The 115343-nt window shown below is 41.6% G+C and carries 86 protein-coding genes, 5 tRNA genes and 6 pseudogenes (1 of these 97 running past the window's edge); 34 read left to right on the plus strand and 63 right to left on the minus strand.

Going from position 1 to position 115343, the window contains the following annotated elements; all coding sequences use genetic code 11:
• Positions 1-22: 22 nt before the first annotated feature.
• A complete protein-coding gene (locus IPL35_10060) occupies positions 23-493 on the plus strand; it encodes an IS630 family transposase (GenBank protein ID MBK8443721.1) in 471 nt (156 codons plus the stop codon).
• 109 nt (positions 494-602) lie between these two features.
• Here IPL35_10060 and secA read toward each other — a convergent pair whose 3' ends face one another.
• Positions 603-3983, minus strand: a complete 3381-nt coding sequence (gene secA / locus IPL35_10065; protein ID MBK8443722.1) for a preprotein translocase subunit SecA — start codon at positions 3981-3983, stop codon at positions 603-605.
• Positions 3984-4473: 490 nt separating this feature from the next.
• Here secA and recR point away from each other — a divergent pair, with 490 nt between their 5' ends.
• The 3 genes from recR to IPL35_10080 all read left to right on the plus strand — a co-directional run bounded on the left by recR (position 4474) and on the right by IPL35_10080 (position 5874).
• Positions 4474-5103, plus strand: a complete 630-nt coding sequence (recR, locus tag IPL35_10070) for a recombination protein RecR (protein ID MBK8443723.1) — start codon at positions 4474-4476, stop codon at positions 5101-5103.
• A 15-nt stretch (positions 5104-5118) separates the two neighbouring features.
• Entirely contained in the window at positions 5119-5538 is a 420-nt protein-coding gene (gene mce / locus IPL35_10075) for a methylmalonyl-CoA epimerase (GenBank protein ID MBK8443724.1), read from the plus strand.
• 69 nt (positions 5539-5607) lie between these two features.
• Positions 5608-5874 (plus strand): hypothetical protein, encoded by a 267-nt coding sequence (locus IPL35_10080; GenBank protein ID MBK8443725.1) that lies wholly within the window; start codon positions 5608-5610, stop codon positions 5872-5874.
• A gap of 28 nt (positions 5875-5902) precedes the next feature.
• Here IPL35_10080 and IPL35_10085 read toward each other — a convergent pair whose 3' ends face one another.
• The 3 genes from IPL35_10085 to IPL35_10095 form a co-directional block, all read right to left on the minus strand.
• Entirely contained in the window at positions 5903-6655 is a 753-nt protein-coding gene (locus tag IPL35_10085; protein MBK8443726.1) for a sulfotransferase domain-containing protein, read from the minus strand.
• A gap of 45 nt (positions 6656-6700) precedes the next feature.
• Positions 6701-7477 carry a segregation/condensation protein A gene (locus IPL35_10090; GenBank protein ID MBK8443727.1) on the minus strand — a complete coding sequence of 259 codons (777 nt, stop codon included), beginning with the start codon at positions 7475-7477 and terminating at the stop codon, positions 6701-6703.
• Between the two features lie 150 nt (positions 7478-7627).
• A complete protein-coding gene (locus tag IPL35_10095; protein MBK8443728.1) occupies positions 7628-9022 on the minus strand; it encodes a phosphoglucomutase/phosphomannomutase family protein in 1395 nt (464 codons plus the stop codon).
• Positions 9023-9152: 130 nt separating this feature from the next.
• On the opposite strand from IPL35_10095, the pseudogene IPL35_10100 reads away from it, so the two are divergent.
• Together IPL35_10100 and IPL35_10105 are read left to right on the plus strand one after the other, a co-directional pair.
• Positions 9153-9849, plus strand: a pseudogene (locus tag IPL35_10100) (protein-L-isoaspartate(D-aspartate) O-methyltransferase).
• Between the two features lie 135 nt (positions 9850-9984).
• Entirely contained in the window at positions 9985-11334 is a 1350-nt protein-coding gene (locus IPL35_10105; GenBank protein ID MBK8443729.1) for a gliding motility-associated C-terminal domain-containing protein, read from the plus strand.
• On the opposite strand, the gene IPL35_10110 is transcribed toward IPL35_10105, so the two are convergent.
• The 5 genes from IPL35_10110 to IPL35_10130 all read right to left on the minus strand — a co-directional run bounded on the left by IPL35_10110 (position 11335) and on the right by IPL35_10130 (position 14923).
• Positions 11335-12366: a metal-dependent hydrolase gene (locus IPL35_10110; protein ID MBK8443730.1), complete on the minus strand. Its 1032-nt coding sequence runs from the start codon at positions 12364-12366 to the stop codon at positions 11335-11337. It lies immediately after the preceding gene.
• Positions 12367-12465: 99 nt separating this feature from the next.
• Positions 12466-13089, minus strand: a complete 624-nt coding sequence (locus IPL35_10115; GenBank protein MBK8443731.1) for a YdeI/OmpD-associated family protein — start codon at positions 13087-13089, stop codon at positions 12466-12468.
• A gap of 42 nt (positions 13090-13131) precedes the next feature.
• Complete coding sequence (locus tag IPL35_10120; GenBank protein ID MBK8443732.1) at positions 13132-14283, minus strand: DUF692 family protein; 1152 nt, start codon at positions 14281-14283, stop codon at positions 13132-13134.
• 24 nt (positions 14284-14307) lie between these two features.
• Entirely contained in the window at positions 14308-14544 is a 237-nt protein-coding gene (locus IPL35_10125; GenBank protein ID MBK8443733.1) for a hypothetical protein, read from the minus strand.
• Positions 14545-14680: 136 nt separating this feature from the next.
• Positions 14681-14923, minus strand: a complete 243-nt coding sequence (locus IPL35_10130; GenBank protein ID MBK8443734.1) for a hypothetical protein — start codon at positions 14921-14923, stop codon at positions 14681-14683.
• 121 nt (positions 14924-15044) lie between these two features.
• On the opposite strand from IPL35_10130, the gene IPL35_10135 reads away from it, so the two are divergent.
• Positions 15045-15788 (plus strand): glycosyltransferase family 2 protein, encoded by a 744-nt coding sequence (locus tag IPL35_10135; GenBank protein MBK8443735.1) that lies wholly within the window; start codon positions 15045-15047, stop codon positions 15786-15788.
• 15 nt (positions 15789-15803) lie between these two features.
• Here the strand turns inward: IPL35_10135 and IPL35_10140 are convergent, their stop codons facing one another.
• On the minus strand, positions 15804-16052 hold the full coding sequence (locus IPL35_10140; protein MBK8443736.1) for a hypothetical protein: 249 nt from the start codon (positions 16050-16052) through the stop codon (positions 15804-15806).
• 149 nt (positions 16053-16201) lie between these two features.
• Positions 16202-16699, minus strand: coding sequence for a hypothetical protein (locus IPL35_10145; protein ID MBK8443737.1), 498 nt, complete (start codon positions 16697-16699; stop codon positions 16202-16204).
• Positions 16700-17066: 367 nt separating this feature from the next.
• On the opposite strand from IPL35_10145, the gene IPL35_10150 reads away from it, so the two are divergent.
• Entirely contained in the window at positions 17067-17831 is a 765-nt protein-coding gene (locus IPL35_10150; GenBank protein ID MBK8443738.1) for a T9SS type A sorting domain-containing protein, read from the plus strand.
• Positions 17832-18403: 572 nt separating this feature from the next.
• A pseudogene (locus IPL35_10155) lies at positions 18404-20004 on the plus strand (thioredoxin family protein).
• A gap of 85 nt (positions 20005-20089) precedes the next feature.
• Here the strand turns inward: IPL35_10155 and IPL35_10160 are convergent.
• From IPL35_10160 to IPL35_10175, 4 genes are all read right to left on the minus strand, one after another.
• Positions 20090-22870 carry a hypothetical protein gene (locus IPL35_10160; protein ID MBK8443739.1) on the minus strand — a complete coding sequence of 927 codons (2781 nt, stop codon included), beginning with the start codon at positions 22868-22870 and terminating at the stop codon, positions 20090-20092.
• Entirely contained in the window at positions 22839-25205 is a 2367-nt protein-coding gene (locus tag IPL35_10165) for a hypothetical protein (GenBank protein ID MBK8443740.1), read from the minus strand. Before IPL35_10165 ends, IPL35_10160 begins: the two co-directional genes overlap by 32 nt.
• A gap of 367 nt (positions 25206-25572) precedes the next feature.
• Positions 25573-27042 carry an SUMF1/EgtB/PvdO family nonheme iron enzyme gene (locus IPL35_10170; protein ID MBK8443741.1) on the minus strand — a complete coding sequence of 490 codons (1470 nt, stop codon included), beginning with the start codon at positions 27040-27042 and terminating at the stop codon, positions 25573-25575.
• Positions 27043-27305: 263 nt separating this feature from the next.
• The gene (locus tag IPL35_10175; protein MBK8443742.1) at positions 27306-28322 is read right to left on the minus strand and encodes a PorP/SprF family type IX secretion system membrane protein; all 1017 of its coding nucleotides are present in this window, start codon (positions 28320-28322) and stop codon (positions 27306-27308) included.
• Between the two features lie 203 nt (positions 28323-28525).
• Here IPL35_10175 and porU point away from each other — a divergent pair, with 203 nt between their 5' ends.
• The 4 genes from porU (at position 28526) to IPL35_10195 (ending at position 36464) form a co-directional block, all read left to right on the plus strand.
• Positions 28526-31963, plus strand: a complete 3438-nt coding sequence (gene porU / locus IPL35_10180) for a type IX secretion system sortase PorU (GenBank protein ID MBK8443743.1) — start codon at positions 28526-28528, stop codon at positions 31961-31963.
• Positions 31964-32205: 242 nt separating this feature from the next.
• On the plus strand, positions 32206-33417 hold the full coding sequence (gene porV, locus IPL35_10185) for a type IX secretion system outer membrane channel protein PorV (GenBank protein ID MBK8443744.1): 1212 nt from the start codon (positions 32206-32208) through the stop codon (positions 33415-33417).
• A 125-nt stretch (positions 33418-33542) separates the two neighbouring features.
• Positions 33543-34865 (plus strand): polysaccharide deacetylase family protein, encoded by a 1323-nt coding sequence (locus tag IPL35_10190; GenBank protein MBK8443745.1) that lies wholly within the window; start codon positions 33543-33545, stop codon positions 34863-34865.
• 93 nt (positions 34866-34958) lie between these two features.
• Positions 34959-36464, plus strand: a complete 1506-nt coding sequence (locus tag IPL35_10195; protein ID MBK8443746.1) for a sodium:solute symporter — start codon at positions 34959-34961, stop codon at positions 36462-36464.
• On the opposite strand, the gene IPL35_10200 is transcribed toward IPL35_10195, so the two are convergent.
• Entirely contained in the window at positions 36421-37908 is a 1488-nt protein-coding gene (locus IPL35_10200) for a hypothetical protein (protein ID MBK8443747.1), read from the minus strand. The genes IPL35_10195 and IPL35_10200 overlap by 44 nt on opposite strands.
• Positions 37909-38358: 450 nt before the next feature.
• On the opposite strand from IPL35_10200, the pseudogene IPL35_10205 reads away from it, so the two are divergent.
• Positions 38359-39485 (plus strand): annotated as a pseudogene (locus tag IPL35_10205) (Re/Si-specific NAD(P)(+) transhydrogenase subunit alpha).
• Positions 39486-39590: 105 nt separating this feature from the next.
• Here the strand turns inward: IPL35_10205 and IPL35_10210 are convergent.
• From IPL35_10210 to IPL35_10235, 6 genes and pseudogenes are all read right to left on the minus strand, one after another.
• Positions 39591-40277: a YceI family protein gene (locus IPL35_10210; GenBank protein ID MBK8443748.1), complete on the minus strand. Its 687-nt coding sequence runs from the start codon at positions 40275-40277 to the stop codon at positions 39591-39593.
• A gap of 107 nt (positions 40278-40384) precedes the next feature.
• The gene (locus tag IPL35_10215; GenBank protein MBK8443749.1) at positions 40385-41590 is read right to left on the minus strand and encodes a saccharopine dehydrogenase family protein; all 1206 of its coding nucleotides are present in this window, start codon (positions 41588-41590) and stop codon (positions 40385-40387) included.
• A 114-nt stretch (positions 41591-41704) separates the two neighbouring features.
• On the minus strand, positions 41705-42589 hold the full coding sequence (locus IPL35_10220; GenBank protein ID MBK8443750.1) for a hypothetical protein: 885 nt from the start codon (positions 42587-42589) through the stop codon (positions 41705-41707).
• 205 nt (positions 42590-42794) lie between these two features.
• Positions 42795-44070: pseudogene (locus tag IPL35_10225) on the minus strand (NAD(P)/FAD-dependent oxidoreductase).
• A gap of 63 nt (positions 44071-44133) precedes the next feature.
• A complete protein-coding gene (locus IPL35_10230) occupies positions 44134-44649 on the minus strand; it encodes a glycosyltransferase family 9 protein (protein MBK8443751.1) in 516 nt (171 codons plus the stop codon).
• A complete protein-coding gene (locus IPL35_10235; protein MBK8443752.1) occupies positions 44586-45218 on the minus strand; it encodes a glycosyltransferase family 9 protein in 633 nt (210 codons plus the stop codon). Before IPL35_10235 ends, IPL35_10230 begins: the two co-directional genes overlap by 64 nt.
• A 315-nt stretch (positions 45219-45533) precedes the next feature.
• Between IPL35_10235 and IPL35_10240 the strand changes: the two are divergent.
• Together IPL35_10240 and pssA are read left to right on the plus strand one after the other, a co-directional pair.
• Positions 45534-46715: pseudogene (locus IPL35_10240) on the plus strand (aminopeptidase P N-terminal domain-containing protein).
• Positions 46716-46788: 73 nt separating this feature from the next.
• Complete coding sequence (pssA, locus tag IPL35_10245; protein MBK8443753.1) at positions 46789-47580, plus strand: CDP-diacylglycerol--serine O-phosphatidyltransferase; 792 nt, start codon at positions 46789-46791, stop codon at positions 47578-47580.
• Between the two features lie 162 nt (positions 47581-47742).
• Here pssA and rpoC read toward each other — a convergent pair.
• The 20 genes and pseudogenes from rpoC to tsaB form a co-directional block, all read right to left on the minus strand.
• Positions 47743-52055, minus strand: a pseudogene (gene rpoC, locus IPL35_10250) (DNA-directed RNA polymerase subunit beta').
• Positions 52056-52241: 186 nt separating this feature from the next.
• On the minus strand, positions 52242-56060 hold the full coding sequence (gene rpoB / locus IPL35_10255; protein ID MBK8443754.1) for a DNA-directed RNA polymerase subunit beta: 3819 nt from the start codon (positions 56058-56060) through the stop codon (positions 52242-52244).
• 130 nt (positions 56061-56190) lie between these two features.
• On the minus strand, positions 56191-56574 hold the full coding sequence (gene rplL / locus IPL35_10260) for a 50S ribosomal protein L7/L12 (protein MBK8443755.1): 384 nt from the start codon (positions 56572-56574) through the stop codon (positions 56191-56193).
• Between the two features lie 116 nt (positions 56575-56690).
• The gene (locus IPL35_10265; GenBank protein MBK8443756.1) at positions 56691-57278 is read right to left on the minus strand and encodes a 50S ribosomal protein L10; all 588 of its coding nucleotides are present in this window, start codon (positions 57276-57278) and stop codon (positions 56691-56693) included.
• Positions 57279-57280: 2 nt separating this feature from the next.
• Complete coding sequence (locus IPL35_10270; GenBank protein ID MBK8443757.1) at positions 57281-57976, minus strand: 50S ribosomal protein L1; 696 nt, start codon at positions 57974-57976, stop codon at positions 57281-57283.
• A gap of 118 nt (positions 57977-58094) precedes the next feature.
• Positions 58095-58535: a 50S ribosomal protein L11 gene (rplK, locus tag IPL35_10275; GenBank protein ID MBK8443758.1), complete on the minus strand. Its 441-nt coding sequence runs from the start codon at positions 58533-58535 to the stop codon at positions 58095-58097.
• 10 nt (positions 58536-58545) lie between these two features.
• Positions 58546-59091, minus strand: coding sequence for a transcription termination/antitermination factor NusG (gene nusG, locus IPL35_10280; protein ID MBK8443759.1), 546 nt, complete (start codon positions 59089-59091; stop codon positions 58546-58548).
• Between the two features lie 55 nt (positions 59092-59146).
• Positions 59147-59368, minus strand: coding sequence for a preprotein translocase subunit SecE (gene secE, locus IPL35_10285; protein ID MBK8443760.1), 222 nt, complete (start codon positions 59366-59368; stop codon positions 59147-59149).
• A gap of 146 nt (positions 59369-59514) precedes the next feature.
• A tRNA-Trp gene (locus IPL35_10290) sits at positions 59515-59587 on the minus strand.
• A gap of 154 nt (positions 59588-59741) precedes the next feature.
• Positions 59742-60926: an elongation factor Tu gene (tuf, locus tag IPL35_10295; protein MBK8443761.1), complete on the minus strand. Its 1185-nt coding sequence runs from the start codon at positions 60924-60926 to the stop codon at positions 59742-59744.
• A gap of 93 nt (positions 60927-61019) precedes the next feature.
• Positions 61020-61091, minus strand: a tRNA-Thr gene (locus IPL35_10300).
• A 72-nt stretch (positions 61092-61163) separates the two neighbouring features.
• Positions 61164-61236: transfer RNA gene (locus IPL35_10305), tRNA-Gly, on the minus strand.
• 30 nt (positions 61237-61266) lie between these two features.
• Positions 61267-61347: transfer RNA gene (locus tag IPL35_10310), tRNA-Tyr, on the minus strand.
• A 37-nt stretch (positions 61348-61384) separates the two neighbouring features.
• Positions 61385-61457: transfer RNA gene (locus tag IPL35_10315), tRNA-Thr, on the minus strand.
• 181 nt (positions 61458-61638) lie between these two features.
• On the minus strand, positions 61639-61953 hold the full coding sequence (locus IPL35_10320) for a cupin domain-containing protein (protein ID MBK8443762.1): 315 nt from the start codon (positions 61951-61953) through the stop codon (positions 61639-61641).
• Between the two features lie 17 nt (positions 61954-61970).
• Entirely contained in the window at positions 61971-63479 is a 1509-nt protein-coding gene (locus tag IPL35_10325; GenBank protein MBK8443763.1) for a polysaccharide biosynthesis protein, read from the minus strand.
• Positions 63480-63541: 62 nt separating this feature from the next.
• Entirely contained in the window at positions 63542-64672 is a 1131-nt protein-coding gene (locus tag IPL35_10330) for a radical SAM protein (GenBank protein MBK8443764.1), read from the minus strand.
• Positions 64673-64966: 294 nt separating this feature from the next.
• On the minus strand, positions 64967-65293 hold the full coding sequence (locus IPL35_10335; protein ID MBK8443765.1) for a helix-turn-helix transcriptional regulator: 327 nt from the start codon (positions 65291-65293) through the stop codon (positions 64967-64969).
• Between the two features lie 42 nt (positions 65294-65335).
• Complete coding sequence (locus tag IPL35_10340; protein ID MBK8443766.1) at positions 65336-65671, minus strand: helix-turn-helix transcriptional regulator; 336 nt, start codon at positions 65669-65671, stop codon at positions 65336-65338.
• A 53-nt stretch (positions 65672-65724) separates the two neighbouring features.
• A complete protein-coding gene (gene tsaB / locus IPL35_10345) occupies positions 65725-66438 on the minus strand; it encodes a tRNA (adenosine(37)-N6)-threonylcarbamoyltransferase complex dimerization subunit type 1 TsaB (protein ID MBK8443767.1) in 714 nt (237 codons plus the stop codon).
• Positions 66439-66676: 238 nt separating this feature from the next.
• On the opposite strand from tsaB, the gene IPL35_10350 reads away from it, so the two are divergent.
• A complete protein-coding gene (locus tag IPL35_10350; GenBank protein ID MBK8443768.1) occupies positions 66677-67252 on the plus strand; it encodes a hypothetical protein in 576 nt (191 codons plus the stop codon).
• Positions 67253-67278: 26 nt separating this feature from the next.
• Here the strand turns inward: IPL35_10350 and IPL35_10355 are convergent, their stop codons facing one another.
• The 8 genes from IPL35_10355 to IPL35_10390 form a co-directional block, all read right to left on the minus strand.
• Complete coding sequence (locus IPL35_10355) at positions 67279-67902, minus strand: ATP-binding cassette domain-containing protein (protein MBK8443769.1); 624 nt, start codon at positions 67900-67902, stop codon at positions 67279-67281.
• Entirely contained in the window at positions 67874-68695 is an 822-nt protein-coding gene (gene lpxA, locus IPL35_10360) for an acyl-ACP--UDP-N-acetylglucosamine O-acyltransferase (GenBank protein MBK8443770.1), read from the minus strand. Before lpxA ends, IPL35_10355 begins: the two co-directional genes overlap by 29 nt.
• 138 nt (positions 68696-68833) lie before the next feature.
• Positions 68834-70222, minus strand: a complete 1389-nt coding sequence (locus IPL35_10365; GenBank protein MBK8443771.1) for a bifunctional UDP-3-O-[3-hydroxymyristoyl] N-acetylglucosamine deacetylase/3-hydroxyacyl-ACP dehydratase — start codon at positions 70220-70222, stop codon at positions 68834-68836.
• A 122-nt stretch (positions 70223-70344) separates the two neighbouring features.
• Positions 70345-71298 (minus strand): O-antigen ligase family protein, encoded by a 954-nt coding sequence (locus IPL35_10370; GenBank protein ID MBK8443772.1) that lies wholly within the window; start codon positions 71296-71298, stop codon positions 70345-70347.
• A complete protein-coding gene (locus tag IPL35_10375; GenBank protein MBK8443773.1) occupies positions 71274-71840 on the minus strand; it encodes a hypothetical protein in 567 nt (188 codons plus the stop codon). The genes IPL35_10370 and IPL35_10375 overlap by 25 nt, the downstream gene beginning before the upstream one ends.
• Before the next feature lie 151 nt (positions 71841-71991).
• Positions 71992-72591 carry a GNAT family N-acetyltransferase gene (locus tag IPL35_10380; protein MBK8443774.1) on the minus strand — a complete coding sequence of 200 codons (600 nt, stop codon included), beginning with the start codon at positions 72589-72591 and terminating at the stop codon, positions 71992-71994.
• A gap of 106 nt (positions 72592-72697) precedes the next feature.
• Positions 72698-74665 (minus strand): ABC-F family ATP-binding cassette domain-containing protein, encoded by a 1968-nt coding sequence (locus IPL35_10385; GenBank protein MBK8443775.1) that lies wholly within the window; start codon positions 74663-74665, stop codon positions 72698-72700.
• A 562-nt stretch (positions 74666-75227) separates the two neighbouring features.
• Positions 75228-75791 carry a nicotinate-nucleotide adenylyltransferase gene (locus IPL35_10390; protein MBK8443776.1) on the minus strand — a complete coding sequence of 188 codons (564 nt, stop codon included), beginning with the start codon at positions 75789-75791 and terminating at the stop codon, positions 75228-75230.
• 203 nt (positions 75792-75994) lie between these two features.
• Between IPL35_10390 and mnmG the strand changes: the two genes are divergently transcribed.
• From mnmG to IPL35_10445, 11 genes are all read left to right on the plus strand, one after another.
• Positions 75995-77857, plus strand: coding sequence for a tRNA uridine-5-carboxymethylaminomethyl(34) synthesis enzyme MnmG (gene mnmG, locus IPL35_10395; protein ID MBK8443777.1), 1863 nt, complete (start codon positions 75995-75997; stop codon positions 77855-77857).
• Between the two features lie 84 nt (positions 77858-77941).
• Complete coding sequence (locus IPL35_10400; GenBank protein ID MBK8443778.1) at positions 77942-79549, plus strand: Ig-like domain-containing protein; 1608 nt, start codon at positions 77942-77944, stop codon at positions 79547-79549.
• A gap of 119 nt (positions 79550-79668) precedes the next feature.
• A complete protein-coding gene (locus IPL35_10405; GenBank protein MBK8443779.1) occupies positions 79669-80625 on the plus strand; it encodes a mechanosensitive ion channel in 957 nt (318 codons plus the stop codon).
• Positions 80626-80783: 158 nt separating this feature from the next.
• Positions 80784-82373: a hypothetical protein gene (locus tag IPL35_10410; protein ID MBK8443780.1), complete on the plus strand. Its 1590-nt coding sequence runs from the start codon at positions 80784-80786 to the stop codon at positions 82371-82373.
• Positions 82374-82763: 390 nt separating this feature from the next.
• A complete protein-coding gene (locus IPL35_10415; protein MBK8443781.1) occupies positions 82764-83336 on the plus strand; it encodes a sigma-70 family RNA polymerase sigma factor in 573 nt (190 codons plus the stop codon).
• Between the two features lie 178 nt (positions 83337-83514).
• The gene (locus IPL35_10420; protein ID MBK8443782.1) at positions 83515-85104 is read left to right on the plus strand and encodes a hypothetical protein; all 1590 of its coding nucleotides are present in this window, start codon (positions 83515-83517) and stop codon (positions 85102-85104) included.
• Positions 85105-85132: 28 nt separating this feature from the next.
• On the plus strand, positions 85133-85777 hold the full coding sequence (locus IPL35_10425) for an O-methyltransferase (protein ID MBK8443783.1): 645 nt from the start codon (positions 85133-85135) through the stop codon (positions 85775-85777).
• A 203-nt stretch (positions 85778-85980) separates the two neighbouring features.
• A complete protein-coding gene (locus IPL35_10430; GenBank protein MBK8443784.1) occupies positions 85981-86946 on the plus strand; it encodes a glucosaminidase domain-containing protein in 966 nt (321 codons plus the stop codon).
• 16 nt (positions 86947-86962) lie between these two features.
• Positions 86963-87490, plus strand: a complete 528-nt coding sequence (locus IPL35_10435) for a GNAT family N-acetyltransferase (protein ID MBK8443785.1) — start codon at positions 86963-86965, stop codon at positions 87488-87490.
• A 272-nt stretch (positions 87491-87762) separates the two neighbouring features.
• Positions 87763-87912, plus strand: a complete 150-nt coding sequence (locus tag IPL35_10440) for a hypothetical protein (protein ID MBK8443786.1) — start codon at positions 87763-87765, stop codon at positions 87910-87912.
• Between the two features lie 123 nt (positions 87913-88035).
• A complete protein-coding gene (locus IPL35_10445) occupies positions 88036-88305 on the plus strand; it encodes a hypothetical protein (GenBank protein ID MBK8443787.1) in 270 nt (89 codons plus the stop codon).
• A gap of 399 nt (positions 88306-88704) precedes the next feature.
• Here the strand turns inward: IPL35_10445 and IPL35_10450 are convergent, their stop codons facing one another.
• Positions 88705-89664, minus strand: coding sequence for a T9SS type A sorting domain-containing protein (locus IPL35_10450; protein MBK8443788.1), 960 nt, complete (start codon positions 89662-89664; stop codon positions 88705-88707).
• Positions 89665-89834: 170 nt separating this feature from the next.
• Entirely contained in the window at positions 89835-90821 is a 987-nt protein-coding gene (locus tag IPL35_10455) for a hypothetical protein (GenBank protein MBK8443789.1), read from the minus strand.
• A 520-nt stretch (positions 90822-91341) separates the two neighbouring features.
• Here IPL35_10455 and IPL35_10460 point away from each other — a divergent pair.
• On the plus strand, positions 91342-93897 hold the full coding sequence (locus tag IPL35_10460; protein ID MBK8443790.1) for a TonB-dependent receptor plug domain-containing protein: 2556 nt from the start codon (positions 91342-91344) through the stop codon (positions 93895-93897).
• Between the two features lie 29 nt (positions 93898-93926).
• Here the strand turns inward: IPL35_10460 and IPL35_10465 are convergent, their stop codons facing one another.
• The 8 genes from IPL35_10465 to IPL35_10500 form a co-directional block, all read right to left on the minus strand.
• Entirely contained in the window at positions 93927-94745 is an 819-nt protein-coding gene (locus IPL35_10465) for a hypothetical protein (GenBank protein MBK8443791.1), read from the minus strand.
• A gap of 63 nt (positions 94746-94808) precedes the next feature.
• Complete coding sequence (locus tag IPL35_10470) at positions 94809-96743, minus strand: 1-deoxy-D-xylulose-5-phosphate synthase (protein ID MBK8443792.1); 1935 nt, start codon at positions 96741-96743, stop codon at positions 94809-94811.
• A gap of 282 nt (positions 96744-97025) precedes the next feature.
• Positions 97026-98051 (minus strand): UDP-N-acetylmuramate dehydrogenase, encoded by a 1026-nt coding sequence (gene murB / locus IPL35_10475; protein MBK8443793.1) that lies wholly within the window; start codon positions 98049-98051, stop codon positions 97026-97028.
• 30 nt (positions 98052-98081) lie between these two features.
• Entirely contained in the window at positions 98082-99227 is a 1146-nt protein-coding gene (dnaJ, locus tag IPL35_10480) for a molecular chaperone DnaJ (GenBank protein ID MBK8443794.1), read from the minus strand.
• 92 nt (positions 99228-99319) lie between these two features.
• Complete coding sequence (locus tag IPL35_10485; GenBank protein ID MBK8443795.1) at positions 99320-99907, minus strand: nucleotide exchange factor GrpE; 588 nt, start codon at positions 99905-99907, stop codon at positions 99320-99322.
• Between the two features lie 301 nt (positions 99908-100208).
• The gene (locus tag IPL35_10490) at positions 100209-102425 is read right to left on the minus strand and encodes a hypothetical protein (GenBank protein ID MBK8443796.1); all 2217 of its coding nucleotides are present in this window, start codon (positions 102423-102425) and stop codon (positions 100209-100211) included.
• 186 nt (positions 102426-102611) lie between these two features.
• On the minus strand, positions 102612-103763 hold the full coding sequence (locus tag IPL35_10495; GenBank protein MBK8443797.1) for an acyltransferase: 1152 nt from the start codon (positions 103761-103763) through the stop codon (positions 102612-102614).
• Positions 103764-103925: 162 nt separating this feature from the next.
• Complete coding sequence (locus tag IPL35_10500; GenBank protein ID MBK8443798.1) at positions 103926-104267, minus strand: SCP2 sterol-binding domain-containing protein; 342 nt, start codon at positions 104265-104267, stop codon at positions 103926-103928.
• Between the two features lie 409 nt (positions 104268-104676).
• Between IPL35_10500 and IPL35_10505 the strand changes: the two genes are divergently transcribed.
• Positions 104677-107421 (plus strand): carboxypeptidase regulatory-like domain-containing protein, encoded by a 2745-nt coding sequence (locus IPL35_10505; GenBank protein ID MBK8443799.1) that lies wholly within the window; start codon positions 104677-104679, stop codon positions 107419-107421.
• 156 nt (positions 107422-107577) lie between these two features.
• Here the strand turns inward: IPL35_10505 and kynU are convergent, their stop codons facing one another.
• On the minus strand, positions 107578-108861 hold the full coding sequence (gene kynU, locus IPL35_10510) for a kynureninase (GenBank protein ID MBK8443800.1): 1284 nt from the start codon (positions 108859-108861) through the stop codon (positions 107578-107580).
• A gap of 37 nt (positions 108862-108898) precedes the next feature.
• A complete protein-coding gene (locus IPL35_10515) occupies positions 108899-109822 on the minus strand; it encodes an ATP-binding cassette domain-containing protein (GenBank protein ID MBK8443801.1) in 924 nt (307 codons plus the stop codon).
• Between the two features lie 442 nt (positions 109823-110264).
• Here IPL35_10515 and IPL35_10520 point away from each other — a divergent pair, with 442 nt between their 5' ends.
• The 4 genes from IPL35_10520 to IPL35_10535 all read left to right on the plus strand — a co-directional run bounded on the left by IPL35_10520 (position 110265) and on the right by IPL35_10535 (position 114431).
• Entirely contained in the window at positions 110265-111245 is a 981-nt protein-coding gene (locus tag IPL35_10520) for a hypothetical protein (protein MBK8443802.1), read from the plus strand.
• Between the two features lie 164 nt (positions 111246-111409).
• A complete protein-coding gene (locus IPL35_10525) occupies positions 111410-112366 on the plus strand; it encodes a T9SS type A sorting domain-containing protein (GenBank protein MBK8443803.1) in 957 nt (318 codons plus the stop codon).
• Positions 112367-112411: 45 nt separating this feature from the next.
• Positions 112412-113461 carry a hypothetical protein gene (locus IPL35_10530; GenBank protein ID MBK8443804.1) on the plus strand — a complete coding sequence of 350 codons (1050 nt, stop codon included), beginning with the start codon at positions 112412-112414 and terminating at the stop codon, positions 113459-113461.
• Positions 113462-113537: 76 nt separating this feature from the next.
• Positions 113538-114431 carry a T9SS type A sorting domain-containing protein gene (locus IPL35_10535; protein ID MBK8443805.1) on the plus strand — a complete coding sequence of 298 codons (894 nt, stop codon included), beginning with the start codon at positions 113538-113540 and terminating at the stop codon, positions 114429-114431.
• 841 nt (positions 114432-115272) lie between these two features.
• On the opposite strand, the gene hflX is transcribed toward IPL35_10535, so the two are convergent.
• On the minus strand, positions 115273-115343 hold the 3' end of the coding sequence (gene hflX, locus IPL35_10540) for a GTPase HflX (protein ID MBK8443806.1). It continues 1105 nt past the right edge of the window; only the last 71 of its 1176 coding nucleotides appear in the window; its start codon lies beyond the right edge, outside the window; the stop codon is at positions 115273-115275.

Here is a 115343-nt window from a genome sequence, read left to right on the forward strand (position 1 = left end):
TGACGAAAGCAGGGTCGGGTTATTGCCCAATATAAGACGATGCCTTACCGCAAAGGGCGTAAAACCCATCGTAGCTTACCAACATCGCTTCCAAAACTTCTATCTCTTTGGTGCCTATTCCCCCATCAACGGAGACAATCTTACCTTAGAAATGCCTTACTGTAATACGGTCTGCTTTCAAATATTTATAGATAAACTCTCCGTACAAAAGCCTGAAGAATTCAAGATAATTCTACTTGACAATGGTGCTTTTCACCACAGCCGACAATTGGTAATTCCTAAAAATATTCATCTGTTGTTTATTCCTCCTTACTCTCCCGAATTAAACCCCGCAGAGATGATATGGCGATTCATCAAGGGCAAAACTGCTAACATTATTTGCAAAGATCTGGAAGAACTCTCCGCCAAAGTCACTGATATTATCAACGATATGAGTAACGTTATCATTCAATCCATTACAGGTTGGAAACTTTTTACAAACTGTGCCTTTTAGATGTTTATTTGGTATTAGTTCTCAGAACGGGCGTGTTGGAGGTAAAAAAAATCGCCTCTTTTCTAAAAAAGAGACGATTGAAAAAAACTGAATATAAAACCAATTTTATTTATTGTTCACTCTGCTGTCCGTGGCAGTTTTTGTATTTTTTGCCGCTACCGCAAGGGCAGGGGTCGTTGCGTCCGATTTTAGGACCTACGCGCACAGGAGCAGGCGGCGGCATAGAGGGACGTGTCCGCTGCTGCTGCGAAGCATCGGCACTTTCGGCGGTTTCGTCGCCCACCTCACTGCGCGAAGTACGCAATTGTGTATTATTAGAGCCTTCGTTGAGTTGGCGGGGTCGAGTACCTTCCAAAGAGCTGGTGACTTCGGTAGCTACTACGGTTTCAGGGGTTTCTTGCTGCACCATCAGTCCGGCACGGAACAAAAACGCCGCCACCTCACGATTCACTTCTTGTACCATTTGTTTAAACAACTGAAAAGCCTCCAATTTATAAATCAGAAGCGGGTCTTTTTGTTCGTGCACTGCCATTTGCACCGCCTGTTTGAGTTCGTCCATCTGGCGCAGATGCTCTTTCCAAGCCTCATCAATAAAAGCGAGCGATGCTGATTTTTCCAAAGCCGCCCAAGCTGCCGCCCCCTGCGTATCAAAAGCATCTTTGAGGGTGGTGGTAATTTGCATAGCGTGTTTGCCGTCGGTAAACGGAAACACTAAATTTTGAATAGTATGATTGGGCGTAGAAAACACATTTTGGATAAACGGAAATACCGTTTGTGCGATATGCTGGCTTTTGCGCTTATAAAGAGCCAAGGCTTCGTGATAGAGTTTATCAATCAAAACTTCGGGTTTGCGGGTGCTTTTAAATTCGCTTTCGGTAATTTCGGTATCTAACGAGAAGAATCGCAGCACATCTATATTAAAGTTTTCAAAATCGGCGGCGGGCAAATGGGTATTTACCAAATCGGTGGCGAGTTCATAAAACATATTGTACAAATCCACCTGCAAACGCTCGCCCATCAAAGCATTGCGGCGGCGGGTATAGATAACGGTACGTTGTGAGTTCATCACGTCATCATACTCCAACAAGCGTTTGCGCACGCCAAAGTTATTTTCTTCCACTTTTCTCTGCGCGCGCTCAATGGATTTGGTAATCATAGAATGTTGAATTACTTCGCCTTCTTTGTAGCCCATTTTATCCATTACATTGGCAATACGCTCCGAGCCAAACAAGCGCATCAGGGTATCATCTAACGACACATAGAACTGCGAAGTACCCGGATCGCCCTGACGACCGGCGCGTCCGCGCAACTGTCTGTCCACGCGGCGGCTGTCGTGGCGTTCTGTGCCGATAATCGCCAATCCGCCTGTTTCTTTCACGCCTGCACCCAATTTAATATCCGTACCGCGCCCTGCCATATTGGTAGCAATGGTAACAGTTCCGGCAATACCGGCTTCTGCAACAATTTCGGCTTCGCGAGCGTGTTGTTTGGCATTGAGTACATTGTGTTTAATGTTTTTCATGGTGAGCATGCGGCTCAAAAGCTCCGACACATCTACGGCAGTAGTACCCACCAGCACCGGACGACCCGCATCTTGCAAGCGCACGATTTCATCAATAACGGCGGCGTATTTTTCTTTTTTGGTACGATACACCAAATCATCTTTATCATTTCTGGAAATTTTTCGGTTGGTAGGAATCACCACACAATCCAGCTTATAAATATCCCAAAATTCCTGCGCTTCGGTTTCGGCAGTACCCGTCATACCTGCCAATTTGTGATACATACGAAAATAATTCTGCAAAGAAATAGTGGCATAAGTTTGGGTAGCTGCTTCTATGGTCACATTTTCTTTGGCTTCTATGGCTTGGTGCAAGCCGTCAGAATATCGGCGACCTTCCAAAATACGCCCCGTTTGCTCATCTACTATTTTCACTTTGCCGTCCATCACCACATATTCCACATCTCTTTCAAAAAGGGCATAAGCCTTCAACAATTGCTGCACCGAGTGTATGCGCTCCGACTTGATAGCATAGTTGTTTACGATTTGGTCTTTAGCATTGATTTTTTCTTCGGAAGAAAGTTCAGTATTGCGTTCCAAATCCGCCAGTTCCGACCCCATATCGGGCAATATAAAGAAGGTGGGGTCTTCGCCGGAATAAGTGATGAGTTCAATTCCTTTTTCGGTTAAGTCCACGCTGTTGTTGCGCTCATCAATGGTAAAATACAATTCACGGTCAGCAATGGGCATTTTCTTTTGTTGCTCCTGCAAGAAGTAGTTTTCTGTTTTTTGCAAAAGTACTTTCATACCTGACTCTCCCAAAAATTTGATAAGAGCACCATTTTTAGGCAAGCCCCGATAAGCCCTGAACAACATCAGTCCGCCGCTTTGCTCGTCTGTTTTTCCTTCGGTAATGAGTTGTTTGGCTTCCGAGAGGCACTGTGTTACCAAACGGCGTTGAGCCTCCACCAATTTTTCAATGCGGGGTTTAAGCTGGTCAAATTCGTGGCGGTCGCCCTGCTCCACCGGACCCGATATAATAAGGGGTGTTCGGGCATCGTCAATCAATACGGAGTCCACCTCGTCCACCATAGCATAGTGGTGTTTTTTCTGCACAAGTTCGCCGGGTTGTCGGCACATATTATCGCGTAGATAATCAAAGCCAAATTCGTTGTTAGTGCCGTAGGTGATGTCGGCGGCATAAGCGCGGCGGCGTGCTTCGGAATTGGGTTGGTGGCGGTCGATACAATCTACGGTAAGCCCCAAAAAGTTAAAAAGCCCTCCCATCCATTCCGAGTCGCGCAAGGAGAGATAATTATTAACGGTAACGATATGAACACCTTCGCCGGCAATTGCATTGAGGTAAGCGGGCAAAGTAGCCACGAGGGTTTTACCTTCGCCGGTAGCCATTTCCGAAATTTTTCCTTGATGCAGCACCACACCGCCAATAAGCTGCACATCGTAGTGGAGCATATCCCAAGTAATAAGATTACCCGCCGCCATCCACGCATTTTTGTAATGCGCCGTATCGCCTTCGATGATGATATGCGGGCGAATGGCAGCAAGTTGGCGGTCGAGGTCGGTAGCACGCACACTCAAAGAAGTGTTTTCTTTAAAGCGGCGGGCGGTTTGTTTTACTACCGCAAAAGCCTGCGGCAGCAACTGCATCAGCACTTCTTCAATTTTTTCGTTGCGTTGTTTATTGAGTACATCTACCTGCTTAAAGATGACCTCTTTTTCTTCGGGAGATACCTCTGGCGAGGCGGCACGCTGACGGGCGGCGGCAATTTCCTGATTTAGGCTGCTGATATAGATTTGCACCTGCTCTTTAAAAAAGAGGGTTTTCAAGCGCAGTTCATCATGGCTGATGTGTTGCAGTTTGTCATACTCCTCATTTATTTTTTTTATATAAGGTGTAAGTTCTTTTATATCTTTTTCCTTTTTATCACCCCCAAAAAGAGAAGTGATTATTTTTCCGAAAAAACTCATTGTAGATTTATAATTAATAATATGATGGAAAAATAAAAAATTTTAATAGCAATATAATTTTAAGTTCAGATTTCCTTTGGCAACAGAGCATTTAAGCAACAAGTAATCTTGGTTTATCTTTCGCCATTTTTTTGGTTTCTGACTCACAAAGGTAGGTGATTTTGCTATATTTTTTTGTTAAAAAATACCAATATACTGCGGTGCGGTATAATAGATGATATAGGTATAGTCAAAAGTTGTGCTTAAAAAAGGCTTATGTTTGCAGGAGAGGCAAAAGAATTTATTTTTCATCATAAATAATTGATAATGAAATAGATAGCAATGTTTTATTTTTTTTAAAAGCCTATAATATTGATACTAATATTTTGACAAAACAAAGAATAAATCTGCAATGATGACAGTTTTTAGCTGCCATTATGTCTGTCTAAAAAAATAGATTGCAGTATATATTATTATCAATTGCTTATCTTTACTCGCCGAAACAATAGATATGAATATACCTTCCAAATTGATAGAAAATGCCGTACAAGAGTTTTCGCGGCTGCCGGGTATCGGAAAAAAAACAGCCTTGCGCTTGGTATTGCATTTGCTCAAGCAACCCACCGAAGAGGTGAATTTTTTTACGGAAGCCATACATCGGTTGCGCCACGAAATTCGTTTTTGTGTGCATTGCCATAATGTTTCGGACGGCGAAGTGTGTGGCATTTGCGCCGACCCTCGCCGCGACGACAGCCTGCTGTGTGTGGTGGAGTCTTTGCGCGAAGTAATAGCCATAGAAAGCACGCAGCAATATCGCGGACGCTACCATGTACTGGGCGGTTTGATTTCGCCAATGGACGGCATCGGACCGGAAAAGCTGCATATTTTTTCGCTATTGGAACGCCTCAAAGCACCCGACAGCAGCGTAAAAGAACTGATTATGGCACTCAGCCCCACGATGGAGGGCGACACCACCATATTTTACATCACACGGCAGTTGGAGGGCGGCGATTTAAGAATTTCAACACTATCGCGGGGGGTGGCTTTTGGCGGCGAATTAGAATATGTGGACGAACTCACTTTGGCACGCTCTATTGCTTCGCGGCTGCCTTTTGAACAATATTTAAGCAAAACAGATTAGAAAAGTATAAAAAAAATGGAGCTTTTATTTAAAAATCTGGAACACATCGGTATTGCCGTTGCCAATTTAGAACAATCCAACGCCCTATTTACCGCCCTTATCGGCAAAGCCCCCTACAAAAGCGAAGCCGTAGCAAGCGAAGGAGTAACGACTTCTTTTTTTGAAGGCGGCAACTGCAAAATAGAACTTCTGGAAGCCACGCGCCCCGACAGCCCGATTGCGAAGTTTATCGAAAAACGCGGCGAGGGCATACACCACTTAGCCTTTGAAGTAGCCGATATAGCGGCGGCGATGGATACGCTTCGGCAGCGCGGTTTTCGGCTCTTAAACGAGCAGCCCAAAGCCGGAGCCGACAACAAACTGATTTGCTTTATTCACCCCAAAGACACCAACGGCGTATTGATAGAGCTATGTCAGGAGCGCAACGATACATAAGCACAGCGAGCATTTTCACGAAACTTTTTAGCCTGCTTTATCGTTTATCAATATCTGTAAATATATAATATGGTAACAATTATCAAATTCGTACTTTGGGTACTTTTGTTATATTATGGTTTTCGTTTGTTGGGGCAGTTGCTGTTCAAAGGAGCAATTTCGCGCCTGCAAAAAGCCGCCGAAGAACAATACCGCCGCCAAAGCGGTTATGAGCCGGAGCGTCCGGTGGGCGATATTCGTATAGAAAAAAACGGTTCGCAGCAGCAGCATTCAGGTAGCAAAAACACCACAGTTGCCGAGCAAGGCGAATATGTTGATTACGAAGAAGTGAAATAAGAAATCACGCTTAAAATCATTACAAAATCTACACCGCATAGCCCATAGCGGCGATGCGTTTGCCAAACTCCCGATGAAAAGCCGCCAACACTGTCGGCTCCATTTCCGTTTGGTAGCGTCCGCTTTGGGCTTTATTATAGTGCAAAGCCCCCAAAGTGGAGGGAGCTAAATTATCTTTTTCGTATTTTTTCAAAATATTGGTAAGCACGGCATCGCTGAGGTGTAGAGCCAGATATTTATTGACACGCTGCAAAGCCGCCAAAGGCTCTTGCTGCAAATCTTCATAAGCCACCATCACCACTTTATCGCCCAAGCGGTGGTATGCTTCCCATATTTTCAGCCAATTATCTATTTGGCGAAATGCGGTTTTTTGGTCTAAAAACTGGTAAAAAGTATGATTTTTACCTTCGGCGGCAATTTTTTTGCCGTGGTCGAGTGCCGAAACATACACATCGCGGGGGTCGCGGTAGGTATAGATGAGTTTGGCAAATTTGAATTGGAGCAAAAAACGCAAAGCCCAAGTAGGGGCGTGGTGGGTTTTGACTACAAAATCGCCGGTTTTTTCCGAAATTTTATACAAATGCCACAATTTTCTGAGCGACATTTTGCCGATATTATTGTTGTTGGGCGTTTGGATATGGTTGTACCAGCCCAAATTGAGTTGGTGTTGTTGTTTAATCTGTTCTATGGGGGGGTGTCCTGCTTCCAACAACATTTCGTTGAGCAAAAAATACATATAAGCACTCCCCGATTTTTGCATTCCGGCACTAATGAGAATCATCGTTGTTGATTAAGATAGTAGAGTATTATAAAAAAGCTGTTATTGTCAAATTTCATCTAAAATAGCTTCTTCCTGAATTTTCAGCCAAGCATTATTAAATCCTTCTCCGATAACAATAGCAACCAACTGCTCCTGTATCAATTCTAACAAAGCCAAAAACCTAAAAATAGCGTGTATGCGATTATCGCAGCAACCAAATACAAACTCAAAAGTAAGGGAGTCGCTATCGTTATTGGCATCGTTCAAAAACTCCAAAATAGCCTGCCGCTCTTGAATAATCGTATAAGGGAGCTTAACAACTTGATGTACTATTTCGTGGGTTCTTTGCTCAAAGCGCGCCAATACTTTATGAAACACCTTCATTAATTTATAAAGGCTCAGATTTTCCATTTCCATTTCGCGCCCCAAAGTTTCGTAAGCCCACAGCACTTCGCCTTGTGCATTGCCCCGCGAAAACTGCAAAGCCCGCAAAACTTCCAACTGCTTCAGTTCCTCCAGAATATGCTTAAATTTTTTATATTCAATCAATTTATTCACCAACTCTTCGCGTGGGTCAATTTCTTGTCCGGCTTCGTTGATTTCTTTGCGGGGCAGCAGCATTTTGGCTTTGATGCGCATCAGCGTAGCCGCCACCAAAATAAATTCACTGGCTACTTCTATGTTGAGGCTTTTGAGTTGATGAATATACTCCAAAAATTCCTGTGTGATTTTGGCGATGGGAATATCGTAAATATTGAGTTCGTCGCGCTCAATAAAATAGAGCAACAAATCAAAGGGTCCTTCAAAATGCTGAAGTTTGACGGTATAAGGGGCGGCAACGATAGCAGACACTTTTATATACTTTTTTTAGAGGTTTTTTTATTCAGAACACATACAGCAGCACAACAAGCAATATGCAGCAGAATAAATCACTGCAAAAATATTGCCCTTTGCTACTGCTGTATGCGATGGAATAAAAGAAAAAAAACGAGCTTACGCCAACAAAACGGCTTTGGTATCGCTCAAAATATCATTTACGGCGGCAATGTCGGCGGCTTCGGCATACACCCGCAACACCGGCTCTGTGCCCGAAGCACGAATCATCATCCACGCATCATTATCAAAATGAAACTTGTAGCCATCAATATTTTCAATGCGGCGCACCTGATATTTTCCGAACTGATGATAAACACCCTCCTGACAATTTCGCAGCACTTTTTGTTTGAGTGCTTCGTTGATGTGCAAGTCGTTGCGGTCATACACAAAAGCACCTACAATATCATATACTTCTGCGATCAGTTCGCTCAATTTTTTACCACTTACCGCCATCAATTCAAACAAGAGCAATCCCATCCAAATACCATCGCGCTCAGGAATATGTCCTTTCACGGCAATACCGCCGCTTTCTTCGCCGCCCACCAATACATCTTCTTTATTCATAATTTCGCAGATGTATTTAAAACCGATTTTGGTAATTTGGCAAGGCAAATTATAGTGCGCACACATTTTTTTCACGCGGTCGGTTACAGAAAAAGCCGCTACTACTTTACCGCTCATATTTTTATATTTTGCCATGTAATGAATAAGCAATAAAATAATATGGTGAGCATCTACAAAATTACCGCGCTCATCGTACATACCAATGCGGTCGGCATCACCATCATTGGCAAGTCCGGCGTGGTAGTTGCCCTCTTTAAGCAGTTGCGACAACTCTTGCAGATTTTTGTGCAAAGGTTCGGGAGCCCTCCCTTTGAAAGAAGGGTTAAAATCGCAGTGCAAAAGGGTAGCGGAAGGTAAAATGCGCGGCAACACATCTTGTCCTGCTCCGTACATAGCATCATAAGCAATAGACAAGCGGCGCATGGCAGCCAAATCAAATTTGTTGCTCACTTCATCAAAATACATTTGCTCCAAATCGTGCCATTGGAGCAATCCTTCGGCTTCGAGGGTGGCGAGGTCGCTCTGCGGCACAGCTACCGGCGTATCGGGAATGAGATTTTCTACTTCATTGATAAGGTCGGGGGCGGTAGGTCCGCCGTAATAATCTTTGAGCTTGTAGCCGTTGTAAGAAGGCGGGTTGTGGCTCGCTGTAATTACGATACCCTGCTGCGCTTTGAGCAGAACAGTAGCCAAAGATACCATCGGGGTAGAAGCGAATTTTTTGGCACGATGCACTTTTACGCCATTGGCACAAAATACGCGAGTAGCCACATCGCTGAACAAAGCACCACCGAAGCGGCAGTCGTGACCAATCACTACGGCAGGATTTTCAAAACGCCGATGCAACCAGTCGGCAACTGCTTTGGTTACACGTGCCACATTTTCTACCGTATAATCATCAGCAATAATGGCACGCCAGCCGTCGGTGCCGAATTTTATTTTTATCATAATTTAAAAAAAGAAAAAAATTATCCTTAAAAAAATATTGAAATAAGGGATTAGTTAATTTTGTGCAACTTTAAGCGCAAAAGTAGTAAAAAAAGTCATCATTGCTTTATAAAAACACCTATAACCAAACATGAAATCCTTAGGCGCAGTAGATACACCACACACGCAAGGTATGCGTTTGCATTTGATAGAAGAAATTCGTAAAAAAGGAATGGTAAGTGAACGCGTATTGCAAGCTCTCAATGCAGTGCCCCGACATTATTTTATGGACAGTGCCTTTTGCACACTATGCCTACACCGACCGCGCTTTTCATATTGACGAAGAGCAAACGATTTCGCAGCCTTCTACGGTGGCGTTCCAAACAGAACTGTTAAATGTACAGCTCAACGACAAAATTTTGGAAATCGGTACAGGCTCAGGGTATCAGGCTTGTGTGCTGCATGTGTTGGGGGCGCGGGTATTTACGATAGAGCGCATACAAGCTTTGCACAAAAAAGCGGTAGAATTATGGCAAAAAAATTAGGTTTTTTTCGTATCAACGCTCGCTTTGGCGATGGCTACGAAGGCTGGCAAAGCCAAGCACCTTTTGATAAAATATTAATAACGGCAGCAGCACCGGAGTTGCCCGAAAAGCTATTACAACAACTCAAAATAGGAGGTATTATGGTAGTGCCACACGGCGACAGTTCCAAAACGCAAACCATGTTTGAAAATCACAAAATTGGAAGAAGGGAAATATCAAATAGAAGAAAAAGGTACATTTACATTTGTACCTATGTTACCCGGTCAAGAGATAGAAAGCCGTTTTATAAATAAAAAAATTTAAAAAAAGAGAAGGGTTTTATAACAAAACACTGAAATAAATTTAATTTTACAACTCGCCGAGTTATTTTGGTCAAATTCTTGTGTTAACTATTTGAAAAAACATTTTTCTTTTATTTTTGTCTATTTATTTTTCTGTATGAAAAAAATAATTCTTCTGTGGATAGTCTGCTATTGGGCAGGGAATTGGTGTGTGGCACAATCAGATTGTTTTACAGTAAATGCAGGCAATGATGCCACTATTTGTTTGGGAGAAAGTGCCGAATTGAACGGCAGCTACAGCAACGGCGAAATATTGGGGTTTTCGTGGAGTCCACTGGCGGGTTTGTCTAATCCTGACACCTTGCACCCCACCGTAAATATTACACAAACCACCACCTACACACTCACCGTAGAAGGCGTTTCGGGCAATGAACTCATCACCAACGGCAATTTCAACAATGGAGCTACCGGATTTACGAGCGATTATAACAATATAGCCGCCGCCGACTCTTTTTTAATTGTACAAGGCACTTATAAAATAGGCGTACACGGCGAACAAGCCAACCCCAGCTGGGTGCACTGTTTTGACCACAGCAGCGGCAACGGCAGCAGCGGTATGATGTGCATCAACGGCTCGCCCACACCCAACGCCAAAGTATGGTGCCAAACAGTAAATGTAGAGAGCAACACAGATTATGCTTTTTCTACTTGGGTGCAGTCGCTTTCTGCCAAAAACGGCGGCGACACCACACAAACCAACAACCCCGCCATTTTACAATTTTCTATCAACAGCACCAACCTCCAACAACCTTTCCAAGCCTCCATCAACACCTGCGACTGGCAACAATTTTATGCCACCTGGAATTCGGGTACACTCACTTCCGCAGATATTTGTATCGTGAATCAAAACACACAAACCTACGGCAACGACTTTGCCATTGACGATATTTCATTTAAAAAATTATGCGCCATTACAGACGAAGCACAAGTAATTATTGACACTTCATTAGATGGGTTTACATTAGGCAACGACCGTACCATGTGCCAAAACTCATCAACAAGTATTCAGGCTCCTGTTATATCAGGAGCTACTTTTGTGTGGCAAAACGGCAGCAGTGGCAGCAATTTTACGGCTACTCAGGGCGGCGACTATTGGGTGCAAGCCACTACCGCCGCCGGCTGTACCGCCGCCGACACACTCACCGTCACCGAAACCGGCTGCTGCACTTTATTTATTCCCAGTGCATTCAGCCCCAACAACGACGACGTGAATGACGAATTTAAACCCATTTATGCCTGCGATGTTGAAGATTACGAATTTAAAATTTTCAATCGCTGGGGCAATCAGGTGTTTTCTACTTCCGACAAAAACAACGGCTGGGACGGCACACTCAACGGCGATGCTTCCGCCATCGGTGTTTATTTCTGGTATGTATCGTTCAAAGCACAGGAAGAAGGCGTGATGGTAGAAAAATTTGAAAAAGGCAATGTCACTTTGGTCAGGTAATCAAATACCTTTCATACGTTGCCAATATTCAAGCATAAATTTTTTAAAATCGCCCCTTCCGAAATCAGGCTGATGCTCATACACTTGTAACGTGCCGTCGGGTTGCTCGCGCAATTCTACATCTAAAAAATATTTAGTATCTTCGTCAAAATGCCAGGCGGTGAGTGTACCGAAACACAAATCGTGAAAATGTAAAGTATCGTTTTTGCGGCTGAGGGTATAAAAATCACGGCTAAACCAGCGCAATTCCTGAGCAGCGTGCGTATCGGCAAGCCCACCCCACAAGTGTTCGTCGCGCTCTATTTTTTTCAGAGGTATCAATTGCTCACGATTATCAAAAATAGAGCAGTAGCCGAAATAAAAATTATTGTCGGCGGTTTGTGCTACATTATACCACATCGTATTGGCAAAAGGCATCGGTGCGGAAAAAATGCGCTGATATTGGATGTTTTGTGCTACCAAAGAGGCTTTGAAATATCGCTCCACGCTCCATTTATTAAATACCGTAAACAACAAATAAGCACAACTGATACCAATACCGAGATAATTCCAAAAGCGGCGGTGCGGTGATATTTTTGGCAAAAATGCAGCAATCAGCACACAAATCAAAAAGGGTAAAGTATAAAGCGGATCTACCACAAAAATACTGCTCACGGCGGCGCGATGCCGGCTAAAAGGCAAAAACAAAGAAGTGCCATAGGTAGTAAACCAATCCAGCAAAGGGTGCGTTACCAAACTCAGTGCGAATAATTTTCGCCAATCATTAAGTGTGGTAGTGTGGCGATAGCGACGTTTGCGCCATACCAAATACGCCAGCGGAAAAGCCAGCAACACACATATCAACAGTGCGTGCGAATAGCCTCTATGTGTAGAAAGACGTTGGATATAATCAAAAAACGGCAAAAATACCACATCTAAATCAGGAATAGTGCCGCCGATTGCGCCCCACAGCATCGCGCGGTTGCCGATTTTTTTTCCCAAAACAGCTTCTCCGCAAGCTGCCCCCAATACGATTTGTGACAATGAATCCATACAAAAAAAGTATGCCGGAAACAGCCTTTTTTTATATTCCAAAAAAGCAATTTTCAGCAGCCCAAAAGTACGGAAATTTAGTTAATTCACAACCCCGATTCACTTGTCATTTAAACCCTCACCATTCAATATTTTTTGTCTATATTTTTCTATTCTGTTGAATCTTGATTGTGCTTGTTTGGGCTGCAAAAAATAAATAATATACCCTCTTTGCCTTCCGGCAGTTAAGGCATAAAACGCTTTCTTAAATTCAGGATATTCATCAAATTCTGCCAAAAGTTCATCGGGTACAACGGGCATAGTATTGTTTTTTATTTCCGATTTTTGCCCCGATTTTTCAATGTATATTGCTTCGGCTATATAAGATTTTATGATTTCGCTATGTTCTGTTATTTGCCCAATATTTGTGTATTTAATGATGCGCCCTGCTGTTGTATTATCGCCTTGTTTTATAAGTATTTTATAAAAATCTTTCAATAAATGTCCTTTAAAAAAACTAATACAGGCGTAGTCTTTGAAGGAAGTTATGATGAGAATATTCTTATTTTGCAAAGTATAGCAAGGAACACCCCATTTTATTTGTTCAGTCAAACCACTCTCTAATACAAGCTGCCTCAGCAACATTAATTCCGCCCGCCAAGCATTAACCTTACATTTTGGCGTTGCTCCGAGTTTGCAACGCATACAACCATCAATAAGATACTTATCTACCAAGGAATTCATTTGTATTTATTTAGTATTTAAAGATGTAATAACAATGCGAAATTATTTAAAAAATCGCTCAAAGCCATCTTTCCATTTTTGGGCAATTTGCATAGCAGTGGCGAGCATCGCATTATCCCATTTTTCTACTGCCCACGCCGAATGAGCCAATACAGAATTGCCCAATAAGGCTCTGGCTTGTTCTACATCAGGTGCAGTTTCTAAAATACGCGACAGCTCCATTTGTTGTTGGTAGAGGTCGTCATCTTCGGGAATCTCGGAAGGAATTTGGGAAAGGAGGGGCGGCGCAAAATTTTTTACGGGCGAAGCAGCAGGATTTTGGAGGGTGCAATATTGGGCTACACACTGCGACATTCGCACAAAATCATTTTGAAACAACTGCTGTGCCTCACTTGTATTCAGGCTTATGCCTATTTGTTCCAATATCACCCATTGCACATTTTCGCAAAGCGGCAAAGCTGTTTGTAGCAAATCCCACACAGCGGCGGGTACGGCGGCATCGTGCGTATCGCGGCGAACCGTTTTGTGGGCTACCTGCGCCCAACTGCCGCCTGACAGATGAATTTCGCGCACCAAATGCAAAGGATAAAGCGACAGGAGTTCGGCAAAGGGGATATTAAAATTTACACTTTGGCAATACACATTGTGCAAATCCAAAATAATAAATCCGTTTACGGGCTGCACGAGTTGCTGAAGAAAATCGCCGTGTTTTTTCACTTCGTCAATATGGTAGGCAAATGCCAAATTTTCCAAACCCACCGCACAGGAGCAGGCATCTTGCAGGCGGCAGAGGCGATCTTGCCCGAGGCGCAACGTGGCGGCAGTGAGTGGCACACCCAAAGGAGCACCTTTATGAAAATCCTCGCCCGTCATAAATCCGAAGTGCTCGGTGACGTGCGCAAAATTATAGCGGCGTGCAATACGGCTCAATTGTTGCAACCACAAGTTTTGCTCGGGCAGCCATTTTCCGCTAAACAAAGAAAAAACAATACCGTGTCCGATTAAGCGGTGTTCCTTACTGAAAGTATCCAAAAGAGCCTCGAACCACCCAGGCAATGGTGTAGCCGCACGATGATACAAAGCATCAAAAGACCATTCAAACGCTTCCACTTCACCTTTTTGCAGCAAAGGCAAAGCAGCAGACAACAAATTTCCGTCTAAATTAAGCGATAAACCGACGTGTATGCTTGGCATCATAAATAAAATAATCAATCATCATCAACCCATTCCGCAAGCAGGGCAAGAATGAGGATTATAGTTTTGATTATTTTCCTTTGAATACTCCGGCCTTGCTTCGGAAGCGTACACAGGTTCTTTATCAATAACTACTTTTTGCGTTCCATTAAAAGCACCATCAGGTATGCTCAGTGTTTCGTCTTTGCTGCAAGCACTGTTAAGGCTGGTAATTGCCAAGGCTATTGCCATAGATTGCAAAACAGATGAATGAATTTTCATATAATATAGTTTTTATTGTGTAAAAAAATAAAATTATTACTGTATCATAAAGATACACTTAATACGTAAAATGCTGCTTAACATGATACTAAAAGTTTTTTTATTTTTTAAAAGCAATTTGCAAAGCATTAATTCATCAACCCATTCCGCAACCGGTACAATAATAAGCACGAGGCTTGCGGTTTTGATTATTTTCCTTTGAACATTCAAGTTCTTCTTTGGAAGCCGGCACAGTTTTTTTATCAATAACTACTTCTTGTATTTCTTTATTATTATCAGACGACAGGTTCGGTGCTTTTTCTCTGCTACAAGCACTGTTAAAGCTGGTAATTGCTAAGGCTATTGCCATAGATTGCAAAACAGATGAATGAATTTTCATACAATATAGTTTTTTATTTTTTTAAAAATAAGTGCAAGATGGTATTCGGTTTATAAACGATTTATCAGACAGAAAAACTATATTTGCTTTAAAAAATATTTTTTCATCTGAAATCATACACATGCTGAACGGAAAAAAAATAGTGGTAATTATGCCTGCCTACAATGCAGCACGCACCTTGGAACAAACATATCGCGAAATTCCTTTTCCGCTCACCGATGCCGTTATTTTAACAGACGACCGCAGCAACGACAACACGGTATCACTGGCACAACAATTAGGTATTGATCATGTATTGAGTCATGAGACCAACAAAGGCTATGGCGGCAATCAAAAAACCTGCTATCGCAAAGCCCTCGAAATAGGGGCAGATATTGTGATAATGCTGCACCCCGATTATCAATACACACCTTTACTCATTGCGCCAATGGCAACAATTATAGCCAGCGATTTGTATCCGGTGGTGATTGGTTCGCGTATTTTGGGCAGCGGAGCTTTGCGTGGTGGTATGCCCTTGTACAAATACATTTCCAACCGTTTTTTAACCTTTTTTCAAAATCTGCTCACCGGCAATAAATTGTCGGAATACCACACCGGCTATCGCGCATACCGCCGCGAAGTGCTGGAAAGCATCAACTTTGAAGCCAACGATGACGATTTTATATTTGACAATGAATTTTTGGTACAAATTCTTTTCAAAGGTTATGAAGTGGCAGAAATCACCTGCCCGACCAAATACTTTGCAGAGGCATCATCTATCAATTTCAGACGAAGCCTTCGCTACGGATTGGGTGTGATGCGGGTGTCGTTGTGGTATTGGTTAGCGAAGCGCGGCATTTACACCCACCCCTTATTCAGGCAATAAAAAAAATCCGCTTTTTTATGCACAAGAGAGCGGAGTAGTGTTTTTTTGAGTGTGCAGGCTATATTGCAAAATGAAATCAATACAAGCCGAACTGGGCGAAGCTGCAAAAGCCGACAATTTATTTTTCATTTCTTTCATTTGTATAAACTCGGCTTGTAGTTGTTCGTCTTGCTCTAATACTTCCTGAATGGCTTTGCTCTCTTCCAAAGAAGTTTCGCGGTATAAGCAGCGAACTAAATCTTTTTTTGTACAAGTTTGTATCATAGGCTTTTTGATAATGAAGTTATATTTTGTATGATTTAGATATATTATTGTTTAAAACACAAATGCCTAAAAAATATTGTATGGGGTTAAAATTTTTTTACTTTTTTTTAAAAAAAATAGAAAAGGTGCTTGAATCAAAGCAAAAAAAATTAGTGTTTTCGTTGTGGTGGCAGGTTATTGGGTTGGCTTTGTGCCTGCACTGAAAGGAGCTGTTTGAGAAAATTCAGTCCGGCATCGGTAAACTGATGGTCGCTGCTTTTGCCGTCAAGGGTTAGTTTTGCCCAGTTGCAGCCTTTTTTTACGGCATAGTCAATGGTGGCGGCAATATTGCCTTCGCCATCTTTGAAAGTGATGCCGCCATCAAAGTCGCAATTTTTTTTGACAGGGGGCTGATTGGTTAAAAAGAACACAAATTGTGCAATTTGTTCTTTGCTTTCGGTTTCGGAGGATATTCCTTCATCATAAAACTGAAATTCTACCAATTGGCTGCGTTTGAGATAGGGGGCTAAACGAAGGGCGATTTCCTGTGCATTGGCATCGGCAGGAGCAGCAGCTGGTGGTGGGGTAGAAGCGGCAGTATTGGCAGGGGCGGCTGTAGGAGCAGTTGTCGGTTGTTCGTTTTTGCAGGCAACCACAGCCACTATCACACAACACAGCAACAAGTTATAATAAAATAAGCGCGACATCATCATAAAAACTACAATATAAATAAGGGTTGAATAACAAGATTAAACAGAGTTCACACAAATTTAAAAAAATTATGTTGTACGATAAAATATTTTCACCAAGCCATAGAGACATTGCAAAATATTTTACATTTTTAAAGTATCGTTTTTTAAAAATAAAAGACATTATGGCAGATAGCCAAGCATATATTTCAGAACAAAGTAACTGCCATTTATTATAAAGCATTTTATAAAATATTTCCGCTGTCTTTCTATTTTTTCATAAAAAGACTATCTTTGTTTTTTACTAAATTTGTTTTTTTTATTTATTCCAACATTTTTTATACGAATGAAAAACATTTTACTTTTTACGTTAATGTTGCTCTCTCCACTATTTGCGCTTGCACAATGTGAGCCGGATGCTTCTTACGAAGCCCAAGGTGTAGGTGTGTATCCTTTGCCTGACCCCGTAGGTGCAGATGTGGACACTTTAGGCATTACCAAAATCGGCTATGTAAATCAGCCTTACGATTTTACATTTACTGCCGTAGTACCGGATTCTTTGAATTTGCTGGGCGCACTCGCCGATTTGGATTCGGTAATTATTTATAAAATAGAAGGTATGCCGCAAGGTTTTACTTATTCGTGCGGTACGGCAGATTGTAAGTTTCTGGACAAAACTTCAGGCTGTTTGAAAATAGAAGGCACGCCTGCCGCCACCGGAGAATACAGCATCAAAGTATTTGCTTATGTGTATGTAAATGGCAATGCTACTGCATTTTTGCCTACGGCTACCACTTTTCCGGGTGCCATTTTTCCGGGTGAGTATATTTTAAAAATACAAACCGGTACAGGCATCGAAGATGTTGCTTTTGCGGCGGCGGTATCTTTGTCGCCCAACCCCGCCTCCGATTACCTCTCTTTGCAAAGCGAGCAACTACAAGGAGCTACCATTGAGCTGATGAGTATCAACGGAGCAGTATTGAGCAAAGAAGTGAGTCAGGGCAACAGCCACCGCCTGCATATTGCACATTTACCGGAGGCTTTATATGCCGTAAAAATCACGAACGCACAAGGAAAAACAGCGATTAAGAAATTTTTACACCACAATTAATGGTATTTAGCATTAATTGACATTTTTTATCGGCAGCCCGCCCTAAATTTGCAGCATGCAAACAAAATAGTCCATATAAAACCTTCAAGATTGGCTTAAATCTTGAAGGTTTTATTGTTCTACACTGCATCAAAACATTTTTGTATATAATTCGTTACTTATCTTTAAAAGATAATTACTATATGAAAAAGATAGTTTTATTATTGTTATTGATAACGGCACAAAGCCTTGTTGTATCGGCACAGATTTTTAAGCCCGTAAAATGGACAATAGATAAAAAATCGCTGGGCAACAATGAGTATGAACTTACTTTTCATGCAAAATTAGACAACGGTTGGTATATTTACTCGCAAGATAATTCGGGAGAGGGTCCCATACCCACTACTTTTACTTTTGAGAAAAAAGAAGGAGTAGAAATGAAAGACGGTATGCTGGAAGAGCGCGGGGCAATTATAGACAAGCACGACCCGATTTTTGACATGCAAGTGAAAAAATTTTCAAAAGAAGTAACTTTTGTCAAAAAAGTAAAAGCGTCTAAAGCCAACGCCAAAGTAGCGGGCTATTTGGAATTTATGACCTGCGACCACGAACGCTGTCTGCCGCCCGACCAAGTGGAATTCTCTTTTGAGTTGCCCCAAACTTCGCCTGCTTCTTCCAATGTCGGCAACTCACCCAAAAACAATGGGGGAATTTTGTCGTCAGGAAACGATAAAGCTGACAATGGAGGTTGGGCTACCAACAACAATCAAGGAGGCACTGCCAACAACAATAATACTACTACCAAAAACGGCAAAGACAACAACAGCCCAACGGCAACAGCCACCACCACACCCGCCAACAGCGACCTTGGCAACAATGCAGCAGCAACAGCTACCGGCGATTCTGCTGCAATAACAACAACAGCCGCTACCGCCGTTGATGCCACTGCCGCCGTACTCAATGGCAATTTGGAAGGGCTTATCGCCGACTGTGGAGCAGATGCCAGCAATTACAAACAAAGTGGCACACACAGCAACTGGTGGATTTTTTTAATGGGATTTTTAGGAGGTTTGGCGGCATTGCTCACACCTTGCGTATTTCCGATGATACCGCTCACGGTGAGTTTTTTCACCAAACGCAGCAAAGACCGCGCTTCCGGCTTGCGCAATGCCATCATTTACGCGCTTTCCATTATTATTATTTATGTGGGATTGGGATTTTTGGTCACTAAACTATTTGGTGCCGAAATGCTCAACATCATCTCCACCGACCCTTGGGTAAACATCGGATTTTTTGTGGTATTTGTAGTATTTGCGCTTTCATTTTTTGGTTTATATGAAATCAACCTGCCTTCCTCGTGGATTAATCAAGCCGATACCGCCTCCGAGCGCGGCGGCTTGATAGGGATTTTCTTTATGGCATTCACTTTGGCATTGGTATCGTTTTCCTGCACAGGTCCTATCATCGGAACTTTGTTGGTAGAAGCAGCTGTAAAAGGACAAAACATAGGTCCGCTGATGGGAATGTTCGGATTTTCGCTGGCATTGGCGTTGCCTTTTGCACTTTTTGCGATGTTTCCTTCGTGGCTCAACTCCCTACCCAAAAGCGGCGGTTGGCTGAATGTGGTAAAAGTTGTACTGGGTTTCATTGAACTGATTTTCGCCCTCAAGTTTTTATCCAACGCAGACTTAGTAAAACAATGGGGCTTGCTCCCGCGCGAAATATTTTTGGGAATATGGGTATTGTTGTTGGGAGCAATGATGATTTAGAAGTAGCCATCGCAGAAGCTCGCAAAACAGGAAAACCGATTTTGGTAGATTTTACAGGTTGGGCTTGTGTGAGTTGTCGTAAAATGGAAGAAAATGTATGGCCGCTCGTATCCGATGAGATGAAGGAATACACGTTGGTTTCTTTATATGTTGATGAAAAAATAAAATTGCCCGAAGCACAGCAATTTACTTACGAAGTAAACGGCGAAACCAAAAAAGTACGCACAGTGGGCGATAAGTGGACTTATTTACAAATCAAATGTTTCAACAGCAACAGCCAGCCCTATTATGTACTGATAAACGATAAAGGTGAGTTGCTCAACAAACCAGTGGGTTATACACCGAATGTGCAAGAGTACCAACAGTTTTTAAAAGAAGGAAGCGAACGTTTCAAACAAGGAAAAACGCTGTTGGGTCAGCGATAAAAGAAAAAAAACCGACCATAATAAAATCCCTTTGCTCCAAAAAAAGAAGCAAAGGGATTTTATTTTTCAGGGCAACCAGCAATAACTAATCTACAATTTTGATAGATTTAAAATCGCTGAAACCGCGCACTTCGGGATAATACATCAACTGCGCCACTGTGGGGTTTATTTTGTAGCTGCCCGGAATTTGAGCACGCATCAAATAGCTGTATTCATATTCGCCTTTGCCCAAATTGGTAATTGTAAGAGCCAAATGAGCATCGCGGTATTCGCGGTGGGTGTACCAATTATTGTAGTTCGGATACCATATACGTCTGCCGTGTTTTCCGACAGAATACTTGTAATTATCTTCACCTTCAATAACATACCCTTTTTCATCGCGGATAAATTCACAACCTGCGGCTATGGGGTCTTCTATCAACACAAATTCTTGCGTATTGTCGGCTTTTACGGTTACTTTTACCAAAATTTCATCGCCGCTTTTCAAATCCTGAGTACCAACGGCTTGTTTGGCATAAATAAGCGAGCCGTCTTTTTGTGTTTTTTTCACCAATTTAAAATACTCGCGCTTCACCTCAAAAGGCGCGTTTTCGGCAAGAATATTACGCGCTTCAATGCCATCTCCTGCCACATAATAAGTGAGTTTGGCAGAGGCGTAGTTACTGCCTTTTCCTTTTTGTTTGATAACAATGTGATTATCGCCGTGTTTGAGCAAATTATATTTAGATAAATCAGGGGCGGCATTTTTATCCACATGATAATTTTGTGCATAGAGTGTCAACGGCTCTGACTTTTTAAACACATCGGCGGCGGCAAAAGTGCGGGTATCTACTTTTTCGCCATTTACCCATACTTCTACTGCTAAATCAGGATTTACTTCTTTTTTAATAATCTCCTGCAAACCAAAAATAATCATGGCAGTTTGGCGCGTATTGTGCCATTCATTTCCGCGTCGTTTGCTCATCAGCCACAAAATAGCTTTTGGTAACAAAGGGTGTTGCGGTTGCACGGCAGCAATAGCTCGCACTACATTGGCGGTGGTTTCTACTTGGTCATCTTGCCACGAATAATAGAATTTTTTACTGCCCCAATAAACAAACGCACCTTCTTGCTGCACCAATTTTTCCAATTTATCCACCATATCCTGTACAGTAGCTTTATCGTTGACAACATTGGCAGCTTGTGCCCACAAAGCAATTTCGTAAGCATCTTTACCCGAAACAAGCGGTTTTTTCCACAAATCGCTCATACCACATTCGGCAGCTACCATCATTTGATAAGCCTGCGTAGCCGGATTGTCGTAGTTGTTAATTTCTATTTGATTTCGGAGTGCATTTTTCGCTTGCGCAAATAAATGTTCGGACACTGTAAATCCGGCTTTGGCGGCATTGTTGAGTCCAAAACACACATAAGCAGTCATAAAAGGGTGGCTTTGGTCTTGCTCCCACCAACCGAAACCGCCGTCGGGGTGTTGGAGTTCGCCCAGACGCTTAAAACCCTGCGCTGCCATTTTTTCCAATTCGGCTCTTGAAATAGTGCTTTGATAATCGGTGCCAATATTTTGTAAAGTATTAGCCACTACCACCAAAGGCATAAAGCGGCTCATGGTTTGCTCCACGCAGCCATAAGGATAGCCAATGAGCTGATCCATAGAAGAGAGCAAAGCGGCAGTAACCGAAGGAGCCAAACTCAACTGTGCCTGCACAGCACGAAGGTCGGCAGAGGCGGGTATGTGGAGCGTGATGGTAGCATCTTGGTTATTTTCCAAATAAGCGGATTGAGCTTTTACCATTTCCAAACCATAAGGCAACACAGGCACTTTTATTTCCATAGCATCGCTTTCTTCGTTGGTGAGTGCTTTTACAGTAAGTTGTGCTTTGGGCGTAAGCCATTCGCTTTTCACTTTCCAGTCGATGCGTTGCTCGCTGTTGGCGGCTACTTCTATCATTTGTTCAGTGCCTTCGAGCGTAAGATTATCGGCTTGCAGCGAAACTTTTACGGTTTTTTTATCAAACAAATAGTTGTGAATATTGGTAGCAATGAGCAGTTCGTCGCCAAGCGTGATGAAGCGGGGGGTTTCCATACGAACCAATAAATTTTTGGTAACGACAATTTTAGCCTGCGTTTGTCCCACTTTGCTATCGGCGGTGATTACACGGGCAGTGCTGCGCCAGGTGGTGAGGTTATCGGGCAAAGCGATATTGACTTTGGCTTCGCCGTTGGCATTGGTTTTGAGCGATGGATTCCAATAGATGGCATCGCGGAAGTCGCTGCGCACGGTGGCTTCTACGAATTTTTCTTCGGCACCGCCGCCACCGTTGGCACTTTCTTTGGCAGCCATACTTTTACGCGGACCTTCGGCGGGTGCAGCAGAAGTAGTTACTGCTCTTGCTCTTTGCACTACTACTACCTCATCTAAATTATTACCGCCTGCAACAGCATCCGCAGCAAAAGCAACAGCCTCCACTTCATTCATTTGATCACTGATATAAATATCCTCTTTGAATTCTTTATTATTTTTATCATCAACAGCTATATTGAGCAATACCGCTTTTACATTGGGAGTTATTTTGATATTTTGTAAAATCGTATGTTGATTTTTATAAGCTGCTTTTGCAGCGAGGCTGTATCCTTCTGACACTGCCTTCTTCATATCCAATTTTATGGTATAAGCCCCTTGCGCATTGGTAACAGTATGAGTATCTCCCACCAAAACATCAGCATTAGTGATAGGCAAGCCGCTATCTTTGTGCAACACATAACCGGATACCAGCAAAGATTCATTTTTTGGCTCTGCACCATAATATACCGCCGCCAAGCGATACCACTCGCTTTTATTCAGATAACATGGCGGCATTAAAATCATTTTTTTTCCATTTCAATCTGCGCCATTCCAAACCAAAAGGCGACAACCAATTACTATTGCTGTAATAATTGTACTGATTGGCGTTTGTATTTACATATCGTTGTTGTTGGGCATCATAAAAAACTTTGCGAATATCGGGCGTGTTGTCGGGATAAAGGAAAAACAAGCTTTCGTCGGCGGTGGCGAGTGCTACATCGGCGTTGGGCACGGGCTTGCCGTTTGCATCGGTTACGCGCACCGTAGCTTCGGCGGTAGTAGCGGGGCGGTAGTCGCTTTCATTAAATACAATTTCTACATTGAGATACTGCTGCTGCGGAATAATGGTGATTTGTTCTTGTCCGAACTGCAATTGCCCATTTTGATAAAGGGCAACGGCTATATTTAATTTGCCGTAAATATGAGGAGCTATATCAAAAACAATTTCGCGTGCGCCGCCATTGGTATCGGCATTTTTATCTTTTTTAAAAGTATATACTTCGTAATGATGAAAAGCATCGCTGCTTAACGTAATAAGGGCATCGGCAGCTTGTGGCACAAAAATCATTGCCTGCACTTGTTCGCCAGCATTATACACTTTTTTGTCGGTAAGTATTTGCATTTGTGCGCCATTTTGTTGCCACCACGCGAAATTATCTTTTTCGTCCAAAATATAGGCATAAGCGGTAGCAGTGGTGAGTTTGCCGCGTGAATCTTTGGCTTCCACTTCAATGGTGTAATATCCGCTTTCGTTGGCTTTAAACTCCACGACAGCTTCGCCGCTAGTAGCGTTGGTGCTTACATTCTGAGTCGTTATCAGGCGTTTGTTGCTGTAGCCGTGTTTATAATCCTGCGCATATACCCGCGCATAGATGTCGGTTTGTACCGGTTTTTGATTGTAGTCGGCGGCGGCAACAATAACGCGCACCATATCATTGGGCTTGTAGTAATATTTTTCGCTTTGGGCAGAAACGGTAAATTCGGTATTGGCTACGGTAGCCGAAGCAGAGCCGCTGATGGTGCGGCGGCTGGCATCAGTGATTTCGGCAATAACGGTGTAGCGGTAATTTTGGGTAGTTTGAGCATCGGTGTTATAACTGACATAAAAACAGCCCTGCTCATCAATATTTCCATTACCACTATGCACAATTTCGCGCTCACGATAGTAAGGATAATAATCCTCATACCACCATGCGTATGCACATCTCCAATACCAAGGCGTATAAAGTTGCTCACGAATAATTTTGTAGTTCACTTCGGCATTGGTAACAGGTGCGCCAAAAAAATATTTGGCACAAATTTCTGCTTTCAGGGCATCGCCCGACACATATTGTGATTTATCCAACTCCACCAATACTTCGTATTCCGGTTTTTTATATTCTTCTACCAAAAAACCAGTTCTCTGTACATTATAATTATAATACCAAGGGTAGCGTTCTTCCTCTTGTAGTGCAGCGGGATAAATATCTATATAATAATTGCCGAGTGCGGCATCTTGAGTCAATTGAAATTCGTCATTAAAAGTACCGTCTGCCGAAAGTTCCACCTCTTTTTTAGCAACTTCGCTGCCGTTGGGGTCGGTAATTTTATATACAAATTTTCCTTTGGAAACAACATACCCTATACTTTCTTTATCGCGCAAAATACCCTTAAAAAGCACTGTTTGTGTAGGGCGATAAGCCGAGCGGTCGGTAAAAATATATTGGCGGTGGCTTTGTTGGCGTTGATAATAATAATCAAAATAGCTTTGCGATACACTCAGCTTTCCGTCAGCGATAGCCAACACAGGTAAGGCGGAATGGTATTGATTATCTTTTTGAGGCAACTTTACAAAAGCGACACCATTTTTAGCTTTTATTTCCAAAGGTTTCTTTTCGCCTTTTCGGGGCACATACACCGAAAAATCACGGTGTATATTTCCGCCATTATCAGACAAAGAAGCAAGCATTTCATTGCCCAATGCCTGTGTAATCAAAGCATAATGACTTACGATAATCGGAATAGCGGCATTTTTTCCGCCCGACACAGCCTCTAAGACATACACACCCTGCGGCAATTTTCCCACCGACAAAGGCTGATAATTATAATCAGAAAAATTTTGCTCCCAAGTTTTTACAAGTTTCATTTTGCTCAACAACTCATCATCAATGGGCTGCGACTGCATAAAAAACGATTCATTCAAAAACTGTTCGGAAGTAGCTTCGTACAATGCCATCTGAAACGCTGCCTGATTAGCGGAGCGACCGGCATCGTAATTGTAATAAAAATTCAATTGCACTTCTACATTATCTGCTTCTGTAAAAGTGCGATAGCAGTTGAGGTTAAAATATAAACTTTGTTGTTGTTGTGCCCTTGACATGGGAGAATTGAAAAGAAATAAAAACAAATAAATAAAAGGTATAAAAATAGAAAAATCGCGATATTTCATAATTTAGTAAATTTAATTGATATGAAATGATGAATTGGAAAAGTAAAAATCAAATTCGTTTAAGTCTGTATTAAAATTTTATATTGATAATACAACGTAAAAAACCTTTTATACATAATAATAGATACGAAAAAATAAGTCAAATAATTTCAAAAGGATAATATGTGGGGGTAATTTGATTAATTTTTACAATTTCATGAAAATCAGTTAGCTAAACAAATGAATTAAAAAACAAAAGCGACTGCCAATCATTGAGTATTGACAGTCGCTTATAAATAACGCAGAAAATAAGAAATAATTATTGTCCTGCTTTTGATTTAGGAGCTTTGAAAGTTTTTCCGTTCGGGCTACCCACATTAATCATCGCACAACGGAAACCTACGGTGCTGGAAGATTTGTCTTCGTCCATAAAGCGACGAGTACCCGGAGAAAGGAAGTAAGCTCTGTCTCTCCAAGAGCCGCCTTTAATAACGCGCGATTTATCGCTCACCAAAGTAGTTTGGTCAGATTCGTAAGTAAAGCCGGATTCCTCGTCACCGTCAATATAGTTGATAACATTACTTTTGCGATAGTTGTCGCGTTGTCCGATTTCTTCGGCTGTATATTCACGATATTTAATACGTCCCAAAGAATCGCGTTGCGGCGCACCTTCTTCATCCATATCCAAAGTTTCAAATTTATTACCACGGAAAGGATTAAAATCTTCGGCATCTTGGCTGGTCATCGGGCGATATACATCTAAGCACCATTCGCTCACGTTACCCGCCATATTGTACAATCCGAAATCATTAGGCAAATAAGCACGAACAGGAGCAGTAATTTCGGCGTTATCGTTCAAAGCACCAGCAAGACCCATATAGTCACCACGACCGCGTGCAAAGTTCGCCATAATATCGCCTTGATTTTTACCACCTTTGGTATAGCGCACACCCTGACCATTCCAAGGATAAATACGGCGTTCGGTATAACGCTCTTCGCCTTTGCTGGGTTGTGTACCAATCAAAGCCAAAGCAGCATATTCCCATTCAGCTTCGGTAGGCAAGCGATAATCAGGCACCATAATACCATCTTCAAATTTCACCGGACGTGTTTCTTCTCCGGTAGGATTATAGCTTTTCATACCTTTTTTGGTAATACCTTCATATTTGCCCAATAAGTAAGATTTAGAGTTAAAATGGTCTTCTCCCACTTGGTCGGGGTCAAATTCCAAAACGCCCTCCTCAATTAATTTCAATTCGTTCACGCGGTCGGTACGCCAGCGACAAAATTCATTAGCCTGCAACCAAGTTACGCCCACCACGGGATATTCGTTGTAAGAAGGGTGGCGGAAATAATGCTCTACATAAGGTTCATTGTACGACAACTCTTCGCGCCATACCAAAGTATCGGGCAAAGCCGCCTTCACATATTCGGGATATACCGAACCAAAAGTACGACCCAACCAATAAACGTACTCGCGATAGCTGATATTGCTCACTTCGGCTTCGTCCATCAAAAAGGAAGAAACCGTCACACGGCGGGGAATATTGTGATATTCAAACATCACATCTTGCTCGGTATTCCCCATCACAAAAGTTCCGCCTTCTATGAAAATCATACCCGGTGCGGAGGCTTGTTCTTTCTTCTCGCTTTTTTCAAAGCCGCCGAATTTCGGGTCGTTGTAATTCCAGCCCGTAGCCGACGATTTATCTTTTTTGGAACAAGAAGAAAAGGTAAAGGCAAGCGTCAGAGCCAGCCCCATCATCAAAAACGATTGAATGCCTTTCATCATATTTTTTTTATTAAGTCAAAATTTTAGGTGCGTTCAAAATTAGTTATTTGTATTGAAATTACTTGATTTTTTAACAAAAATAGTTTGAAAAAATATTTTTTTTAAAAACAAATGCAACCAAAAACAAGCCAATAACGTCATGCAGCGCATGAATATTGTGCAAGATGCTGTATTTTTTTAAAAAATTTTCACTTTTACAGAAAAAAATGCTGTTTTTAAGGTTTTACGGCGAAAGACGACAAAAATAATTATTTTTTTTATTATTTAAACATAGTAGGACAAGAAGCACCGCCACGCAAGCGATTTCTTTTTTTATAATATTCATCTTGTCCCCAGTCTATCGTAAGCGATATTTCGTGTGCGCCGGCTTGTTTTTTGATTTGCGACACGGTGAAGTCATAGCTGTATCCGGCTCTGAAAATTCCGCTACGCCACCCCAGCGACACGATAAAGGAATCGGTATTTTGCAACACATGGCGCAGCCACATACCTCCGAATAATTTACCTTTACCCGTATAGGCTCCTGCATTGATTTGCACAAAATTTCCCTGACTCACCAGCAAAAAATTAGGCACTACATACCAGCGGCGGTCATCGCCGGGTTTGGATGGTGTCAAATAGAAAGTTTTGCCGCCATGTATGGAAAAGCGCATCAGCAGTCGGTTATTGGCATCATCAGTTCCGGTGAACGAAAAAGAAGGCGTTGTGAGGTGCTTGGCAGATACACCTACATAAAAATCCTCTTCGTACAACACCGCACCTGCGCCTACATCAAAGCGGTGCAGGGTATTATCCACCAAAGGCATTTCGTTGCCCGGCAGCGAACTGTTGGGATTTTGAGGGTCAATCATATCATAATACAACAATTCTCCTTCGTTGATATTGCGCTGCATATAGGCAAGTTGTATGCCCGTTTGCAAATTCATATATTCGGTGAGGGGCAAGCGATAGGCATAAAAACCGCTCACCTGATAAGTATTGTACAGGCCTCCGGCTACATCGGCGAATACAGCACCGCCCACACTGCTTCGGTAGCGGCTGAAATGCTGGTCGTATGCCAACGACATCGTAATATAGGCATTGTTAAAAGCCACGCCCTGATCACGAAAATTTAAAGAAACACGCGGCTGCTCCGTAAAACCCACCATAGAAGGGTTCAAATGCAGGGGGGCTGCATAAAATTGACTAAATTCAGCATCTTGTGCGCAACTATTTTCGCTCCAAAAGCTACTAATAATAACTGTTACACACAATATAAAAGAAAAACTACGTTTCATGTCTTGGCTTTGCAAAATGCAAAATTGATTAATTTTTCAGGAAATTCGTATTTTTTGTATTTATTTTGTCGGCAAAGCTCCTGTAATTTTATTATTATTCTGATTCAGATAGCAAACAAGTAAAAAGAATAAGTTGTTAAGGAGTAAATTTTGACGGCAATATTTTTAAAGAGAAATTATAACGAGTAATTATTATATAAATTATGTACGACAAAAACTATACCCGCTTTTTGCTGCTGTTGTTTTGTTATAGTTTTTTGGCTGTATCAATGGTTCAGGCACAATATACAGAACAATCGGTATTAAATCAGGGAGAATTTTATAAATTCAGGCTAAAGGAAACGGGAATTTATATTCTGGATAAAAATTTTTTAGAAAAATTAGGGGTTGATGTATCCAAAGTAAATGTGAATAAAATTCGTATTTATGGCAATAGTGGAGGTATGTTGCCCGAAAGAGCAGGCGCGGAGCGTGCCGATGATTTATTGGAAAACGCCATAGAAGTAGTTGATAAAAACAACAACAATGTTTTTGACAATGACGATGCTATTTATTTTTATGCCGAAAGTCCGCATCAATGGCAGTACGACAGCACCACACAAAAATATTATCACACCACGCATTTATACTCCGACTACAATCATTATTTTTTAAATTTTGATATAGGTGCAGGAAAAAGAATTAGCGAAGTAACACCTGCAAGTGCTGCCGTTGAATATGAAAGCGAAAGTGGCGATGCCCTGATAGCTCACGAAACCGAAAGCATCAATTTATTGCGAAGCGGCAGACGCTGGTACGGCGAAAGTTTTACGAGCGGATATAGCCGTACCATTAGTTTTTCTGTACCGCATTTAAAAAACGATGAAGCCGTAACCGCACAAATGGCACTTGCTGCCCGCGATGAGTTTGTAAAATCGCAATTTGAGATTAAATACAACAATACGCTCCTCAAGCAGTTGGATTACAACCAAGTAGGCACCAGCACCTACGGACCCTACGCTTATGTAGCGGAGCAAAGCACCTCTTTTAATGCAGTAAATGAAAGCATCAATTTGCAAATAACCTTAAAAAGCAATTCGTCCAATACCAAAGGCTGGTTGGATTATATGAATATACAAGCCCGACAATATCATGATTTTAGCAGTTTTTCATCTTTAGAACAAGGGCAACGCCTTATATACGACAAAAAAAGCATCGGCAAAGCAACGCGCTACACGCTGACTAATACTCCTGCTTCTTTGCGTGTGTGGGATTGCACCCAAGCCCACGAAGTAAGTGCCGTTGTGTTGCAAAGCATTGGCAGCAACCAAAGAACTTTTATTTCAGATAATACCGACACCGAACATCATTTCATTGCTTTTGAAGGAAATATTTATTTAGTTCCCGAAGCGGTGGGCAAGATAGAAAAGCAAAACCTACACGCTCCCGAATCGCCGGATTATCTGATTATCACCACGCCACTGCTTTCAGAAGCCGCCACAGCATTAGCTGATTTTCACCGCACCAACAGCGGTTTGTCGGTAAAAGTGGTATTTACAGATGAAATTTACAACGAATTTGCTTCGGGCAACAGCGACATCACCGCCCTGCGCGATTATATCAGAATGTATTATCAGCGCGGCACACCCTTGAAATATGTGCTTTTGTTTGGCGATGCCTCTTACGATTATAAAAACATCATCACAGATGCCGATAAAAACACCAATTTAGTGCCTGTTTATGAAAGTGTTGATTCGGAACACACCGTTGGAACTTATTGCAGCGATGATTATTTTGTATTGTCAGAAGACCACGAAGGCAGCAATCTATCCAATAACTTTACTTTAGATGCAGCCATCGGCAGAATTTCGGTGGATAATGCCGAACAAGCCCTGGCAGTTGTTGAGAAAATAAAACACTACAAATCGGAGGCATCTAAAGGGAGTTGGCTCAATCAGCTCACTTTTGTTGCCGATGACGGCGATGGAAATCTGCATCTCAATCACGCCGAAGCACACACCGATTTTTTAAAAAAATATCCTCAGTATAATATAGATAAAATTTATTTAGATGCGTATCAGCAAATATCTACTTCAGGCAACGACCGTTATCCGACTGTAAATGATGCCATCAACAACAAAATTCTCAACGGTACTTTTTTAGTAAATTATGTAGGGCACGGTGGCGAAAAAAATTTAGCCAGCGAAGCGGTAATAGATATTCCGATGATTCAGGGTTGGAAAAACAAAGACAAACTGCCCTTGTTTGTAACGGCAACCTGCACTTTCAGCCGCTTTGACGATCCGCAAATTACAGCAGCCGGCGAATATGTAATTTTCAATCCAGACGGTGGTGGCATTGCGAGCGTCACCACTACGCGCCCTGTAACGGCGGGCAACAACAAAATTATGAACCTCAATTTTTTGGAATATCTGTTTGAACCCATTGACGGAGCAATGCCCACTATCGGCGATGTAATGCGTTTGGCAAAAAATGCCTCTGCCAATACCGGCATCAACAACCGTAAATTTACGTTGTTGGGCGACCCTGCCCTCCGCCTCAATTATCCGAGCTACGACATACAAACCACCGCTATTGAAATTGAAGAAGCAGAAAGCGATACCCTCAAAGCACTCAGTCGGGTGCGCCTCAACGGAAAAATATGCGATGATACAGGCACATTATTGCCCAATTTCAACGGACAAGTATATATAAATGTATTAGACAAAGAAACACAATACCGCACCCTCGCACAAGACAAAGCTGTAGCGGGCGATGCAGGAAGCGTAGAAACAGATTTTTCTATGCAAAAAAACAGCATTTTTCGTGGTTCGGCACAGGTGAGCAACGGCGAATTTGAGTTATCATTTGTAGTGCCGAAAGATATTAATTATTCATTGGGACAAGGGAAAATAAGCTATTACGCCCAAGCCGGATTAGCAGATGCGGCAGGTGTAGATACCACCATTATTGTAGGCGGTATCAGCAACAACAACCAAACCGACCCCATACCTCCTGTGGTAGAAGTATTTATCAATGACGAACACTTTAAAAACGGCGGCATTACCAACAACAATCCCAAATTATTTGTAAAATTGTATGACGACAGCGGCTTCAATGCCTCGGGAACGGGCATCGGGCACGACATGAAAGGTTTTATAGATGAAGATACACAAGTGATATTACTCAATGATGCCTACGAAGCCAATGCAGGAGATTATCGCTACGGAACAATTACTTTTCAGTTGAGCAATTTAAGTGCGGGTCTGCATACGGCAAAGGTGCGTGTATGGGACAGTTACAACAATCCGGGCGAAGGAGTGGTGGAGTTTGTAGTAATGGACAAAACAGAATTGGTATTGGAAAATTTAATCAACTTTCCGAATCCTGTGAGTACCGAGACCACTTTTGCCTTTGACCACAACTACCACGATACGCCATTGGAGGCGACTTTGCGCATTTTCAACACCGCAGGGCAATTAGTAAAAACCATCAACGCCACGCTTAATGGCGGCAATCGCAACCAAGAAATCACCTGGCAAGCCGACAGTGACGGGGGCAGCACATTATCGCAGGGAATTTATATATATGAGCTGACCGTAAAAGAACCCGTACACCAAAGCACCGCACATTTGAGCAACCGCTTATTACTCGTGCGATAAAATCAAATTCATCCATCATCTTTTTATCAAAAAGCACAGATACTTTTGCAAAGCACAACAGTTTGAAAGCAATTTCTCCTGCTCGACGCAATTTATAAAAACATATAATTATCAGCAGTAAAAAAACTTTAAGCATAGGTTTAGCAAAAAAAATATTAACTTTCAGCCCGAATTCAAAACATTATTATTATCAATATATTTTCATAAATTAGATGTTTAAATTAATTAAAACCGACCCTAAAATGAAAAGAGCCGCGCTCGCTTTGGCAGCGGCTATCAGCCTGAGTAATCCGCTGCAAGCACAAATCAACACTTGCGAATTAGGCGGCAGCGACTGTGTAAATACGGTTTTTACGGCGATTCCTTTTTTGCGGATTACGCCAGATGCCCGCTCGGGTGGTATGGGTGATGTGGGCGTAGCAACTTCTCCCGATGCTGCTTCTTTATTTTATAATACTTCCAAATTAGCCTTTGCCGAACAAAACTCATCAGTGGGCATTACCTACACACCTTGGCTGCGCAATTTGGTAGAAGACATTTTTATAGCACATGTAGGCGGCTATATGCGTGCCGGCGATTTGCAAACATTTGGGGTATCGTTGCGCTATTTTTCTTTGGGTAATATTTCGTTTGTAGATATTAACCAACAAAGTCAGGGCGATTTCAATCCGCGCGAAGTAGCTTTTGATTTTGGTTATGCGCGTAAATTATCCGACAATTTATCGACGGGCTTAACACTCAAATATGCCAACTCCAATCTGGCGGGCAATGCCGTAGTAGATGGTATTGAAATAAAACCCGCCAATGTAGTAGCTGCCGATGTATCGGTATATTATCAAAACGATTACGATTTCGGAAAATTAGCGTTGGGGGCATCAATATCCAATATCGGAAACAAAGTATCTTACAGCGATGACAAAGCAAAAGATTTTATTCCGATTAATTTGGGCTTGGGTGCAAGTTTAAAACGCGACATTGACGATTACAACTCCATCACAATCGCTACCGATATTAATAAGTTAATGGTGCCTTCGCCGGTGCCTGCCAAAATATTAGATGCCAATGGCGTAGAAATAGATAATCCTGATTTTGATACCGATGGCGATGGTATTCCCGAATACCGCGAAGCAGGCGTATTGAGTGGAATGTTTGGCTCGTTCAATGATGCGCCGGGTGGTTTTAAAGAGGAGATGCGTGAATTGATGTATTCGGTAGGATTGGAATACTGGTACAACCAGCAATTTGCTTTGCGCGTGGGACACTTCAACGAACACCGCACCAAAGGCAATCGCAAATATGTAACTTTTGGTTTGGGCTTGCGTTACAATGTATTTAATTTCAATTTCTCGTACTTGTTATCCACCTCCAGCACACCCAATAATCCATTAGAAAATACTTTGCGTTTTTCTTTGTTGTTTGATTTAGACGGTGCTTTTGAAAGCAATAAAAACTAAACCTCAGCAATTATAAAAAAACATAAGATAAAAAATATGTTTTTTTCTTTTCAAAAAGGCTTTCCTTGCTAAAAAACAGCAGGAGAGCCTTTTTTGCTTTTTGTAAAAAATAAAATATAAAAAATATGGCTTCTTTGTTGTTGTTGTACAGTTCCAAAATTACGCCGCGTCTGCTTTATACCGTCAATTTGGTATTTAAAGAGTTGATGGGAGCGGAGTGCCGCGTTACCGACAACGAAGCCGATTTTATTTCGGAAAGCGAAATACCCAAAATATGCTACGATGAAGTGCCTCTACCGGAAAAGGGCGGTATTTTTTTAAAAGCGACGGGTTTGTTGTCGGAAAAAGGCGTACATCACCGAAAAATTCCTATAGGGACTTACGAAGACGAAATCACGATATTCGCACATCAACATTTAGAATCTTGTTTGCCTTTTGACATTTTGTCGGCGGTTTTTTATTTAGTATCGCGCTACGAAGAGTATTTACCGCACACGGTGGATAAACATGGGCGTTTTCCGGCACAGGAAAGTTTTGCATACAGAAATAAATTTTTGCGTCAGCCGGTGGTCAATATCTGGGTAAAACAATTGGAGAAGCTTTTAAAAAAAGAATATTCATCTTTTGAAATCTACCAACGCTACTACAAATTTATTCCTTCGTATGACATAGACATCGCATATTGCTACCGCTACAAAGGTTTTGTTCGCAATACGGGCAGAGCCTTATTATCACTCAAAAATTTACAATTCAAAGAAATATATCACCAAATCAACATTTTATGGGGAAAACGCCACGACCCCTACGATACTTACCAGTATATTCGTGAAAAAAACGAAAATGCGGGTGTGAAGGGTTTATATTTTTTTTTGATTGGCGAATATGCGCAATACGACAAAAACATAGGTATTGAGTACAAAGAATATCAGGAACTGATACAATCCATAGCAGATTATGCCAACATCGGCATACACCCCTCTTATCGTTCGAACAGCGATATTAAAATACTTCAGAAAGAAATTCAGCAACTATCAGAAGTAGTAAAGAACGATATTATAAAAAGCAGGCAGCATTTTATAAAACTCAAAATGCCGGATACTTATGAAAATCTCCTAAAAAATGATATTCAAAAAGATTACAGTATGGGCTATGCTTCTCAAATAGGATTTCGGGCGGGTATTGCTTCTTCTTTTGAATTTTATCATTTAAAAAAAGAAATGCGCACACCGCTACGCATATTTCCTTTTATGCTGATGGACGTAACACTGCGCGACTATTTATCATTAGACCCTCAAACAGCGATTCGGAAAAGTGTAAAAATCATTGAACGTTGCAAGCAAACGGGGGGTATTTTTTCGATGATATGGCACAATCATACCCTCAGCGAACACGGCAATTGGCGCAATTGGCGCAAAGTGTATGAAGAGTTGATGAAGGCGGCGGTATAAAAAAACAAAATTGGCTCTTTCGCTGTACCGCACACATATTGTACAAAGACTGTTGTATCTTAGCCGCAACAACAACTTTATCAGTTCCCCGAGATGACACCTCTTTTAATGCTATTCATTGTTGTAGCGTATTTTATACTTTTGTTGAGCATCGCACAATTTACAGGCGGCAAACAAAGCAACGAAGATTTTTTTATAGGCAATCGCCAGTCGCCTTGGTATGTGATTGCTTTTGGGGCGGTGGGGGCTTCGGTATCGGGCATTACTTATATTTCTGTTCCGGGGGCGGTGGGCAATGCGGGCGCACTCAATCAGCAGTTTTCGTATTTGCAAATTATATTGGGCAATATGGTGGGCTACACCTGCATTGCTTTATTATTGTTACCTTTGTATTATCGTTTGCGGCTCACTTCTATTTATTCGTATATGGGTCAGCGTTTTGGGAATTATTCTCAAAAAACCGCCGCTTCATTTTTTTTACTCTCGCGCACACTCGGCGCATCTATCCGCCTGTATATTGTAGCGATGGTATTACAAAAATTTATGTTTGATGCTTGGCAAATACCTTTTGTTTTGAATGTGTGCCTCACAATGGTATTGATATGGCTTTATACGCGCGGCGGCGGCTTACGCACCATTATTTGGACAGATACGCTTCAAACTTCTTTTATTTTGATGGCACTTTTTGCCACTATTATCTGGCTATGCACACAATTAGGCTGGTCGCCGATAGAAGCGGCAGCACAAATTGCGCAAAGCGACTATTCCAAAATATTTTTCTTTGACAATGCTGCCGACCCGAATTATTTTTTCAAACAATTTTTGAGCGGTGCATTTACAGCTATCGCAATGACGGGCTTAGATCAGGATTTGATGCAAAAAAATATCAGTTGCAAAAGTTTGGGAGAGGCTCAAAAAAACATTTTTTACAGCAGCGTTTCTCTGTTGATAGTAAATATTATTTTTTTGGCAATGGGCGCATTATTGTATTTATACGCCGCCCGCGAAGGTATTGAAATTCCCGCCAAACGCGACCATCTATATCCTTTATTGGCATTGAACTATTTTCCTATCGCTATTAGCGTTGTGTTTTTGTTGGGCTTGGTAGCGGCTGCCTATGCCAGTGTAGATTCTGCCCTCACCGCGCTCACCACTTCGTGTTGTATTGATATATTAGATTTTGACCAAAAAAAGCAAAGTGGCATCAGTGAAAAAAGCCTACGCCGCACCCGCCAAAGAGTACATATTCTGTTGTCGGTGTGTATGTTGCTGTTTATTTTATTGTTGGGATATTTGCAAAACGAAAGCGTAATTAATATGGTGTTTCGCATTGCGGGATTCACATACGGTCCACTATTGGGATTATTTGCCTTTGGATTGTTCACACGCCGCCACCTCCGCGACACCTTAGTTCCCTACATTTGCATCGCCGCCCCTTTGATATGCTATGTATTGAGCGAAAATTCGGCGCAATGGTTCAATGGCTACAAATTCGGATTTGAGTTGTTATTGCTCAATAGTGCGCTCACTTTTGCAGGGTTGTGGGCAATCTCTTTTAATAGTGCACCTTTGCCAGCAGAAACTCACCGCGATAATTAAATGCCGGAATAACGATTTCATAATTAGAAATCTGTCGGGCATAGCGCACCGCCATCAGCACATTGAACTCCTGCGAATTGAGCAAAGTTTTTACGGCATAATTACTGTCGGTATTGAGCAAATATTCATTGACATTGCTATTAAAACTGATAGTTTCGTTAAAAATCAAATGAACGGCTTGTTTGCTGTTCATCACGCCAAAAGAACCATAATAGCCATTGTCGGATTCGGAATATTGTTCTTTTTTCAGTACCGACACCCACTCCAACTCTCCGTTTGGCAACAGCGACAAAGCCACCACATCATTAAAATAATAGGAACTGATTTGTCGGTCGCGCTGCCCAAAATCATTAAATAAAGAAAAAGTATTATACATCGTGCGAGCACTTACATAATACGATTCTGCGAGCATCAGCACACCTCCATCGTTGCGGGGCAATACTCTTTTGGTAATAAAATTATTTAAAGTGTTGTTATTGCCAAAAAGTGTGGTATTACCGGATTGTGTTTTTTGAATAGTGTTTTCGTCAAAAGACTTAAAAACGGGTTTTTCCAAATACCATCGGGTGGGAGATACTTTTGTAAAAAAATAGCCGTTGCTTTGGCTTGCTTGCTGCCGCTCGGTATAAAATCCGCACAAGAGCAAGTTATCGTTGTGTGTGTCGTATTCCATCACCAAATCATTCAAAGTATAGGTAAGATTATCGGCGGTAAGTTCTTTTTTGTTGCCTTGCCCATCTATTTGATGAATGCTGAAAGCATCATATAAATCATCATTGGCGGTAATAAAACCGCGTCTGCTGTGCAAATTACACAAATAAAGTGTACCGTCATTATTGAGTAACCCCAAATGATACTGCCAACCGTCATTAAAAGAAAAAGGAATTTCGTACTTTTTTTTAAAGGAACTGTCTATTCCCAAAAAAGTAATTTCATCGAGGCGACCGACACTGGTTATTTTTTTGAGCAACACAATATGCTGTTGATGGTTGTCGGTAATAAGCTCCCACTGTACGCGTGGCGCAATGAAATCACTTTTATATTCGGTAATAAGGTTTTTTTCGCCCTGCGGATTAAGTTTGAGGCTTAATTGTTGTACAAACACCTGCTCCATACCATCTTGGCGGAGCGAATAAAATAGTACAAAATTATTCCACTGAGGTAAAATTTCAATGACATTTGCTTTTTTGGACTCCAATGGCAAATCGCGCGACCACTCTAATTGCAAGTTGTTGCGATTGTACATTTGTATTTGATGATAGCGGTCACCATACACATATACCGCAATGCCTTCGGCGGTATTGCCCAACAACGAGTAGCCTTTTACTTTGTTGTTCATTTTGAAAGGGCGCGAAAACTTCACCTCTTGCGCTGCCAAAGGTTCGGCAGCAGCAGCGAACAGGAATAAAACATTAAAAAGAAAAATAAAAAGGCGCATCATCATTACACAGAAAAAAAAACAAATAAAAAAAAACAACTTGGGGCTAAAATCGTTGCAAAAAACCTCAGTAAATCATACTTGCATACAAAACGAAATTGCGGCGTATTTATGATTCAAACACACCGCAATTTAGGATATTTTTTTATTAAAGATGAGGAATTTTTAATACTATGGGCTAATACAACCGTAAAAATATGTCTGTAAAATAAACTGTGCTATTCGTAAAAAATAAATTATTTTAGGATTATAAACAACCTCAATACAAAAGCATAAATATTTTTGTAAAAAATAAGATGTTGTTGCTATATTTGTAAAAAGCTGAAAACAACTTATACAACTTTTAAAATATGCCGGTTGTAATAGCTTACTGCTCCATATTGACTGTATAATATACTTAGTTTTTTGTCAATTTTTGCTTCATTTTTACCAAATTTTTAAAAATCAAATTTTGCCTTGAAAATAGCTGTAGTTAATGAAACACGCCCTGCCGAAAACAGAGTGGCTCTCTCGCCCGATGGTGTAAAACAACTCACCAAAGCGGGTTTTGTATGTGCAATAGAACGTGGAGCAGGTACGCGCTCTTTTTTGCCGATAGCGACTACGAAGCCGCCGGAGCGCAACTACACAGCGACAAAGCCGCGCTGCTCGCCACCGCCGATGTATTGCTCAAAGTAAATGCACCCACCACCGAAGAAGTTGCCACGCTGCGCTCCGAAGCCGTCATTATTTCATTTTTGTATCCCTACACCCAAGCCGAATTGGTAAAACAACTGCTGCAACAACGCATTACCTCTTTTGCCATGGATGCCGTGCCGCGCATTTCAAGGGCGCAAAAAATGGACGCTCTCAGTTCTCAGGCGAATTTGGCGGGATATAAAGCGGTGCTGCTCGGTGCTGGTGCGCTGGGCAAAATATTTCCGCTTATGATGACCGCCGCCGGCACCATTACACCGGCGCGGGTGCTGATTTTTGGGGCAGGGGTGGCGGGTTTGCAGGCAACAGCTACCGCCCGCCGATTGGGTGCAGTGGTGGAAGTAACCGATGTGCGCCCCGAAACCAAAGAAGAAGTGGAATCCTTGGGCGGAAAATTTTTGATGGTAGAAGGTGGTGGCGTAAAAACAGAGGGCGGCTATGCAAAAGAAGTATCGGCTGAATTTTTACAAAAACAAAAAGAACTCATCGCTCACCACATCAAAGATGCCGACTTGGTCATTACTACAGCCCTGGTTATCGGCAAAAAAGCTCCTTTGCTCGTGAGCAGCGATATGATAAAAACGATGAAGCACGGAGCAGTAGTAGTGGATATGGCGGTGGAATCGGGCGGCAACTGCGAATGGAGCGAATTAGACAAAATTGTACAGAAAAACGGTGTCACCATCATCGGTCAGTCCAATTTGCCGTCTTTGCTGCCCCTCAATGCCAGCGAATTATACTCCAAAAATATCAGCACTTTGTTGTTGCATCTTGCCAATAAAGATGGTTTTAGGTGGGAAATGGACGAAGACATCACCAAAGGAAGCATCATCACCCATCGCGGCGAATTGCTCCATACCCTCACCAAAGATATTTTGAAATTGTAGAAAAAGAAATTTCTCTTTCAATTTTACCTAATCCACAAAAAAAGCCTTCCGTGCATTGTTTTGCGACGGAAGGCTTTTTTTTATTAAAATAAATAGAAATTATTATTATTTACTTGCTTCTAAGTTAAAACCTAAAGTAACAGTAGGGCTGATGAATTTATCGCCCAACGATTTGTCGTTGCCATAGCTGATACCCCATTGGCTGCGGTCAATGTTAAACAAAGACTCTGATTTTAATGTGGTTGCGTCCATTGTAATTTTTGCAGGAAAAGTTACACTGTTGGTTTTAGCACCAATAGTGAGATTGCCTGTGATGTTGTGTGTAGCACCTTGCAATACCGTTTTTTCGGCAGGATTGGCAGGGGCTGTATAAGGAGCTACGCTCGTAATAACAAAAATAGCCGTAGGATATTTGGCAGTATCCAAAAAATCGGGAGAAGTTAAGTGCGCCGCTAATTTGGTATTTCCTTTTTCGTCCTGATCCAAAGCTTTCAAAGAAGCTACATCAATAATAATATCGCCGCCGGTGATGTTGGTGCCATCTGTTTGGATAGAGCCGCTTTTGAAATCAAAAGTACCATTGTGTTTGCCCACCGGCTTAGAGCCTATCCAAGTGGCTTTGCTGGTGGCGGTATTGAGTTTATAGGCAGTTCCGGTGGCGGTGGCTTCTGTAGGTGCTGCTGTTTCTTTGGCAGGCTCTACGGTGGCTTTATCACTTTCGGGTTGGTTTTTGCAACTGTTAACAGTTGCCATCAGGCTCACAAGAGCCAACGAAAAAAATATTTTTTTCATGTTTTTGTTGTTATGTATGTTGGATTTATAGTTGTTTTTTTTCTTTTTAAATAATAACAGTATTCAGATAAATAAATAAAAAAACAAATTGTTCTATTTATTTTGAATTATATATCGTATTGATGTGGTAATTCGGGATTGATGATTTCGTGCCAAGGTAAGCCATACGTGCCCAACTCTGCCAAAAACGGGTCGGGATTTAGCTGCTCCACATTCCATACACCCGCTTGCATCCACTTGCCCGTGAGCATCATTTTTGCCCCGAGCATCGCCGGCACTCCGGTAGTGTAGCTCACCCCCTGCGCCTGCACATCGCGATACGCATCTTGATGTTTGCAGTTGTTGTATATAAAATATGTTTTGTCTTTTCCTTCATATACACCTTTAATCTGGCAACCAATGGAGGTTTCTCCGGTGTAATTTTCGCCCAAAGTACCCGGCTCCGGCAATACCGCCTTCAAAAACTCCAAAGGTATGATGTCCATTCCCTGAAACTTGATGGGTTTGATGCTCGTCATACCCACATTTTGCAGCACTGTTAAATGCGTGATGTATTGCTGCCCGAAAGTCATCCAAAAACGGGCACGGCGCAAAGTAGGGAAGTGTTTTACCAAACTCTCCAACTCCTCATGAAACAACAAGTATGATTCTTTGTATCCCACATTCGGATAATCTATCGGTTTATGGATGCTCATCGGCGGAATTTCTACCCATTTGCCGTTTTCCCAGTATTTTCCCGGCTGCGTAATTTCGCGAATATTAATTTCGGGGTTGAAATTGGTGGCAAAGGCTTGTCCGTGGTCGCCGGCATTGCAATCTACTATATCCAAAAAGTGCATTTCGTCAAAATGATGTTTGGCAGCGTAGGCGGTAAATGCCTGTGTTACGCCCGGGTCGAAGCCGCAGCCCAACAAAGCCATAATACCGCGCGCTTTAAAACGCTCCTGATATGCCCATTGCCAGCTGTATTCAAATTTCGCTTCGTCTTTAGGCTCGTAGTTGGCGGTATCCAAATAATGCACCCCACATTCCAAACAAGCGTCCATTATCGGCAAATCCTGATATGGCAAAGCTACATTTATCACCAATTGGGGCTGAAAACGGCGTATCAACGCTACTACTTCGGCTACATTGTCGGCGTTTACCTGTGCGGTTTGTATTTTTTGTTCGGGTATTTGTGCAGCGATGGCTTCGCACTTGGAGAGCGTGCGGCTCGCCAGCATAATTTCGCTGAAAACTTCCGGCACACGAGCGCATTTTTTTACAACCACGTTGCTCACGCCGCCCGCGCCAATAATCAAAACTTTTGACATAATATGTTTAAATGGATAATATTAAAAACAAAAATGTGAAATATACACTACAAGCCTTATACAATATTGTAAAGAGGGCTTTTGAATAAAATGTGTGCAAAGGTATGTATTATTTTATTGCGATATGCCGTTTTGTTGTTGATATTCTTTGTATTTTTCAGTAAAAACGGCAGCCATTGCACCCAAGACAAAAGTAATCAGCAACGTTCCCAATACCAACAGGCTGCGCTGGGGTTTGAATTTACGGCTGGCTACGGTAGCTTTTTCGGTAATGTAAATGGTGGACATATTCATTTGCTGAACTGCCTGCGACTCTTCCAAATTTTCTTTTACGCCCCCAAATTCGTTGAGTTTGCTTTGCAACATTTTATACAATACTCCACTGCTGATGGTGTCGCGGGGGTTTTCGGCAATGAGGCGGCGCGTGCTGTCGCTCAATGTTTTTACTTCTTGCTGCAAGCGATTGTGCTGCACCTGAAGCGTTTTTAAAATATCATTCTTTTTTTCAAAAATAATTCCTCTATTTATTTCATCAATTTTATTGGTAATATCATTTGCAAATTGTGCCGCAAATACGGGGTCTTTGTCTGTTACCTGCACTTCTACTTCGTTATAGGTATTTTTTAGAATTTCGTAATTATTTGTCAATTTTTTCATTACCTTAAATTCTGCTTCTTTCGCCGTGCTGTCGATGCCGTAATGTGCATATAAATGGTGCTTCTGTATCAAATATCCATACAAAGCCCCCGACCCACCGATAGACAATAAACGGTCTATGTCATCTTTTCCGCCAAATAAATACACTTCATTTTTTGAGCCTTCTTTTGGAAAAATAGCGGCACGGTCGAGGAGTGTAGGACTGATGGGGCGTAAAATAGCAGTAGATTTATATTGATTGGGCAATAACAAACTGATGATAATGCTGCCAACAGTTGCCACTGCACAAGCGATTAAAATGGCTTTGCGCCATTTCCATAAAATTTGTAAAAGTTCAAACATGTAAATTTTTGCACTTCGGATTGATGAATAAAGAGGGGATACGGCGTATTTTTATTTACTAAAAATTTAAAAGATGATAAGATATTTGTAAACGTTGCACGTTCTACACTATCCACAGCTGTTATTTTAAGTCTGCAAAGATAAGCCGCTTATTTATTTTATCCGAATAGCAATGTTTTCATTTCGGTACTGGGGGCTTTCTGGTTTATTCTTCGGTATAAGTTTTATGAAAACGTCTTATGATTAAGCCCAAGGGACGGTCGTAATTGATGTAGTTGATGAACCAATCAAAAAAGGTAATGATTTTGTTGCGAAAACCCACTAATAGTAAAATGTGTACAAACATCCATACAAACCACGCAAATATGCCTTGAAATTTTACTTTCGGCAAATCTACTACTGCTTTGTTTTTTCCGATGGTTGCCATTACGCCTTTGTTATGATAAGAAAAAGCCTGCAAATCCTGATTTTTTTCAAGGCGTTGGAGGTTTTTGGCTAAATGATGCGCTTGTTGTACCGCCACCGGAGCGAGCATCGGCAACCCTTTCGGATTTTCGGTGTCTGTTTGTGAGGCAACATCGCCAATGGCAAAAATATGGTCGTAACCCTTTACTTGGTTGTAGTCGTTTACCGCTATTCGGTTGCCTCCTACTATGCAATCGGCGGCAAGCCCCGCCAAAGGATTGCCTTTTACGCCCGCCGTCCAAATTACCGTAGCCGTAGAAAATGTGCCGCCGCCTTTTAAATATATCAAATCAGCGCGGTAGTCTTCTACCATTGTATTCAATTGTACCTGAATTCCCAAGCGTTGAATATCGCGCAGGCTCATTGCAGAAGCGTGTTCCGACATGGCACTCAGCAAGCGCGGGGCTGCTTCGAACAATACAATATTCATTTGAGAAAAATCAAGGTTCGGAAAATCTTTCGGAAACACATAGCGTTTCATCTCTGCCAGTGCACCCGCTACCTCTACTCCCGCCGGACCACCGCCTATAATCGCAATATTCATCAATGTCGCACGTTTGGCGGCATCTTGTGTAATGGCTGCCAACTCCAGATTTTGCATGATAAAACTGCGAATATCCAAGGCATTTACTACACTTTTGAGGGGAAATAACTGCTGTTTGATAGGTTCAAAATTGAAAAAATTATTGGTACTGCCCGTTGCAATCACTAAATAATCGTACTCAAATTCGCCAATGTCGGTGCTGAGTGTGCGGCGGTCGGTGTTGATGCCTTGTACTGCTGCCATCGTGGCACTCTATATTGCTATATCCCCTGAAAATGCGGCGAACCGGATAGGCAATGCTTGATGCCTCCAAACCACCTGTTGCCACTTGATACAATAATGGCTGAAAACAATGATAATTATGCTTATCCAACAACCATACATCAAAGGGTAAATGCTTAAGTTTTTTTGCCAACTCTATTCCACCAAAGCCTGCACCTACAATTATTACTTTTTTGTGTGCTGTTTTCATATCATTAATTTTTATGATAAAATCTTTTATGACGAAAAAGAGGTCAATTATCTTTAATTTTTTTTACAAAGGTTGTGCGGTAAAATGGGGCGTTTGAGGAGGCAAAGAAGGTTGCAGTTGCCGGATTTTTTCTAATACTTCCGCTACACTGATTAAACTCATACAGGTTCGTTCGGGTGATACACAGTGCAGTTGTGTGCAGGGATTGCAGTGCAACTTGTGATGAATAAAGGTCGCTTTTTTGCCGAAAGGCGCAAAAACATGTGGCTCGCCCGGTCCGAACAAACCAATCGTGGGTGCACCCGCCGCCGCCGCTATGTGCATAGGTCCGCTTTCGTTGCCTAACATCAGGTGGGCGCGGCGCACCAAAGCGGCATAATCCATTAAACCACCCACTCCCGCAAACGAAAACGTTTCAAAATCCAGTAGTTGGCGCACCGCTTCAATGTCGCTTTGCTCAGTAGCATCGCCTACCCACACAATATGCCAGTGGTAGTTTTTTTTCAAATATGCGGCTACTTCGGCAAAACGCTGTATGCTCCAGCGGCGCAGGGCTTTTCGCGCTCCGATATGAAACACCGCAAACTCCCCGATACGATGCTGCTGCAAAAACCATCGGCACAGGCAAGATGCTCGGGGCATAAAAAAAGCTGAATTTGCGGGTCGGCAGGCAAGGGTTGGGTTTTGAACAAAGGCTGTAATACTTGCAAATTCGTAAATACCTCGTGCGGGTGCTGCTTCTGGAAGAGTTTGTTGTAGAGGCGCACTGTGCCCCTGTCCAAGCGAATGTCCGGACGGTGGCGTTGTGCAAAATGGAGCGTTTCCCAAGTGCCGCGCATTTCCACTATCAAATCATAAGAAGAAGAGGAAGAATTTAGTTCGCTTACTTGCTCCACAATGCGGTCAAAATAGGGCGTAGGCGCAACTATACTTTTTACAAATGGCTTGCACAACAAAGTAATATGTGCCTTCGGATAGCGGTGACGCAAGGCTTCGAAAGCAGGTAACGACACAATCATATCGCCGATTTCGTCTAAACGTACTACCAAAATCCGCTTAAAATCGTAACAATGTGCTTTTTTAAAGCCATTAATGCTACGGCTGAGTAGCATGGAAGCAAAGTAGAGGCGTTTTTCGGAGGGTATCACAAATTGTATAAACGCTGTATGAAAACAGAAAGTTGTTGAATGATAAGGTTCGCACAAATTTAAAACATTATCGCTTCTCAAACGTGTTTCTTTTATTACCAAAACAGCTTTTTGAATTGCATTCTATCGTTTTTTTACTCATCTTACAACATCTATACGCAGGAAAAAACCGTAACTTTGCTTTTTATTAAAAATAATCATTTCAAAAATGAAAAAATACGATTCAATTTCTCCCGAATTATTTATACAAAACCGCAAGCGTTTTGCGGCGCAGATGTTGCCCAATTCCATCGCTGTTTTTTATCAAATGACGAAATGCCCCGCAGTGCCGACGGAACTTTCCCTTTTCGCCAAAATTCCGATATTTTTACCTTTCCGGCATTGACCAAGAAAAAAGCATACTCGTATTATTTCCTGATTGTGCCAAAGAGGGTTTTGAAGAAGTGCTGTTTTTGCGCGAAACCAACGAACATATCGCCACTTGGGAAGGACACAAATATACCAAAGAACAGGCACAGCAGGTGTCGGGTATAAAAAAAATAATGTGGCTCAACCAGTTAGAGCCTGTTTTTTCGGAATTGGTGCAGCTTGCCGAGCATATTTACCTCAACTTAAACGAACACAGCCGCTACGAAAGTGATGTGCCTTACAAAGATTTGCGCTTTGCCCGCGAAATGCGTGAGCGTTTTCCTTTGCATGATTTTCGCCGCGCTGCTCCTGTTTTGCACCAAATCCGCTCCATCAAAAGCGATATTGAAATTGACCTGATGCGCCGAGCTATTGATATTACCGATAAGGCTTTTGACCGCGTGCTTCGTTTCGTAAAACCCGGCGTAACCGAGTACGAAATAGAAGCCGAAATTGTGCACGAGTATTTGCGACACCGCGCCACCCGTCCAGCTTATGGCAGTATTATTGCTTCGGGTGCAGATTCTTTGCCTGCATTATACCGATAACAACAAAGTGTGCCAAAATGGTGATATTTTGTTGATGGATTTCGGTGCGGAATATGCCAATTATGCCGCCGATTTATCGCGTACTATTCCTGTAAATGGCAGATTTTCGCCGCGCCAACGCGCTGTATATGATGCGGTGCTGCGCGTAAAAATGGCGCTACTGCATTGTTGCGTCCCAGCACGCTCATAGATGATTATCACCGCGAAGTGGGCAAAATGATGGAAGCGGAATTATTGCAGTTGGGTTTGCTCTCCAAAGCCGATATACAACAACAAAATCCCGAATGGGCTGCCTATAAAAATATTTTATGCACGGCACTTCGCATTTTTTGGGATTAGATGTGCACGATGTAGGACATAAATATCGCCCCATGCAGCCCGGGTATGGTATTTACTTGCGAGCCGGGTATTTATATCAAAGAAGAAGGACTGGGCATTCGTTTGGAAAATGATGCTTGTTACTGATAGCGAACCTTTGGATTTGATGGCGCATATACCAATAGAAGCCGAAGAAATTGAAGATTTGATGAATCGTAAATAAAAGCACGAACCTAGCAATACGCTATGTGATAAAATGTTTTTTTGTAAAAAATTTGTAGAGAAAATACAACAACATGCGACAACATATTCCCAATTTACTCACCCTGCTCAATTTGATGATGGGTTGCTTGGCTTTGTATCATATTTTTAAAGGTGATGTACAGTTAAGTGTTATTTTTATTGCTATTGCCGCCGCCGCCGATTTTGCCGATGGCTTTGTGGCGCGTATGCTGGGCGTGCAGAGCGATTTGGGCAAACAGTTGGATTCTTTGGCTGATGTAGTAACTTTCGGGGTAGTGCCCGGTGCTATTATTGTGTGGCTGCTGCAAAATAGCCCGCAGTTGCCGGCTGCTTCGCTGCTGCCTTTCGCGGGTTTTGTGATTAGCTTATTTTCGGCGTTGCGATTGGCAAAATTTAATATCGACACTCGCCAAACCAACAGCTTTTTGGGTGTGCCCACTCCCGCCAATACTTTGTTTTTTGTCGGATTGCTGGGGCTTTCGTGGAGTAATAGTGCTTTGGCAGATTATTTATTGAATCCGGTGGTGCTGCTACTGCTCACGGCATTATTCAGCTATTTGCTCGTAAGCGAAATTCCTATTCCTGCACTGAAATTTAAAAATTTTTCTTTTAAAGATAACCGCTTTGCTTATGGCATTTTGTTGTCGTCAGTTTTGTATCTGGCTATTTTTGGGTGGTTTGGCTTGTCGTTGAGCATCGCCACTTATATCATTACCGCTTTATTTATCCCCAAAAAACCGACACCTGCACCCGCCACAATTCCTGCAAGTGAAGAAAGCACCACTGTACCTCCGCCAAAACCAAATAAAAAGGCTGCCGCTAAATCTGCTCTGCCTAAATCCTGATGTATTATAGCATCGCTAATTTGTTCAATACATCAAAGACAAATATGTTTTCGCGCTTGATAATTGATAGAAAAATTTTTAATTATTTTTAAATAAAAAAGGCTGTCCTTGTTTTTTTTGAGGACAGCCTTTTTATTTAATCGTATTCTAATTTATATTCTTTTATTCTTCGGCAATTTGTGAGAGTCGCTCCTGACGATTTAAACGCTCTTGCTCCTCTTTTGTGCCTACTATCAAACGGCTGAAACGTTTTTGCCCCGTTCCGGCAGGTATCATTTTACCGATAATCACATTTTCCTTCAATCCGTCTAAGCTATCCACTTGCGCCCCGATAGCCGCTGTACTGAGAACTTTTGTGGTTTCTTGGAACGATGCCGCCGAAATCCAACTACTAGTACCTAATGAAGCACGCGTAATACCTTGCAACAAAGGTCTGCTGGTTGCCGATTGTACCGAACGTGTTTCTATGGGCTTGAGGTCATTGCGGCGCAAATAGGAATTTTCTTCGCGTGCTTGACGCAAAGTGATGATTTGCCCTGCTTTGTATTTATTGGAATCTCCTGCATCTAATACAAATTTTTTGTCAAAAATGCGGTCGTTTTCCTCTACTACCTCAAATTTATTTACTGCCATACCTTCCAAGAAGCGTGTATCGCCCGGATCAATGATTTGTACTTTCTTCATCATTTGGCGTACAATTACTTCAATGTGTTTGTCATTGATTTTTACACCTTGCAAACGATATACTTCCTGTACTTCATTTACCAAATATTCTTGCAGCGCAAAAGGACCCTTGATAGCCAAAATATCCGAAGGCGTAATAGAACCATCTGACAGTGGTGTGCCGGCGCGTACAAAGTCTCCGTCTTGTATCAATATGTGTTTGGACAAGGGCACTAAGTATTTTTTGCTTTCGCCATCTTTGGCTTCTACACTGATTTCGCGATTGCCGCGTTTGATTTTTCCGAAACGAATCACACCGTCAATTTCTGATACTACTGCCGGATTAAAAGGATTACGCGCTTCGAATAATTCCGTTACGCGCGGCAAACCACCCGTAATGTCGCGTACTTTACTCGTTACGCGCGGAATTTTTACCAATATCGTCCCTTTTATTACTTCTTCTTTATCTTCTACATTGATGTGTGCTCCTACCGGTAAAGTAAAAGAACGCAATACGTCTCCTGCTTTGTTTACTACATTAATCGTAGGAATACGTTTTTTATCTTTCGGCTCTATTACTACTTTTTCGCGGTGTCCGGTTTGTTCGTCTGCCTCTTCGCGGTAGGTGATACCGTCAATAATACTTTCATATTGAATGGTACCGTTTACTTCATTGATAATAACGGCATTGTATGGATCCCAAGAGCAAATTAAATCGCCTTTTTTGAGCAAGTCTCCGCTTTTTACATAAATCTTAGAACCATAAGGAATATGATTACTTGTGAGTTGGCGATTGGTTTTTTGCATCTATGATACGCGCCTCTGCCGTTCTGCCCAATACTACATGCACTATTACTTCATTGCCTTCTTCGTCCTCCTCTATAAAATCTACTACGCGCTCGTCATCTAACTCTACAATACCGTCAAATTTGGTGCGTAATTGTGATTCGTTGGCGATATTAGATGCCACACCACCCACGTGGAAGGTGCGCAAGGTGAGCTGTGTGCCCGGCTCTCCAATAGACTGCGCCGCTATAATACCTACGGCATCGCCTATTTGTGTCATGCGGTTTGTTGCCAAATGACGACCATAACATTTTACACATACGCCCACTTTTTCTTCACAAGTTAATACCGAACGAATTTCTACACCCTCTAATGCGGTTTCCTCATCTATAAATTGCGCAATTTCATCAGTAATCTCTTCTCCCGCTCTTACGATAAGTTTTTCGTTGATAGGATCGTAAATGTCGTGCAAGCTCGTTCTGCCTACAATACGCTCGCTCAAAGGCTCTACCACTTCTTCGTTGTCTTTGAGTGCCGTGGTATAAATACCGCGCAATGTACCGCAGTCTTCGGAAGTAATAACGGCATCCTGCGCTACGTCCACCAAACGGCGGGTCAAGTAACCCGCATCGGCGGTTTTTAAGGCGGTATCTGCCAAACCTTTACGCGCACCGTGTGTGGAAATAAAATATTCTAATACCGACAAGCCTTCTTTGAAGTTCGATAAAATCGGGTTTTCAATAATCTCCGGACCCGAACTTCCCGATTTGCGCGGTTTTGCCATCAATCCACGAATACCTCCCAACCGACGAATTTGCTCCTTAGAGCCGCGTGCACCAGAGTGATACATCATATATATCGCATTGAAACCCTGATTATCGCCTTCTAATTTTTTCATCAAACTCTCAGTAATGCGGCTATTGGCGCGTGTCCAAATGTCAATTACCTGATTGTATCGCTCATTATTGGTGATAAAACCCATTTGATAATTGTTCGTTACTTCATCTACTTCGGCTTGTGCTGCTTCGAGCATGCCGTCTTTATCGTCCGGCGTAATCAGATATTTCAAACTAAAAGATAAGCCTCCTTTAAATGCCCAACGGAAACCCAAATCTTTGATGTCGTCCAAGAAAGCGGCAGTGGTAGGTACATCGGTGAGGCGAATGATAGAGCCAATTACTTTACGCAAGTTGGATTTTGACAGTAGTTCGTTGATAAAACCTACTTGCTTGGGTACTACTTCGTTGAAAATAACCCTTCCGCAGGTGGTTTCTATCAATTCTCTTTTGAGGCTGCCGTCTTTTTGACGTACATTGGTTTTTATTTTGATGTACGAGTGTATCTCTAATTTCCCTTCGTTGAGTGCAATAATCACCTCTTCGGGAGAATAAAACATTCTGCCTTCCCCTTTCATCATGCGTGTTTCGTCACTGCGGCGACCTTTGGTGATATAATACAAACCCAATACCATGTCTTGTGAAGGCAGGGCTATCGGTGCGCCGTTTTGGGGGCTTAGGATATTATGCGATGACAACATCAATAATTGTGCTTCCAAAATAGCGGGGTTGCTCAAAGGAACGTGTACCGCCATTTGGTCGCCGTCGAAGTCGGCATTGAACGCCGTACATACCAAAGGGGTGCAGTTGTATCGCTTTCCCTTCAATGAGCTTGGGCTGAAACGACTGAATAGACAAACGGTGCAATGTCGGGGCACGATTGAGCAAAATCGGGTGTCCTTTCAATACATTTTCCAAAATATCCCAAATTACAGGCTCTTTTCTATCTACTAATTTTTTGGCAGATTTTACGGTTTTTACAATGCCGCGCTCCATCAGTTTTCTGATAATAAACGGCTTAAATAATTCCGAAGCCATTTCTTTCGGCAAACCGCACTCGTGCATTTTGAGCTCAGGTCCTACCACAATCACCGAACGACCCGAATAATCCACACGTTTTCCCAACAGATTCTGACGGAAACGACCTTGTTTTCCTTTCAATACATCAGAAAGTGATTTCAAGGCTCTGCCGCCCTCGGCCTTCACGGCGTTGGATTTGCGCGAGTTGTCGAACAAAGAATCTACCGCTTCTTGCAACATGCGTTTTTCGTTGCGCAAAATTACCTCCGGTGCTTTGATGCTGATGGGGCGTTTGAGGCGGTTGTTGCGGATAATAACGCGGCGATATAAATCATTCAGGTCAGACGAAGCAAAGCGACCACCGTCCAAAGGAACTAAAGGACGTAATTCGGGTGGTATTACCGGCAAATAATCGATAATCATCCATTCGGGGCGGTTTTCGTGGAGCTGGTTGCCATCACGAAAAGCCTCTACTACCTGCAAACGTTTGAGGGCTTCGGTTTTCTTTTGCTGGGCGGTTTCTACAGCAGCTTGGTGGCGCAATTCGTAAGATAAATTGTCCAGATTAATTTGCAACAATAAATCTTTTACGGCTTCTGCCCCCATTTTTGCAATAAATTTGTTGGGGTCGGTATCGTCTAAGTATTGATTGTTTTTATCTAAAGTTTCTAAAAAATCCTGATATTCCTCCTCTGTCAATAAATCCAGTTTTTTTACGCTATCTCCCAATGCTCCGGGCTGAATTACAATATAACGCTCATAATAAACAACCGATTCTAATTTTTTGGAAGATACGCCGAGCAAATAACCAATTTTGTTGGGTAATGATTTGAAATACCAAATGTGTACAATCGGAACTACCAATTTGATGTGTCCCATACGCTCGCGACGTACTTTCTTTTCGGTAACTTCTACGCCGCAACGGTCGCATACGATACCTTTATAACGAATGCGCTTGTATTTGCCGCAATAACATTCGTAGTCTTTTACCGGACCAAAAATACGCTCACAAAACAAACCGTCTCTTTCGGGTTTGTAGGTGCGGTAGTTGATGGTTTCGGGTTTGATAACTTCTCCGAAAGATTTTTCCAATATGGAGTCGGGCGATGCCAAACGAATGGATATTTGGGAAAATTCGGATTTGAGTTTATTATCTTTTTTCAAAGACATATATATGGAAAATTTTATTTTATTTTAAAAAAAATAACCGTCTCTTTTCTAAAAACTTCTTTTGTGTTGTATTAACAGGAGAAAAAAGTTGCCCTTATAATATATAAGAGCTGCTTTTTCTCTCTTGTATTTGGAAGCCCGCTTACTTGCTGTTTTTTTTGCTTGTAAGATGCTTAAATTCCATAATTATTCAAATACAACGTCTAATGCCAAACCGCGCAATTCGTGTATCAATACATTGAATGATTCAGGAACATTCGGTGTAGGCATTGCATCGCCTTTTACAATGGCTTCGTAGGCTTTTGCACGACCGATAATATCATCGGATTTGAGCGTGAGTAGCTCTTGCAATATGTTGGCTGCGCCGTAGGCTTGTAGTGCCCATACTTCCATCTCACCAAAACGCTGCCCCCCAAACTGGGCTTTACCTCCGAGTGGCTGCTGCGTAATTAATGAATACGGACCAATAGAACGGGCGTGCATTTTATCGTCCACCATGTGTGAGAGTTTAAGCATATAAATAATACCTACTGTCGTTGCCTGATGGAATCGCTCGCCGGTTTCGCCGTCATATAAATAGGTACTGCCTAATTTCGGCAAACCCGCTTGTATTACTTTTTCGTCAATATCCTCTAAGGTAGCTCCGTCAAAAATCGGGGTGGCGTATTTTTCGCCTAATTTCAGCCCTGCCCAACCTAATACGGTCTCAAATATTTGCCCGATATTCATACGAGAAGGTACGCCCAAAGGATTGAGTACAATATCTACCGGTGTTCCGTCTTCTAAGAAAGGCATATCTTCGGGGCGAACAATACGCGCTACAATACCTTTATTCCCGTGGCGACCTGCCAATTTATCGCCTACTTTGAGCTTGCGCTTTTTGGCTATATATACTTTGGCAAGATTTAATACGCCGGCGGGCAATTCATCTCCTACACTGATATTGAATTTTTCGCGTTTGTAGCGTCCGCGCTCTTCATTGATTTTAATGTTGTAATTATGAATCAATCGGCGGATAGTTTCGTTGCTGCGGGCATCGTCTGTCCATTCCGAAAGCGGTGCGATATTTTCATAATCAATGCCTTGCAGGTTTTTAACAGTATATTTAGAGCCTTTTGGTACGATTTCTTCATTATAAGAGTTGAGCAGGTTTACTGCTTTTCTATCTACCAATACTGTGCTGATTTTTTCTAATAATATTGCTTTTATTTCCTGCAATTTCTTTTCGTGTATTTCTTCCAAACGGGTCAGCGCATCTTTTTCGCTTTTTTTGGAGTCTTTGTCTTTTTTGGCACGCGCAAATAATTGTTTGCTGATTACTACGCCTCTTACCGAGGGTTTTACTTTCAAAGAAGCGTCTTTTACGTCTCCGGCTTTGTCGCCGAAAATGGCGCGTAAGAGTTTTTCTTCGGGTGTAGGGTCTGTTTCGCCTTTTGGCGTAATTTTTCCTATCAGAATATCACCTTCTTTTACATGTGCTCCTATGCGTATGATGCCGTTGTCGTCTAAATCTTTCGTGGCTTCTTCGGATACGTTCGGAATATCGTTGGTGAGTTCTTCTTCGCCTAATTTAGTGTTGCGCACATCTAATACAAATTCTTCAATGTGTAATGATGTGAACAAATCTTCGCGGACTACTCGCTCGGATATTACTATCGCATCTTCAAAATTATAACCTTTCCATGGCATAAATGCCACCATCAAATTTCTGCCCAAAGCTAATTCGCCGTTGTCGGTAGCATATCCTTCGCACAGAATTTGTCCTACGTTTACCTTTTGCCCTTTTTTTACGATGGGTTTGAGGTTGATGGTCGTGTTTTGGTTGGTTTTGCGGAATTTTACCAAAGGATATATCGTTACATCTCCCTCAAAACTCGCTAAACGCTCGTCTTCGGTGCGCTCATAACGGATATGTATCGTATCGGCATCTACATATTCTACTATACCGTTGCCCTCGGCGTTGAGCAAAATGCGGCAGTCTTGTGCTACTTTTGCTTCCAAACCTGTACCCACAATCGGGGCTTCGGGGCGCAAAAGCGGCACTGCCTGACGTTGCATGTTGGAACCCATCAGGGCGCGGTTGGCATCGTCATTTTCCAAAAACGGAATCAGCGAAGCGGATACTCCTACAATTTGGTTCGGTGCTACATCTATATATTGTAATTCCTGCGGCTCCAATACCGGAAACTCCCCCTGATGGCGCGATTTAACGCGGTCGTTGGTGAAGTGCCCGTCTGTGGTGATAATACCGTTGGCTTGCCCGATTCTTTTATCGTCTTCTTCTTCCGCCGATAAATAATATACGGCGTTGGAACTCATATTCGCTTTGCCTTCTATTACTTCGCGGTAGGGGGTTTCAATAAAGCCCATTTTGTTGATGGTGGCATGCACGCACAAAGTAGAAATCAAACCGATGTTCGGTCCTTCGGGCGTTTCGATGGTACACAAGCGTCCGTAGTGCGAATAGTGTACATCGCGCACCTCAAAGCCTGCTCGCTCACGACTCAAACCTCCCGGACCCAAAGCGGAAATACGGCGTTTGTGCGTGATTTCGGACAAAGGATTGGTTTGGTCAAGGAATTGGGAGAGTTGGCTCGTACCAAAAAATGAGTTGATAACCGATGAAAGGGTACGCGCATTAATCAAATCTACCGGCGTAAATACTTCATTGTCGCGCACGTTCATACGCTCGCGAATGGTACGCGCCATACGCGCCAAACCCACACCGAATTGTCCGTATAATTGTTCGCCCACCGTTTTTACGCGGCGATTGCTCAAATGGTCAATGTCGTCTATCTCGGCTTTGTTGTTGCAAAGCATAATGAGATAGTTTATCATTGAGATAATATCTTCTTTCGTAAGCACTTTTACATTAAAGTCAGTGCTTAATTCCAAACGCTTGTTGATTTTATAGCGTCCTACTTCTCCTAAATCGTAGCGTTTGTCGGAGAAAAACAATTTTTCTATAATACCGCGTGCTGTTTCTTCGTCGGGTGCATCGGTACCGCGCAACTGGCGATAAATGTGCTGCACCGCTTCCATTTCGGAGTTGGAAGTGTCTTTTTGGAGCGTATTGTAGATAATGGCATAATCTACGGTTTTTTCTTCTTTTTGAAGAATGATAGATTTTGCTCCCGTATCTGTAATCAGCGAAATATTATTTTCGTCCAAAACTGTATCGCGCTCTAATATCACCTCATTTCTTTCAATAGAAACTACCTCTCCGGTATCTTCATCTACAAAATCTTCCAACCAAGTGCGCAATACACGAGCCGCTAATTTTTTACCGATGTTGGCATCTAAATTTTTTGGTGTTACTTCTACTTCTTCCGCCAAATCAAACAAATCCAAAATGGCTTTGTCTGTATCATAACCAATGGCACGCAATAAAGTAGTAACAGGAAATTTCTTTTTACGGTCTATATAGGCATACATTACATCGTTGATGTCGGTGGCAAATTCTATCCACGCACCTTTAAACGGAATTACGCGTGCTGAGTAGATTTTGGTGCCGTTGGGGTGCACGCTTTGACCGAAGAATACACCCGGCGAACGATGCAACTGTGATACCACTACCCTTTCTGCCCCGTTCACCACAAAAGTGCCTTTGGGGGTCATATAAGGAATGTTGCCTAAAAAAACATCTTGTACTATCGTTTGAAAATCAACGTGTTCTACATCATTACACGACAAACGAAGTTTTGCTTTTAAGGGCAATGCATAAGTAAGCCCGCGATCCATACACTCTTCTATGGTGTAGCGGGGCGGGTCAATAAAATAATCTAAAAATTCAAGACTGAAAATGTTGCGTGCATCGCTGATGGGAAAATTTTCTTGAAATACTTTAAAAAGCCCTTCGTTGGAACGCTTGTCGGGCGTGGTTTCCAATTGAAAAAAGTCCTGAAACGATTGCAGTTGGATTTCCAACAAATCAGGAGAGCGATAGTCCGCTTTTATTTTTCCGAAGTTGATACGTGGCTTATGCCGTCTTTGAAACTCGGTCATATATATATGAATTAGATTGTTTTTTAGAGGTTTAGGAGCAATAAAAAGCAGGAAGTAAATAAAATAACAAAAAGGCATGGGGGTATGTTCTACCCCATGCCTATAATTTTTGCGGAATAACGCGAAGTTATTACTTTATTTCAACTTCTGCTCCAGCTTCTACTAATTTTGTCTTGATAGATTCTGCTTCCTCTTTAGAAATACCTTCTTTTACTTTTGAAGGAGCTTGATCTACCAAATCTTTTGCTTCTTTTAAGCCCAAACCAGTGATAGTTCTTACTTCTTTCACCACGTTGAGTTTGTTGGCACCGCCATTTTTGAGCACTACGTCAAAAGCTGTTTGTTCTTCAGCTGCGGCTGCACCGCCACCACCGGCAGGGGCTGCCATCATTACCGGAGCTGCTGCTGCTGCTGGCTCAATGCCGTAGTCATCTTTCAAAATACCGGCTAATTCGTTTACCTCTTTTACAGTGAGGTTCACTAAGGTTTCTGCTAATGCTTTCAAATCCGCCATTGTAAGGAATATTTTATGAGTTAAAATTTTTGTTAAATAAAAATAAAATCAATGAGTTTGCCGAAATATAAATGCCTTCCGGCAGGGCTTTTTACTTATATACAAAGTACCCGCGATTAACGTTCTTCCAATGTTTTGAGCAAACCGGCAATTTTTTGACCGCCTGATTGCAAAGCTCCGATAACACGTTGTGCCGGTGATTGCAATAAGCCGATAACCTCGCCCAATAATTGTTCTTTGGATTTAAGCGCAATCAAGGCATCTAATTGGTCGTCTCCTTTAAAAATAGCACTATCAATATAGGCTGCTTTCAAAAGTGGCTTCTCGTTGCCTTCTTTGCGAAAATCTTTGATAACGTTCGCCGGCACAGTGGCTTTTTCACTAAACATCAAGGCAGAGTGACCCGCCAATACATCGTATAAATCTTCGTAGTTTCCTTCAGCTCTTTCCAACGCTTTGCGGATAAGTGTGTTTTTGGCTACGCGCAATTCTACTCCTTTTTTAAAGCAGATATGGCGTAATTTGTTCACTTTTTCTACTGTTAAAGTAGAGGTATCCGCAATATAAAAAGCATTGTTTTCGTTGAATTTTTGAATTAATTCTTCTATAACTGCTTTTTTGTCGTTTTCTATTAATTCCGGAAAATTGCCGTTTGTTGCAGCTTCGGCTACTTGTGCTGTATCTTTATCGTGTTCTGCTGTCATATTTAAATACCGCTTATAGATTTAGGATCAATAGATATGGACGGCCCCATAGTGGGTGCCAAGGATACGCTTTTTACATATATACCCTTTGCCGTTGATGGTTTCATTTTTATCAATGTTTGCATCAATTCTGTGGCATTGTCGGATATTTGTTCCGGCGAAAATGACACGCGACCAATAGAGTTGTGTATGATACCGAATTTATCCACACGAAAAGAGATTTTACCGCCTTTCACATCTTTTACGGCATTGGCTATATCAAATGTAATTGTACCTGTTTTCGGATTTGGCATCAGGTTGCGAGGACCTAAAATACGACCCAAAGCACCTACTTTTGCCATTACGTTCGGCGTGGCAATTACCACATCTACATCTGTCCAACCGGCATTAATTTTTTGAATGTAATCATCTAAACCGTAGTAATCAGCTCCGGCAGCAGCCGCTTCGGCTTCTTTGTCGGGGGTTGTTAATACCAATACACGTTTTGTTTTTCCGGTACCATGCGGAAGCGACACGGTGCCACGGAGGGCTTGGTCAGCCTTACGAGGATCAACGCCTAAACGTACATGCAAATCTACTGAAGCGTTAAATTTGGTAGCGTTCAAATCTTTTACCAAAGTCGCTGCATCTTTTAACGAATACAACTTGTTGGCATCTACTTTTGCGTTGATTTCTTTCCTTTTCTTTGTAACTTTCATTATATATTAATATTTAAGGTTCGAGCGTTGGCTGATAAAAATGTATCTGCTCAACTCCCTTTTAAAATAATAAAATGCTGTTTTAAACGCACCGTATGCTCATCGCACTAATGGGGGCTTATGCCCAAGGTGCATTGCCGGTTAGATTTAAGCCCATGCTACGGGCTGTTCCTGCTACCATTTTCATGGCAGATTCTACCGTAAAGCAATTCAAATCGGGCATTTTGATTTCGGCTATTTCGCGCACTTGATCCCACGATACAGAACCTACTTTGTTACGGTTGGGTTCGGCGGAGCCTTTTTTGATTTTTGATTTCTCAATCAATAATATGGCTGCCGGAGGTGTTTTGATGACGAAATCGAAAGTCTTGTCGGCATATACTGTGATAAGCACCGGCAATACTTGTCCCATTTTCTCTTGGGTTCTTGCATTGAATTGTTTGCAAAAATCCATGATGTTCAAACCTTTGGAGCCGAGTGCCGGACCAATCGGAGGTGCAGGATTCGCTTGTCCACCTTTTACCTGCAATTTTACATAGCCTGTTATTTGTTTTGCCATAAGTCTTTTTTTATGATAATTTTTCTACTTGCCGGAAATTTAATTCTACGGGCGTTCTTCTTCCGAATATTTTTACGATTACTTTGAGTTTTTTCTTTTCATCGTTAATCTCTTCTATTGTTCCCTGAAAATCGTTAAAAGGTCCTTCTACGATTTTTACGGTTTCGTTGATGATAAACGGCTCTACTAAGCTTTCGCCGCTGTCCTTCAAGTCGTCAATTCTGCCCAACATACGGCTCGCTTCTTCTTCTTTCATGGGTATGGGTGTTTCTTTTCCCAAAAAATGAATAACACCCGTAATGTTACGAATCCCTGCTATAATATCGCCATTGACACCATTCTCTATAGCTTGTACAAAAATGTAGCCCGGAAAAAGTGTCTTTTCTTTGATTTGCTTTTTTCCGTTCTTTATTTGATACACTCTTTCGGAAGGAACAAGTACCTGCGAAATTATTTGCGACCAACCTGAACGACTGATTTCCGCATCAATATATTCTTTCATTTTGCGTTCTTTGCCGCTTACTACTCGCAATACATACCACTTTAATTCAGCCATATTTTCCGGTTAGAAATTGAATACTTTTTCGTCCTTTTTTTTGAGAAAAGAAAAATTAAGCGAATAAACTATAAATATAAGCGAGCAATCCTTGAAAAACAGAATTTTCAGGGTTCGCTCCAAATATAAAATCAAATATAAATACGGTAAGCGTCAGTAAAAGCAACGCAGAAACCACCACGCGGGTTGTTGATAATAATTCCTCCCAAGTAGGCCAGGTTACTTTATAAACTAATTCGTTATACGAATCTTCCAGAAATATTCTAATTTTATCCATTGTCGTTTTTTTATTTGAAATGATGAAATATAATTTTTAGTTGACGATGATATATTGTTTTTATATGCTCTTAAACATACAGTAAATTTTATACCAAAATTATTATTTCGTCATTCTATTTTATATTTTGAACGAACTTTGATTAGCACGGGTGACAGGATTCGAACCCACGACCTTCGGTTTTGGAGACCACTGCTCTACCAGCTGAGCTACACCCGTGTATATTTTCTCGTTTTTGTTGCTCTTTTTAAGAGAGATATAAACTGTCAGCCGAAAGGTGATATTTTTTCAAAATCACACCATAACGACTGACAGTTGTTGTATTATTACTTATATTCTTTACAGAATATTGAAAATATCAAACTATCAAAAATTATATAATTTCTGTTACTTGACCCGCACCTACGGTACGACCACCTTCACGAATAGCGAAACGCAAACCTTTTTCCAAAGCGATTGGGTATATCAATTCTACTGTGATAGTGATGTTGTCGCCAGGCATTACCATTTCTACTCCGGCAGGCAAAGTAATTTCACCAGTTACGTCTGTTGTACGGAAATAGAACTGTGGACGGTATTTGTTGAAAAATGGAGTGTGACGACCACCTTCCTCTTTGCTCAATACATATACCTCTGCTTTGAATTTTTTGTGCGGTTTTACAGAGCCGGGTTTGCAAACTACCATACCACGACGGATTTGGTCTTTATCAACACCGCGCAACAACAAACCTACGTTGTCGCCTGCTTCTCCGTAGTCCAAAATTTTACGGAACATCTCTACTCCTGTTACTACCGAGTTCATGGATGCTTCTTGCAAACCAATGATTTCTACGGCATCACCGGTGCGGATTTGACCACGCTCAATTTTACCTGTAGCTACAGTACCACGACCTGTGATTGAGAATACGTCCTCTACCGGCATCAAAAATGGTTGGTCAATCGGACGCGGTGGAACCGGAATCCATTCATCAACGGCTGCCATTAATTTACCAATAGCTTCTATGCCTTCTGGTTCTCCGTTCAAACCTTTCAATGCAGAACCTGCAATGATCGGAATGTTGTCGCCGTCAAACTCATAAAATGAAAGCAATTCGCGCACTTCCATTTCTACCAATTCCAACAACTCAGGATCGTCCACCAAATCTACTTTATTCAGGAACACTACGATTTGTGGTACACCTACCTGACGTGCCAACAAGATGTGTTCGCGCGTTTGAGGCATAGGGCCGTCTGTAGCAGCTACCACTAAAATCGCTCCGTCCATTTGAGCAGCACCTGTTACCATGTTTTTTACATAGTCGGCGTGACCCGGACAGTCCACGTGTGCATAGTGACGATTGACTGTTTGATATTCTACGTGTGCAGTATTGATAGTAATACCGCGTTCTTTTTCTTCAGGCGCAGAGTCGATTGAATCATAATCTTTTTTCTCTGCCAATCCTTGATTTGCCAATACTGACGTAATTGCTGCTGTCAGTGTTGTTTTACCGTGATCCACGTGCCCAATGGTTCCAATGTTCACGTGGGGCTTGGTCCGTTCAAATTTTTCCTTAGCCATTTTTATTATTTTTATTAAGTTTTAGGACTGTATTTGTATAAAAGATTTTTAAAATTGATTAGCTTTTGTACTTCTGATATGTACTTAACACAGAGCCAATGACGAGGATTGAACTCGTGACCTCTTCCTTACCAAGGAAGTGCTCTACCGCTGAGCTACATTGGCTAATTTATTTTTACACTTTTCAGCAAATGGAGAGAGGATTGATGAAGTTGATGCCCTTTTACAAAAAAAAAGAGCGGGAGACGAGACTCGAACCCGCGACCCTCAGCTTGGAAGGCTGATGCTCTACCGACTGAGCTACTCCCGCACATAATGCTTGATTGCCTTTAAAGAGGGGTGGGCAGTGAAGGATTCGAACCTCCGAAGCTTGCGCAGCAGATTTACAGTCTGCCCCATTTGGCCACTCTGGAAACTACCCTTATGCCTCATTGTTATAAATATAACAAGACAAAAAGAGCCACCAGTCGGACTTGAACCAACGACCGGCTGATTACAAATCAGCTGCTCTACCAACTGAGCTATGGTGGCTTTTTAAATGTTTTTCGGTATCAATAAACAAACAACTTTCTCTTCCATATTGAAAAGAGTGCGCAAATTTACAAACTTTTTTTAAAGTGCTAAATATTTTTGTAACTTTTTTTTAAAATTTTCTTTCTATCTGTTTTTTAAAACCATATTTATTGGTTTTTTGTGCTGTATTGCCCTGTTTTTAGCAATGAACCGCCAACCAAATACACGGCGGCTCGGCAGAAGTAGCCGCTACCCGATGGGCTTGCAGGGGTGCTATATAGGTACTGTCGCCGCTGTAGAGTTGTTGTATAGTGCCGTCTTCGTATTCCAATGTTGCAGAGCCTTGCAGCAATACTACCCACTCGCCACGCTCCTGCCGATACCAAAAACCTTCGGGCGATGATTGCCCCTGCGATACTATTCGCTCAATGTGTACTTGCTCATTTTGAAATAATGTATAAAAATCCTCTTCGGCGGCGGCACTGTGCGGTAAATTTTTGAAAATGTTAAACATATTTTATGTGTATTTTTTTAACGCAACTTTTTTTGAATGCCCTCAACAAGGTGCGATATGTCTTCTGATATACGCAATTTTAATATTAAACCTGCAAATAATAACATTAATAACGTACTGCTTATTACTATTTTTATAGATAAGATTGTGATGCTTTGCGTATCGGTGTTTGTAAACAACAGCGATTTGAACAAAAAAGTGATGCCCGCACAGAATAATATGGCGGCTAAGGCTCGCAAAGTAGCTTTGGTGAAGGGCTGCATGTGCATTTTTTTGCGGATATAAAAAAAGCGTATGGTATTGAACAATGTATAGCTCAATAGCATAGCCCAGGCTGCCCCTTCTATGCCGTATTGATGCACGAATATATAATTGAATGCCGCTGTAATAAAGGTCATCAGCACCATCAGCGTCAAACCGAATTTGTACCAATGCGAATTGAGCAGAATTTCAAAATTTATGCCCATCGACATATCTACTACTTTTGCCAACCCCAATATTAAAGCAGCCCTGGTGCCGCTTACATACAGGTGACCGTTGGGCATCAGTGCAAAAATAGCATCAATGTTGAGCCATATCAATAACCACAACAAACTGCTGATGAGCAGTTGATTGAGGGCGGTTTTTTGGTACAGCCTGTATATGTCGTCTTTGCGGTCTTCGACAAAGGCGCGCGCCACTAAAGGTGTTGCCACCTGACTGATAAACTGACGCGGCATTTCTATCATCAATGCGATTTTTACGGCAATGGCGTAAATCCCCGTTTGTGATAAAGTACTCAGTGCTCCCAACGCCAGCAAATCCAATTTTCCGCTCAATGTATTGCCGATGATGCCTATGACCATAAATGCTGAAAACGACAGCATTTCGCGGCGTAGTGGTGTTTTTTTAAAAATCACATTGCCGCCTTCTGTGTTGAGCAGTTGCGCTTGCTTGCCGATGATATAGAGCAATAATGCAGGAACAGCAAATGACAGCAGCATCAATTTAATAAAATTATCAAAATTGATATATTGTATATAAAACAACACTGCTGCCACTATAAATAAAAGCCGCTTCAGTATTTCGTTGATGAATACCGGTATGGTGTTTTTGAGATGAGCGCGAAAATATGCCCATATTATATTAAAGTATAAAATAAAAAAAGCCGCTATCGGTACATATTTTACATAAATGCCCAAAGCCTCGCCCGCAAAAATACCAATGATGACATCTTTAAACAGGTAGGTTATTGCCAATATCAGCAAAAATCCTGCAAAGGGCAACAGCAAAGACCAATATACTAAATTGTGCGACTGATGGGGGTTGTTTTTGAAACGTGGAAAATAACGAATGATGGTTTCCGGCATACCCACCGCCGAAAAAACATAAAATAATATCCCAAATTCTTCCAACAAACGTATGATGCCGATTTCTTTGGGCGTAAAAATGAGGGGATTGAGGTATAAATAAGTGAAATATCCGAGCATTGCCCCACAATAGGCGGCTATACTGCTGATGATGCTTTGGCGAATAACAATGCCCATGTGTTAAGTTGTGTTGCTCAATAAAAGCCCCTTCGGTGGTGGATAAAGGAAATAAAATGTTTTTATGCAAATTTCGCTTTGAAATAATACGCTATCCAATAGTAACTTTCATTGAAATGCTTGCGCAGAAAAAACCATACATTTTTGAATTCGGGTTTGCCATGATAATCGTGAATACAATTATCACATTCGTTTTGTATGATCTGGGTGCGATAGGTGAGGTTTTCCGGTTTAAAAAATGCAGACTCACCCGTAGTTTGTCGCAAGCTACCTATTTTGTCGCTTGCCACTGCACAATAGTAGATGTCGCCGCGCGAATCAATCGTCACACCGTTTTCTTTCCAGTCGCAGCCCAACAAGCGGCGGCGGCGGGCGGGCGGTGTGGCAAGCCAATGGTAAATGGAAAAATACTTAAATTTTTCGTACAGCGGTTTTGCTTTAAAATAGCGGCTGTGAAAAAACTCGGTGGCGGTTTGGTAGGTAGCATCGTACAGCACACTGAATTGGTCGTGCAGTTTTTGGCTTTCAATGCGTTTGTTGTCGATGCCTAAACGGTATTTAATATCGTATTGCCGGAGGCGGGCGTAAACGTCTAATTCTTGCAAATGCTCCACATTGTGTTGTACTACCGTACAGCCCAAATCCAAAGTATCGCAGTATTTACTTTTTTCGTTTTTGATGGTTTCGAGTGTAGCCTCCACCAAGGGAAATACCCGCAAACCCCGCACCTGCTCATGCACAGCTCCGTAGCCGTCCAACGAAATGGAAACATGAAAATGTACTCCCTTCTGACGACATAGCGCGTATATTTCTTTTAGTGCGGGCAGCAGTAATTTGCGATTGAAACCGTGCGATATAATATTGAGTGATTGTAACTTGGGGAGGCGCAGGATAATTTCGGCATAGCGCGGTAGTTGTTTTACCAAACTTGGCTCGCCGCCATTGATGCCCAAAGCGCGTACTTCTTTAAACAAGGGGTCGCTCAGGTGTTTTTCAAATTCCTCCAAAGTCACTTCATTCGACCAATCCATTTTCCAGATATTGCACATCACACATTTAGCATTACAACGATAGGTCATCGGCATTTGCACTACTTTCGGATAGCGTTTTGCTGTGCCGTCTTCGGGTGTCCAGCGGGCAGTAACGAGGAGTTTTAATGATTTAGCTGCTGATTTCCACCGAGGTGCTTGCAATATTTTTGTTTTGAGTGCTGATAGCATAGTGCAAATATAAACGTAGCAAAAATATTGCTATATATTTGTTGGGTAGAATAGTCTAATTTTTTTAGTAATATTTTGTCGTTTTATAAAAAAACAAGTACAAGGCTGCCGTTAAAGATAAGATAGAATTGCATCTTATCTTTAACAGTAACCTCGTACCTTTAAAACATGGCATCTCACCGTTCCAAAAAGAGTAGTTACAGTCCCGTCTTTTTGGAGCGATACAATGCATCATTTGATTTTTATTCAAATGCGCGCTGCTGTCAATCAACCCGCGTTGCGCTTGCGCTCAACTGTGGCGGCATAGCTATCCATCGCTTGTAGTATTTTGGCTATTTTCTCGTAATTTACCGAGTAAAATATAAATTTACCTTGCCGATGTGCCAACACCAGGTTGTTTTGACGTAATATTTTTAAATGCTGCGATGTAGTTGATTGCTCAATTTTTAATGCAGCATAAATTTTATTCACATTCGTTGATTTGTTTTTATCAATGAATGTCAAAATTTTGAAGCGCAAAGGATGTGCAAAGGCTTTAATCATTTCAGAAACTCTCTCTACGTCCTTTAACTGCTTTGATAAGATTCCCCCCATATTTAAAACTTTATATTAAAAAACGATAAACAAATAAAAAAGTTAGCTTTTAGCCAGTTGTTCTACTAATTTTGCTATATCTGAAATACGATCGTTGTTGAGTGCGTAGTAAATAAATTTACCTTCGCGCTCTGTAACCACTATATCTGCTTTTCGTAAAATTGCCAAGTGTTGAGAGGCAACCGATTGTTCTAATCTTAATTTTACATATAATTCGGTTACAGTAATTTTTTTGTTTTCTTCCATAAGTGCTATCATAGATTGACGCAGTTTATGGTTTAAAGCTCTTAACACCAAAGCTCCTTTTTTGAGAACTTTGTAGTCTAATTTTACTTGACTATCAGAGGTGGGTATCTGATTTAAAACTGTTGTTTCCATTTCTTCTTTCTTTAAACAAGTTTAATTAAAAAATAAATTATAGATGAGAAAGTTTAAATATTATTAAATTTTTTTAAATAAATTGGGGAAAAATGTAGTATGGATTGAAAATTTTGTTGCCAATAGGCTTTTTCTGCCAATATCGCTAAGGCTTCTGCTGTATGATGCAATGGTTGTGTATAATAAATTGTGTCTGTTGTAGAGGGCTGTAGTTGTTGATAGGTTTGGGCTGCATTGCCTAGCACAATAAGTGGCTTTTGCAAATCTGTATGGGTATTTAAGGATAGCTGGTGTAATGAACGAACGCAGGGAGCTTGTTTTTCTTCCATATCCGGTGTATAAACTGCCATGAATACTTCATCGCGCCGCGCTTCTAATAATGGTACTAAATAACTGTTGGTTGTTATTGTCTCGCCGCCACCATGTTCTATGGTATAGGCTTTTGCCGCTATTTGGAGCGTATTCAAAGCAATGAGCGGAATATTCAAAGCAAAGCAAAGCCCTTTAGCTGTAGAAGTACCGATACGCAAACCTGTATAAGAACCGGGTCCTGCATTAATTGCCACCGCTTGTATGTCTTTCATCTCCACTTTTGACTCTTTTATTACACTGTTTATCATCATAGTAAGTTGTTCCGTATGTGATTTTTCTTTCGGTGTATTCAATATACTTACTATGTGTCCTGCTTTTGACAATGCTACCATACAAGTATCCGGCACACTGTCTATGCATAAAATTATGCTGCGCTCTTCCACTTTTTTGTTCAATATTCCTGATATACTTTCTTTTAAAGCCTTATTGAGACTTTGGGAATATTAGAAAGTCACTGTATTATTATAAAATTTTTAATTTATTTTTTTATATAAATCTAATTTTTAAAATTGCGATGTATATTTATATAATGAGCCTTGTAATTATTATTTTTGTGAATAAAAACGATGTGCTACATAACAGATAGGATAGTTTTTATACCTTTGCGGTCGTTGTACAATAACGCATATTTCTATGAAATATTTACAAAATATTTATTTTTATACCATTGTTGGTGCAATTTTGGTAAGTTTATTTGCTGCTTGCAGCAATCAGGAATATAAAGAGTATCGGGCACAGTATGAGCCGCTTAGTGATAAATATGCCGGCGTACATTGGACTCCTATGGACTCTACACCCGTGAGCAAACGCTATGCTGCCAAACTGAATAATCAGTTTTTGATTAAATGGGTATGGTTGGATTCCGACAAACGTATCGTGCGCGAATATGTGGAACTAGATAAAAAACGCGATGGATTATATACTGAATATTATTCCAATGGCGGCAAACGCCGTTTTGCTCAATATGCCGATGGGCTAAAAAACGGTGTGGAGTATGAGTGGTATCCTAGCGGAGAGTTGTATAAAAAAACGAATTATTTAGACGGCAGAAAAAACGGTGAATACATGGGTTGGTATAAAAATGGCAATCCGCAGTATTATGGCATTTTGGAAAATGAACGCCCTAAAGGTGAAATGAAATACTGGAACGAAGAGGGCGAATCTCAAACTATGATGACAAATATGAAAGAAATTCGCGACAAGCAATAAAATGCTGTTTCTTTGATCGAGTGTTGCTATTTGTAGTGATTCATGTGTATTTGATAGTTGCAAAAATCATATTCTTCGCTTCTGTTGGAGGCTACTACCAATAAACGTCCATTGCTGTATTGCCGGATTAAGCTATGATACCAAGCTATGCCTTTATCATCTAAATTGGTACAGGGTTCGTCTAACAACAATAAATTTCCTTGCGATAAAAAAGCTAATCCTAATTTTACACGTTGTTTCATTCCTGAAGAAAAATGACTCAGAGGTTTGTGGGCTGCGTGGGTAAGCTCTACCCTATCTAACCATTGCTGCTCATTTTGTAAAGCGGGGTGTAGTGTTTTGAATTGATAATGAAACTTTAATAATTCGCTCAAAGTAAATTCTTCTATCAGCTCTATATACGGTGCTGCCCACAGCAGATGTGCCGCCACTTGTGATTCGGCTAAAGGCTGCTGCTGCCACTCGTAGGTGCGAAGCCCCTGCGATACCGACAAATAGGCGGCGATAATTTGCAGCAATGTTGATTTTCCGCTTCCGTTGTTGCCCAGCAATGCGTAGCTGCTGTCGCTGCTGAAATTATAACTCAACCGGCGAAATATCCAATCGTTGCCGTAGCGTTTGCTAATGTTCGACAGCGTGAGCTTTAGCATGTCCGTTGATACTGTGAAAACCGCGCATAATTCCTTTTTCAGAATTTCTCACAAAATCCACTACCAATTTTTTTTCTGCCGAATCGGGTAATTGTGCATTGATATGCTCCAAAGCATGCGAAGTATTGAATCCTTTTACAAACAAATAATCGTAAATGCTTTCTATTTGGCTGATGGCTTCGTTGGAAAAACCCCGTCGTTGAAGACCTATTACGTTTACGCCTGCAAAAGATAGCGGTTCGCGGGCTGCTTTTACAAAAGGAGGTACATTTTTGCGCACCAAAGAACCTCCCGCTACAAAAGAGTGTGCACCGATGCGAATAAATTGATGCACCGCTACTAAACCCTCCAATATTGCCCAGTCTTCTACGCGCACATGTCCCGCCAAATTTACACAATTTGCCAACACACAATGATTGCCGATTTCGCAGTCGTGTGCAATATGGCAATATGCCATTATCAAGCAATCATTACCGATACTTGTTTTTTGGTTTTGCTCCGTGCCACGATTGATGGTTACATACTCGCGGATAGTGGTGTTGTCGCCAATTATTACTTGCGTGTATTCTCCATAAAATTTCAAATCTTGCGGAATAGCTCCGATAACTGCCCCCGGAAATATTTTACAATTACTTCCTAAACGAGTACCCGACATAATCGTCGCATGCGGACCAATCGTGCAACTATCGCCAATTATTACGTCTTTATCAATATATGTAAAAGGAAGTATGTTCACATCTTTGCCGATAATGGCTTCGGGATGGATAAAACTCATATTAAAAGGTGCGCTCATAAAAAATGATTGATTGTAAAAATACCCTTTGTTAGTGTGTGGTGTAGAAATGAATTTTAAAAACAGCTATCTTATTTGCTTCAGTCTTTAACAGCTATTTTTGGGTTGTGTTTTTTTATTCGAATAATAAAAATAATTCTAATTAGGTTTTCGTTCTATTTTAGCTGTTAATATGCCTTCTGTTACTAAAGTATCTCCTACCCACGCTTCCGCACGCATTTCGCATAAGCCGCGCCGTATAGGACTAGTGAGCTTTAAATGCAGTACCAATACATCGCCGGGTACTACGGTTTTTCTGAATTTTGCTTGGTCTATTTTTAAAAAAAATGTCAAATAATTTTGCGGGTCGGGTACGGTGCGCAATAACAAAATACCCCCTGCTTGTGCCATCGCTTCTATCTGCAACACACCGGGCATAATCGGGTTGCCCGGAAAATGCCCCGCAAAAAAAGGTTCATTCATCGTCACCATTTTCACACCGATTACTTCCTCCTCTGTGAGCTTCACAATTTTATCAACCAACAAGAACGGAAAACGATGCGGAAGGGTTGCCTCTATCTCGCGAATATCTGCTAAAGGCGGTGCATAAATGTCTATTTTGGGACTTTTGCGGCGTTTTTGGGCTAATCCTTTCTGCAACTGTTTTACAAATTGTACGTTGCTCGAATGTCCCGGACGCAATGCTACTACCTTTGCCCGAAGGGGCTTGCCCAACAGGGTTAAATCGCCGATTATATCTAAGAGTTTGTGGCGGGCAGCTTCGTTGGTGTAGCGCAATTCTGTATTATTAAATGCTCCGCTGGGGTGTAGCGTGAGCTGCTCCTGATTGAAATGTTTTGATAATTGTTCTAATTCGGCTTGGCTCAATGTGCGGTCGGCATATACTACGGCATTTTCTAAATTGGCTCCTTTTATCAAGCCTTTTTCTAACAAACCTTCTATTTCATTTAAAAAACAAAAAGTACGAGCCGGTGCTACTGCCTCCGAAAAATCTTCCGTAGATCTCCACTCGGCATATTGTGTGCCCATCAGGGTCTTGTTGAATGTAATCGTAGAAGATACTTCAAAATGTGTGGCAGGAATGGCTATAATTTCTGCTCCTTTTTCGGCATCGTAAAAATGAACTGCTTCGTCTAATTCAATATAAGTGCGCTCTGCTTCTTGTGCCACTACGCCTGCTTCTTGTATGAGCCGGATAAAAGGCAATGCACTGCCGTCTATAATCGGTACTTCTATATTATCTATTTCTACCAGCACATTGTCCACTCCCATGCCTCTGAACGCCGCCAACAAGTGCTCAATCGTATATACTTCTGCGGCACCTTTTTTTAGCATCGTACAGCGTGTTGTATTGTGTACGTTGTCGGCAATGGCGGCTACTTCGGGACTATCGGGTAAATCTACTCTTTTGAATACAACGCCGCTGTCGGGCGGTGCTCCCCATAATTGAATACGGGTATGAACACCGGTGTGTAAGCCGATACCACTGATAGATACTGTATGTTGTAGGGTGTGTTGCTGTTCCATGGCAACTATTGGTAATAAGATAAATAGAAAAATATGAGCCGCTGCTATAAAAAATCGTAAGCGGCTGCAAAGATACCTACAATGTTGATTTATTGTTAATTAAAATTTTTTACATATTCCTTTTATACGTTGTTTGCCTTTATTTGGGGTGGTGTTTTTTTTGAAAAAACGTCCATTGCTCCAATAAGGGCAATACTCAAAAAAAAGAAAGAACCGACTTCGTCTGTTTCTATCATATCGCCTACCAATAAATTGATACTGATGACCAATAAGGACAGCATCGCCGCCAATAGCAAAGCACGCTCCGCCGATTGATGTGTCTGATACAAACGGGCATAAGCATTTTGTCCCACCAAGAGCGCGGCAAACAACAGTGCCAAAAAAATAAACAAACCCGGTATGCCCTGCTCTACTGCCGTAAGCAAATAGTAGTTGTGTACGGTGGAGCGTTCTTCATTGTCGCTCATATACGTAGAAAAGGCATTGCTGGTATAATTTTGGTAGGTATTGGAAAAGGTGTTAGTGCCAAAACCAAAAAGTGGTTTTTCTGCTGCCATACGTATGCCTGCTATCCAGCGGTGTACGCGCTCCATAAAACTCACATCGCGCCCTTCATAGGTAGCTTCTAAATGGTCGGCGAAATTTTTGTGGTGAATAGTTTGTTCAAAATCCGGTGCAAATTGCAGATAGCGATAATCCTGTGCGTAATACCACAGTCCTGCTGCTGCTGCTGCCATACCTGCCGCCAACACATAGCCCATCCAACGGCGGCGAATCAGCCACACACAAAGGGGCAATGCCATCAAAGCAACATAAGCAGCGCGGGTATAGGATAATATAATGGCGGCAAAAAATATAGGAATACTTATATCTATCAGCAAGCGATACAGGCTGCCTGAACGATAATTGTGCCGCAGTGCAAATAAATAGGGCATAAATACGGCAATCATCACGGCATAATTGACGTGATTGGGGAAAAAAGGCATCATCGCTTTATTTACAAACTCAAAATCAAAGGCGGTAAATGATTGTCGTATGATGGTTTGCAGTGTTACGCCCAACAAGGCTGTCCACACACACCAAAAAATCGGTTTAAAATCAGAGGCTCTTTGAATAATGAAATAACAGAATATTCCGAATACGCCCAAATACCATGCTTTTGCCAAGAAGAATTTGAAAGAAAGTAAAGCATCTGTGGAAAAAAATATATTTGCCCTATCCAAAACAAATGCAACAATGCCAGTGCAGGTAATAGATGACGCGCTTTTGCCGCAGAAAATTTTTCTTTATGAAATAAAAAATAAACACTTCCACCCAGTAGCACCAAAATAGTGAGGAGTTCGGAGGGTGCGTCGGTTTTAAAACTATCGCTGAAAGATACCTCGAAAGACAGCGGCAACGAAAAAAACAAGGCATATAATACCAAAGGCAAATCGGCAATGGCGAGCAATACACCCAGCAGTGCCAAAGGAATTGCCAAAGGAAGCAGGTTATCTGATGCAACTGCTGCCCACGCCGCCACACAAATCAATACAGCCAATGCTGCAAACACGCGCGATGGTGCTATGTGCTTGATAGAGTTGCGGGTTTCTTGTGAAATGGAGGAAAATGTCTGCACCTTTTTTTAAAAAAAATATGACTAAATATAGGGCGTGTAAATTTACACTTTTTGAAAAATGGGTAGTGTTGTTTTTTTCTTTTTAGTAAGGCAATTGAATAGTTTTTTAAAAAATTTATTTCTGCTTTTATTTTTTATTTATCCGAAATATTTATTCGTAGTTTATATACGTTTTTAGTTCGTTTTTTATTGTTTTGTTCCATTCTTCTTTTAAAATACTCAGCACGATGCTGTCGCGCCTGCTGCCGTCCGGTTTATAAGTATTGCTTCTTAAAATGCCTTCTACCGTGCAGCCAATATTCTTCATTGCCTGAATGCTTCTTTTATTTTCATTGTCTGCTCTAAATTCTACCCTTTCCATTTTTAAAGTATCAAAAGCAAAGGATAAAAGCAGGTATTTACAGTTTTTGTTGAGTCCCGTTCCCTGAAATTCTTTTCCATACCAGGTATATCCCAACTGAAGTGTCGCATTTTCTGTTTGAATATCGTAGAATCGTGTGCTTCCGGCGTATTCATTGGCTCGTTTGTCATAAACGATAAAAGCATATTCTTTTTTATTTGCCCTGCCCTCTAATGCTTTGTTGATATAAATTTTTAAATTTTCGGGAGAATTGGCTTGTGTGAGGGAATATTTCCACAATTCAGGTTCTTTGATGGAAAAATGTACCAAATTATCAAAGTCGCTTTCTTTGAGTGGTGATAATTTAACTAGGTTGTTTTCTAAGATATATTCCTTTTCAAAGTCAATCATAGTATTTAAAATTTTATATTCTGATTGGTTAAAGAATGATGACAGTTTTTTTAAAAAAAATTGGTGTGTTTTTTTTAAAACATCACAAAATATAAAAAATAACGCGCTATCCTGCTTTTTCTAAGGCTTCGGCTTCGGTGTTCAATTGCTCCCACTGCTGCATTGCAAGCTCTATTTCCTGCTTCGCTGCTTCATATTGGCGTAGCACCTGCTCGGCTGTGGCGGCTTGCTCATAAAAGTCGGCAGCTCCCATTTGCTGCTCCAATTTTTTCAGCACTGCCTCTTTTTCGGTGATGAGTTGCTCTGTTTTTCCGATTTTGCTGCGCAGCTTTTTGAGTTCTTTCTCGCTTTCAAACGATAGCTTCGGGGCGGCAGCGATATTGTTGTTGTTGTTGTTTGCTGCCGCTGAGGCAGCGGGTGCTTGTGCCTGAATGCTGCTTTTTAAGCCCAACTCGTCTAATGACTGTATGTTGCGCTGCTCCAAAAAACTATATATGTCTCCAATAAATTGCTTGATTTGACCGTTTTTAAATTCATATACTTTTTGGGTAAGGTCTTTTAGAAAATCGCGGTCGTGAGATACTACTATCACGCTGCCGTCAAAGTTTTGTATGGCTTGTTTCAAAATGCTTTTGGAGCGTATGTCCAAGTGGTTGGTTGGCTCGTCGAGTATTAGCAAATTAACGGGTTGCAGCAGCAGTTTTGCCAATGCCAAACGTGCCTTCTCGCCACCCGACAATACTTTTACTTTTTTATCTACTTCTTCGCCGCTAAATAAAAATGCTCCCAGCAAACTCCGCACCTGCGCGCGCATATCGCCGGTGGCGGCATCGTCTATTACCTGAAATACGGTTTGGTTGCCATCTAAACTTTCTGCCTGATTTTGCTCAAAATAGCCGATACTCACATTGTGTCCTATTTCCAATAATCCTTTGCTGTTTTCTTTGCCGGCGATAATTTTGGATAAAGTGGTTTTTCCTTCGCCATTTTTGCCCACAAAAGCTATTTTTTCGCCGCGCTCTAATTCAAAATCAATGCCGCGCAATACTTGTATGGTTTCGTAGCTTTTTTGCAGTTGCTCTGTTTTTACCACTGTCCTACCTGAGCGTGGCGCAGGCGGAAAACGCAATGTGAGGCGGGAGGTTTCTAATTCGTCTATTTCCACACGCTCTAATTTTTCCAATTTGGTAATGAGGCTTTGGGCAAAAGCCGCTTTGTTTTTTTGGGCGCGAAATTTATTGATGAGCATTTCGGTATGCTCCACATATTTGTCCTGTTGTTTTTTTTCTGTGATTTGGCGTTCGCGGCGGGCTTCGCGCAATTCCAAAAATGCTGTGTAGGATACGGGGTAATCGTAAATCTTGCCACCGACAATTTCTATGGTGCGCCGTGTGACGGTATCCAAAAAACGTTGGTCGTGCGAAATGAGGATAATCGCTCCGTTGTAATCTTGCAAAAACGCCTCCAACCACATGATGCTTTCAATATCCAAGTGGTTGGTGGGTTCGTCCAAGAGCAAATAGTCGGGTTGGCGCAGAAGAATTTTTGCTAGCTCAATGCGCATACGCCAGCCGCCACTGAACTCGGAGCAGGGACGCTCAAAATCGGCTTGTACAAAACCTAAACCTTTCAGCACTTTTTCTACTATGGCTCGCATTTTTGCACCGCTGCCCAATAGTTGGAGGCGTTCTTGCAGGTGTGCACTGTCTTCCAGCAATTTATAGTAGGCTTTGGACTCATAGTCCGTGATATGGTGCAACGCCTCCAAAGTTTCGGCAAGCTCCTGCTCCAATAACTGAATTTCGTCGAAGGCGGTAGCGGCTTCTTCATACACGCTTTTGTCGGAACTCAACGCCAACTCCTGCGGCAAGTAGCCCACCCGCGAATGGTTGGGCATTTGAACCGACCCACTGTCGGCACTTTGCCAACCCGCAATTATTTTGAGCAAAGTAGATTTTCCGGCTCCGTTTTTGCCCACCAAACCTACGCGGTCGCGGGTTTTGATGGTTATGTTAATTTCATCAAACAGCACACGGCTGCCGTATTGTACTGATAAATTTTGTATTTGAATCATCTTTATTGCAAAAAAAACCTACTATAAAAAAAACGAAGCCGCAAAGTTATGATGTTCTGTTTGCTTTTCTTATCATTTTTTGTGTGGGGTCGTTCTTATTTATTTTTGCTTTTACTTTTTTTTAAAATGAACTTATGCACTGTACTCAAAATAATAAAATAAAAAATGTATTTCTTATTATATTTATTATTACTGTGGATTTGTGTATTTCTTTTATATAGGAGCATTGCTTTTTCAATCATCTTCATTTTTACTTCTTTTATCCACCTTGTCTTTATGTTGTTTTTCTTATAAGATTATATCTTTTCCACATGTACACATCCTGTTGTTTTTTGATGCACGTTTAGATTATTTTATGGCATTGCTTGTTTTTTGCTGTGTAAAATGATGTAAAAATGTTTGCTTTTTCATACTTATATACACATTGTTTTCTTTTATAAATAGCAACATGTTTATCCACTGTATTTTTCTTATTTATCCACCAATATAATAAGCGATATACACACTTGTTTATAATTAATTGATTTTTAATATTTTATAAATTAAATATAATATTTATTATTTAAAATATTTTTTCTACCCCTGAAGTTACCAAATACTTAATGCTTTTGCCTTCGCTGATACGCTTGCGGATTTGTGTAGAAGATATATCTATCAAAGGTAGGTGGAGCTTTTTTATTTTTGCTTCGTGTTCAGGGTTCGCCATCGCTTTTGCCTGTGGACGAGGATATACCCAAATGCTGTAGTTGTTGATAATTTCTTCATAATTTTTCCATGTATGAAATTTTTCCAAATTGTCTTCGCCTATTAGTATTTCATACTTCAGTTCCGGATAGGTTTGGTTTAAAAAATGTAGTGTGTTGATGGTATATGATGGTTGTGGTAAACTTAGTTCCGCTTGGTTGATTAAAAGGTGTTTGTTGCCGCGTATGGCTTTTTTTATCAATTCTACACGCTGTGCCACCGGAAGCAAATCTTTTGGATTTTTGTGCGGATTGTGCGGAGATACCACTAACCAAGTTTGATGGGCTTTGGTTATTTCGCGGGCTTGTTCGGCAATGATGAGGTGTCCGAGATGTGGTGGATTGAAAGAACCAAAATAAAGTAGAATTGTTTTGTTTGTCATGTTGAAAGGACTGTTTTAATGTGTGAAATAATTGGCTGTGTGGATATGTTCCACGTGGAACATGTTTTGCAATAGCTTGTGTTTTTTTATTTTTGTTCCACGTGGAACATTTTTTTTCTTTCTGTAAAGGTATCATAAATGTATCAATAAAAATATGTTGCTAATGGCTATTTCTGTCTAAATTTGCTCCAAAATTATAAGTTATGTTTAGAGAATATGATGTGATTGTGGTAGGAGGTGGACATGCAGGTGCTGAAGCTGCTGCCGCTGCCGCCAATTTGGGGTCACAGGTGTTGTTGATTACTATGAATATGCAAACCATCGCCCAGATGTCGTGTAATCCGGCGATGGGCGGCGTTGCCAAAGGTCAAATTGTGCGCGAAATTGACGCGCTCGGCGGCTACTCCGGTATTGTGAGCGACAAAACCATGATTCAGTTTCGTATGCTCAACCGTTCCAAAGGTGCTGCTATGTGGAGTCCGCGTGTGCAAAGCGATCGCCTCCTTTTTGCCACCGAATGGCGCACGATGCTCGAACAAACTCCGCGTGTGGATTTTTGGCAGGATACAGTCAGTGAATTGTTGGTAAATACTGCCGACCGCCGCGTATATGGCGTAAAAACAACAATGGGGCAAATCATTCAGGCGCGCGCTGTGGTGCTTACCAATGGCACTTTTTTAAATGGTACTATCCATATCGGCGAAAAACAATTCGGCGGCGGGCGTATGGGCGAAAGTCGCTCTACGGGTATCACCGAACAGTTGATTTCTCTGGGTTTTGAAGCCGGACGTATGAAAACAGGTACGCCGCCGCGTATAGACGGAAGAAGTTTGGACTATTCCAAAATGGAGGAACAGCCCGGAGATGATGAAATTGTGGGGTTTTCTTATAAAAATATCCAAAAACCCACCCAACAACGCTCCTGCTGGATAACTTATACCAACGAAGTCGTACACGACACCCTGCGCGCCGGTTTTGAACAATCGCCTATGTTTGCGGGGCGCATACAGGGTCTGGGACCGCGCTATTGCCCTTCTATTGAAGATAAAATCAATCGTTTTGCCGATAAAGACCGCCATCAGATTTTTGTAGAACCCGAAGGCTGGCATACCGTAGAAATTTATGTCAATGGGTTTTCTACTTCTTTGCCCGAAAATGTACAATACAAAGCACTTACACAAATTCCGGGTTTTGAAAACGTCCGAATGTTTCGCCCGGGTTATGCTATCGAGTACGATTTTTTTCAACCCAGCCAACTGCACCATACCTTAGAAACAAAAACACTGCAAAATCTTTATTTTGCAGGGCAAATCAACGGAACTACCGGCTACGAGGAAGCTGCTTGTCAGGGATTGATGGCGGGAATTAATGCACATTTGAAAATTAATGAGTGCAACCCCTTTGTTTTAGACCGCTCCGAAGCCTATATCGGTGTGCTGATTGATGATTTAATCACCAAAGGCACTAAAGAACCTTATCGTATGTTTACTTCGCGTGCCGAATATCGAATTATGCTGCGTCAGGATAATGCTGACTTGCGCCTTACCGAAAAAGGTTATCATTTGGGGCTTGCAGATGAAGAACGCTACCAAAATATGCTCAAAAAGCGCAAATCTGCTGCCGATATTCAACAAATTTTGAAAGAAATATCCATTGAACCACACGAAATGAATGCTATTTTGGAACAAAACGGCTCTACACCTTTGAGCCAAAAGCAAAAAGCGGCAGCAATTTTGTTGCGCCCTCAAATAGAAATGAAAGATTTGTTGAAAATAGATAAAATACAGACAGCCTTAGAAAATTTTGGAAAAGATGCTTTGGAACAAGCCGAAATTGAAACCAAATACGAAAGTTATATTGCCAAAGAAGCCGAAATGGTGAAAAAAATGCAGTCTCTTGATCATATTTTAATCAATCCTGACTTTGATTATAATAAATTGCCTTCTTTATCGTATGAAGCTAAAGAAAAATTACTTAAATTAAAACCAGATACTTTGGGACAAGCCAGCCGTATTAGCGGCGTGTCGCCTGCTGATATTTCGGTATTGCTTATTCATATCAATTAATTTGCTACATAAAATGTACTCTTGCCTTTGGATATTATGCGTTTATTTGTAAAAAATTACTTTTTATATGGAAAGCTGTCGCTTGTGGCAGCTTTTTTTATTGTGTTTTTGGGTGCTTGCGCCAAAATAATGCCACCTGAAGGAGGTGATAAAGATACTACACCGCCTGCCGCCGCCGCTTTTAAGCCGCCGCAGGGTAGCACTTCTTTTAATGCCTCAAAAATTGAGATACAATTTGATGAATATGTACAACTTGGTAATACTGATGCTATTATTGTATCGCCGCCCACCGAACAACGCTGGAATTATCAACTTAAAGGAAAAACGTTTCTGATAACGCCACCCGATGATTTGGCAGCCAATACTACTTATACATTGCAGTTTAATGATGTAATTAAGGATTTTACGGAAGGAAACACTTGGGAAAGCAGCGATTTTGTGTTTTCAACAGGTGTGGATATTGTTGGTGGAAAAGTGTGTGGTGTGCTTGATGCAACCAATGTGCAAAAAAAAGAAAGCACAGGAGCAGCCTCCAATCGTTTTTTGGTGGGTTTGTATCAATGGAGTAGCGATTCGCTTTTTATTTCACAAAGACCGCTTTATTATACCCTTGCACAGCCCGCCGATACTTTTCATTTGCTGCACATAGCCCCTGGTGAATATCGCTTGGTTGCTTTGGAGGATAAGAATAACAGCAATTTTTATGACCAACCCGAAGAAAATATAGCTTTTTATGGCGAAAAAATACTTGTAACCGCCGATACTACTTGTTTGGAAATAGGAAAAATTTCTTTGTTTAATGAAAAAAATGCTTTGGTGAAGGTGAAAGAGATTAAAAATCGCCGCCACAAAGCCACTGTTACGCTTTCTGCTGCTGCTGATTCTATGAAAGCACAGGCTTTGCAAAACGATTCTTTGTTGGTGATGTATCCTTCGGAGAAAAAAGATACTTTGTTGCTGTGGTTTAAGGGTGATGTGGCTGCTACCGAAGTTTTGCTGCATATTAATGCACAAACACCCGATACTTTGAAAGTGGAGAATGCCAAAAAAGATACAACCTCTTTGCCCGAATGGAAAATTACAAGTAATATTGTAAAAACCCGCAACAACACTTTTAAACACCTCTATCAACACTTGTCAATAAAGTACCCATTTCCTTTAAAAGAAATTCAAAATTTTGCTTTTTCCATTAAAGAAAAAGACGATACCCTCGCTTATCAACAATATCAAGTGTTGATGAATGTGGATTATCCGCAGGAAATAAAAATTGACTACGATTGGAAACCGGAAACCTCTTATGAAGTGTTGATACGCGAAGGCGGCATCTCTGATATATTCAACCGCCGCAACCCGCAAAACGATACTTTGCGATTTACCACGCGCCGCGCCTCTGATTATGGTGCGTTGCGTGTGGAGCTTAAAAATATTCCGGCGGCTACGGCGGTGCTAGAACTCATTGATGGTTTCGGTACTCGCATTGACAGTAAAATTCCTGCTGCCGACAATAGTGCCGTATTTGAGCGTTTGCAAACGGGCGTGTATAATGTGCGTGTGGTGATAGACGAAAACCACAACGGAAAATGGGATACGGGTAATTTTGCTGCCCGCAAGCAACCGGAGCGAGTGCTTACTTTTCCAGAAAGTATTACCATTAAACCCAATTGGGAAACGCTTGTTATTATAGAAGAATAAAAATAGAATTGATAATTCGTTTGTATAAAAATATTCTTCTTTTATAAAATAAAAATATTGTTTAATATATTGATAATCAATGTTTTATGACTTATGTAAATTAAAAAAAACTATTAAATATGGCAATAAAAATTATTTATAATATACTGAAATGGATGGCGGTTTTGTTGTCTTTTTTGGTGCAGTTCGAGGATATTATTTGTCTTCAGTTTTCTTATACCGTTAATCATGCCATTTTAATTGTTACTCGTTATATCTTATTTTATGGTACTATTGAAATTCTGCGTACCATCGTTGTGTTTTTTTATGATAACAGACGAGGTGATGGCGAACCTGATAATTTTATTTTAGCCGTAGAGCAGTTGAAACAGGTGATGTTGGTACTCGGCGGTATATTTAGTCTGTTTGCTTTGTGGGGTTTGAGCCTGCGCGAAATGTTTACTTCTATCAGCATCGTAGCGGCGGCTTTGGCGATTTTGCTCAAAGATTACATCTCCAATGTTATCAATGGTATGATTGTTACTTTTTCCAACCACCTTTCTTTGGGCGATCAGGTGCGCATCGGTAATCATAAAGGTAAAATAGCGGGTATCACGCTCACCAATATTCAGTTGATTAATGACGATGATGATTTGATTTATATTCCCAATACGATTGTGTATGCCACCGAAATTGTGAACTATACCAAACGCGAAGTGAAGAAAACGAGTATTGATTTTGAAATGGATATTCGCAGTGTGCCTTCGGTGGAAGATTTGGAAAAAGAACTCATCAATACCATTCAGGAGTATCATCATCTTATCAATAGCGACAGTTATAATCTGAGAGTGTATGAAGTGCGCAGAGATGTGCTCTTGCTCAAATTTCAGTATATTTTGAAAGAGCCGAGCCGTTCTTTGGAACGCGAAATACGCCGTAAAACGGTGCGCCGTTTGGTGTCTTTAATTAATGAGCGTATCGTGGCGCAAAATAACGGCGATATGTCTGCGGCAGATATATCTTTGCCCGATACTCATACAATGCCCTCTGTCAGACAGCAACATTTCAGCCATTCTACGGAGCAGCGTTTTTTTTAAAGGAGGAAGGAGCTTCTTATAAAAATTCTTTTTTGCTTCGCTACTATTGATTTGCTTTTTGCGGACAAAAGAAAAGTGGTGGTGTTTGATAAAAAGAACGTTTACTTAATGCAATAGCGAGAGTAATAGTCGTTTTTGTTGCTATTTTTACGCTTCAAATGACGAATAAAGTAAAAAATATTCAATCGCCTTTTGTGTGGTTTTTTGCGTTTTTGCTACTGCTCAATGCGGCTTTGCGGGCTTGGGGCATTTGGTTTCCGGTGTGGGCTTTTGATGAAAATCATATCTTGGGAAAATCCATTCATTTTTTGGAAAATATCCCTCTGTTGCTGCGCGGCGATTGGCAACAACTCCACACCGTTGCCGACGAATATGGTATCGTAGGACAATATATTGCTTTGTTGCCTGTTGCTTTGGCTCATGCCCTTGAGCATTTTTTCGGTATATCCTACCCTATTCCGCTTAAACTCATCGCTGTTCGTGTTTTTGTGTCTTTGCTGCCAAATGTGTTGAGTATTTATTTTTTATTAAAAATTATTCGCCTCCATTTTGAAGAGCGTTGGTGGCAATTGTTGGCGTTGCTGTTGTGTTTGGGCGTATTTAAGCACATAGAAACTGCCCATTATGGTGTAGCCGATTCTTTGAGTACTTTGTTTGCGGTGTGGGCGGTGTATTTGCTGGCTCGCCGTTTTATTGCTGTCGCCGACCTCCTCTCCCCACAGCACCGCGATTGGGCAATGTTGGGCGTATTGGCGGCTTTGGCTTCTTCTTCAAAAATTCATGTCGGCTTCGTGATAGTGGCTACTTTTTTGGCGGTGGCTGTTTTCTATACCCTACAAAAACAGCTCACTCCTAAAACATTATTGCTCATAACTGCTAAAATAATAGGTTGGGGCGTGGCGGCTTTTGTGTTCCTCAATATTCCGTTTTTGATAGATTATCGCAATTGGCTGTATGCTTTGCTGGAAGTTACCCTCAATTATGCGCATCTTATTAAAGGCTCATGGATAGCGTATTTTTATTTTTATCCGGTTTTTGGTGTAGATTGGGGTATTCTCTTGCTGGCAATAGCAGGAATTTTAGCCGCTTTGAGGAACAAAAAAAACACCCTACTGCCTTATTTTGTGTTTATCGTGCTTTATTATGCTTTGCTGTGCCTGCACAAAGGGGCGGCGCATCGTTGGGCAATTCCTTTAGCCCCGTTTTTTATCGTGTTTGCGCTTTATGCTTTGTATGTGCTTCGGCACTTGCTCGTGGGGCGGTTGCGCCTGCCGCTTTCATTTGCCCGATACCTATTGTTGAGCATCGCTATTGTTGCGGTTGTCAGACCTTTGTATCATATTGTGTTGTACGATATAAATATAACAGCAACACCTTCTACTTATCAGCAATTGCAAAGCTACTATCAAACGCAGGTGCTGCCACACCCTGCTTTGGGCAAATTTATGGGCATTGAGTTGCCGCCCATTCAAACAAAAGCCGACCCCGATACGCTCTCTTTGCAACATTATGACTATGCCATCTTTGACGATTTTTGGTTTCTGACCCGCCGCTATCCCGAAACGATGATTTATACCAACACCCTGCACAAACGCGTGGGTAATTGGGAGCCGCTGCGCCGCCGTATTGAACAGGAATGGCATTTGGTAAAAAAAATAAAACCCCGCTATTATACCTTTTGGAGCAACGAAACCGCCAATCCGCCGATTTTTTATATCTACAAAAAAAATACTCTGCCATCAGAATAGTAAGGAATTGTTGCTTTGTTCCGAATATTTTTTTGGACAAATTATTTTTTTAATATTTTTTAATAACTTTTCATTTTTAATTGTTATTTAAAATAAAATGCCTTATAATGTTTTGATTTCTAAATGATTATGTGTTTTTTCTTGGTTTTATGTCTAAAAAAACAATAATTATTTTAAACACCCCCCCTTATTTTTTGTCTTTGGAATAATATTTGTCATCAAGTAAATACAAAAATATTTGTACAATATTAAAAATGACTTATTTTTGTGCTTGTCTCATTTAATTTTATTTAATCAGCTCAATTAAACAAACCTGTCTCTTATCGAATAGAACGCTACGCTTTATTTAATTATTTTATTTGTTAATGCTTTTAATCTGTTAAAAAGCGTATGAAGTCTATGAATGATAAAGAGCTGGTACGGCTCTATGTATCCGGCACGGATGCAGCTCTCGCCGAGTTACTTTCCCGTTATAAAGATAAAATTTATCGTTCTATTCTGCTGTTTGTAAAAAATTCGGCAGAAGCTGAAGATCTTTTTCAGGATACCTTTGTGCGCATTATTGATTGCCTGCGCAAAGGTGCTTATAACGATGAAGGAAAATTTTTGCCCTGGGCAATGCGCATTGCCCGTAATTTGTGTATTGACCATTATCGCAAAGAAAAACGTATGCCCGCCATCGTAAACAACGAAGGTTTTGATATTTTTGAAATCCTCAAATTTGCCGATGAATCTGCTGATGATACCCTCATGCGCGAACAAACCCGACTCTCCGTGCGCGAACTCATAGATGCCCTCCCCGAAGAACAGCGCGATGTGCTCATCTTGCGCCACTATGCCGATTTGAGCTTTAAAGAAATTGCTGCCATGACCAATGTAAATGTCAATACGCTGCTGGGCAGAATGAGATACGCCCTCCTTAATATGCGCAAACTGATAGAAGAAAAAAAAGTGGCTTTGTAAAACGAGAAACTTTTGATTGATTTTTTTTATAAAAAACCTTCATTTATTTTTCTTGACAAAAACACCTGAAATACGGCTATTTTGAAGGTAAAAAAAATCAGTAGTCTAAAATAAAAAATACCGCCTTATATTTGCTTGCCGATATGCCTTTTGATACAGGCATATCGGCATTGCTTGTATGATGGAAAAAGATGCGCTGTTTGCTTTAATTCATTCGCTGAATAAATCGGAAAAAAGGTTTTTTAAAATATTTTCCTCGCGTCATATTATCGGCGAGCAAAATAACTATATCGCTTTGTTTGATGCCATTGAACAGCAAAAATCTTACAATGAAGCTGCACTGCTGAAAAAATTTGCCAATAAAAAATTCGTCAAACGACTTCCTATTGCCAAAAGCTATTTGTATGATATGATAGTGAAAGCAATGAGCCATTATCACAGCGACCGAAGCATTGATAATCAATTGTTGGAGTTGCTGCGGCAAATTAGTTTTTTGTACGAAAAAAACCTCTTGGCACAAGCACAGAAACTTATATCCAAAGCCCGACAAATGGCGTTGGAATACGAAAAATTAAGCCTGCTGCCCGAAATTTTGCAGTGGCAAAAAAAAATGCTCGAAGCCCGTTTTTATGCCAATAGTTCGGTCACAGAGCTTAACCGATTGTATCAGGAGTCTAAGGTGGTGTTTCAGCAACTTGCCAATATCAACGAATTCTGGCACTTGGAAGCAAGGCTTTATTTTCAGTACAACATAGAGGGCATTGTGCGCAATCGCCGCGATTTGAGTAATATTGAAAGTGTTTTTAACTCGCCACTGATGACCGGAGAAGATAAAGCACTTACTTTTGAGGCGCAATTGCTGATGAATAAAGTTTATGCCACCTACTTTTTTATTTTACGCGATTTTGAAAGCTGCTACACCTATATCCGCAAAGTGGTGCAACTCCTCGAAGCACGCCCCAAACTGATAGCCGCTTATCCACAACATTATGTGCAGGCTATCAATAATTTGCTCAATATGACCCGCGCCCTGCACCGACACGCCGAAACTCAACAGTATTTGCAAACTCTTGAAAACTTGATGCAAAACGACCACTACCAACGCCACGAACGCCTCTCGCTCAAACTCTTTGAATCGTATTATTATCACCGTATCAATGATTACTTAGACCGCCGCGCCCCGCTCGAGGGTTTGCCGCATGTGGCACAGGTGGAAGACGGATTGAAGAAATGGGATAAAAAAATTGATATAATGGGAGAAGTGATGTTGTGTTACCATATTTTTAAATTGTATTTCGAGGCAGAGTATTATGCAGAAGCGGCGGCGTGGCTGCAAAAAATCCTCAACAAACCTGATATTGGTGTGCGACACGATATTTTTAGTTTCTCTTACTTGCTGCGTTTGTTGCTTTTTTATGAAATGAATAAACCCGATGCTCATTTGCAAGTATGCCTGCAAGAAACCCACGATTATTTCAGCCGCCGTCCGGTGGCTTATCGTTTTGATGCTTATGTATTGCAGTTCTTGCACGCCCTGCTCTATCAACAATACCCCAAAGAAAATTTTTATGTCTATTTGCAACAACTCTACAATAATTTGAAAGAGTTGGCACAAGATCCTTTTGAGAAAAAAGTATTTGCTTATTTTGATTTTTTGGGCTGGGTAGAGCGCAAAATCGCTGCTCAGGCTGCACACAATGAAGTGCTGCCGCCTAATACAACAGCCCCCGCTTATGATGTGTCGGCTGCTTCACAAATTATTTCTTAAAAAAAACATCTTTGCTGCTCTCTACGCTATGCTGTCATCTTCCTCCGAGCTTTTGTGGCAATATCTCGCCGCACACAGCAGCCCCGCTTCCGATGCTTTGAAATGGTTAGAGCGCGAAACTCATCTCAAGGTACTCATGCCCAATATGCTGTGCGGTGCGGTGGTGGGCGAGTTGTTGCAAACCATCAGCCGTTTGATGCAACCCCGCCATGTGTTGGAAATAGGTACCTTTACCGGATATTCGGCAATATGTCTGTGTGCCGGTTTGTCGCCTGAAAAAGACGCTCTGCTGCACACCATAGACATCAATGAAGAACTGCACGACCTGAGACAAGAGGCTTTTCGCCGCGCCGATTGCACGCATCTTATTCGCCAATACTACGGAAAAGCCGCCGATATTATTCCTACTCTGCCTTATACCTTTGATTTGGTGTTTATTGATGCCGATAAACAGAATTATTGTCGCTATTACGAACAGGTATTGCCTTTGTTGAAAAAAAATGGTATAATTTTGGCTGATAACGTGCTGTGGAAAGGCAAAGTGTTGTACGAGGCAACAGATAAAGATACGCTTGCTATTCAGCAATTTAATGATTTGGTGCAAAATGACCCGCGCGTGCGCAATGTGATGCTGCCTTTGCGCGATGGCTTGACGATTATTCAGAAAATATAATTTGTATTGAAAAAAACAATGATAGGCTCGGACGGATTTTTTGAGCATTTAAAAATAAAATCATTTTCTTTGCTATACTTTTTTAAATGTTTTCTTATCTGAAAACGGCACTTGATTACTATATCACAAAAAAAACTATTAATCCTTTTAAGGCTTTTTTAAGAATGAAAATGGTCGGGAAATTTATATGTTATTGTTGTTGTGTGCTTGCTGTTTGCGGGCAGTTTTTATATGCTGCAACAACTCCTGAAACGAAAAATATCTTTGTAGTGCAGTATGTAGAAGTGCATAAAGATTTGGCAGTTGCCGAAATGCAAATGTGGGGGGTGCCTGCCAGTATTACTTTGGCGCAGGCAATCCTCGAAACCGGAGCCGGTAGCAGTCGTTTGGCAAAAGAAGCTAACAATCATTTTGGTATCAAATGCAAAAGCCAGTGGCAGGGTGCTACTATCTTCGCCGATGACAATGAACCCAATGAGTGCTTTCGCAAATATGGAAGCGTTGCCGAATCTTATCGAGACCATTCTCTTTTTTTGAAACATCACCCCCGCGCTTCTTACGATTTTTTGTTTGTAGAGCCGATGTCGCGCGATTATAAGGTGTGGGCGGAGGCTTTGCGTATGGCGGGTTATTCTACTTCTTCGGATTATGCCACGCGTCTCATTCGTTTGGTGGAGTTGTACAATTTGCAGCAATATGATACATTCCCTGTTGTAGCCAATAAAATTGCCCCTGCTCCTGCCCCTGTAACTGAGGAAGTTGTTGTTCCTGTTGCTGCTGTTTCAACGCAAGCTGCTCCCACTCATCACAAAACTGTTCCTTCTTCTGCTTCTACGGTTGTTCTGATAAATCCTTCACTTTCCGAAAGTATTAAAAACTCCGAAAAAAAGATTACTCCTACTCCCCAAAAGCCTTTAAAAATCGAAAAAAAAGGAGATGTACGCGATTCTTTTGTGTTCAGCCGTGCCGCACAACAAAAAACTGTCGCTGAGGCAGATACCAACTTGGGTAAAGTGCATATTGTAGGAACTAAAGATACAATGGAAAAAATTGCACAAAAATATAATATTAGCGTGGCAAGGCTCTACGCCTACAACTATATGACCAAAGGCACACAGCCCAAAAAGGGCGCAAAAATTTATATAGATACTTATTCGCCCCACCGATAAATACTTTGTAAACCTGATGGCAACAAACATTGAAATCAAAAATGTGACCCTTGACCATATTGCAGCGTTGCAACACATCACCCGACAAACTTTTTACGAAACTTTCGCCGCCGATAACAACGAAGCCGATATGATAAAGTATCTGCAAGAAGCCTTATCTGTGGAACAACTTACTGCCGAACTCAACAACGAATATTCCGACTTTTATTTTGCAATGCTTAATGATAACGTTATCGGCTACCTGAAATTAAATTTTGGAGGTGCACAAACCGAACTCCAAGAAAAAAATGCCCTCGAAATTGAACGTATTTATGTGTTAAAAGAATTTCATGGCAAAAATGTAGGACAATTGCTCTACGAAAAAGCCATGGCGATAGCCCGACAAAAAAACTATGATTATGTGTGGTTGGGTGTGTGGGAAAAAAACCTGCGTGCAATACAATTTTATAAAAAAAACGGATTCGTGCCATTTGGTACGCATGTTTTTCATTTGGGCAACGATGCACAAACGGATATAATGATGAAGTTGTATTTGAAATATTAAATCAAAATGTTTTGATGTTTTACGAGTCTGTAAAATAAACTGTGTCAAAGGGAAATAATACTTTAAGAATTAAAAAGATAAGACACAAGAAAGCACAAGATTTGATTAGACAGACAGAAGCCTGACAAAGAAACTGGGACAAATTGAGTACCTGTTTTAACGATCCCCAAGCCATCTGAAAGATTATCTATACCACCAATACCATTGAGAGTTATCATCGCCAAATCCGAAAAGTTACCAAAAACAAGGGAGCTTTCCCCTCCTATATAGCTTTGATAAAACTCATCTTTTTAGCGGCAAAAATATTCAGAATAAGCGGCAGAAGCCCTATCCAATTAGAGCATCGTCATTGCTCAACTCAAAATTATGCTCCCACACCGTATTCAAATTCACATTTAAATAACCCTATTTCTTACGAATAGCGCAGTTTATTTTACACGCCCTTTTATTCTTCACAACCTCTATTTTGTCTGAACCCTGATTTTTGGGATTAGGGGATAGGCAGGATTTTTTTGTTGCCCACCACTTTGACAAAGTTCAAAAATTTGTCAAAGTTGAAAAGAGGTAAGTTAGCCGAGTTCAGAAGTAAGCTAACCGAGTTCAGAGGTGAGTTAACCGAGTTCAGAAGTAAGCTAACCGAGTTCAGAGGTGAGCTAACCGAGTTCAGAAGTAAGCTAACCGAGTTCAGAAGTAAGTTAGCCGAGTTCAGAAGTAAGTTAGCCGAGTTCAGAAGTAAGTTAGCCGAGTTCAGAAGTAAGTTAGCCGAGTTCAGAAGTGAGCTAACCGAGTTCAGAAGTGAGCTAACCGAGTTCTGAGGTAGGGGGGGGTACTTATATAGGTAGGGGGGGGTACTTATATAGGTAGGGGGGGGTACCCCCATAGGTACCCCCCCCTACCCCTCGGTTACCCCCTCCAACAATATGTGCAACAATAAAGAGTTATGAATATTTGCCTTATAAATAAGGGGTTTTTGAGAAAACAACCGCCCGCCGCCGCCTACTTTTGGGTGGAGTAGCGCACCCTACCCTAAAAAAACGCCTCCGACCTAAGCATCAGGCACAAAAACAGCCCTACCACTCCCCAAAATACCGCCGGACGCTGTTTTTAAACAAAAAAAACGAGGAGCACTTTCAACAGTACCCCCCGTTTTTCCATCTACTTAAATACCTTCGCCACCCGCTTTGGGCGTGGGTGCGGTCGGTTTTCATAGAAATTCACTGTTTTAAGATTTTGAAATAAAAAGATTGCTGCTGTTCGTTGCTCATCTGTAAAATATACAAAGCCGCCGGCAAATGGCTTATATCAATATCCGCAGCAGTATAATTTATTGTTATTTGTTGCCCCGAAAGCTGATAAAGATTAGCTGTAAATGTTCTATTGATAGGTTGCAATACAATCCGCTGTGTTGCTGCATCATAATAAGCCGTCGGCGTTTGGTTTGTATTGGGTGCTGAATTAATGCCCGTAGGCGCGCACTCCGCCGAAATGCCGCTATTGTAGTAGCCGATGATATTGTCTTCGTAGCAGAGGAAATGATGAGGGTTGCATTCGTGATACATAGTCATTATATTGTCGCAAAATAGCTCGTTCTTGGTCAGGAATAGACTATAAGGCGTGCCTATATTTTCAGTTACAGTAAAAGTGGTGTCCAATGCACTTGGATTCCAACCTATCTCGCTGTCTAATCTCAATCTGGAGGCGGTATATCTTCTCAATGGAAAACCATTTATGACAACAGTATCTTTTGTTTGTATAGTGTAATCATAATTACAAATTAAGCCTGCAATAGTGTAGGTATCTCCTACCTCTAAATCAAAATCAAACCACTTTGAAAAACCATTGTGGTCTTTGTTAAAAATATAAATTGCTCCGTTTTCTTTATAGGTATAAATGCTATCTTCATCGTAGGGCAGTACGTAAAAATAGGTGTCGGTGATGGGGGTACTCCATGTAATTACTTTGCAGGTTTTTCCTTGCACTTCTTTTTCGGCTACACATTCGTACAGCACATATTTGGAGGCACAATCAGAGCCGCCAATGCTGCACCACCACTTCGCCCCAATGGGCGCAAACTCGGCATTTTGGGCGCGAGCTTCGGGCGGCAATAATACAAATATCCACGCTGCCGATAGCAGCAACCAACGAGAGAATAATAAAAAGTATTGAGTGTTCATAAGGAAAAATTGATAATTGAGAATATCGTTTTTTTATGTTCTTTCTCTTTGCGGCTCTGCGGCTTTGCGGTTAGCAACTTTTTTCACCGCTAAGGCACGAAGGCGCGAAGTTGTTTTTTTATGGGATAAGAGTGCTAATTCAAAAGTTAGCGTTCATCATCTTTTAAAATTTAAAAAATTTGTGATTGAATAAAAATATGGTCTTGTTTGAGTACGGCTATATAGGGTTGGTTATTAGATAAATACAAATGCTGTGCAGTGGCATAGCTGCCCTTGTATAGTTGCTGCCCCCACATATTATAAATATCCAAACTCAACGCTTCGGCGGGCGGCTGCGCAAGCTGAAAATAAATCGTTTGCGTACCTACCCGACAGGGCAAAGTATAAGCAGCCGCTTCATTTGCTGCAATTCCCGTAAATTCGTAATAATCGCAAGTGGGGTACTTGCTCTCTTCATTGTGATATAAGCCTATTTCTGTGTCTTCGTAGCAGCGCAGTTCATCGGAACCTATTAAATAATCGGTAAAACCAAAATGATATGCCTGCACATCTAATATTTCATCTATCAAAAACCCACTATATAATCCTATTTTTTCAGTGATTACGAAAGAATTATCTTGCCAAAATGCAAGTGCATCAGTTGCTACTACTTTACCCTTTAACTGTCTCAATGCCATTCCGTTGATTTCTACGGTATCTACGCTTTGAATTAATATTTGAAAAAACTTATTGAAGCGCAAACGACTGATGAGCGTATCACCGACATTTAAAGAAAAATCATATTGTAGTAAAAATTTTTGCGTAGGCGGGTGATATACATACACTTCGCTATTGTTTTGGTGTACATAAAAAGTGTCGGGGGCGAAAGTGAGCTCTTCTCCGTCATAATCATAATAACTGGTAGCATACTCATCTCTACATATCATTTTGCAGTTTTTTTCGTGAACAATAGTATCCTTTAAAACGGTGTACTGTAAATAACCATTCTTCGTTTCACAATTAGTCAGATAAATACAATTTGTTCCATACCACCACTTCGCCCCAATGGGCGCAAACTCGGCATTTTGGGCGCGGGCTTCGGGCGGCGATAATACAAATATCCACGTTGCCAATAGCAGTAGCCAACGTGGGAGTAATAAAAAGTATTGAGTGTTCATAAGGAAAAATTGATAATTTAGAATATCGTCTTTTATGTTCTTTCTCTTTGCGGCTCTGCGGTTAGTAGCTTTTTTTACCGCTAAGACGCTAAGGCGCGAAGTTGTTTTTTTAATATAATAACGGCACTAATTTAACGCATTTTTTTTAAGTAGCAGGTGAGGAGTGTCATTGTTTTGTAAAACTTGTGTGGTATTACTGCCTTTCCCTCTGTCCCCTTTTTCCGAAGCGGGGAAGTTTTTATCAGCATATTGATAAAGTTTCAACTTTGTCAATGTTAAAAAGCCAGAATTTTTTTTATCTTTGCTCCCACACTACACGGGGTGCCTTTTTGTTTTTTTTTGTGATAAAAAAGAACAATGAAATACAGGCTGAGAACATACCCATTGAACCTGAGCAGGTAATGCTGCTAAGGAATAAAAGGTCGGTTTAAACGAAAAATGTAGTTTATTCCACCGTTGCCCCTCCCCGATGGCGGCGGTATTTATTTTTTAATGACTTTGAGTGCAAAACACATTTTGTATGAACTTGTATGTACAACTCTTGGGTGTCAGCAGGCTATTGCTGTGCCCTTGCTTTGCTGTTGCTGTGCTGTTGTCGGCTGTTGCCACTTCTGTAAGCGCACAATCGTTGCGGGGTACTGTGACTGATGCCGATACCCGCGAGGCTATTCCTTTTGCTATTATTACGGCAATTTCCGCAGAAAGTAACCATAATAACAACACCGTTTTTTCTGCACAAAGCGATATGGCAGGGGCTTTTGATATGGAAGCTCTGCCTGCTGCTGTTTATCGTGTGGCAGTGCGTTGTATCGGTTATCAGCCGGATACTTTAACACTCACCCTCCCTGCTCTTGCTCCTTTATATATAGCTTTACAACCCGCCTCTTTTCAGTTGGCGGTGCCGGTGCTTATCAGTGCTACCCGCGCCAATCATTTTACGCCGATGGCTTATACCTATGTGGGGCGTGCCGAATTAGACAAAAACAATACCGGCGTAGATGTGCCGTATCTGCTGCAAAGTATTCCGGCGGCAGTGGTGAGTTCTGATGCGGGGGCGGGTATCGGCTATACGGCTTTGCGGATTCGCGGTGCAGATGCCACCCGCACCAATGTTACTATCAACGGCGTACCGCTCAACGATTCGGAGTCGCAGGCGGTGTATTGGGTAGATTTGCCCGACTTCGCCTCTTCGGTGCAGGGTATTCAGGTGCAGCGCGGCGTAGGTACTTCTACCAACGGTGCTAATGCTTTTGGTGCAACTATTAATTTGGAGAGCAATCGATTTGCCGATACTGCTTTTGCGTGGATTAATGTGGGCGGCGGCTCTTTTGATACGCGCAAAGCTGCAGCACAGGTAGGCACCGGATTGCTCCGGCAACGCTGGGCTTTGCAAGCGCGTTTATCGGCAATTCAATCCGGCGGTTTTATTGACCGCGCTACCTCCGATTTGCGCTCTTTTCATATCAGTGCCGCTTATAATAACCTCAAAAAAAATCATTCCCTTTATTTTCATCTTTTTTCCGGTCACGAAATTACTTATCAGGCTTGGTATGGTGTGCCTTTGGATATTTTACAAAGTGGCAACCGCACCTATAATCCGGCGGGATTTATCAACGACAGCACTTTTTATGAGCAGCAGGAAGATAATTACCGCCAAACGCATTATCAGTTGCACTGGAATCATCAGCCTTTGCATCAGGATAAATGGTCGTTTTCGGCAACCTTGCACTACACGCACGGCGGTGGTTATTACGAAGAATATCGCCCGCAAGATGATGTAGAACGCTATGGTGTTGCTCCTTTTGTGGTGGGCGATACAACGATTACTGTCGCCGACATCGTGCGCCGCCGTCATTTGAGCAATGATTTTTATGGATTTATCGGCTCGGCGGTGTATCAGCAGCAGCAGCACCGTTTTATTTTAGGTGCTGCGCTAAATCAGTATTTAGGAGTACATTTCGGTACTTTAGTTTGGGGACAGTATATAGGCAACTATCTATTGCCCGCTGCCCGATATTATGAAAATGATGCTTTGAAAAACGATTATAATGCTTTTGTAAAATATTATTTCACTTTCAAAGATAAGCTCACCTTCTTTGCTGATGCGCAATTGCGTGCTGTATATTACGATTATTTGGGTTTTGATGCCAATTTACTACCGCTTCAGCAGGCGGCGCATTTGTTTTTTTTCAATCCCAAAGGCGGTGTGGTGTGGAATATGGGCGAAGGAAAACAGTGCTATGCTTCGGTGGCGCGTGCCTCACACGAGCCGAACCGCAACGATTTTGTGGCAGCACCTCCCCAACAACAACCCATATCCGAACAACTCACCGACTATGAGGCGGGCTATCGCTGGAGCAGGGGTGGCGCGCGTTTTCAGGGAAATGTGTATTATATGTACTTCAAAAATCAACTCGCCCTCAACGGCGGCATCAATGATGTGGGCGAATATACCCGTGTCAATATTCCGCGCAGCTATCGTGTGGGTATAGAGTTGGAAGCGGCTTTGCCCTTACATCGCTATTGGTTTTGGAACGGAAATATCGCATGGAGCCGTAATAAAGCATTAGAATTTGACGAAGTGGTAGATGCTTTTTTGCCGCCCGATTATAACCAAAAAGTGCACCTGCATTATCAAAATACTGATTTAGCTTTGTCGCCGGCGGTAGTGGCTTACAGCGAATTGTTGTTCAAACCCCATTTTGCCACTTCTATACAAACCGAAATTTCGTGGATTAGCAAATATGTGAGCAGGCAGTATTTGGATAATACTCAAAATAAAAATGCTGATTTGGCGCAGCAAATAGAAAATATACCCACAGCGCAGCGTTTTATTGCACCGGCTTGGGTAAATGATATGCGTTTGAGAATGATACTGACGAACAGTAAAGTTTTTAGGCAGATGGCTTTTACTTTGCAGTTGCGCAATTTGCTCAATGCCCGCTACGAAGCCAACGGCTACACATTCCGGTATATCGCCGAAGATGCGTCTGCTGCTCCTGCTTTATACGAAAGTGTATATTTATTTCCGCAAGCGGGGCGCAATGTATTATTGGGTATGGAATGGAGGTTTTGATAGGCGAGCGGAAATAACGGCTAACTGCTTTATTTGCAAACTCTTTGCAAAACACCATCTTTTAGCTCATAAAATATCGTTTCATCTGCTTGTTTGATAACATTGTTATCCCAATCCATATCAGTACCCGTTTTGTGCAAGACAACACTGAGGAGGTTTTTGTCGGTTGTTGCTGTTGTATTGTATTGATAAGCATCTGCTTCGTTTTCAACCATACCCATATTGTCGGCATATTTGATGTAGCTCAATATCTCTTTTCCGCCTGTGTACCACGTTGCAATATTTTCTGTCACGCCTTGTCCTGTGTAAGTGCTGTTCACTTCTACGGCGTACCACTCTTCTCTGAGTTGTATCAATGCCACTTCGCCCGCATTGCCCCAAGCACCGTAGGGCATTGTATATTTTTCAAAATATACAATGTTCCAATGGTTGGAGTCGTCGTTTTTAAATAATTCAATGATACTCAGCACCGGAGCGCAAAAATGGCAAGCGGCATATTCTTCTTCACTTTCTTTGAAATAGGTGGCGGTGAGCAGGAGACGCACTGTGCCGTAAGTGCTGCGGTGTTCAAAAACGGTATCTAATTCGGTGTAGAGCATACCGTCAAAAGATTCCCCGAATTGCAGGCGTTCCGATAAATTGGGTTTCCAGCGACAGACTTTTTGTTGAGCATCAAATTTTCCTTCAAAAAGCGTAGCAATGATGTGTTGTGGTGAGTCGGTGGGCAAAAATTCAATTTCTTGTGCCGCCGCCGATTGTGTTATCGCCAAACAACAGCAGCTATACCACAATAAGGCAATGCTGTATTTTTTTATTATCTGCCTGAAAAAATAAGTGCCTACGCTCATGTGTTATGTTTTTTTTATGGAAAATGAGATTGTTTTGCTGATAAATCTCTTGTAAACACACGCTTATACTTTTACATATTGTTGCACTTGTAACATTTTCTTCGCTGTTTGATAAATGCTTTCTGCATCAAAGCCGCACTCTGCCCAAAGTTCGGGCTGGCTGCCGTGGTCAACGAAGCGGTCGGGGATTCCCAAGCGTTTCACCTGTGCCGTATAGCCTTCATCTGCCATCATTTCCAACACGGCACTTCCAAAGCCACCCATCACGCAGCCATCTTCTATGGTGATGATTTTATCAAAGTTTTCAAATACTTCGCGCAGTAATGCGTGGTCTAAAGGTTTTACAAAACGGAGGTCGTAGTGGGCGGCTTCTATGCCTTCTTTTTCCAACATTTTACAAGCCTGCACCGCAAAATTTCCCGGGTGTCCGATGCTCAAAATAGCAATGTCTTTGCCGGCTTTTACTTGGTATCCTTTGCCTATGCCGATTTCTTCAAAAGGCTGCTGCCAATCTACTATCACGCCTTCGCCGCGCGGGTAGCGGATAGATGAAGGGAAAGCGTTTTTGTCTAATTGCAAGGTGTACATCAAATTGCGCAACTCTATTTCGTTCATCGGTGCGCATACCACCATATTCGGAATACAACGGAAATACGCCAAATCAAAAGCACCATGGTGCGTAGCCCCGTCAGCACCTGCCAAGCCGCCTCTGTCCAAGCAGAAAATTACATGTAAATTCTGCAAAGCCACATCGTGTACCACTTGGTCGTAGGCGCGTTGCATAAATGAAGAATAAATATTGCAAAAAGGTACTAAACCCTGTGTTGCCAAACCCGCCGCAAACGTTACGGCGTGCTGCTCGCAAATGCCCACATCAAAAGCACGCTCCGGCATCGCTGCCATCATCATATTTAGGCTGCAACCACTCGGCATTGCCGGCGTGATGCCCATCACTTTTTCGTTTTTTTGCGCTAATTCAATGATGGTTTTGCCGAAAACATCTTGATATTTCGGCGGCTGCGGCTTGGTAGGGGCAGATTTATAAATTTCACCCGTTATTTTGTCAAATAGTCCCGGAGCGTGCCATTTGGTTTGGTCTTGCTCGGCTAAGGTAAAGCCTTTGCCCTTTACCGTAAGACAGTGCAGCAGTTTGGGTCCCGGAATGTTTCTGAGGTCTGAAAGCACTTCTACCAACTTGTTGATGTCGTGCCCATCAATAGGACCGAAATAGCGCAAACCCAAAGACTCAAAAAAGTTGCCTTGTTTGGATAACATTCCTTTCAGTGCGCCTTCTACTTTGGAGGCTATTTCCTGTGCATTTTTGCCGAATTTGCTCAGTCCGCCGAGTAAGTTCCATACTTCATCGCGTACTTTGTTGTAGGTGGGCGAGGTGGTAATGTCGGTGAGGTATTCTTTTAAGCCGCCCACGTTGGGGTCAATGCTCATGCAGTTGTCGTTGAGTATAATCAGCACATTGGCATCGCTTACGCCTGCATTGTTGAGGGCTTCGAAAGCCATACCGCCCGTGAGTGCGCCATCGCCGATAACGGCTACCACCTGACGGTTTTTTTCTTTGTGGTATTTGCTCGCTTCTGCCATACCCAAAGCCGCCGAAATAGATGTAGAGGAGTGTCCTACTCCAAAAGTGTCGTATTCGCTTTCTTTGCGCTTCGGAAAACCACTGATACCTTTATAAATACGGTTGGTATGAAACATATCGCGCCGCCCCGTGAGCACTTTGTGCCCATAAGCCTGATGCCCCACGTCCCATACCAATTGGTCGTAGGGCGTATCAAACACATAATGCAGAGCTACCGTTAATTCTACTACACCCAAACTTGCCCCAAAATGACCACCATTGACGGAAATGGTATGAATGAGGTAGTCGCGCAGTTCCTGACAAAGTTGGAATAATTGGCGTTTGGGGAGTTTGCGCAAATCTGCCGGATACTGAATTTTGGGGAGCAATTCACCCGTAGCAGGTATAGAAATTGGCATAAGAAGAGGATAATTTTTTTACAAAATAACCGCACTACAAAAAGATGTTGGCAATAGCTGACAAGTTGCAACAAAACGCAAAATTATGCAATTTTGTTTACATTGATTGGATATGGCTTAAAAAACACTACTTTTATGTTGAGAGAGGAGATGATATACAGGAAATCGAGAGTAAACGTGAGTAAATTGATGTATAAAAGAAACAGATGTTTTGTTCTTTTTTTTAATCAAGTGGTTTTTTTCCTAAAAGATCGTTACTTGTTTAAAATAATTCATTTAGTCCTATCGCCACATATTTACTTCCGGCTGTAAGGTAATATCAAATTTTTGTTGCACTTCACTGATGATTTCCTGCGCTATATCATAAATATCGCCGCCTGCCGCACCGCCATAATTGACCAAAACCAATGCCTGCCGCTCGTGTACACCTGCCGCACCGCGCCGCAGTCCTTTTTTGCCGCATTGCTCAATCAACCAAGCGGCGGCTACTTTGACAGTTTGCGGATTGTTGCCGCTGTAATGCGGAATATTGGGATATGTTTGTTGTAAGGTATGCAGTTGTGAGAGAGGAATAAGAGGATTTTTAAAAAAGCTCCCTGCATTGCCTGTTTGTCGGGTATCGGGAAGTTTGGAACGCCGTATTTCGTTGATTGCCTCGCCAATATTGCGCAAATTTACCACCCCACCAAAGCGTTGTTCTAATACAGTGCGCACATCGCCGTAGTGCAGTACATATTCCGGCTGCTTGCGCAACTTTAATGTTACCGACACAATACACCATTGTTGCTGATACTCGGGTGTTTTGAAAATGCTGTGGCGATAGCCGAAATGACAGTCGGTGGCGGTAAAAGTGTGTGTACGGGTTTGGCGGAGGTGGACGGCTTCGAGTGCCTGAAAAGTGTGGCACAATTCTACGCCATAAGCTCCTATGTTTTGAATGGGGGCAGCTCCGACTGTACCCGGAATCAGCGATAAATTTTCAATGCCGCCCCAGCCGCGCTCTATGCAATACCACACCAATTCGTTCCAAAGCACGCCACCGCCTGCTTGTATCCATACTTCTTGGGCGGTTTCGCGCACTGTAGCAATGCCGCCGATATTATTCTTTAATATCAGGGCATCAATGGCGGGTTGCAAAAGCAATATATTGCTTCCACCGCCCAATATCAGTACTTTTTGATGTTGGGCGGTGGAAGTTTGCAGCAGTTGCCTTAATTGTGCTGTATTGTCGAAGGCAGCAAAATAATGCGCTTGTGCATCAATTCCGAAGGTATTGAAGTGGCGAAGCGATTGATTTTCTATTATCATTGCGGGGGTGTGGCTGCTACCCTATTGTTACTAACTGAAATAATCTTTCACTTTATCAAAAAATCCTTTGTCGGATTTGTCGCCTCTGGGCTGAAAATTCGGATAATTGCGCATTTTTTCTACGGCTTTGCGCTCTTCATCATTGAGGCTTTTCGGAATCCATACTTTTACCTTCACTAATTGGTCGCCGCGTTGGTAGCTGTTGAGTATGGGCAAGCCCTTATTGCGCAGTTTTAAAATAGTACCCGACTCCGTGCCCGGTGTAATTTTTATTTTTGCTTTGCCGTCCAAGGTAGGAATATCCACCGTAGTGCCCAATACGGCATCGGCAAAAGTGATGTAAAGGTCGTATAAAATATGTTCGCCTTCGTGCTGCAAATATTCGTGCGGCAACTCTTCTATGACAATAATTAAATCGCCCGCTCTGCCGCCGCGCTCGCCCATATTGCCTTTGCCGCTCATAGATAGCTGCATACCTTCGCTCACACCGGCAGGAATATCAATGCTGATAGTTTCGTCGCCGTATTCTACGCCGCTACCTTTGCAGGTATCGCATTTGTTGGTGATGGTGCGCCCTTCGCCGTTGCAAGTGGGGCAGGTGCTGATGGTTTGCATGGCACCGAGCATCGTTTGTGTTACGCGGCGCACCTGACCACTGCCATTACAAGTGCTGCAAGTGCCAAAGCTTTTGCTGTCTTTTGCTCCACTGCCGCTACAAGTGTGGCAAGCTACCTGTTTGCGAACTTTTACTTTTTTCTGTGCGCCGTTGGCGAGTTCTTCTAAGGTGAGTTTTACTTTGATGCGCAAATTAGAGCCGCGCGGCGGTCCGGCTTTTTGGCTGCGTCCGCCGCCTCTGCCACCGCCAAAAAAATCGCCGAAAATATCACCGAAATTTTCAAAGATGTCTTCAACGTTCATACCGCCGCCTGCGCCGCCAAAGCCGCCCTGCCCGTTTACGCCCCCATGACCAAAACGGTCGTATTGGGCTCGTTTTTGTTCGTCGCTCAATATTTCATAAGCTTCGGCGGCTTCTTTGAATTTGTCTTCTGCCACTTTGTCACCCGGATTGCGGTCGGGGTGATATTGCAATGCTACCTTGCGATATGCTTTTTTGATTTCGTCAGCAGTAGCTCCTTTGGCAACGCCTAATATCTCATAATAATCTCTTTTTGCCATTGAATAATTGTAGTTGTATTTTGTATAAAAATTGCAGCAACTAAGTACTGCTTTTTTGCTGCAATACCGATGCTGCTTGTGGTGGTGGAGTGCTATTTGCCAACCACTACTTGAGCAAAGCGGATAATTTTATCGTTCAGCCAATAACCTTCTTCTACTACATCTATTACTTTTCCTTTCATGCTATCGTCAGGAATGGGTACTTCGGTGATGGCAGAGTGGAGTTCGGGGTCAAAAACTTCGCCCACAGCGTGCATCTTTTTTAAGCCGCGCTGCTCTAAAATACGGCTGAGTTTGTGATAAATCAACGCAAAACCCTCGCTTGCTGTTGTTTCTATCTGAACGCCTTCGGCTTTGAAAGCGCGTTCAAAATCATCTAAAACCGGCAGCAATTGCTGAATAACCTCCTGTGAGGCGTTTTGCAGCCACTCTACGCGCTCTTTGGCACTGCGCCTTTTATAATTGTCGAATTCGGCATACAAACGCAAACATTTATCTTTCAGTGCTGCATTTTCTTCTTGTAATTTTTCGAGGAGTTCTGTTTCCTGTTGTTCGGTAGTTTCTGTTGTGTTGGATACTTCCGCAGGGCTTTCCGATTCGGGTGTTGCTGTGGTGTTGTCGTTGTTTTTAGGTTCGTCCTGTATCATTTCCAAAATATTTTTCTTAATTTTTTTAAACATAAAACTTGCTGTTTATAATGTGGATAAAGCAAACTTTTCTGTATATTTTGTTCTTTTTTTGCCTCAAAGAAAATCAAAAATGACAAAAATACAGTATGTAAGTTCAAAATTATCCTTAAATTATTTGTTCAAAAGGCTTGCCATGTGTATAAAAGTGTCAGTTTGGCAGATTTTTTTTATAAAAGTATTCTTTGATTGCTTGATATCAAATGTGTTGCTTGTATAAAATACAAAAGCCTCGCTGTATTTGGGCGAGGCTTTTGTGTGGTAATAAGAGAGGATTTTTTTTAAAAAATAAAAATTAAGGCAAGGCTCTGAATGAACGCATCAATACACCTTTGTCGCCTATTTTTATCAGCACCCAATAAGTGCCTGCTACAAAATTATTTACATTTAATGTAGTGTTGCTGCTGCCCGCGATTGTTCCTAAATTTACATCGCTGCCCACTTGCTGTCCGTTGATGTTCAAAATGCGGTAGCTCACTTCGGCGGCTTCTGCCAACTCTATTGATATGTTTACGGGTTGTTGTTTGCTGATGATATTCGGGAATAAAGTAGCTGTTGCACCTTCCAAAGTAGCTACTATTGGTACGCCCACATAGCAATCCCCATTGGTTACTTCGCACCAACGTTGTGTAAATTCCTGATAATACAAATTGGCAATGCCCGCATCGTGGATAAGCAACAGATTCTCGTCATTACGGCTTTCTGCTCCTGCCGACCAGTTGAAAGAGCCGGTGGCTACAATGGGGTCGGACAAAAGGGCGGCGGCATCTACGATGGCGTATTTGTGGTGGATTTGTCCGGCGGCTTCGTGCGGCATTACATCTACACCTACGGTATTGGTCAAAAAGCTGTATTCGCTGCCCTGATCGTTGATATTCTCCATCAAGCCGTGTACCGTTACATCATCATTAAATTCTTGTGCGATGGCACTGCCTACTCCGTCCAAAGTCATAGAAAGAATGGCGAAATCTAAGGTTTCATCGGCACTTTCAATGGTGCGTGTGATAGCGGCGGCGGCATAGTCGGTGGGCGAAAAATACACTTCTACTTTTTTGCCGTTGATGTTGAGTTGTGTGGGCGTATTGGCAGATTTTGTATTGCCAAAATGTGCGCTGAATATACCCGGCGTGTCGCCGCTGCCGCCCCACATTTCTTCAAATTCCAACGTATAAACCTTTGCCAGCGATTGGTCTTGTATAAAAATAGTATTGTTGTAATCATCGCCGATATTTTCGTCTGTCCAGTTCATAGAGCCGCCCATTACCCACGAGCCGTCTTCTGAAGCCACATCTATTACCATAAATTTATTGTGCATCAAATCGTCGCCATTGCCGCTCAATACCTGAAAATCCGCAACACCGTCTTGCAATGCTGAATTTAAAGTACCTGCATCGTAAATGTAGCGCACGCGTACTCCTCTATCAACGGCGGCATTCAAAGCCTCTACCAAAGGTGCGCGCGAATTATTATACACTGCCACATCAATAGTTGCTTGGGCACTGTTGATAAACTCTATTAATTTTTGTTCCATTTGAGGACCGGCAAGATAAGTAGCGGCTGTTGTAGTAGCTACGGTAGGGTCAATGGAGTGATTAAAATATACCTGCATTGCACCTGTAGAATTAGAAGCCGTAACATATATGCCCGTAGCTGCGGTAGTTTCTGCATCGTTGGGAGCAACAGAGTAAGGTTGTATATAATAAACAGTGGCAGGCTGCAAATTATTAAGCGTAAACTGATGCAAAGTGCCTTCCTGACTATTCGTTTGGTTGCCCAATTCCAAAGCAGGCGTAAGCCCATAGCGCACACCTGATGATGATGAAATATTGGTTTCCCAACTAAATGTGAGGCTGTTGTTGGTAATGTTTGAAACTTCGGGTGTAGAAAGAATATAAAAATCAGACGACACCAAAAAATCTGCATCGCTGCGCGGCAGTATTTGTACCGCTCCGTTGAACTGGCTCGAAATACCCACTAAATCTGCTTCAAACAAAGGCAATTGCTCGCCGATAAGCGGATGTCCGGTGCGCACATAAATAGTACCCGTTTCGCCGTTGTTGTCTGTAAAATTGTAATTGCCTACACCAATGGTGCTGCCTGCTTCGTCAAAAGTAACATTATTCACTTGTATCAACTTCGCTTCGTTGATGCCTCCCACTTCCGAAGGCGGCACGACCAAAGGTGTAACACTATTGCCTGTAGAAAGTACGGACGTATTGGAAGTAGCCGTTAATTGCATCAATCCCTGAAAAATGCCCATTGCTCCGGTGAGTTGCACTTCATCGCCTACATTCCAGAGGCTCGTAATGGCAGGATCATATACCGGAATAGCCGCAGTAGCATCTTGTACATACCGAATCGGACCCAATTCTTGTCCGTTCAATACAATACCTTTAATCGTGATACCAGTAGTGCCTTGTGCTTCCAAGCGAGCTTCGGCAATGGATATTTGCGCCTGCAACTTCCATGAAAAGCACAAAACCAAAATGATAGATAATAATTGTCTGCTCATTTTTTTGTTGTATTTGAATGTTTTTTTTAAAAAAAGGAATACTTGTTTTTATAACTATACTACAATGATGGCTTTTCTTTTTTTGTTTTAAACAAGTTTCCAACTGCAAAATAAAGCATTTAAAACCAATATGTAATTGATTTTAAGAAAAGATAACAAAGTAAAGAAGTAAAAATTATTCTTTTTTTAAGCCCAAGCAAAAAAACGCTGTAAGGATTTGGCAATGCGTTGTTTGAGCAGATGCACCCAATTTTTATTCATGCAAGGTTTTTCGATAACTATAAAATATAAAGCACCCACTACCAAAATAATAGGTAACACCATAATAGATTGTAATAGCACATACGCCGCCCACGATACAGGAATGGCAAGTGCCGTAAATTTGGTAGTGATAATGATAATATATAAATGCAATAAATAAATAGAATAACACATACCTCCGATGACAGTCAGCCAAGTACGAGATAAAAAAGTCCGCAGATGTATATTAAAAAGGGTATAATAAAAAATAGGAATGATTAATATTGGAAAAAATGCTTTTTCGGCGGGTGTATTACCTAAGGTAAAAAACACAAAAGCTGCTGCTGCTGCTGCTGCTACTTCTATCCAAGCACTGCGGCGTTGAACCGACTGTGTGCTGTAGAGGTCTGCCATCAATAAACCTACCGCAAAAAACTGTATGTAACCGATTAATGAAAAGAACGGCATCGTGACCACATAATTGAAACCAGAAAAAAACAAAATTGCCGATATTAAAATCCCCATACGTTTACGAAAGTCTGAAATCATAAACACATTGCATAAAAAAGGGGCAAGCAGATAAAATTGTATTTCTACTTCCAAACTCCACGTGACACCGTTGATGAGCGGTAAATGTTCGGGATAGATAAAATTGCTTACATAAAAAAGTGAAGCAAAAAAATGGGGTAATAATGCACCGAAACTGTCGTGTCCGGTGATGATGTTCAATGCAAAAAACAGCAACAACGACAAAATATAAGGCGGCTCTAAACGTGTCAGCCGCCTTATATAATAATCTTTGAGTATTACAGGTGTACCTTGTTGGCGAAACTGCTGTATGAAAGGCAATGCCAATACAAAACCACTAATGGCAAAAAACAACTCTACTCCTTTGTTGAAGCCGCCCGCTACCCAATTCAATACAATATTTTCTTCAAAAGTATCTGTACCCAATGGGTGTAACTGTTTAAAATTCAAATGATTGACCAAATGAAACAACACCACTGTTAGTACGGCAACAAAGCGCAATCCGTCAATTTCAGGAATAAAACGACCTGAAGATGTAGTTCTGGATAAATGATTGCGCCAATTAAACATATTATTATGTTTGGAAAAAAAACGAATGCAAACATTGGGTATAATTCGCAAAAAATGAAACATAGCCGTTAAACGAACTTTTTTTGCTACTCCACAAAAGTAAAGCCATTTTTTATGAAACGGCAAAAACTATAATTTAATCGTGCGCAAAATATTGTTTTTCTAATGCTTGTCCTTTTTGTACAGCCGTTCAAACAAACCGATAAAACGCATCATTTCACCTAAATTGCTGATTTTGAGTTGCCCCATAAAAATTGCCATTTGCGGGTTGCGTTTGCCCAATTCTATTTCGGAATACACCTCATCTTTTGCTTTTACCACACAATTGGCTGTGCCGTGCAGCCCTTCGCTTACAGTGCAATTTCCGTCTTTTAATTCTACTGTAAATTCTCCTCCTTCATCGCCCGAAATATCAAAGTGAAATATACTTTCCATTCCATCTTCGGCACGTTCCGGCTTAAAACGCTGCGGTAAGCTTTTAATAATATCTGATGCTTTTTGCATAATAAAATAAATAAAAATATAAAATAAATAAAAATATAGGTATAAATACTATTAAAAAAGTCATACAATATTTATGACATAAAAATTGTATATGTTTTTTTTGGGAATGATAATGAATGAATTATACACAAAACTACATAAATTTACAAATGTTCTAAATATAAAGCCTGTAAATTCATTCTTTTATATGAAGAACAATCCATTTTCTACTTATAAAAATTTTTAGAAACTCCGCAAAAATTAAATAACTTTATGTCTTTATATACAATTTACTGTATTTGATTATCAATGAGTTAATTGTAATGAAAATAAAAATGTAAAAGTTGGTATTGTTTTTGTTTTATGCTTCAAGTCAAGTTATTTAAAATAAGAAGAATATAAAATAATATAATTAAAGAAAGCCTGCCTTATGAACAAATTTTCTTATATCATAGGTTTTTGTTGGGTATTGCTCTTGGGAGTATTTCTCCAACAACCGCTTCATGCACAAAAAAGCAAGATAAAAAAAGCCAACAAATTGTTTGAACGCTTTGCTTATCCCGAAGCGGCAGAAATGTATAAAAAGATTTTAAGCAAGAATAATGACCCCCAGGTCTTGGTCAATTTAGCCGAGTGCTATCGCTATATGAACGAGCCGATGGAAGCCGAATACTGGTACGAACAGGTGATGAAACTGCCTGAATACGACCCACTCCATAAATTGTATTATGGAATGGCTCTGAAAATGAACGGTAAGTGCGATATAGCACGACAGGTGTTTTTGGAATATGCCCAAATGGTGCCCGCCGATACACGCGGCTTGCGTATGGCGGAGTCGTGCGAAAAACAGGATTATTTCCTCCAAGACCCGGGCGTGTACAAACTTTCTACTACCAATGTCAATTCGGGTGAGTCGGATTTCGGTCCTGCTTTTTATCAAAATGGAATTGTATTTGCTTCGGCACGCGGCGCACAATACAAAGACCAAATATATAGTTGGACAAATGCTCCTTATTTGGATTTGTACTTTGCCGAAGGCAATGAAAACGACCCCGCTCAACTTTCCAAACCCGATGTGTTTAAAGGTGATGCAAATACTTGGATGCACGAGGGTACTGTGACTTTTTCCAAAGATTTTAAAGAGATGTACTTTACACGCAACAATTTTAATAAAGGCGTGAAAGGAAAGGATAAAAATAATACCATTAATCTGAAAATATACTCTGCTACACGAGAGGGCAATGAATGGAAAAATATTAAAGAACTGCCGTTTTGCAGCGATGAGTATTCTGTGGGACACCCCACGCTGAGTGCCGATGGCAATGATTTGTATTTTGTGTCGGATATGCCCGGTGGCTATGGCGAAAAGGATATTTATGTGAGCCACCGACAAGGCGACTCGTGGACTACTCCCGAAAATTTGGGTCCTGAAATCAATACCGAAGGGCGCGAAATGTTTCCTTTTATTCACGAAGACGGTACTTTGTACTTCGCTTCTGATGCTTTGCCCGGTTTGGGCGGATTAGATGTGTTCTCGTCATCGCCGCAAAATGGTATTTGGGGTATGCCCGAAAATCTTCGCGCTCCGGTCAATACCAATTTCGACGACTTCGGTTTTATTCTCAATAGCAGCAAAGAATATGGCTATTTGGCATCGAATCGTGCCGGCGGAAACGGCGACAAAGACGATGATATTTATAGCTTTACCCGCACTGCCTTTATATTAAATGGTATTGTAGTAGATGCCAGCACGCAACAACCCATCGAAGGGGCTAATGTGAAATTGTATCAGAATGGTATATTGATGCAGGAAAAAACTACCTACGGCAATGGTACTTTTATGTTCCCTGTTTCCAGCAATTTTGAATACAAAGTAATTGCTACCAAAACCGGCTACGCCGATGGCGAACAGTCTGTATCTACGGTGGGAATTGAGGGTCCGAGCATTGAAGTAAAAGTACCTTTAAGCCCTGAAAATGCTCTCGCCGGAAATAAATGCGAACTGCGCGGGGTGGTATATGAAACTTCTGCCTCCGGACAAAAAACGCCTTTGGCGGGTGCTACCGTAAAATTGGTGAATGCCAAAGATAAATTTGAAAAAACTGCCGTTACAGATGCCAAGGGTGCTTATTTCTTTGAATTAGACCCCAACTCGGATTATGTATTGTATGTAGTAAAAGAATACTATTTTTCGTCGAATACGACCCTCAGCACGGTGGGGCGCGATTGCTCATCGCCGCTGACCAAAGATATGGCTACCGATATATCACTTACCAAAATAGATATTGCCAATGATGGAAAAGGTGACGAAAACGGAGCAATTCGTTATGATGAAAATGGTAATATCATACGCGAAAGCGGTATTATTCCTGACCATATTTTACAACTCAACCATATTTATTACGATTTGGATAAATCTGATATTCGTGCCGATGCTGCCGTAGAATTAAATAAAGTAGTGGAATTGATGTATCAAAATCCGGGTATTGTGGTAGAGTTGGGTTCGCATACCGATGTGCGTGCTTCAGATGCTTATAATATGGCATTATCGCAACGCCGCGCCGAAGCTGCCGTAAAATATATTACCAACAAAGGTATCAAACGCGACCGCATCGTGGCTCGCGGCTACGGCGAAACTCGCCTTACCAACGAATGTCGCAATGGCGTACATTGCTCTGAGCAGTTGCACCAAGCCAATCGCCGCACCGAATTTAAAGTAATTGGTTATAGCAGCAATGCAGTTTACAGCGAACCCCGCTACTATGGCACGGGCTATGGTCGCGACCAATACAACAACGACATTTTACCGCCTGTTACTACCAATTACCCGCCTGCCAACAACAATGCCGGCGGCAATACAGCTCCTCCTGATAATATATCCGAATCTACCGGAGGAGCAGTATCAACTACAACCGTCATAAACAATGCACCATCAGTAGATGGATGGAGCTACAAAATACAATTGGGAGCTTTCAGAAAACCCAACTACAGCCGCTTTGAAGTGTTGAGCGATTTAGGAAAAATAGATTCAGAAAGAAGTGGAGATGTTACCAAAATACTGATAGGCACTTATTACGACCGCAACCAAGCCGAGAACATCAAAAACCAAATAAAACAAAGAGGTGTGAAAGATGCTTTTGTGGTGGTATATAGAAATGGTGTAAGAGCAGAATAGTTGTAGTTTGATTTCAAAAAAGAAATACAGCAAGCAATAGGCTTGTCAAAAAAAGGGGGAAAATGCAAAAGCATTTTTTCCCTTTTCTTTTTTTGAAACTGTTTAAATTTGATAAATACTGAATTTTAATTATACATATATCACTTATAATTAAAATTAATACAATTTTTCCAAAGCCTCTTCCAATAGACGGCTGAAATGCCATACCTCTTCAAAAGTATTGTATAAAGGCACCGGAGCTACGCGCAATACGTTTGGTTCGCGCCAATCGGCGATAACACCCCGCTCGGTGATATAATTGAAAACAGCTTTTCCTCGGTGCCGCATCAACAACGACAACTGGCAGCCGCGCTCGGCTTCGTTTTTGGGCGTAATGAGGTCGAAGGCTTCGTGGCGTGCGTTGAGGGCTTCTAATAACTGCTCCAAAAATCCGGTAAGCCGCAGCGATTTTTCGCGCAGAGCCTGCATACCCACCGCCTCAAATATCTCTAATGCCGCTTTATGTGCCGCCAGAGGCAAAATCTGTGCATTGCTCAGTTGCCAACCCGCCGCCCCGCGTTGCGGCACAAAATCGTGCGGCATCTGAAAACGCTTTTCTTCATCAAAACCCCACCAACCCGCCAGACGCGGCAGTGCTGTATTGTTGCCGTGTCGCTCGTGCACAAAAGCTCCTGCTGCGCCGCCGGGTCCTGAATTTAGATATTTGTAGCCGCACCACACCGCAAAATCTACCTTCCAGTCGTGGAGTTGCAAAGGTACATTGCCCACTGCGTGCGCCAAATCAAAACCCGCCATTGCTCCGTTTCGGTGCGCCGCCGCCGTAATTGCCGCCAAATCGAAAACCTGTCCGGTATAATAATTTACGCCGCCCATCATCACCAAAGCCAGTGTTTCACCCGCTTCTTCAATGGCGGCGATGATGTCGCTGTGGCGCAAACAATGCTCGCCCTCGCGCGGAAACAATTCAATGAGGGCAGTATCGGAAGAAAAACCATGTAATTGTGCCTGACTTTGCAGTGCGTAGCGGTCGGACGAAAAAGCGCGCCCTTCAAATATGATTTTATAACGCTGAGGTGTTGGGCGATAAAAAGAAGCCATCATCAAATGCAAATTCACCGTGAGCGTATTCATCGCTATTACTTCTTGCGCTTGTGCGCCCACAATCAACGAAAGCGGGCGACTTAATAAATGATGGTAGGAATACCAAGGATTTTTTCCTTCAAAGTGCCCTTCTACACCCAATTCCTGCCAGTCTTTGAGTTCTTGCAGCAAAGCAGCTTTGGTGTTTTTTGGCTGTAAACCCAAAGAGTTTCCGCAAAAATATAAGGCTTTTTTTCCTTTTATGACAGGAATATAAAATTGTTTGCGATAGTTGCGCAAGGCATCGGATTTATCCAAAGAACGCGCACTTTGCAATGAGAGAGGAACTGTGCTTATCATATATTTTTTTGAGCAATGAAAAAAAACAATACAAAAACTAAGTGGCTTTGCCCTTTACCTGCTCTACAAAAATTTGATGCAGCGAAGGCAAAATTTCTCGAAAAACAACTAAATCTAAATGTTCTTGCCGACCAAAATACTGCAAAACTGCCTGTGTAGAAGTGGCGGTTTCGGGTAAACGCAAAATTAAGCCGTTTTCAAGTTCTTTTTCTATAAAAAAAGGTAAGATGTCGCTTTCGGCATTGCGCTGCCAAGTGCCGCCTTTGCGCCAGCGAATTTCATAAATATGTTGTTTAAAACGCTCCTTTACCGCTTCTACTGCTCCTTCCAGCACAATTTTTCCGTGATGAATGAGCGCAATGTTTTCACAAATTTGCTCCACCTGCTCCATACGATGGTTGGATAAAATGATGGTAGCTCCTTTATCGCGCAACGAAAAAATCTCTTCGCTGATAAGTTGTGCATTTACGGGATCTAAGCCGGAGTAGGGTTCGTCTAAAATAATCAGGCGCGGCTCGTGCAAAATGGTGGCGATGAACTGTATTTTTTGCTGCATACCCTTTGATAGTTCATCTACTTTGCGGTTGCGCCAGTCGGCAATTTCCAAACGCCGCAGGGCTGCATCTACCAATTCGGCGGCGCGTTTGGCGGGTACTCCGCGCAATTGTGCCAAATACAGCAGTTGTTCGCCCACTTTCATAGATTTGTACAAGCCGCGCTCTTCGGGCATATAACCGATTTGTTCCACCCGTTGTGCTGTGGCGGGCTTGCCGTCGAAGTATAAAGTGCCGCTGTCGGGCTGCAAAATGTCGGTGATGATGCGTATGAGGGTGGTTTTTCCGGCTCCGTTGGGACCGAGCAGCCCGAAAATGCCGCCTTTGGGGATATTCAAACTGACATCGCGCAGTGCTTGATGCCCGTTGAAGTTTTTATTAATTTGTTGTAACTCTAAAATGTGCATTTTGTGCAATAGATAATCTGGAGTTGAATGCAATGATACAACAAATTTTTTATAGATGCTCTGCGATGAAACAAAGCGTATTTTTTTATAAAATACACCAACTACACGACAGTTTTGTAGTGCTAAACATTGAATGACGCTCGACGACATAGGGTAGCTGAAAATAATACACTTAACTCACAACTCGTTATTAAAAACCAAACACTACCCTGAAATTTCCCCCCACACACATCGAACAACTTTTTACAAAACAATGACAAAACCCCCACTCCAAAATTTGGTGTGTTGAAAAAGATGCGTTAAATTAGTGCAGTTATCCCATAAAAAAAACAACTTCGCGCCTTAGCGTCTTAGCGGTGAAAAAAGCTACTAACCGCAAAGCCGCAGAGCCGCAAAAAAAAAGAACATAAAAGAGGATATTCTCAATTATCAATTTTTACTTATGAACACTCAATACTTTTTATTACTCCCTCGTTGGTTGCTGCTATTGGCAGCGTGGATATTTGTATTATTGCCGCCCGAAGCCCGCGCCCAAAATGCCGAGTTTGCGCCCATTGGGGCGAAGTGGTGGTATGGCATGAGTGGAGCTACTCCAGATTTATTTGGAACGATTGGCGTTTTAGAATATACCTCTCTGAAAGATACCGTTATTCAGGAAAAAAACTGCAAAATGATACATCGACAAGAGTATGGCTCTGATTATTACAGTTACTATATTCCTGAGTTTGCACCCGACACTTTTTATGTATACCAAAATAACAGCGAGGTATATGTGTATAATCCGCCTACACAAAAATTTTTGCTACAATTTGATTTCTCTTTAAATGTTGGTGATACGCTCATCAGTCGTTTGCGCTTCAATAAGTTTTTTCAAATATTAATTCAAAGCGTAAATACCGTAGAAATCAATGGAATGACATTGAGGCAGTTAAAGGGAAAGAGTATAAGTGAACTTGCATATTGGTCTGATAGTTCTTTCGTAATCACTGAAAAAATAGGATTATCCAGTGGGTTTATAATTGACGAAATATCAGATATACAGGCATATTACTACTATAATATTCCTGAACAGGGGTATACCTGCCAAGGAGTGCGCTGCTACGAAGACACAGAAATAGGCTTATATCACAATGAAGAGAGCAAGTACCCCACTTGCGATTATTACGAATTTACGGGAATAGCAGCAAATGAAGCGGCTGCTTATACTTTGCCCTGTCGGGTAGGCGGGCAAACGATTTATTTTCAGCTTGCGCAGCCGCCCGCCGAAGCGTTGAGTTTGGATATTTATAATATGTGGGGGCAGCAACTATACAAGGGCAGCTATGCTGATGTACAGCATTTGTATTTGCCTAATAATCAACCCTATATAGCCGTACTCAAACAAGACCATATTTTTATTCAATCACAATTTTTTAAATTTTAAAAGATGATGAACGCTAACTTTTGAATTAGCACTCTTATCCCATAAAAAAAAACAACTTCGCGCCTTAGCGTCTTAGCGGTGAAAAAAGCTACTAACCGCAAAGCCGCAGAGCCGCAAAGAGAAAGAACATAAAAGACGATATTCTAAATTATCAATTTTTCCTTATGAACACTCAATACTTTTTATTATTCTCTCGTTGGTTGCTGCTATCGGCAGTGTGGATATTTGTATTATTGCCGCCCGAAGCTCGCGCCCAAAATGCCGAGTTTGCGCCTGTGGGGGCGAAGTGGTGGTATGGTGGCGGTAATCTTGATATATTAGGATACAAAATTTTTGAATCAGTAAAGGATACACTTATCAGCAACAAAGCCTGTAAGAAAATAGAAATGATATATTATTATTACTTACTGCCTCTCAATACTTTACACGAAGGGGACGTTTATAGTTTTTATATTCATCAAAATGGAGAAGAAATCCAGTGGTGCAGTGCTCCTAATTGGGAATTTCAAACATTAATAGATTTTGATGCTCAGGTGGGTACTTCGTGGCAAATTGCTGAAAAAAATGCTTGTTATGAAAATTATGAACCGAGTTTTGCCACAGTGGATAGCATAGGAACTGTTTTAATCAACGGAGTTGAGCGTAAAATTTTGTATTTCACCTGCTCAGGAACTTTTACGCTTGGTTTTGGACAGATTACTGCCTCCGCAATAGAGGGTATTGGTTCTTTGTATAATTTTTTGCCTGTTGAAACGGGAGGAACTCAACAATGCCCAATATTTTTTCATTCTCCAATAGATGAACTTCGCTGCTACGAATACAATAATACGTTTTATCACCACACAAGCGATGCAGCCTGCGAACTCATATTGGGCGAAGAAACAAGTATCTCGCAAGATTTTTCCTACTCGCTCAATGACAATACACTGCACATCACTCCCCCGCCTCTGCACAATGCTTCTTATTATCAACTGTTTGATGTGCTCGGCAATATATATGATAATGGAACAATAGATAAACAAGGCAGTGATATTGACATTGCCAACCTAACGGCAGGTATGTATTTTATTGTGCTGAAATATCAAAATTCTGTCTCCACACTTAAGTTTTGTAAATTGTAAAAGTTCAATTTTTTATAAACCACTAACCTAAAAGGAAATTTTTCAATGATGAACACACTTCAACTATTTAATACTTTCCCTTTGCCCGATAGACGAGGAATGAAGTGGCTGCTGCCACTTATAGTATGGGCATTATTTGCACCGCCGCCCGAAGCCCGCGCCCAAAATGCCGAGTTTGCGCCCATTGGCGCGAAGTGGAACCTGCTTTCAGTACAACCCAGCACTATGGGTAAACCAGCAAACTACTACCATTACCTTCAAGTTGCAGAAAAAGACACCACACTCATTAACGAGGAAAATGCTACCATTTTACGCTTCTATTTGCTATCAGGCACCCCGCATCCGTACTACAACCCAAAAATAATTCAACAAAAGGGTGACACCATTCTTTATTTAGCCAAAAATAAATTTTATCCTCTATATAGAGTAAATGCGCAGGTGGGCGATGAATGGTCGTGGTATTTATTGGATAAGTTTTACCTATCCACTCCCAATGATTCTATTATTGGTGAAGTGCGTTTTAAAGTAGATTCTATCGCTTACATCACTATTGATGGGCAAACAACACGGCGACAATATGTAAGCCATAATTGGTTGTACATAGATGAAAATGATCAAAATGATTTCGATTTTTATTTTTGGGACTGGATAGATGATAAAGTGGGTGGTTATCCATACTTTTATCCTTTTATAGAAGCTGGATTTGTAGATGTACCTTCTCAAACTTATGTGCATTGTTACGAAGATGAGGAAAGTAATATTACTTATCCTTTGTATCAGTTCCCTTCCACTTTTTATATGCCTAACGAAATGTCCTGCGATGCTTTCTATTTTTATGTAGGAATAGATGATTATGACGACACTGCTGCCTATTTATTTCCAAATCCTGCTCACCAATACACCACCGTTCATAGCGACACTCCCCTGCAAAATATAGTATTGTATGCAAAAGACGGCTCAAAAATAGAGGAGTGCTTATGCAGAGATACGGATTGCAGGATAGAAACTTCGCACTTGCCCATCGGCTTTTATATAGTGGCAATACCATCAAAAAACAACACCGTTCAATATCATAAATTATTCATTAACCATTGAAAAAACACATAAAATGACAACACGAATTTTATTTGGAAAGAAATTGCGGGTTTCTTTCCCGTTCACATTTAGGGCAATGTTATTATTTTTAAAAATATGGGTATTTATCGTCATATCGCCACCCGAAGCCCGCGCCCAAAATGCCGAGTTTGCGCCTGTGGGGGCGAAGTGGTCTTATATGCAACATTATGTAGGACCTCCCTATGGTTATACTTTTTGGTCGGTACATTCTGAAGCAGTAGGCGACACGCTCATTGAAGGCAAAAGCTGCCGTATGATTAAAGGCTATCACAATGCTTATTTGCACATTGAAAACGGCGTGGTAGAGCGTTATTTCAACGGTGAATTTTATACCCTCTTTGATTTTAATAAAAATAAAGGTGAATTTTGGTATAGTAAGATACCGAATGAATTAGATACTATAAAAATACAAGTAGATTCTGTAAAATCTGTAGAAATAACAGAAGGTATATTTTCTAAACGCTTATATGTAACTGCAACAGGTATTGATGCAAATTGTGGTCCAACACCTGTTTATATTCATATAGGAAGTATAGATTCATTTATGGGAAGTGCTACCGATTTCTTTCCTTTTTATTTTTGCGGAACTGACTATTTTCTACCTTCTTTACATTGCTACCAAGACAATGAAATTCAGGTTACTTTGCCCTTTTGGAACATTACTGATTGCGATTATACAAATGTAGGCTTCAACGACAATGCAACAGGTGAAGCGATGCCTCGTATTTTTCCGAGCCTTGTGCGGGATAAGCGGCTATATTGCGAAAATCACCTTTTTGAAGAAGGAAGCATCACCATCAATAATTTGCAAGGGGTAGCGGTTTTTCATCAACCTGTCTATAAAGGTGTATCCGCATTAGATTTGCCCACATTGCCGCAAGGTATGTATTGGGTTATTTTTCAAAGCAAAAATTATTACTCTATTGCCAAAATTGTAATTCAGCCATAAAGCAACATTATTGTACCGCCACTTTAAAAATATATTATTTTCTAAATTAAAAAAACTATGAAACACCGATTATTATTGTTGCTGCACACTACTTACCTGCTGCCACTTATAGTATGGGCATTATTTGCACCGCCGCCCGAAGCCCGCGCCCAAAATGCCGAGTTTGCGCCTGTGGGGGCGAAGTGGTAGGTGGAGTCCATCGCAAAAAACGGGGGGTACTGTTGAAAGTGCTCCTCGTTTTTTTTGTTTAAAAACAGCGTCCGGCGGTATTTTGGGGAGTGGTAGGGCTGTTTTTGTGCCTGCTGCTTAGGTCGGAGGCGTTTTTTTAGGGTAGGGTGCGCTACTCCACCCAAAAGTAGGCGGCGGCGGGCGGTTGTTTTCTCAAAAACCCCTTATTTATAAGGCAAATATCAATCACTCTTTATTGTTGCACCTATTGTGGGAGGGGGTAGCGGAGGGGGTGGGGGGGGGTACCCCCATAGGTACCCCCCCCTACCTATATAAGTACCCCCCCCCTACTTCTGAACTCGGTTAGCTTACTTCTGAACTCGGTTAGCTTACTTCTGAACTCGGTTAGCTTACTTCTTTTTAACTTTGACAAATTTTTGAACTTTGTCAAAGTGGTGGGCAACAAAAAATCCTGCCAATCCCTTAATCCCAAAAATCAGGGTTCTGACAGATGAAAGTTCCGACCACAACTCACGCTGTTTGAGCCTTAATTTTGGAGATTATTGAAGTAGTATAAATTTTGATTTTGGGGGAGTGAGGGAGTATAAAATAAACTATCGTATAGTTTGAGAAATACTATATTTTTTCGTTTAATCTTGTGGTTTATCTGCTGTTAATAAGCAGTTTTTGCCCTGATTTTCACTATCATTTCTACAATTTTATGGCGCAACTCCTCTAAATTTT

This window comes from Sphingobacteriales bacterium, from assembly GCA_016711285.1.
In the GTDB taxonomy this organism is placed as follows: Bacteria; Bacteroidota; Bacteroidia; order Chitinophagales; family UBA2359; genus JADJTG01.

Coding starts and splice junctions, on each gene's coding strand:
- IPL35_10125 (MBK8443733.1), bottom strand. CDS start 14,544: ATGAAAATTCATTCATCTGTTTTGCAATCTATGGCAATAGCCTTGGCA.
- IPL35_10210 (MBK8443748.1), bottom strand. CDS start 40,277: ATGAAAAAAATATTTTTTTCGTTGGCTCTTGTGAGCCTGATGGCAACT.
- porU (MBK8443743.1), top strand. CDS start 28,526: ATGTACGACAAAAACTATACCCGCTTTTTGCTGCTGTTGTTTTGTTAT.
- IPL35_10385 (MBK8443775.1), bottom strand. CDS start 74,665: ATGATTCAAATACAAAATTTATCAGTACAATACGGCAGCCGTGTGCTG.
- IPL35_10460 (MBK8443790.1), top strand. CDS start 91,342: ATGAACTTGTATGTACAACTCTTGGGTGTCAGCAGGCTATTGCTGTGC.
- IPL35_10470 (MBK8443792.1), bottom strand. CDS start 96,743: ATGCCAATTTCTATACCTGCTACGGGTGAATTGCTCCCCAAAATTCAG.
- IPL35_10215 (MBK8443749.1), bottom strand. CDS start 41,590: ATGTCAAAAGTTTTGATTATTGGCGCGGGCGGCGTGAGCAACGTGGTT.
- IPL35_10150 (MBK8443738.1), top strand. CDS start 17,067: ATGAAAAACATTTTACTTTTTACGTTAATGTTGCTCTCTCCACTATTT.
- secA (MBK8443722.1), bottom strand. CDS start 3,983: ATGAGTTTTTTCGGAAAAATAATCACTTCTCTTTTTGGGGGTGATAAA.
- dnaJ (MBK8443794.1), bottom strand. CDS start 99,227: ATGGCAAAAAGAGATTATTATGAGATATTAGGCGTTGCCAAAGGAGCT.
- IPL35_10080 (MBK8443725.1), top strand. CDS start 5,608: ATGGTAACAATTATCAAATTCGTACTTTGGGTACTTTTGTTATATTAT.
- IPL35_10435 (MBK8443785.1), top strand. CDS start 86,963: ATGGCAACAAACATTGAAATCAAAAATGTGACCCTTGACCATATTGCA.
- IPL35_10335 (MBK8443765.1), bottom strand. CDS start 65,293: ATGGGGGGAATCTTATCAAAGCAGTTAAAGGACGTAGAGAGAGTTTCT.
- IPL35_10270 (MBK8443757.1), bottom strand. CDS start 57,976: ATGAAAGTTACAAAGAAAAGGAAAGAAATCAACGCAAAAGTAGATGCC.
- IPL35_10350 (MBK8443768.1), top strand. CDS start 66,677: ATGAAATATTTACAAAATATTTATTTTTATACCATTGTTGGTGCAATT.
- IPL35_10490 (MBK8443796.1), bottom strand. CDS start 102,425: ATGAGCAGACAATTATTATCTATCATTTTGGTTTTGTGCTTTTCATGG.
- IPL35_10520 (MBK8443802.1), top strand. CDS start 110,265: ATGAACACTCAATACTTTTTATTACTCCCTCGTTGGTTGCTGCTATTG.
- rplK (MBK8443758.1), bottom strand. CDS start 58,535: ATGGCAAAACAAATAACAGGCTATGTAAAATTGCAGGTAAAAGGTGGA.
- rpoB (MBK8443754.1), bottom strand. CDS start 56,060: ATGACCGAGTTTCAAAGACGGCATAAGCCACGTATCAACTTCGGAAAA.
- IPL35_10390 (MBK8443776.1), bottom strand. CDS start 75,791: ATGACAAACAAAACAATTCTACTTTATTTTGGTTCTTTCAATCCACCA.
- IPL35_10405 (MBK8443779.1), top strand. CDS start 79,669: ATGGCAATAAAAATTATTTATAATATACTGAAATGGATGGCGGTTTTG.
- IPL35_10535 (MBK8443805.1), top strand. CDS start 113,538: ATGTTATTATTTTTAAAAATATGGGTATTTATCGTCATATCGCCACCC.
- IPL35_10120 (MBK8443732.1), bottom strand. CDS start 14,283: ATGCCAAGCATACACGTCGGTTTATCGCTTAATTTAGACGGAAATTTG.
- IPL35_10160 (MBK8443739.1), bottom strand. CDS start 22,870: ATGATTTTAATGCCGCCATGTTATCTGAATAAAAGCGAGTGGTATCGC.
- IPL35_10500 (MBK8443798.1), bottom strand. CDS start 104,267: ATGCAAAAAGCATCAGATATTATTAAAAGCTTACCGCAGCGTTTTAAG.
- recR (MBK8443723.1), top strand. CDS start 4,474: ATGAATATACCTTCCAAATTGATAGAAAATGCCGTACAAGAGTTTTCG.
- IPL35_10410 (MBK8443780.1), top strand. CDS start 80,784: ATGACGAATAAAGTAAAAAATATTCAATCGCCTTTTGTGTGGTTTTTT.
- IPL35_10130 (MBK8443734.1), bottom strand. CDS start 14,923: ATGAAAATTCATTCATCTGTTTTGCAATCTATGGCAATAGCCTTAGCA.
- murB (MBK8443793.1), bottom strand. CDS start 98,051: ATGATAATAGAAAATCAATCGCTTCGCCACTTCAATACCTTCGGAATT.
- mnmG (MBK8443777.1), top strand. CDS start 75,995: ATGTTTAGAGAATATGATGTGATTGTGGTAGGAGGTGGACATGCAGGT.
- IPL35_10365 (MBK8443771.1), bottom strand. CDS start 70,222: ATGGAACAGCAACACACCCTACAACATACAGTATCTATCAGTGGTATC.
- IPL35_10505 (MBK8443799.1), top strand. CDS start 104,677: ATGAACAAATTTTCTTATATCATAGGTTTTTGTTGGGTATTGCTCTTG.
- IPL35_10320 (MBK8443762.1), bottom strand. CDS start 61,953: ATGTTTAACATTTTCAAAAATTTACCGCACAGTGCCGCCGCCGAAGAG.
- IPL35_10380 (MBK8443774.1), bottom strand. CDS start 72,591: ATGATTGACTTTGAAAAGGAATATATCTTAGAAAACAACCTAGTTAAA.
- IPL35_10325 (MBK8443763.1), bottom strand. CDS start 63,479: ATGGGCATTGTTATTCGCCAAAGCATCATCAGCAGTATAGCCGCCTAT.
- rplL (MBK8443755.1), bottom strand. CDS start 56,574: ATGGCGGATTTGAAAGCATTAGCAGAAACCTTAGTGAACCTCACTGTA.
- mce (MBK8443724.1), top strand. CDS start 5,119: ATGGAGCTTTTATTTAAAAATCTGGAACACATCGGTATTGCCGTTGCC.
- kynU (MBK8443800.1), bottom strand. CDS start 108,861: ATGATAAGCACAGTTCCTCTCTCATTGCAAAGTGCGCGTTCTTTGGAT.
- IPL35_10110 (MBK8443730.1), bottom strand. CDS start 12,366: ATGGATTCATTGTCACAAATCGTATTGGGGGCAGCTTGCGGAGAAGCT.
- IPL35_10195 (MBK8443746.1), top strand. CDS start 34,959: ATGACACCTCTTTTAATGCTATTCATTGTTGTAGCGTATTTTATACTT.
- IPL35_10165 (MBK8443740.1), bottom strand. CDS start 25,205: ATGTCAAGGGCACAACAACAACAAAGTTTATATTTTAACCTCAACTGC.
- IPL35_10220 (MBK8443750.1), bottom strand. CDS start 42,589: ATGTTTGAACTTTTACAAATTTTATGGAAATGGCGCAAAGCCATTTTA.
- IPL35_10135 (MBK8443735.1), top strand. CDS start 15,045: ATGCTGAACGGAAAAAAAATAGTGGTAATTATGCCTGCCTACAATGCA.
- lpxA (MBK8443770.1), bottom strand. CDS start 68,695: ATGAGCGCACCTTTTAATATGAGTTTTATCCATCCCGAAGCCATTATC.
- IPL35_10425 (MBK8443783.1), top strand. CDS start 85,133: ATGCTGTCATCTTCCTCCGAGCTTTTGTGGCAATATCTCGCCGCACAC.
- tuf (MBK8443761.1), bottom strand. CDS start 60,926: ATGGCTAAGGAAAAATTTGAACGGACCAAGCCCCACGTGAACATTGGA.
- IPL35_10200 (MBK8443747.1), bottom strand. CDS start 37,908: ATGATGATGCGCCTTTTTATTTTTCTTTTTAATGTTTTATTCCTGTTC.
- IPL35_10355 (MBK8443769.1), bottom strand. CDS start 67,902: ATGCTAAAGCTCACGCTGTCGAACATTAGCAAACGCTACGGCAACGAT.
- IPL35_10265 (MBK8443756.1), bottom strand. CDS start 57,278: ATGACAGCAGAACACGATAAAGATACAGCACAAGTAGCCGAAGCTGCA.
- IPL35_10095 (MBK8443728.1), bottom strand. CDS start 9,022: ATGATAAAAATAAAATTCGGCACCGACGGCTGGCGTGCCATTATTGCT.
- pssA (MBK8443753.1), top strand. CDS start 46,789: ATGCGACAACATATTCCCAATTTACTCACCCTGCTCAATTTGATGATG.
- porV (MBK8443744.1), top strand. CDS start 32,206: ATGAAAAGAGCCGCGCTCGCTTTGGCAGCGGCTATCAGCCTGAGTAAT.
- IPL35_10485 (MBK8443795.1), bottom strand. CDS start 99,907: ATGTTTAAAAAAATTAAGAAAAATATTTTGGAAATGATACAGGACGAA.
- IPL35_10465 (MBK8443791.1), bottom strand. CDS start 94,745: ATGAGCGTAGGCACTTATTTTTTCAGGCAGATAATAAAAAAATACAGC.
- IPL35_10530 (MBK8443804.1), top strand. CDS start 112,412: ATGATGAACACACTTCAACTATTTAATACTTTCCCTTTGCCCGATAGA.
- IPL35_10105 (MBK8443729.1), top strand. CDS start 9,985: ATGAAAAAAATAATTCTTCTGTGGATAGTCTGCTATTGGGCAGGGAAT.
- IPL35_10115 (MBK8443731.1), bottom strand. CDS start 13,089: ATGAATTCCTTGGTAGATAAGTATCTTATTGATGGTTGTATGCGTTGC.
- IPL35_10190 (MBK8443745.1), top strand. CDS start 33,543: ATGGCTTCTTTGTTGTTGTTGTACAGTTCCAAAATTACGCCGCGTCTG.
- nusG (MBK8443759.1), bottom strand. CDS start 59,091: ATGGCTGAATTAAAGTGGTATGTATTGCGAGTAGTAAGCGGCAAAGAA.
- IPL35_10525 (MBK8443803.1), top strand. CDS start 111,410: ATGAACACTCAATACTTTTTATTATTCTCTCGTTGGTTGCTGCTATCG.
- IPL35_10140 (MBK8443736.1), bottom strand. CDS start 16,052: ATGATACAAACTTGTACAAAAAAAGATTTAGTTCGCTGCTTATACCGC.
- secE (MBK8443760.1), bottom strand. CDS start 59,368: ATGGATAAAATTAGAATATTTCTGGAAGATTCGTATAACGAATTAGTT.
- IPL35_10085 (MBK8443726.1), bottom strand. CDS start 6,655: ATGATTCTCATTAGTGCCGGAATGCAAAAATCGGGGAGTGCTTATATG.
- IPL35_10340 (MBK8443766.1), bottom strand. CDS start 65,671: ATGGAAACAACAGTTTTAAATCAGATACCCACCTCTGATAGTCAAGTA.
- IPL35_10175 (MBK8443742.1), bottom strand. CDS start 28,322: ATGAAACGTAGTTTTTCTTTTATATTGTGTGTAACAGTTATTATTAGT.
- IPL35_10170 (MBK8443741.1), bottom strand. CDS start 27,042: ATGAAAGGCATTCAATCGTTTTTGATGATGGGGCTGGCTCTGACGCTT.
- IPL35_10515 (MBK8443801.1), bottom strand. CDS start 109,822: ATGCACATTTTAGAGTTACAACAAATTAATAAAAACTTCAACGGGCAT.
- IPL35_10495 (MBK8443797.1), bottom strand. CDS start 103,763: ATGTTTAATTGGCGCAATCATTTATCCAGAACTACATCTTCAGGTCGT.
- IPL35_10415 (MBK8443781.1), top strand. CDS start 82,764: ATGAAGTCTATGAATGATAAAGAGCTGGTACGGCTCTATGTATCCGGC.
- IPL35_10420 (MBK8443782.1), top strand. CDS start 83,515: ATGATGGAAAAAGATGCGCTGTTTGCTTTAATTCATTCGCTGAATAAA.
- IPL35_10455 (MBK8443789.1), bottom strand. CDS start 90,821: ATGAACACTCAATACTTTTTATTACTCCCACGTTGGCTACTGCTATTG.
- IPL35_10450 (MBK8443788.1), bottom strand. CDS start 89,664: ATGAACACTCAATACTTTTTATTATTCTCTCGTTGGTTGCTGCTATCG.